This window comes from Prauserella rugosa, from assembly GCF_000719975.1.
GTDB classification, from domain to species: Bacteria; Actinomycetota; Actinomycetes; order Mycobacteriales; family Pseudonocardiaceae; genus Prauserella; species Prauserella rugosa.
In genome coordinates this window covers 57,672-170,629 of record NZ_JOIJ01000011.1, presented here as the reverse complement: position 1 = coordinate 170,629, position 112,958 = coordinate 57,672, and the positions used below count along the sequence as shown (strand labels likewise).

The window sequence follows — 112,958 nt, the reverse complement described above, 5'->3', positions numbered from 1 at the left end:
TCGTCGCCGACGTCGGCCCCGGGGTCGACCGGACGTGGCTGGGCTGCCGGGTCGTGAGCGCGTTGTCCGGTACGGGTGGCTACGCCGAACGGGCCGTCGCCGCGGTGGAGAACGTGCTGCCGGTGCCTGCCGAGCTGGAGCTGGCCGACGCCGTGGCACTGCTGGCCGACGGGCGCACGGCGATGCTGCTGCACCGCAGCGGCCGCCCGCGTGCCGGTGAGCGGGTGCTGGTCGAGGCTGCGGCGGGCGGGGTCGGGGGACTGCTGGTGCAGCTCGCCGCCGCGGCAGGGGCGACGGTCGTCGGGGCCGCGGGCGGTAGTCGCAAGGCGGCCGTCGCGAAGGAATTGGGCGCCGCGGCGGCGGTCGACTATCTCGATCCTCTGTGGACGGACGAGGTCGGGCCGGTGGACGTCGTCTACGACGGCGTGGGCGGGCGGATCGGCCGTGCGGCGTTCGAACTGCTCCGTCCCGGCGGGCGCATGGTGGTGCACGGCATGGCGAGCGGGGAGATGACGGAGGTCCCGGAAGAGGAGGCGCACGCGCGCGGGGTCACGGTCACCCACGGCTTGCAGGCCACGCCGGAGCTCCTGCGTGCCTGCACGCGGGACGCGCTGGCCGAGGCGGCGCGGGGCGTCGTGCGGCCGACGATCGGCCTGATCCTGCCCCTCGGCCGTGCGGCCGAGGCCCACGCGCAGATCGAACGGCGGGCCGTGGTGGGGAAGACGTTGCTGGCGGTCAGGACCAGCGCAGCGTGATCAGCTGTGCGGTCAGTGCCAGCCGCACGTCCGGGTCGTCGAGGTCCAATCCGGACAGTTCGAGCAGCTTGCGCATGCGGTAGCGCAGGGTGTTCGGGTGGACCCGCAGGTCGGCGGCGGCGCCGCGCGGATCCCCCGGCCTGCGCAGCCAGTGGTAGAGCGTGTCGACGTACTCCGTGCCGTGGCTGCGATCGTGCTCGCGCAACGTGTGCAGCGGCCCGAGGCCGGGAACGTCGGCGGTGCGGGCGGCCGTCGCGGTGCGGTGCAACGTCAGCGGCGTCCACACCTCGTCGAACGTGACGGTACGGCCGGGCACCACCCCGGAGCGGAGCAGGCCGAGCGCCTCGTCGGCCTCCGCGCGCGACTGCGGCAGTTCGCCGAGTGGATAGGCGCCGCCCGCCGCGGCGTGGAACTCCCCCGCGCGCGGGCCCGCCTGGATGTCGTCGAGCGCGCACCGCAGCTCGGGCCACCAGCCGGGACCGCCGCTGTCGGGCACGACGGCGTAGAGCAGGCCGGCGTGTTCGGCCGCGACGGGTTGGCGGCCGATGCCCTGGGACAGCCGCTCGAGCAGGGCCAGGCGCATGCCTTCGCCGTCGAGCGTGTCGCCGCCCGGCGTGTCGACGGCAACGACGCGGTGCGGTTCGTCGGTGAGCCCGAGCTCGGCGACAGCCTTGCGCGGACCGGCCTCGCCGTGCAGCAGGGCGCGCAACAGCTCGGCGGAGGCGCGTCTGCGCACGTCGGCGTGTGCCCTGCGGCGCAGCAGATGCAGCGCCACGACGGGGGCGGTGTCGGCGAACGCGGCTGCCCGCTCGTCCGGCACCGGACCGCCGACGACCGCCCACATCGACCCGAGTAGTTCGCCGCCCATGCGCACCGGGGCGATCAGCCGTGGCAACGTGCCGTCCTTCTGCCCGGGCACGAAGATCGTCTGCCTGCCGCGGGTGAGGTCGCGGAACACGCCGCGGGACCGGAAACGCGCGAGGACGTCGTCGGGGATCCGCCTGCCGACGATCGTGGCCACGCGGGCCGGGTCCGTCAGGTCCTGCCGCGCCGAATAGGCCAGGACCCGCGAGTTGGTGTCCTCGATGGTCACCGGCGCGTCGACCACGGAGGCGACGGCGTCGGCCAGCCGGAACAGATCGCCCGCGGCCGGGTCGGCGTCGAGGGCGTCGGACTCGTCGGCCTCGGCGTCGAGCACCGTCCGCAGCAGCCACACCAGCTGCGCCCACGCGGTGGCCTCGTGCACCTCGACGAGTCCGATGGCGGCGCGTCTGGCGGCTCTGCGCACCCCGTTCGCGGTCGCCAGCGGGGCCTTGACCAGAACCGCGGCGGCGTCCCGCTGCGCGGAGTCCTCGACGAGCCGGGCGGCGGTGTCGGCGTCGGGAGCGGCCACGGCCAGTACGAGGTCGCCTGCGCCCGCGCTCGTCGCGGTGCCGGGTTCGGCGATGACGACGTCGGTCACCGCGACCGCCTCGTCCGGCAGGTGCACGGCATGCAGCAACGTCGGCCCGACCCGGTCGACGACGCTCCGGACGGTGCTCATCGAAACCCGGATGCGCTGCTCGTCATGGGTGGGCAGCCTACCGTGGGACCCTGTCTCCGGCGGGCGAGGAGAGGAAGCGGACATGGGTGTGCGTGGGGTGGCGAAGGTGCTCATCGGCGTGAGTGACCAGCAGCGGGCGAAGGAGTTCTGGGTCGACACGCTCGGCTTCACCGTCACGACGGATGCGCCGTACGACGACGCGGGAACCCGTTGGCTGGAGGTCACCTCGCCTGACGGGGAGACGATCCTGATCCTCAGCCCGGACCCGCAGGGCCAGCACCGCAGGGAGTCCGGTGACGAGCGGCCCAACACGAACGTGTTCTTCTACGCCGATGACATCGAGCGCACCCATGCCGAGCTGCCGGCCAAGGGTGTCGAGTTCCCGACGCCACCGTCGCGCCAGCCGTGGGGCTGGTGGGCCACGTTCGTCGACTCGGAGGGCAACCGCTTCGCTCTGCAGGAGCGTTGACGGGCCGGGTTCCCGGGAACGCGCCGCAGGCGTGCGGGGCTCAGTCGGACAGGGCTCAGTCGGACAGGGCTCAGTCGGACAGGGCTCAGTCGGACAGGGCTCAGTCGGACAGGGCCTCGGCGATCCACGGTTCGACGGGCAGCCCGCGCTCCAGGCAGGCGGTCGAGAGTCGCATCGTCCAGCGCAGAGCCTGCACCACGAGGCTTTCCACCTCGTCGGGCGAGGCGTTGTCGAGGGCGATCTCCAGCTGCTGGCGCGCGTCCTCGGTGTTGCCGTGCACCTCGGCCAGCAGGGTGCGCACCGCCGTGCGCACGGGCGGGTCGGCGTCGTCGATGGGCACCTCCTCGCCCTCGGCGTCGAAGACCTGGACCTTGACCGGCGCCGCACCGCCGTCTCCGAGCGTCGTGACCATCTCGCTGCAGGTGCCGAACAACAACAGCATCAGCTCGCGCGTGTCGTCGGCCGCCAGCGCCTCGAGCGCGGCGGCCTCGAGCGCGCCTGCGTCATCGCCGAGCCGCATGGCGAGCAGTGCCCGCTGCGCCGTCTCGACGAGCCGTGGTGGTGTTCGGTCCTCGTGCACGGGTGTCATCAAACACCAGACGCGGGGTGATCGTCGCGCGCCCGCTGGGGTGATCATCCCCGCACGGGCGTCTCACTTCGCCGCGTACAGCGCTCCCAGCGCCAGTCCGGTGAGCAGTTCGGCGAGCCTGTCGTCGGGCAGATGGCGGTGGTGCGGAGTGGAGTTCATCAGGCCGAACACGGCGTGGGCGGCCGAGCGTGCGGTGGGTTCGTCCAGGTGTGGGACGGCGGCCCGCAGCGCCGAGACCCACACCTCGACGTAGCGGCGCTGAAGTCCGCGGACCGTCCTGCGGTCGTCGTCGGCGAGGCTGGCCAGGCTGCGTTCCTGCACCGTGATGAGCGCGGGTTGCTGGAGTGCGAAGTCGACGTGGAAACGCACGAGTCCGGCGAGGATCTCGTCGGGATCCCCGTCGCGTTCGATCCGTTCGGTGCCCCCTGCCAGCAGGTACTCGCTGATGTCGGTCAGCATTTCGCCCAACATGGCGTCTTTGCTACGGAAATGGCGGTACAGTGCGGGGCCCGTGATCCCGACGGCCGCGCCGATGTCGTCGATGCCCACGCCGCGGAAGCCGTGCTGGGCGAACAGCTCCGCGGCTGCGGCCAGGATCTGATCACGCCGGGACGGCTTCTGGCCCCTGGTTCGCGGAGTCGTCGAGATCATCCGCTCATCCTACGGGATCAAGTTAGCGAACGCTAACATCCGTCAGACTTCCGTGCTGATCCAAGAGGCGTAACTTCCGGACATTTCCCTCGGCTGAGACGTGAGCCACTGATATTCGTTTGTCGGCCAATGGCAAACGGAAAGGTGGCCCTCATGGTCAAGGGTTCCCGTCTCCTGGGTACCGCGATGATCGCCGCGCTGGCGCTGGTCGGTGGTGCGACCACGGCGGGCGCGGTGGAGACGACCGCATACGACAGCTACGTCGCCCTGGGCGACTCCTACTCCAGTGGCGTGGGTGCCGGTGACTACGGCGACTCGGGTGGCTGCAAGCGCAGCGCCAACGCCTACCCCCAGCTCTACGCCGACGCCGCCGGTGTCGGCGACTTCCAGTCCGTGGCGTGCTTGGGCGCCCGGACCGACGACGTGCTGACCCAGGCCGACTCCCTGTCGGCCGAGACGGACCTGGTCACCCTGTCGGTCGGCGGCAACGACGCCGGGTTCACCGACGTGATGATCGCCTGCACGACGAGCTCCGACCAGGGCTGCATCGACCGCGTCGAGGAGGCCAAGTCCTACGCGGACACCACGCTTCCCGCGGCGCTCGACGAGGTCTACGCGAAGGTGCGGGCCAACTCGCCCGACGCCGAGGTGTACGTCCTCGGGTACCCGCGCTTCTACGAGATCGGCGGCTCGTGCAACGCAGGCCTCAGCGACACCAAGCGGGAGGCGATCAACTCGGGTGCCGACACGCTCGCCGAGGTGACCGAGGCGCGGGCCGCGGCCGCGGGCTTCACGTTCGTCGACGTGCGTGACGAGTTCACCGGCCACGAGATCTGCTCGGACGACTGGTGGCTGAACAGTCTGACGTGGCCGGTCGACGAGTCGTACCACCCGAACGCCACCGGCCAGGCTTCCGGCTACCTGCCCGCACTGCAGGGTGCCATCGGCTGATTCCACCCGTTCTCGGGCTGGACCTCAGGGTTAGTAGCCTCTAACATCGACCTCGGTGTTAACGGCTGCTAACCCTGAGGTGTGTCATGGACGGTCCGGCGCTCACCACTCACGCCGATCCTCGCTCGGAGGCGTTCTCCCGCAACGTCGCAGGACACGGTGAGCTGGTCGAAGATCTGCGTAAACGACTCGACGCCGCCCGCTCGGGAGGCTCGGAGAAGGCGCGCTCCCGGCATGTGGAACGCGGCAAGCTCCTTCCACGGGACCGGGTCGACGCGCTGCTCGACCCCGGCTCACCTTTCCTCGAGCTGTCCCCGCTCGCGGCCACCGGTCTCTACGACGACGAGGCGCCCGCCGCCGGCATCATCACCGGCATCGGCCGCGTGTCCGGCCGCGAATGCGTCGTCGTCGCCAACGACGCGACCGTCAAGGGCGGCACCTACTACCCGATGACGGTCAAGAAGCACCTGCGCGCACAGGAAGTGGCGCTGCACAACAACCTGCCGTGCATCTACCTCGTCGACTCGGGCGGGGCATTCCTTCCGCGGCAGGACGAGGTGTTTCCCGACCGCGAGCACTTCGGCCGCATCTTCTACAACCAGGCCACGATGTCGGCGCGCGGCATCCCGCAGATCGCCGCCGTGCTCGGCTCCTGCACCGCGGGCGGTGCCTACGTCCCTGCGATGAGCGACGAGGCCGTGATCGTGCGCAACCAGGGCACGATCTTCCTCGGCGGGCCACCGCTGGTGAAGGCCGCCACCGGCGAGGTCGTCACGGCGGAGGAGCTCGGTGGCGGTGACGTCCACTCTCGACAGTCTGGGGTCACCGACCACCTGGCCGCCGACGACGCCGACGCACTGCGCAAGGTCCGTTCGATCGTCTCGACGCTCGGCCCGCGTGAGCCGCGACCGTGGGACGTGCTGCCCACCGAGGAGCCCGCCGTCGACCCACGTGAGCTCTACGGCGTCGTGCCGACCGACTCGCGCACGCCCTACGACGTCCGCGAGGTCATCGCACGGGTCGTCGACGGCAGCCGGTTCGCCGAGTTCAAGAAGGAGTACGGCACGACGCTCGTCACCGGATTCGCCCGCATCCACGGGCATCCGGTGGGGATCATCGCCAACAACGGCGTGCTGTTCGCCGAATCGGCGATGAAGGGTGCGCACTTCATCGAGCTGTGCGACAAACGGTCGATCCCACTCGTGTTCCTGCAGAACATCACCGGATTCATGGTGGGCAAGGACTACGAGGCAGGTGGAATCGCCAAGCACGGCGCCAAGATGGTCACCGCGGTCGCCTGCGCCAGGGTGCCGAAGTTCACGGTGATCATCGGCGGTTCGTTCGGTGCGGGCAACTATTCGATGTGCGGCCGTGCCTACTCCCCGCGTTTCCTGTGGATGTGGCCGAACGCGCGCATCTCCGTCATGGGCGGCGAGCAGGCGGCGTCGGTGCTGGCCACCGTCCGGCGGGACGCGATCGAGGCGCGCGGCGAGGAATGGCCCGCCGAGGACGAGGAATCCTTCAAGGATCCGATCCGTAGCCAGTACGAGGAGCAGGGAAACCCCTACTACTCGACGGCGCGGTTGTGGGACGACGGCGTTATCGATCCGGCCGACACCCGCACGGTGCTCGGTCTCGCCCTGTCGGCGGCGGCCAACGCGCCGCTCGAGCCCGTCGGCTATGGCGTCTTCCGGATGTGAGTTCCCTGAGCGCTCTTCGCCGGTCGGTGGGCCCAGCACTGTGAGAGAGGACGGTTCGTCAGACATGTTCGATACGGTTCTGGTCGCGAACCGCGGCGAGATCGCCGTCCGGGTCATCGCGACGCTGCGGCGGATGGGCATCCGTTCGGTCGCGGTCTACAGCGATGCCGATGCCGGCGCCCGCCACGTGCGCGAGGCCGACGTCGCGGTGCGCATCGGCCCGGCCGAGGCCGCGCGCAGCTACCTCTCGATACCCGACGTCGTCCGGGCAGCGGTCGAGACGGGTGCGCAGGCCGTGCACCCCGGGTACGGATTTCTCGCCGAGAACGCGGCTTTCGCCTCGGCCTGCGCGGAGGCCGGACTCGTGTTCATCGGCCCGCCACCGGCGGCGATCGACGCCATGGGCGACAAGATCCGGGCCAAGGAGACGGTGTCGGCCGCGGGGGTGCCCGTGGTCCCGGGGCGGTCCGATGTGGACGACTTCGAGGCCGCGGCCGCCGAGGTCGGGTATCCAGTGCTGCTCAAGCCGTCCGCGGGTGGTGGCGGCAAGGGCATGCGGCTGGTCACCGAGCCGGGAGAGCTGGCGGCCGCCGTCGAGGCCGCGCAGCGTGAGGCGCGGGGAGCCTTCGGTGACGACCGTCTGCTCATCGAGCGCTTCGTCGACACGCCACGGCACATCGAGGTGCAGGTGCTGGCCGACGCCCACGGCACCGTGGTGCACCTCGGTGAGCGGGAGTGCAGCCTGCAGCGGCGGCACCAGAAGATCGTCGAGGAGGCGCCGTCGCCGCTGCTCGACGAGGCCGCGCGCGCTCGGATGGGCGCTTCGGCGGCCGAGGCCGCGCGGTCGGTCGGCTACGTCGGAGCGGGCACGGTGGAGTTCATCGTGTCGGCGGCCGACCCCGGCGAGTTCTTCTTCATGGAGATGAACACGCGCCTTCAGGTCGAGCATCCGGTGACCGAACAGGTCACGGGTGTCGATCTCGTCGAGTGGCAGGTGCGGGTGGCGGCGGGAGAAGCGCTCGCCCTGAGTCAGGAGGACATCCGGCTCGACGGTCACGCCGTCGAGGCCCGCGTGTACGCCGAGGACCCCGCACGCGGCTTCGTGCCCACGGGCGGCACGGTACTCGGGCTGACCGAACCACGGGGACCGCACGTGCGGGTGGACTCCGGGCTGCTCGAGGGCTCTCGTATCGGATCCGACTACGACCCGATGCTCGCCAAGGTCGTCACGTGGGGGCCCGACCGCGCGGCCGCACTGCACCGGCTCGATCGCGCCCTGGCCGGCACCGCGGTACTCGGCCTTCAGACCAATGTGGACTTCCTGCGCCGGCTGGTGTCCGATGAGGACGTCCGCACCGGACGGCTCGACACCGGTCTGGTGGAGCGCAAGCTCGACGTGCTCACCGCGACCGAGATCTCCGACGACTTCTTCGTCGCCGCTGCGCTGGACCGGCTCATCGCGCTGGAACCACAGGGGCCGGTCGTCGATCCGTGGGACGTGCCGAGCGGGTGGCGGGCAGGCGGGCAGGCCGGTGTCGTGTTCCTCCTGAGCGCAGGCGGAGCCGAGCGGCTGGTGCGGGTGCAGGGCCGTTCGTCGGACGCGCGGGTCTCGCTCGGCGACGGCGAACCGGTCGCGGCCTCGGGGGAGCGCACCGCAGGCGGACTCGCCGTGCACTGGGGAGGCGAGTACCTGCGCTATGCCAGGGCGGAAGCACCCGACGGCGCGCTGTGGTTGAGCCGGGACGGCGTGGCCGTCGCGGTCGGCGAGCGGCCGAACCTGCTCGCCGGGCAGGCCGACGACGTCGAGGGCGGACCGGTGACGAGCCCGATGCCGGGAACAGTCCTCGTCGTGAAGGTCGCCGAGGGCGACGAGGTCGCCGCGGGAACACCGCTGGCCGTCGTCGAGGCGATGAAGATGGAACACACGATCACGGCGCCGGTCGACGGCGTCGTCGCCGAACTCTGCGTCCAGGCGGGCAGGCAGGTCGCGTTGGACGAGAAACTCGCACTGGTCACCCCACGGGAGCAGACATCATGATCGACTTCAGGCTCGACGACGAGTACGAAGCGCTGCGCAAGACGGTCCACGACTTCGCCCAGTCCGAGGTCAAACCCGTGATCGGCGACTTCTACATCCGCGAGGAGTTCCCCTACGAGATCGTCGCGAAGATGGGCGCGATGGGCCTGTTCGGCCTGCCATTTCCCGAGGAGTACGGCGGTATGGGCGGCGACTACTTCGCCCTGTGTCTCGCGCTCGAGGAACTCGCCAGGGTCGATTCGTCGGTGGCCGTGACGCTCGAGGCGGGGGTGTCGCTGGGTGCCATGCCCATCCACCGTTTCGGTACCGAGGAGCAGAAGCGCCGGTGGCTACCGTCGCTGTGCTCGGGCGAGGCGCTCGGCGCCTTCGGCCTGACGGAGCCGGGCGGCGGTTCGGACGCCGGTGCGACGAAGACCCGCGCGGTGCTCGACGGCGGCGACTGGGTCATCAACGGCAGCAAGTCGTTCATCACGAACTCGGGCACCGACATCACGTCGGTTGTCACGGTCACGGCCGTCACGGGAGCCAAACCCGACGGCGGCAAGGAGATCTCGGCGATTCTGGTGCCCTCGGGCACACCCGGGTTCACCGTGGCACCGAAGTACTCGAAGGTCGGCTGGAACTGTTCGGACACTCACGAGCTGGCGTTCGACGACTGCCGGGTGCCCGAGGAGAACCTGCTCGGTGAGCGTGGCCGCGGTTACGCGCAGTTCCTGCGGATCCTCGACGAGGGCCGGATCGCGATCGCCGCGCTCAGCGTCGGGCTCGCGCAGGGCTGTGTCGACGAGTGCCTGCGGTACGCGGGCGAACGCGAGGCCTTCGGCAACACGATCGGCGCGTACCAGGCGATCCAGTTCAAGATCGCCGACATGGAGGCGCGCGTGCACACCGCGCGGCTGGCCTACTACCAGGCGGCGGCGAAGATGCTGCGGGGTGAGCCGTTCAAGAAGGAGGCGGCCATCGCCAAGCTGGCCTCGTCGAACGCCGCCATGGACAACGCGCGGGAGGCGACGCAGATCTTCGGCGGCTACGGTTTCATGAACGAGTTCGCCGTGGGGCGGTTCTACCGGGACGCCAAGATCCTCGAGGTCGGTGAGGGGACGAGCGAGGTGCAGCGGATGCTGATCGCGCGCGAGCTCGGCCTGACGTGAGCGTTCTCGTCTCCACCGACTGTGATAGAAATACCGGTATAGGTATTCGAGGTCGGCGGCAAGCGTTTGCGTGGCGGAGGAACGGGCGATGGTGGAACTGAAGACCGCGGAGGAGATCGCCGCGATGGGCGTGACCGGTGCGTTCGTCGCCGAGGTGCTGGGCGACCTCGCCGGGCGCGCGGAACCCGGCGTGAACCTGCTCGACCTGGAGCACCGTGCCCGCGACATGATCAAGCACCGCGGTGCCGAGTCCTGCTACTGGGACTACGCGCCCTCGTTCGGCGAGGGACCGTTCCGCAACGTCGTGTGCCTCTCGGTGAACGACGCCGTGCTGCACGGTCTTCCGCACGACTACGAACTGCGGGACGGCGACGTGCTCACCATGGACATGGCCGTCTCGATCGACGGATGGGTGGCCGATGCGGCGCGCACGGTCGTCGTGGGCACGGCCCGCCCCGAGGACCTGCGGCTGATCGAGGCGACCGAGCGGGCGCTCGACGAGGGCATCGCGGCCGCGCGCCCCGGCAACCGGCTCGGCGACATCTCGGCGGCCATCGGAGCGGTCGCCGAGCGGTACGGCTACCCGGTCAACACCGAGTTCGGCGGGCACGGGCTGGGCCGCACCATGCACGAGGATCCCCACGTGCCGAACAAGGGCAGGCCGGGCCGGGGCATGGTGCTGCGGCCGGGGCTGACCATCGCGATCGAACCCTGGTTCGCGGCGAGCACCGACCGCATCGTCTACGACCCGGACGGCTGGACCATCCGCTCGGCCGACGGGTCCCGCACCGCGCACAGTGAGCACACGATCGCGATCACCGACGAGGGGGCGCGTATCCTCACCGTGGCTAGCTGAGTCCGAGCCTGCTGGAGGTGTCCCGTGGTCGCGATCCCGTCCCAGCTGGCTTCGGTGGCCACGAACGTCGTGGACAAGGTGGCCAAGGGTGGCGTCGCCGACCTGCGGCCCGTGCCGCGGGTGCTGATCGACCGCGGGCCCAACCGGTCGCTGTACCGGATGACGGCGCGGGAGGGCGCATCGGACGGGCCTCCGGTGCTGCTCGTGCCGCCGCTGGCCGCTCCCGCACTGTGCTTCGACCTGCGGCGCGGATGCAGTCTCGCCGAGCACCTCGTCGACGGCGGTCGCCGGACCTACCTCGTCGACTACGGCAGCGTGGCGTTCGCCGATCGGAACCTCGGGATCGAGCACTGGATCGACGAGGTGCTGCCGCGTGCCATCCGCAAGGCCAGCGACGACGCGGGTGGTCAGCCGGTGCACGTCGTCGCGTGGTGTCTGGGTGGGATCTTCTCGGTGCTGACCACGGCCGACCAGCCGGACCTGCCGGTGGCGTCGCTGAGCACCGTGGCCGCACCGTTCGACTACACGGCGATTCCCCTGGTGGCGCCGTTCCGCCCGCTGGTGGAGTTCACCGGAGGGCACATCCTCACGCCGTTCTACCGGCTGTTCGGCGGGGCACCGGCCGCGGTGGTGTCGCAGGTGTTCCGCGCGACCGGGATCGACAAGGAGATCACGAAACCCCTGGCGATCCTGCGGAACCTCGACGACCGTGACTACCTGGCGCAGATCGAGGCGGTCGACCATTTCATGTCGAACATGCTGGCCTACCCGGGGCGCACGTTCGGCCAGATCTACCACCGGTTCTTCCGTGCCAACGACCTGGCCGAGGGTACGTTCGCGCTCGACGGCCGGACGATCTCGCTGTCCAAGTTGGACATTCCGACGCTGGTGATCGCGGGAGACAACGACAGCATCGCGCCCCGTAGGGCCGTGGAACGTCTCGTCGGGCTGTTGGACAACGCGCCGGAGGTACGGTTCCGCGTCGCGCCCGGCGGGCACCTCGGCGTGCTCACCGGCCGGCGTGCCCGGGCGACGACGTGGCGCCATATCGACACGTTCCTCGACGAGCACGCCTAGCCAGGCGCACCGAGTCAGGTGTCGAGGTGGCCGAGGTCGGCGAGCTGCTGGTCGAAGGGCACGAAAGCGGCGAACGGGTCGGCTGCTCGACGGCGGGACGGGGCGCCCGTCATCAGTGCCGCGAGTTCGCCGGCCGCACGGTCGATGCGGTCGTGCAGTTCCGCCGCGTCCTGCCCGCCCCAGTCCTGCGACGCCGCGTACACGCCGGTCGGGACGACCGCGGCACGCAGGTAGCTCAGCAACGGCCGCAGGGCGTGCTCGAGCGCCAGTGAGTGCCGCGGCGTACCGCCCGTGGCTCCCATCAGTACCGGCACGCCGCTCAGCGCCCCGTTGTCGATCACGTCGAAGAACGACTTGAACAGCCCGCTGTAGGAGGCGCTGTAGATCGGGGTCACGGCGATGACACCGTCGGCGCCGGTCACCGCGTCGATCTCGGCCTGCAGAGCGGGGCTGGCGAATCCGGTGACCATGTTCTTGGCGATGTCCACGGCCACGTCGCGCAGTTCGACGACGTGAACCTCGAGCGTCTCGCCCGCCGCGCCCAGCTGCTTGGTGAGTGACTCGGTGAGCCGGTCGGCCAGCAGCCGGGTCGACGACGGCGAGGTGGTCCCCGCGGAGACGACGGTCAGCTTCATGACTGCTCACCCACGGATGCGGTTTCGCTGGACTCAGTGTTCTTGCCCGGCTCGGTGTTCTCAGTAGACCCTGCGTTCTTGGCGGCCAGCAGCGAGGCGTGGGTCGGAGCGTCCGGCACGTGCGCGGGACGGTTCTTGGCGAACTCCTCCCGCAGCACCGGCACGACCTCCTCCCCGAGCATGTCGAGCTGTTCGAGCACGGTCTTCAGCGGCAGGCCCGCGTGGTCGAGCAGGAACAGCTGGCGCTGGTAGTCGCCAACGTTCTCCCGGAAGGTGAGCGTGCGGTCGATGACCTGCTGCGGGCTGCCGACCGTCAGCGGGGTCTGCTCGGTGAACTCCTCCAGCGTCGGGCCACCGCCGTACACGGGCGCGTGGTCGAAGTACGGCCGGAACTCGCGCACCGCGTCCTGCGAGTTCTTCCGCATGAACACCTGGCCGCCGAGCCCGACGATCGCGCGGTCGGCGGGGCCGTGGCCGTAGTGCTCGAACCGCTGCCGGTAGAACTCGACCATGCGGCGCGTGTGCTCGAACGGCCAGAAGATGTGGTTGTGGAAGAAGCCGTCGCCGTAGTAGGCGGCCTGTTCGGCGATCTCGGGACTGCGGATCGAGCCGTGCCACACGAACGGCGGCACGTCGTCGAGCGGGCGGGGAGTGGCGGTGAAGCTCTGCAGCGGGGTGCGGAACTTGCCTTCCCAGTCCACGACATCCTCGCGCCACAGCTTGTGCAGCAGGGCGTAGTTCTCGATGGCGAGCGGGATGCCCTGGCGGATGTCCTTGCCGAACCACGGGTAGACCGGCCCGGTGTTGCCGCGGCCCATGATCAGGTCGACGCGCCCGTCGGCGAGGTGTTGCAGGTAGGCGTAGTCCTCGGCGAGGCGCACCGGGTCGTTGGTGGTGATCAGCGTGGTCGCCGTGGACAGGATGATCCGCTCGGTCTGCGCGGCGATGTTGGCCAGCAGCACGGGCGGGTTCGGGGGAGCGGCGAAGGGCGGGTTGTGGTGCTCGCCCGTGGCGAAGACGTCAAGTCCGACCTCCTCGGCCTTGAGTGCGATGCGCACCATCGCCTTGATCCGCTCGTTCTCGGTCGGAGTCGTGCCGTTGGTCGGGTCGGTGGTGACGTCCCCGACGGTGAAGATCCCGAACTGCATCGCTGTCACCCTGCCTGAGGTAGTTGTGCGTTCAACTACCCACTCTAACGGCATGCCCCCTGCCGCTATTCCCGGCCCCGCGGGCGGGCCGTTTCCCCAGTGCAGAAGTTCCCCCGGGACCCTTTGGTTGCGTTGAGCGCAACCAAAGGGCCCCCGGGGGCATCACGGGAGTGCCGCCACGGTCAGACGTGGGCGGGCTGAGTGGTGTCCTGCGGGGTGACGATGAAGTCGGCTTCACGGCGCTTACCCGGCATGGCCACCAGGGCGCCGATCGCCGCCACGGCCGCCAGCGCCGACGCGGCGAGCATCGCCCAGTTCAGGCCGGTCATCCAGGCGTCGGTCGCCAGGTCGACGAACCGGCCGGTCACCTCCGGTCCGGCCTGCTGCTCCAATGCGGGAGCCACGCCTTGCATCGCGGCGGGGAAACTGCTCTCGGCCGCGGCCGCCGCCTCGGGCGGGAGTCCGCGGGTCGCCTCGCCGATACCGCTGCTGTAGCCCCTGGCGATCAGTGAGCCGAGAACCGCGATACCGATCGACACGCCCAGCTCCCGCACGGTGTCGTTCATCGCCGAGCCCATGCCCGATCGGTTCTTCGGCACCGACGCGATGATGAGGTTCGTGGCCGGCGGCATCACGAACACCATGCCGAACACGACGACGAACAGCGGCAGCAGAATGCCCCAGTATCCGGTGTCGCCGTCCCAGGTCGAGCACAGCAGGAACCCGCAGGCGATGATCGCCAGTCCGAGGCCGACGGCGAACCGGGAGCCGATGGCCGCGGCGATCTTCGGCACCAGAGGCGAGAGCAGGAGCATCGGCACCATGATCGGCAGGGTCGCCAACGCCGATTCCAGTTCGCTGTACTCCAGCACCAGCTGGAACAGCTGGGCCAACAGGTAGAACGCACCGCCGAGGGCGAAGAAGGCGATCGTCACGGCCGCGGACGACGTCGAGAACAGCGGATTGCGGAACAGCTTCATGTCCAGCATCGGGTGCGGGGTCTTCTGCTCCCACCAGATGAACAGGCCGAGCCCGACCACGGCGGCCGCGATCGCGACGAGCACATCGGTCTGGGTCCAGCCGTCGTGCGGGCCCTCGATGATCGCGTAGACGAGGCCGAGGATGCCGACGGTCGACAGCACGCCGCCGAGCCAGTCGATCGGCGTCTGCTTCTCGTCCTTGGACTCGTGCGACAGGATCTGGTTGGCCACGAACGCGACGACCCCGAACCCGACGCTCATCAGGAACGCCGCACGCCAGCTCCAGAACTCCAGCAGTACCCCGGAGAACACGGTGCCCAGACCTGCGCCCGCGCCCGCGACACCGGTCCACACGGCGATCGCGCCCGCGCGCTGTCCACGGGGGAACGTCGTGTTGATGATCGACAGTGTGGAGGGCATGACCATCGCGGCGCCGACGCCCATCACGGCACGCGCGACGATGAGCTCGGTCCCGCTGTCGGCGATGAGACCCGCGTACAGCGACGGCACGGTGAACAGCACCATGCCGATCTGCAGGACGAGTTTGCGGCCGTAGCGGTCGCCGACCGCGCCCGCGGTGAACAACAGTGCCGCGAACACGAGCGAGAACAGGTCGACGATCCAGGTCTGCTCGGACTGGGTGATACGCAGATCGCTCGTCATGCCGGGCAGTGCGAGGTTCATGCTCGAGTTGGCGAGCATCACGGCCAGCAGACTGGTGCACATCGCGGCGACGATGATCCAGCGCCTGCGGAACACCTCGAGCGGAATGCCCTCGGCGACGGCTTCGTCGAGCTGGCGCCGCGCGCGGTCGGCCTTCGTCTCGGCCGGCTCGGTGGTGCCGGTCATGCGGTCTCCTCCGGAAAAATCGGTCGTGGTCAGTGGGACGGCCGGATGCCGTCGCGGAGCATGTCGACCACGGTGTCGACGTGGGTCCGGGGATCGCCGCCCGTCGCGCTCCACGCGCGGGCGGCGACGCGGAGGGCGAGTCCTGTGGCCTCGAGTGTCAGCTGCGCGTAGATGTTCCGGTCGGGGTCGCTGCCGGTCAGCCGGGCGATCGAGTCCTTGGCCATCCGGTGCAGTTCGAGGGCGCTGGGTTCGCCGTCGGTGTGGGCCTCGGTGGTGAGCACGATCGCCGGCGAGGTCGTCAGGAACGCCTCGATGTCCGCGATGAGGTCGGGGTCGGCCTCCGGAGTGGACAGTGCCGAGAGCAGGGCCGCGCGGATGGCCTCCCACACCGGTTCGTCGTCGGCCCGGGCCGCGAGCGCGGTGGCGAAGTGTGCCCCCACGTCGTAGAGCGGCCGGACGAACGCGGCTTCCTTGCTGGGGAAGTAGTTGAAGAACGTGCGGCGCGAGGTGCCCGCGCGTTCGGCGATGGCGTCGACGGTGACGGCCTCCGGCCCGCCCGCCTCGGTGGCGAGTTCGATCGCCGCGCGGCACAGCGCGAGGCGCGTCTGCACCCTCTTGGTCTCCCGCACGCCCGTCCCCATGTCGTCCACCGTACGCCGGAATTCTGCACTCGGGTGCAAAGTTTCGGTGTCGTGTAAGCGACGACACAGGGGTGTGGCGCCGAAGGGGGTGCGGAATGCGCGAGCCTGCACCGTGTGTTGCGCGAGACATGAAGGCGATCGTTCTGAATCAGTACGGCGGACCCGACGAGCTGACCGTCACCGACCACCCCGATCCGAAGGTGGCACCCGGTGAGGTGCTGATCCGGGTCAAGGCGGCAGGCATCAACCCGGTCGACTGGAAGCTCGCGAGCGGCGGTCTCGACGCGCTCATGGAGACCCACTTCCCGATCATTCCCGGCTGGGACGTCGCGGGTGTCGTGGAGGCCGTCGGCCTCGACGTCGAGGAGTACTCGGTCGGCGACGAGGTGATCGGCTACGCCCGTAAGGACACCGTGGAGCTGGGCACCTACGCCGAGCTGGTGGCGGCCAACGTGCGGCTGGTCGCGCCGAAGCCGGCTTCGCTGGACTGGGCGCAGGCGGCGGGACTGCCGCTGGCCGGGCTCACCGCCTACCAGGCGCTGCGCAGGCTGAACGTCACCTCCGGCGAGACCGTGCTGGTCCACGCCGCCGCGGGTGGCGTGGGTTCGCTTGGGGTGCAGATCGCGAAGGCGTTCGGCGCGCGCGTCATCGGCACGGCGAGCGAACGCAACCACGCGTTCCTGACCGAGCTGGGCGCCGAGCCCGTCAGCTACGGCGACGGGCTGGCCGAGCGCGTGCGGGAGCTCGCGCCGGAGGGTGTGGACGCCGCGGTGGACTTCGTCGGCGGTCAGGAGGCCGTGGAGGTGTCCAGGCAGGTGACGAAGGACTCCACGCGCGTCGGGTCGATCGCCGACGACGCGGTGACCGAGTTCGGCGGCCGGTACATGTGGGTGCGCCCGAGCTCCGAGGATCTGACCGAGTTGGGCAGGCTCGCCGACGCGGGCAAGCTCACGGTCCACGTCGACCGCACGTATCCGCTGGCCGACGCCGCGCTGGCCTGGCGGGTCAGCCAGGCGGGCAGCGTGCGCGGCAAGCTCGTGCTGACGGTCGACTGATCGACGTTCGGCTGACCGGTGTTGGATTGACCGGTGTTGGATTGAGCGGTGTTCGGCCGATTCCGGTTGGCCGATCTCGGCCGAACACCGAAAACCCTTGACATGGATTCTCCGTCCTGTTGAGACTCTCGGGTGGTCGCAGTGTTTCGGCCACCCGAAACAGAGTCATACAAGCCGAATCCGGCGAACGGGGCACGGTGTCTATCCGTGGAACCATCATCATGTTCTCCGGGTCTTGGTCGGAGGGCACATCAATGGGGATGCTGACGGCGAGCGACGGTGTCGAGCTGTACGTCACGGAGGCCGGTTCGGGCCCTCCGCTGGTGATCGTGCCGGGATGGGGCGTGTCGCACCGGTGGTTCCGGGAGCAGTTCACCGACGAGATGACGTCCCGCTTCCGGGTGATCTGTTACGACCCGCGTGGGCAGGGCGAGTCGGAGAAGACCGAGCGCGGGCAGCGCATGGGCAGGATGGCCGCCGATCTGGCGGACGTCATCGCGTCCGTCGGCGAACCGCAGGTGCACGTCCTGGCCTGGTCGGGTGGCGGATCGACCGTGATGCAGTACGTCGAGTTGTTCGGCACGCGTGCGCTGCGGTCGGCGACCCTCGTGGGGGCGGGGCCGCGGCTGATGAAGGCGCCGGACTGGGAGCACGGCTTCCTCGGACTGGAGGACGCCAAGAACTGGGTCGACCTGATCCGGGGCGACCTGGCCACCGCGGTGCGTGGCCTGGCGCCGCAGTTCTTCGCGGGAGATCCCGGCCGGGACGTGCTGGAGTGGGCGATCGCGGACATGGCCCGGTGTCATCCGGCGGGCGCCTCGCGTGCGTCGTGGGACTTCCTCAACGCCGACTACCGCGACGTGCTGGCCGACATCACCGTGCCGACCCTCGTCGTGTCCGGGGACCAGGACGTCTCCGTGCCCGCGGGCAACGCGCCGTACCTGCACGAACACATCCCCGGCTCGCGGCTCACGGTGATCGACGACGCGGCGCACTGTCCGTTCCTCGAACAACCACGTGCGTTCAACGCCGCGGTGACCGGCTTCCTGGACGAGGCTGCGTAGTCCTCTCGGAGAGCCACCGCGCGCCGGAGATCGGACGTCCGGCGGGCGCTCGAGGTCTCCCCTTCCCGCGCTTGCCGGAAGGGGAGACCTTTCAGAGTCGGGGCTTCCGCCCTTACTTCAGCTCTGCGGAGCTCTTGCCGAGCAGGCGGCGGGCCACGATGAGCTGCTGGATCTGCTGGGTGCCCTCGAAGATGTCGAGGATCTTCGAGTCGCGGCTCCACTTCTCCAGCAGCGAGTCCTCGGTGTAGCCGTAGGCGCCGGCCAGTTCGACACAGCGCAGCGTGATGTCCACAACGGACCGTCCCGCCTTCGCCTTCGCCATCGAGGCCTGCAGCGAGTTGGGTTTGCGGTTGTCGGCCATCCACGCCGATTCGAGCGTCAGCAGGTAGGAGGCCTCGTAGTCGGCCTCCAGCTCCAGGAACGTGGCGGCCGCCGCGCTCTGGGAGTTCGCCGGCTTGTCGTAGTCGATCTCGACCCCGGCCTGCTCGAGAATGCGGCGCGTCTCCTCGAGCGCCGCCCGCGCGAGCCCGACCGCCATGGCGGCCACCAAGGGGCGCGTGTTGTCGAAGGTCTGCATGACCCCCGCGAAGCCCTTCTTGGTGTCGATTTCCGGGCTGCCGAGCAGGTTCTCCTTCGGCACACGGCAGTTGTCGAACCGTAGCACCGCCGTGTCGGAGGCACGGATGCCGAGCTTGTGCTCGAGGCGCACCACCTCGAAGCCCGGCGTGCCCTTCTCCACCACGAACGACTTGATCGCCGCGCGGCCCTTCGACTTGTCGAGCGAAGCCCACACGACCACGCAGTCGGCGCGGTCGCCCGCCGTGACGAAGATCTTCTCCCCGTTGAGCACGTACTCGTCGCCGTCGAGCTCGGCCGTGGCGCTCACGGCCGCCGAGTCCGAACCGAAGCCGGGCTCGGTGATCGCCATCGCGGCCCACTTGCCCTTGAACCGCTCCAACTGCTCGTCGTTGGCGACCGAGGCGATGGCCGCGTTGCCGAGGCCCTGACGCGGCATCGACAGCAGCAGGGCGACGTCGCCCCAGCACATCTCGATGGCACCGAGCACAGTGGACAGGTTGCCGCCGTTGCGGTTGCCCTTGTCCTTGTCGTCCTCGGACTTGCGGACCCCGGCCGCACCCGCGCCGCCCTCACCCGACGAGTTCAGCCCGTCGAGGAGGGAGGCGAGCATGTCCAGTTCGGACGGGTAGGCGTGCTCGGCCTTGTCGTACTTGCGGGAGATCGGCCGGAACACCTCGGCCGCGGCCTGGTGCGCCTGGTTGACCAGGGTCTTGGCCTTCTTGGGGATCTCGAGATTGATCACAATGAGCCCTTTCCGCGGTGCTCTTGAAGACGAACGCGCTACAGGAGAACGGCTACAGCAGAACGATGCCGTCGAGGACGCCGACGGCGCGCAGGTCGCGGTACCAGCGCTCGACCGGGTGCTCCTTGATGAAGCCGTGCCCGCCGAGCAGCTGCACACCCGCGCTGCCGATCTGCATTCCCTTGTCCGTGGCCAACTTCCGCGCCAGCGCGACCTCACGGGCGTACGGGCGGCCCTGCTCGGCCCTGGAGGCGGCCTTCAGCATCGTGAGCCGCATGCTCTCGAGTTCGATGGCGATGTCCGAGACCTGGAACGCCACGCCCTGCCGGTGGCTGATCGGCTCGCCGAACGCCTCGCGCTCGTTGACGTACGGGATCACGTAGTCGAGCACGGCCTTGCCGGTGCCGCACGCGAGCGCGGCCCACCCGATGCGGGACAGGCGCACGACCTCGGCGAACGTCTCGCGGTCGCCGCCACCCAGCAGTGCGCCGGCGGGCAGCTTCACGCCGTCCAGCTTCAGCGTCGTGGTGGCCGCGCCGCGCAGGCCCATCGCGGGTTCGGCCTCCACGGACACGCCCGACGTGCCCGACTCGACGATGAACAGCGCGGGGCCGCGCCCTTCGAGGTCGGCCGAGACGATGAACAGCTCGGCGTCCGCACCACGGGGTACGAGCGACTTCACCCCGTCCAGGCGGTAGCCGTTCGGCGTGCGCTTCGCGCGGGTCCTCGGCGCGAACGGGTCGAACAGCGGGGTGCGCTCCTGCAGCACCAGTGCCGCCGCCGGGACGTGCTCGCCGGCGAAGGCGGGTACGTAGGTGGCCTGCTGGTCGGCGTCGCCCCACTGCACGAGGGCGGTGCTCACCGCAGACGGCGCGAGCACGGCGACGGCCAGGCCGAGGTCGCCGTGCGCCAGGGCCTCGGCGACCAGCGCGTTCGTGACGACCGACCGTTCGGAACCGACGCCGTCGAGCTGTTCGGGGATGCCGATCTGCGTGACGCCGAGTTCGGCGGCGCGGGTCAGCAGGCCGTCCGGGGGAGCGAGCTTGTCGTCGGCCTCCGCGGCGGCGGGCCGCAGCTGCTCGGCCGCGAACTCGCCGACGGTCTCGACGATCATCTGCTGTTCTTCGGTCGGCTCGAGGTCGAACAGCGATGCCTCCGGCGCCTTGTCCAGGCGCGCTGGCTTGCCGAGGCGCGTCGTCGCCTTGAACGTGCGATTCGCCGTGCCGACCGCCTGGAACCCGGCGCGCGTCGTCGACGCGACGATGTTCTCGACCGGTTTGCGCAGTCCGGTGCGGTCGAGGAGCTTGCTGCCTGCTAGCCGGTTCAGCGCGGCGAGGCCGAGCCCCATGGCGTCGCGCCCCTGCTGCGGATTCTGTCGAGCCACAGTTGTCCCCTTCGGTTACCTACTCGCCAGTAGGTTAACCCGAACACTGGTGACTCGCCAGTAGGGGTCCGTTCGGCGGGTGAGAAGGATCAGCCGGGCCGGGCCGAGGTCTCCTGCTGGCCGAGGACGGCTCCCATCAGGGTGACCAGCTCGGCCCGCAGGTTCGGCCTGCCGTTGACGCGGCGGGTTCGGGTGAGGTCGTTCGCCACGGTCAGGGCCGCATGCACGGTGATCCTGGCTTCCTTCGCGTCCAGCTCCGGCCTCGCCGTCTCGAGCAGCTGCACCCAGCGCGCGACGTAATCGCGCTGGATCCGCAGGAGTTCGGGCCGGTCGCGCTCGTCGATGTGCACGCGGTCGGCGGAGAACGACACGAGCAGCTCGGGCGGACCGGCCAACGTCGCCACGTACGACTCGGCGAGCCGGTGCAGAGCGGGCCACTCGCCGTCGGCGCGCAATGCCTCTTCGGCGCCGCGCACCAGCCGGTCGCCCGCCCTGCGGCCGATGGCCCCCAGCAGGCTCGCCTTGCTGGGAAAGTGTCGGTAGACGCTGGGGCCGGCGATCCCCGCCGCGCTCCCGATGTCGTCCATGCTCACCGCGGTGAAACCGTGTGCGCGGAACAACTCGGTGGCGGCGGTGAGGATCTGCTCCCGGCGTGAGGGTGCCCCGAGCGCAGGGGCCTGCTGGCTTTCCTTCAGGCGTTCGATCTCCGGATCGCCCGTGTCCGGCAGGTCGGTGTGCAGCACACGCAGGGCGATGTCCACCAGTAGCTGCTCGAACCGCCGCTTCGGCACGCTCGTGCGGTGCACGGCGACGCTGCCGAACACCGACAGGCATGCCCAGCACAGCAGCTCGGCGTCCTCGGGTGGCAGCTCGGGACGGACCCGCAACAGCACCTTCGTCCATGCCGAGAGGATGGCCGCCGACCGTTCCCGCAGGCCGCGCTGGGTGTCGGCGTCGAGGTGCCTGCCCTCCCAGCGCCACAGCGCCGCCACGTCCCTGCGCTCGACGGACTTGGTCGCCAGCTCGGCCAGCAACGTGCGCACCTGGTTCGGGGTCGGGTCCTCACCGGCGGCGAGTGCGGCGTCGGTCGCGGCCTCGAGCTCCTCGAGTCCGGCACTCAGCACGTGGGCGAGGATCGCCTGCTTGTCCTTGAAGTGCCGATACAGCGCGGGTCCGGTGATCCCGGCCGCCGCGGCGATGTCGTTGATGCCGACCCCGTGGTAGCCACGTCCGCGGAACAGCTCGGCCGCGACGGCGGCCAGCTGCGTCTTGCGGTCGCGGGGGCGTTTACCGCCGGGAGCTGTCGGTGCCATGGTGAGACAACTTTAGCGTCGCATGTTCTGCTGACAACCCATTGACACCATGGGAATAAGGCGGATTATGTTAGTAGCGATTAGCACCGAAGCACCCGAGTGAGTCACCGTCGACATTGTCGGCTGCGTGCGCGGGCGCCAGCCGTGAGGAAGGACCGTTGGTGTGAGTACAGAGGCGTTCATCTACGAGGCGATCCGCACGCCTCGTGGCAAGAACAAGGGCGGAGCCCTGCACGGAACGAAGCCGGTCGACCTGGTCACGGGTCTGATCGACGAGCTCAAACGCAGGCACCCGGGTCTCGACCCGGCCAGGATCGAGGACATCATCCTGGGCGTCGTATCGCCGGTGGGTGACCAGGGCGCGGACATCGCCCGAGGCGCCGCGATGGCTGGCGGCCTGCCCGACACGGTCGCGGGCGTGCAGCTGAACCGCTTCTGCTCGTCCGGTCTCGAGGCCGTCAACCAGGCCGCCGCCCGCATCCGCTCCGGCTGGGAGGGACTGCTGCTGGCGGGCGGTGTCGAGTCGATGTCGCGGGTGCCCATGGGCAGCGACGGCGGTGCGATGTTCACCGACCCCGCGACGAACTACGACACCTACTTCGTGCCGCAGGGCATCGGTGCCGACCTGATCGCCACGCTCGAGGGCTTCTCGCGGGAGGACGTCGACCGGTTCGCGGTCCGTTCGCAGGAGCGAGCCGAAGCCGCCTGGTCGGGCGGGTACTTCGCCAAGTCGGTCGTGCCCGTCAAGGACATCAACGGCGTCACGATCCTCGACCACGACGAGCACCGTCGCCCCGGCACCACCGTCGAGGATCTGGCCAAGCTCAAGCCGGCGTTCGAGGGCATCGGCGAGATGGGCGGCTTCGACGCGGTGGCGCTGCAGAAGTACCACCAGGTCGAGAAGATCGACCACGTGCACACCGGCGGCAACTCCTCCGGCATCGTCGACGGCGCCGCGCTCGTGCTGATCGGCAACGAGCAGGTCGGCAAGGACCTCGGCCTGACCCCGCGCGCCCGCATCGTCTCGGCCGCGATCACCGGTTCCGACCCGACGATCATGCTCACCGGCCCCACGCCCGCCACGGAGAAGGTGCTGGCGCAGGCCGGACTGACGACCGACGACATCGACCTGTTCGAGCTGAACGAGGCGTTCGCCTCGGTCGTCATGAAGTGGATGAAGGACCTGAAGCTCCCCGAGGAGAAGGTCAACGTCAACGGCGGTGCCATCGCCATGGGCCACCCGCTCGGCGCCACCGGCGCGATGATCCTCGGCACGATGGTCGACGAGTTGGAGCGGCGCCAGGAGCGGCGCGCGTTGCTGTCGCTGTGCATCGGCGGCGGCATGGGTATCGGCACGATCATCGAGCGTGTGTGAGGGCGAGCGAGAACAATGACTGAAGCCAAGACCATTCGCTGGGAGCAGGACTCCGACGGCATCGTCACGCTGACGATGGACGACCCGAAGCAGTCGGCGAACACCATGAACGCCGACTACCGCGAGTCCATGGGTGTCGTGCTGGACCGCCTGGAGTCCGAAAAGGACTCCATCACCGGTGTCGTGCTGACCTCGGCGAAGAAGACGTTCTTCGCCGGTGGTGACCTGAACGACCTGATCAAGGCGACGCCCGAGGACGCCGCCGAGATCACGGACATGACCAACGAGCTGAAGGCGCAGCTGCGCAGGCTCGAGACTCTGGGCAAGCCCGTCGTCGCCGCCATCAACGGCGCGGCACTGGGCGGCGGCCTCGAGATCGCGCTGGCCTGCCACCGTCGCATCGTCGCCGACGTCAAGGGCACCGTCATCGGCCTGCCCGAGGTGTCGCTGGGCCTGCTTCCCGGTGGCGGCGGCATCGTCCGCACGGTCCGCCTGCTGGGTATCCAGAGCGCCGTGCTGAACGTGCTGGTGCAGGGACAGCGGCACAAGCCGGCCAAGGCACTCGAACTCGGCCTCGTGCACGAGCTCGTGTCCTCTGTGGACGAGCTGCTGCCGAAGGCGAAGGCGTGGATCAAGGACAACCCCGAGGGCGGCGTGCAGCCGTGGGACCAGAAGGGGTACAAGATTCCGGGCGGCTCGCCGTCCAACCCGAAGTTCGCCGCGAACCTGCCTGCGTTCCCCGCGAACCTGCGCAAGCAGCTCAAGGGTGCGCCGATGCCGGCTCCGCGCGCGATCCTGGCCGCCGCCGTCGAGGGTGCGCAGGTCGACGTGGAGACCGCGGGCCTGATCGAGACCCGCTACTTCGTCAGCCTCGTCACCGGCCAGGTCGCGAAGAACATGACGAAGGCGTTCTTCTTCGACCTGCAGGCCATCAACGCAGGCGGCTCGCGGCCCGACGGCTACGAGAAGTACCAGGCCAAGAAGGTCGGTGTGCTCGGTGCGGGCATGATGGGCGCGGCGATCGCCTATGTGTCGGCCAAGGCAGGCATCGACGTGGTGCTCAAGGACGTCTCGCAGGAGAACGCCGAGAAGGGCAAGGGCTACGCGGTCAAGCTGGAGGAGAAGGCCCTTAAGCGCGGAAAGACCACGCAGGAGCGCTCGGACGCGCTGCTGGGCCGCATCACGCCGACCGCCGACCCCGCCGACCTCAAGGGCGTCGACTTCGTCATCGAGGCCGTCTTCGAGAGCACCGAGCTCAAGCACAAGGTGTTCCAGGAGATCGAGGACATCGTCAACCCCGACGCGGTGCTCGGCTCCAACACCTCCACCCTGCCCATCACCGGCCTCGCCGACGGTGTGCAGCGGCAGGAGGACTTCATCGGCATCCACTTCTTCTCGCCGGTGGACAAGATGCCGCTCGTGGAGATCATCCGCGGCGAGAAGACCTCCGACGCCACGCTGGCGAAGGTCTTCGACTACACGCTGCAGATCAAGAAGACGCCGATCGTCGTGAACGACAGCCGTGGCTTCTTCACCTCGCGCGTCATCGGCACGTTCATCAACGAGGCCGTCGCCGCGCTGGGTGAGGGTGTCGAGCCCGCGACCATCGAGCAGGCGGGCGCGCAGGCCGGCTACCCGGCTCCGCCGCTGCAGCTGATGGACGAGCTCACGCTCACCCTGCCCCGCAAGATCCGCCTCGAGACGAAGGAGGCCGTCGAGGCCGCGGGCGGCACGTGGGAGGCACACCCGTCCGAGGCCGTCATCGACAGGATGATCGACGAGTACGACCGTAAGGGCCGTTCGTCGGGCGCCGGTTTCTACGAGTACGACGACGAGGGCAAGCGGACGCGGCTGTGGCCGGGCCTGCGGGAGGCCTTCAACTCGGGCAGCGGCGACGTGCCGTTCGAGGACCTGAAGGAGCGCATGCTCTTCGCCGAGGCGCTCGAGACGGTGAAGTGCTTCGACGAGGGCGTGCTCAACACCGTCGAGGACGCCAACATCGGCTCGATCATGGGCATCGGTTTCCCGCCGTGGACCGGTGGCGTGATCCAGTACATCAACCAGTACGAGGGAGGCCTGAAGGGTTTCGTGGCGCGGTCGAGGGAACTCGCCGAGCGCTACGGCGACCACTTCCAGCCGCCCGCCTCGCTGGTGGAGAAGGCCGAGAAGGGCGAGATCTACGAGTGATCGCCCCAGCCTGAGCCGAACGCACCCGGCCCCGGTCGCCGCAGCGACCGGGGCCGTGTTGCGTCCTGAGGGCCCCGTGTTGCGCTTTGGGGGTCGCGTGTTGCGCCTACGGGCGCGCGTGTTGCGGTTCCCGGGAGCCGCTCGCGTCGACGCGTAGGTGGGCGAGCGGGTTACAGCAGGGGCGGGATCCGGGCGTCGATGAGGTGCGGACCGGGTTCGGCCACGGCCCTGCGGAAGCGGTCGGCGAGTTCCTCCGCGGTGGTCGCCGTGGAGGCCGGCACACCCATGCCCTCGGCAATGCGCGCGAAATCGAGGTCCGGTGCGGACAGGTCGAACAGGCTCGCCGACGCGGGGTCGGTGCTCGCCGTCGCGCCGACCCGCTGCAGCTCCATGCGCAGGATCGCGTAGGCGCGGTTGTTGAGAATGACCGTGGTGACGTTCAGGTTCTCGCGCGCCTGCGTCCACAGTGCCGAGATCGTGTACATCGCACTGCCGTCGGCCTGCAGGCTGATCACCGGGCGCTCGGGTGCCGCGACCGCGGCACCGGTGGCCGCCGGAAGTCCCTGGCCGATCGCACCGCCGGTGAGGGTCAGCACGTCGTGCGCGGGTGCGCCCGCCGTGGCGGCAGCCAGCAGGAGGCCGGACGTGTTCGTCTCGTCGACGACGACGGCGTGTTCGGGCAGCAGTGCGCCGACGACCTCCACCCAGTTCTGCACGGTCAGCTCGCCCGACGGCAGTGCGGGGCGGTGTGGCTCGGCGAGCACGGGCGCGACGCCGGGAGCGAGGTCGTCGGCCAGCGTGTCGAGCGCAGCCACCGCGTCCTCGGTCGGCGACGCGAGCGTGTGCAGCTGCGCCGCCTCGGGGACGAGGTCGCCGCGCTTGCCCGGGTAGGCGAAGAACGACACCGGAGGCTTGGCGCCGGCGACCACGACGTGCCGGACGCCGTCGAGCTGGTGCTCGACCTGTTCGGCGAGGTAGCCGAGCCGCTCGACGTTCGGCAGTCCCGCGCCGCGCTCGATGCGGGCGGGAAACGTCTCGGCCAACAACCGCGCGCCGGTGGCGGCGGCGATCCGGCTCGCGGCGCGCAGTCCGGCACCACGGCAGGCCGCCCCACCGATCAGCAATGCCGTCGGCTGCCCGCTGCGCAGCACCTTCGCGACGGGGTCCACTGTGGAGGACGGCTCGGGTGCGCGCGACGGCAGGGCGGACGCTGCGACACCACCCTCGCCCCACGACGCGTCGGCCGGCAGGATGAGCGTGGCGACCCCGCCGGGTGCGTCCTGCGCGGCGGCGAGTGCGGCCGCGGCGTCGGCGCCGACGTCCGTGGGACTGTGCGACCGGCGCACCCAGCCGAGCGTGCCCGCGACCGAGTCGATGTCGGATTCGAGGGGAGCGTCGAAGGCCTTGTGGTACGTCGCGTGATCGCCGACGACGTTCACCACGGGGGAGTGGGCGCGGCGCGCGTTGTGCAGGTTGGCCAGTCCGTTGCCCAACCCCGGGCCCAGGTGCAGCAACGTCACGCCGGGTGTACCGGTCATGCGGGCGTACCCGTCGGCCGCGCCGGTGACCACGCCTTCCGCCAGCCCGAGGACACCGCGCACCCGTGGGTTCTCCTCGAGGGCCGCCACGAAGTGCATCTCCGAGGTCCCCGGGTTGGCGAACACGACCTCGACGCCCGCATCCGCCAACGTCGTCAGCAGTGCCTGCGCGCCGGTCGTGGCCTCACCCATGCTCTTCCCTCCGCTTCCGAACCGTGTGGTCAGCCCGCACTCGCGAGTGCCTGCCCGGCGCGACGTCCGGTGAACAGGCACCCGCCGAGGAACGTCCCTTCCAACGATCGGTAGCCGTGCATGCCGCCGCCACCGAATCCGGAGGCCTCGCCCGCCGCGTACAACCCCGGCACGGGCTCACCGTCCGATCCGAGCACGCGCCCGTCGAGGTCGGTCTCCAGGCCGCCGAGGGTCTTTCGGCTCAGCAGGTGCAGCTTCACCGCGATCAGCGGACCGGCCTTCGGGTCGAGCATGCGGTGTGGTGACGCAACCCGGATCAGCTTGTCGCCGCGGAAGGTTCTGGCCCCGCGCAGTGCCGTGACCTGAAGGTCCTTGGTGAACTCGTTGCTCATCTCGCGGTCGCGGGCCACGACCTCGCGGCGGATCGCCTCGACCGACAGCATGTCCTCGTCGGTCTTGGAGTTCATGCCGCGGACGAGGTCGTCGAGGTTGTCGGCGACGACGAAATCGGCGCCCCGGTCGAGGAACGCCTGCACCGGGCCCGGCGGTCCCGGTTTGACGCGCTGGAGCGTCATGCGCAGGTCCTTGCCGGTCAGGTCGGGGTTCTGCTCCGAGCCGGACAACGCGAACTCGCGCTCGACGATCTTCTGCGTGAGCACGAACCAGGAGTGGTCGTGTCCGGTGCGGCGCAGGTGAGCCAGCGTGCCGAGGGTGTCGAAGCCGGGGAACAGCGGCACGGGCAGGCGCTGTCCGGTGGCGTCGAACCACAGCGAGGAGGGGCCGGGCAGGATGCGGATGCCGTGCTGCGGCCACACGGGCGAGTGGTTCGTGATTCCCTCGACGTAGTGCCACATGCGGTCGCGGTTGATCAGGTGTCCGCCCGCGTCCTCGCTGATGCCGAGCATGCGGCCGTCCACGTGGGCTGGCACGCCGGAGAGCATCGACTCGGGCGGCGTGCCGAGCCGGTCCGGCCAGTTCCTGCGGATCAGCTCCGGATTGCCGCCGATACCGCCGCTGGCGACGAGGACGGCAGGGGCGTGCAGTTCGAACTCGCCGGTGACCTCGCGCGAGCTGCTCTCGCCGCGGGCGACGTCGCTCGGCGCCAACACCGAGCCGGCGACGCCGTCGACCGTGCCGCCCTTCGTCGTCAGTGCGTCGACCCGGTGGCGGAACCGCAGCTCCACCTGTCCCCGTGCCGCGGCGTCCCGGACGCGGCGGACGAACGGCTCGAGCACTCCCGGCCCGGTGCCCCAGGTGATGTGGAAGCGCGGGACCGAGTTGCCGTGACCGATGGCGCCGTAGCCACCGCGTTCGGCCCAGCCGACGACGGGGAAGAACTTGATGCCAAGGGAGGAGAGCCAGGCGCGTTTCTCACCGGCTGCGAAGTCGACGTACGCCTCGGCCCAGCGGCGCGGCCAGTGGTCCTCGTCGCGGTCGAAGCCCGCGGTGCCGACCCAGTCCTGCCAGGCGAGTTCGTGGGAGTCGCGGACGCCGAGCCTGCGCTGCTGGGGGCTGTCCACGAGGAAGAGGCCGCCGAACGACCAGAAGGCCTGACCACCCAGGGACGACTCGGGTTCCTGGTCGACCACGACGACGCGGCGGCCGGCCTCGGCGAGGGTCGCCGTCGCGACCAGACCGGCCAGTCCCGCGCCGACGACGATGACGTCCGCGTCCATGACACCTCCGCTGTGAGCCGCCTGCAGGTTACCGCCGCCCGAGCCCGGGTGGCACCCCTTCGCTCCGGCGGTGGGGAGCCGGGTCGAGGGCGATGTCGATCATCCTGCCGAAGCGGCGGCCCCGGCATCGGTGCCGGCCCACGGAGGTGTGTGGGTGGGCCGGCACCGGGGAGAGCGAGTGGTGGGGTCGATCCGCGCCAACGTATCGACCCCGGTGGTCACTCTCGGTTGCTCACCTGGATCAGACCAGCCAGCCGAGCAGGTGGGACAGCGAGGCCAGGATGTTGGTGATGACGTCTCCACCCTGCATGGCGATGAACTGCATTCGAGGGGCTCCTTCTGGAGTTGAAGTGAACATTCCGATCGTGTGCGCACACGTTGCTTTCGAAAGCACGGCAACGTTTTCAGCGCTGACCGGTTTGTGTCAAAACGCGTAGGAAGGCCCCGATCGGGAATGTGAAATCCCTTCAGTCTAAACACGTAAGGCTTTCGTGTTCGAGGTCGGGTGGGGGCGCCGCGGGTGGTGATCACGCGCCGTGATGACAACGCTTGTGGTCACCCTCGGTGATATTGATCTTGGTGGTGCACTGCTGTCGCGGCTTCCCCGACGGGTGACGGCGGACTACGCGAAGTAGTTTCACGTCAACCACCCGTTCGAGTGAGGAGAAGCCGGGTCGGGCGGGCCTCGGACACGCGTCGGGGCGGGCACATCGCGTGTGCCCGCCCCGTGGTTCGCGCTCGTTCAGGCGCGCGCGTAGGTCAGCGTTTCGCCCTCGACGCCGCGCAGCCACATGTCCTGGGCGGCCGAGGCCATCTCGTCGAGGCCCTCCTCGATCGTGGCGAAGACGTTGCCCGGCACCCAGCCCGCGTCGCCGTTGATGAGCAGGTTGTTGCGGCCGTAGAAGATGGCCAGGTCGGTGGCGCCCTGGTCGCCGTGTGCCGCGCTGCCCTCGTCGTAGCCGTAGGCCGGGTTGCCGATCTCCCACGCCTCGAAGCCGAAGTAGCAGACGTCCCCCGGGATCGGGGTGATCGTCGGGTTCTCGCGACCCGGCTTCGGCTGCGCGAAGGGCGGCACGAGCGTGTAGATCTCGTTGCGCGCGTACTTCGCGTGGTAGGCCGCTCCGCTCTGCGGCAGCGCGTCCCACACGGCTTGGCACGTCCGCGGTGCCTCGTCGTCGAGCAGGCGTGCGCGGCACGAGACGCCACGCTTGTCGAGTGTGATGGTGATGTAGCGAGCCACTGTCGTTCCCTTCCGGTGTCCGCAACCCGCTCAGGCGGTGACGTCGGCGACGACGCCCGACCAGATCTCGAGTGCCTCGTCGATCTGCTCGGCGGTGACCACGAGCGGCGGGATCATGCGGACCACGTTCATGTAGGCGCCGCAGGTGAGCATCAGCAGACCGCGTTCGGCCGCCAGTTTCTGTGCCGCCTGTGCGGTGGCGTTGTCGGGCGTGCCGTCCGCGGCCGTGAACTCCGAGCCGACGAGCAGCCCCAGCCCTCGCACGTCGCCGATCGCCGAGGTCTTGTCGGCCACGGCGCGGGCGCCGTCCAGCAGCTGCTTGCCCCGTGCCGCCGCGTTCTCCACGAGGTTCTCGTCGTTGATGACGTCGAGTGTGGCCACAGCGGCGGCGCACGAAACCGCGTTGCCGCCGTAGGTTCCGCCCTGCGAACCGGGGAAGGCCTTGGCCATCAGCTCCTCGGAGGCGGCGATGCCCGACAGCGGGAACCCGCTCGCGAGGCCCTTGGCGATCGTCATGACGTCGGGGCGGACGTCGAAGTGGTCGTGTCCCCAGAACCGCCCCGTGCGGCCGAATCCGGTCTGGATCTCGTCGATGACCAGCAGGATGCCGTGCTCGTCGGCCCTCCGGCGCAGGCCGGCCATGAACTCCGAGTTGGCGGGCACGTAGCCGCCCTCGCCCAGCATCGGCTCGATGATGAACGCGGCCGTCTCGTTGGGCGCGGTGACGGTGGCGAAGAGGTAGTCGAGCTCGCGCAGTGCGAACTCGGTGGCGGTGCGCTCGTCCCAGCCGTAGTGGTAGGCGAACGGGAACGGCGCCACGTGCACGCCGCCCATGAGCGGCGAGATGCCGGCGCTGAAGCGCGTGCCCGACGTCGTCATCGTGGCGGTGGCGACCGTCCGCCCGTGGAACCCGCCCTGGAACACCACGACGTTGGGACGTCCCGTGGCCTGCCTGGCCAGGCGCAGGGCCGCCTCGACGGCCTCACTGCCGGAGTTGGCGAAGAACAGCGAGTCGAGACCCGAGGGCAGGACGTCACCCAGTCGTTCCGACAGTTCGAGCAGCGGTTTGTGCATGACCGTCGTGTACTGGCCGTGGACGAGCTTCCCGATCTGCTCCTGCGCCGCCGCGACGACCCGGGGGTGGCAGTGGCCGGTGCTCGTCACGCCGATGCCCGCCGTGAAGTCGAGATGCCTGCGGCCGTCGGTGTCGTACAGGTAGGCACCCTCGCCGTGGTCGACCACGACCGGCGTCGCCTGCTTGAGCAGAGGGGAGAGCTTGGCCATGACTGCGGACTCCTTCTGGGTTCCGTTGCGGGACTCGGCGCGCGTGCTCGGTGGCGAACGCGGGAGATCGGGTCCAGGCTCGGGGCGTCCGAGCTGTAGCTCCGGTTGTAGTCGGCAGGGTTGTAGATTGTCAACAATGTTCGTAGCATTGCCGCGGTGGTCGGCGGGGTGCGCGGATACCCGCGGTGGTGGCAGCGTGGTACCGGGTGACAAGAGCTCGGAGTGACTGGACGATTCGACGAACTTGGGAGCTGTGGCATGAGCACGGTCAGTGAAGCCGGCGTGGTCTCGGCGGTGAACAAGGAGCTGTTCATCGGCGGCAAGTGGACCCCGGCGTCCGGGAACGCGACGCTCGAGGTGACCGACCCGGCGACGGGCGAGACGCTGTGCGCGATCTCCGACGGCTCCCCGCAGGACGGGGTCGCCGCTCTGGACGCCGCCGTGGCCGCGCAGGACGAGTGGGCCGCGCACGCACCGAGGGAACGCGGCGAGATCCTGCGCCGTGCCTACGAGAAGCTGATGGAGCGGCAGGAGGAACTCGCCCTTCTGATGACCCTCGAGATGGGCAAGCCGCTCGCCGAGGCCAAGGGTGAGATCGCCTACGCGGCCGAGTTCTTCCGCTGGTTCGCCGAGGAGGCCGTGCGCATCGACGGTGGCTACGCGGTCGCGCCGAACGGCACCGGCCGGTTCCTCGTCACCAAGCAGCCGGTCGGCCCATGCCTGCTGATCACGCCGTGGAACTTCCCGATGGCGATGGGCACGCGCAAGATCGGACCGGCGATCGCCGCGGGCTGCACGATGGTGATCAAGCCTGCCGAGCAGACGCCGCTGTCGATGCTGGCGCTGGCCGAGATCCTGGCCGAGTGCGGACTGCCCGACGGCGTGCTGAACGTGGTGACCACCTCCGACGCGGGCGGGCTGATCGAACCGCTGATCCGCGACGGCAGGGCGCGGAAGCTGTCGTTCACCGGATCGACCGCGGTCGGCAGGAAGTTGCTGGAGCAGTGTGCGGGCACGGTGATGCGCACCTCGATGGAGCTGGGTGGCAACGCGCCGTTCCTGGTGTTCGAGGACGCCGATCTGGACGCCGCGGTGGACGGTGCGATGCAGGCCAAGATGCGCAACATCGGTGAGGCGTGCACGGCGGCCAACCGGTTCTACGTGCACAGTTCGGTCGCCGACGAGTTCTCGCGCAAGCTCACCGAGCGCATGGAGGGCCTGCCGATCGGCCGGGGCACCGAGGACGGCGTCGTGGTCGGTCCGCTGATCGACTCCGACGCCATCGCGAAGGTCTCCGAGCTCGTCGCCGACGCTGCCCAGCGCGGTGCGAAGGTGCTCACCGGTGGGGCCACTGTGGACGGTCCGGGCAACTTCTACCAGCCGACCGTGCTCACCGGCGTGCCGTGGGAGGCGCGGATGAGCTCGGAGGAGATCTTCGGCCCGGTGGCCCCGATCTCGACGTTCGAGACCGAGGACGAGGCGCTCGCCGCCGCCAACAACACCGAGTACGGGCTGGTCGGCTACGTCTACACGCAGGACCTCACGCGGGCGATCCGGGTCAGTGAGCGGATGGAGACCGGCATGGTCGGCCTGAACCAAGGTGTCGTGTCGAACGCGGCCGCTCCGTTCGGCGGCGTGAAGCAGTCCGGTCTGGGCCGCGAGGGCGGCAGCGTCGGCATCGACGAGTTCCTCGAGACCAAGTACATCGCCATCGGCGGCCTGTGACCGCGGTGCGGCTTCCTTCCGTCCTCGGCGGCGTCCGTGTCACGTTCGCCGCCGGGGACGGCTGACCTGTGTGGTTAACGGTCAGCGCGGGCCCGGCTCCGGCCGGCCGCCGAGCGCGCTCATGGCGAGACGAACCCGGTTGTCGGTTCCCGTTTTCGCCAGCAGATTGCTGATGTGGGTCTTGACCGTCGTGACGCTGACGTGCAGCCGCGACGCGATCTCGGCGTTCGACAGGCCCTCGGCCACCAAACTCAGTACCTCCCGCTCCCGGTCGGTGAGGTCCGCGGGCGGCGCGGGTGGTGGTGCGGCGCGCTGGTCCACGGCGCTGCGGACGAGCCTGCGCAGCACGTGCGGGCTGAATGGACTGTCGCCCGCCGCGGCACGGCGGATGGCGTCGAGCAACGCCTCCGGGGTGGCGTCCTTCGCGAGGAACCCACAGGCACCCGCGGACAGCGCGGGGTAGAGGTGACCGTCGTCGTCGAACGTGGTCAGGACCAGAACCCGCGCCGGTGATCCGCGTTCGATCAGCCGCCGGGTGGCGGTGATGCCGTCCATTCCCGGCATGCGCAGATCCATCACGACCAGATCGGGCCGCGTGCGTTCGGCCTCGGCCAGTGCCTGCTGGCCGTCCGCCGCCTCGCCGACGACCTCGATGTCCGTTGTGGACTCGCACAGCATCCGCAGGCCTGCCCGGACGAGCTGTTGGTCGTCCGCGAGGAGGACCCGGATCATGCGCTGCTCCTTTCCGCGTCGACGGGCACCTCGGCGTGCAACCGCCATCCTTGCCCGTGTCGTTCGGCCTCGAGTCGTCCGCCGACGAGGGCGACGCGTTCGGCCATGCCCACCAACCCGTGTCCTCCGCCCTCCGCGACGTGGGGGTCCGGTGCGCCCGATCCGCCACCGGAGTCGGCCACCTCGACGACGGCGACCGAACCGGCGGCCCCGTCGTCGTAGTGCACGGTCAGCCGTGCCTGGGCGCCGGCACCGGCGTGTTTGAGTACGTTGGTCAGGCCCTCCTGGGCGATGCGCAGCACGGTGGCTCCGCAGAGCGCGTCCATGGCGGGTGGTGTCGGTGCGATGTCGGCGGTGACGTCGATCCCGGCGCTGCGTGCCCGCTGCGCGGCACCGCGAAGCTCGGCCTCCAGCGCCGCGGGCTTGGTCAGCGCCAGCCTTCGGGCACCGCTCCCGGCGCTGTCGCCGGGAGCGTCGTCGGGACCGCCCCGTAGCACCGCCACGAGCCTGCGCAGGTCGGTTAGTGCGGTGGCGGCCGTGGCGTGCACGTCGTCGAGCACCGCCGTGACCTGAGGGTCCGATGTGGACACCACATGTCTGGCGACGCCGACCCGCAGCGAGATCGACGCGACGTGATGCGCCACGACGTCGTGGAGTTCGCGCGCGATGGCCGTTCGCTCCTCCGCGCGTGCAGCCTGCTCGCGGATCAGTTTCGTCCGCTCGGCCTCCTCGGCGCGCTCCTCGGCCTGACGCATGTAGCCCCGCTGGGCGCGCAGCCACGCCCCGGCGACCACGGGCGAGCCGACCGCCAACAGCACCCGCACCACGCCGAGTGGCGGATCGGCCCAGTCGATCAGCGGTGCGACCACGCCGGCGGCGCCCGCGACACACGCCCAGAGCACCGGTCCGCGGCGGCGGTAGACGAGTTCGGCCAGTGACGCCGCCGCGAACAGCGGGACGAGGTGGCTGGCCGACACGGTGGTCTGCACGGCGAGGAGGAACAGCGGCGCCTGGGCGAGCGCCACCACCGTGGGCAACCGTCCGCCTGCCAGCAGCAGTCCGGCCGACGCGAGACTCAGCGCCCACTCCCGCGGTCCGGCGGGCGTGCCCGCCAGCACCAGGAGGTAGGTGACCGCGTAGATCGGTGCCAGTGCGCGCACAGCCAGCGGCGGAACCCGCGCCCACCACCGCGCCGGGCGCGCGGCGGCCTGCTGTTCCCGGTTCGGCCGCGCCGGGTGCTGCTGCGCCGGATCGTCCGGTGTCGACTGCGAGGGCACGATGCGGACTCTAGGCATCGTCTCGGGGTTTCTCCTCCTCCCCAGGGAGGAGTACCCGCTCGTGCGAGTGGCCGGCGATCATGGCCGAGAGGCCGATCCGCCCGGGGCGTTCTCCCGTGATCGTGGTGGCATGACGAAATCAGCCACCCCGGCAAAGAAGACTCCGGCAACAGACACGACTGTCCCGCGGTCCCGTGATTGGGCTCGCTTCTTCGCCGCCGCACTGCGGCACCCCGGCCTGGTCGGCGCGATCGCCCCGAGCTCGCAGGCCCTGGCCAGGCGGATGAGTGCGCACGTGCCCACGAGCGGCAACCCGACCGTGGTGGAAATCGGTGCGGGTACGGGGGTGTTCACCCGCGAACTGCGCAGCCGCGTCCCGTCCTGGGGACGGGTGATCGCCGTGGAACGGGACGCCGGACTGGCCGCGCACGTCGAGGCGACCTGCCCTGGTGTGGACGTCGTCTACGGGGACGCGGCGCGGCTGCGCGAGCTGCTCGCCTGCCGAGACGTGTCCACCGTGGACGCGGTGGTGTGCGGCCTCCCGTGGTCGCTGCTGCCCGAGGCCGACCAGCGCGCCGTGCTCGGCGAGGTCGCAGGCGTGCTCGCGGAGGGAGCGTCGTTCACGACCTTCGCCTACGCGCACGCCACGGCTATCGCGGGCGCCCGGCGGTTCCGGGCGGTGCTCGGGGAGACGTTCGCCCAGGTGCGCGCGGAACCCGTCGTGTGGCGCAACGTGCCCCCGGCGTTGACGTACGTGGCCAGGGAACCCGTGGCGGGCGGACCGGTGGCCACGGCCGGATGATCGACCTGGGTGTCGCCTGCCTCGATGCGGTAGGCCGGACGGCTCCGCCGCTGTTCGTCGGTGTCGCGGCGGTGCTGATCCTCTGCGAGACGGCGCTCGTGGTCGGGCTCGTGCTGCCGGGCCTGAGTGCGCTGCTGGCCCTGGGCTTCGCGATCTCGACGGGGCTGGTTCATCCCGGCCTCGGCTATCCCGCGGCGGTGGGGGCCGCCATGGCGGGCGGGCAGATCGCGTACCGCCTCGGCAGGCGGGCGGGGTTCGCCCGCCTGCTCGCGCGGGTTCGGCGGCGCGCACCCGGGGAGGCCGCCGTCGACCTCGTCGACCGGGGGCCGAGGACGGCCGTCGTCGCCGGACAGTGGATCGTCGGCGTCCGGACCTTCGTTCCGCGCATTGCGGGTGCGCAGGGCATGCCGTACCGGGTGTTCACGGCCTGCCAGCTCACGTCGGCAGGGGTCTGGGCCACGACGGGCACGACGGTCGGGTTGCTGGCCGGAGAGCTGTACCAGCGGGTGGGGACGGCGGTGACCGTGGCGGGCGTCGCGGTGATCGTGCTGCTGGCCGTGTTCGTGGCGGGCTCCCGTCGCTCGCGAGTGTCCGAAGTCGACACGGCAGGCGCGGACGAATCCGACAGGCCGTGCGATGCGAGGACAGAAGCCGAAAGCGGCACCCGGGTCGGCGAATCGGACACTCCGTGCGCGACTCGGTACACCCGGTGAGTGTCCGATTTAGGCGGATATGGGCGAAGGCGTGACCGGGTTTCGAGACGCACACCGTCGGATTCTCGGGCGTTTGTCGTGGTCCGGACCGAATGTGATCTGCAACACGAAGCGCGGCGCGGATGGATCCCGGATCGTGGGGGGCATGATCGATGCCCTGAAGCGCTCGCTGCCCCCGTTCGTGTCGGCGGCGGTCCGCAATCCGAAGACGGTCGGAGCCGCGGCGCCGAGCTCGCGTGCTCTCGCGGCGCGCATGGCGTCCGCCGTCCCGGCCGTCGAGGCACCGACCATCGTGGAGATCGGCGCCGGCACCGGCGCGTTCACCAGACTCCTCCAGGAGCGTGTGCCCGCCGACGGGCGCTACCTGGCCGTCGAGCTGGACGAGCGGATGGCCGACCACCTGGAGCGCACCTTCCCGAACGTCGAGGTCGTGCACGGCGACGCCGCCGAGCTCGGCACCCTGCTCGCCGATCGGGGTGTGACGTCGGTGGATGCCATGCTCTGCGGGCTCCCGTGGTCCCTGTTCCCCTCCGAGCTGCAGTGGAAGCTGCTCGGCGAGATCACCTCACCGCTGGCTCCGCACGGTGTCTTCTCGACGTTCGCCTACGTCCACGCGGCGCGGATTCCCGGGTCGAAGCGGTTCCGTGCGGCCGTGGAGGCGACGTTCGAGGACGTGGAGGTCCAGTCGCCGGTGTGGCGCAACCTGCCTCCCGCGATGACGTACGTGTGCCGCGGAGCCCGTCGCGACGGCTGACGGTTCCGGGCCGCGGAGAGCAGCGCCGGGGTCGAGGCGCGCCGGGTCGAGTCGCCCGAGGCCGGCTCGGTCTGAACTCGAGTCGCCTCAGGCCGAGTCGCCGATCCGCTCGTCTCCGTCGGCGTGCAGGCCGGTGCCGGGTGCCAACCGGTGCACGGCGTCGGCCATGTGCTCCTCGATGAGGCGCAGGAGCCGGGGCTCGTCGCCTGTGCGGACGGCGTCGATGATCGCCCGGTGCTCGGCGATGCGCTCGTCGGCCCCGTAACCGCCGGTGTAGGTCCGCTGCAGGGCGGAAAGGCACATCCGCGTCTCGATCATCAGCGTCCTGGCCATGCGGCGAAGACGAGGGCTGCCCGACGCCTCGATGAGCGCCTCGTGGAACCGGAGGTCGGCCTCGGACAACGCGGTGGCGTTACCCTCCTCGTCGGCCTCGGCCATGGCCTTGACCGCGTCGTCGAGCGTCGCGGCCACCTCGTCGCGGTCGGTGGATCGGACCACCAGGGTCGCCGCCGCCCGTTCCACGGCCGTACGCGCGGCGTAGATGTCCTGGACGTCGCCGGGTTCGAGGTCGATGACGAACAGGCCGCGGTGCCGTTCGCTGCGCAGCAGGCCCTCGGACACGAGCCGCTGCATCGCCTCACGCAGCGGACCGCGGGAAACCTGGAACTGGGCGGCGAGGTCGGCCTCGCCCAGTTGCGTGCCCGGCTGCAGTGCGCCGTTCATGATGGCCTCGCGCAGCTGGCGGGCGATGATCGCGGCGGTGGACTCGCGGTTGACCGGTTCGATGTCGGCGATCATCGTCGGCCCTCGGTACGCAGCAGTGTGCCGAGTCCGTCGTAGGCGCGGGTGACGCCGGCGATCCGCAGGCCCTCCCACACGGTCACCTGGTTGGCCGTGAGCACCGGCTTGCCGATCCGGGTCTCGATGTCGTCGACCAGTCCGAGGGTGCGCATGGCGGTGTCGGGCACCAGGAGCGCGTCGGCGTCGGGGTGGTCGCGGTCGACGGTGAGCGTGACCACCTGCTCCGGAGGCAGCTCGCCGACCTCGGCGGCCGTGTCGATGTCGGCCGCCGACATCGAGACCACGTCGACACCGCCGCGCCCGAGGAACTCCACGAACAGCTTCGCGACGTCGTCGGGGTAGCTCGCGGCGACGGCGACCTTCCGCACCCCGAGCGTCTGTGCGGCGTGGACGAAGGCGAAGGACGTGCTCGACGCGGGTTTGCCACCCGCGGCCTCGGAGAGTCCGGCGACCTGTTCGGCCGCGCCGTCCCAGCCGTAGACGAAGCTGCCGCTCGTGCAGGCCCACACCACGGCGTCCGGTTCGTGCCGGGCGAGCAACGAGGCGCCTTCGGCGAGGCGGGCCGGCGATCCGAGGTCGAGCAGCTCGGGCACGGCGTGCAGGTCGGTGCCGTAGATGTGCTCGACGGGCAGCGCCGTGCCGTCTCCCAGGATCCGTTCGGCCAGCGGGTAGTCGTCCTCGGCGGCGTGATCCGGATAGATGAAACCGATCGTGGGCACGATGAACCTCCTCGCAGGATTGTCAACAATCCTCGGATCTCGGTCAAGTGAGCTCAGGCGACCTCACGCAGCCAAGCACCGGGGCCCACGATCGGCAGTCCCATGCGTTGCAGGCAGGCCCACATCGTCAGCTGGTTCGCCGTGAGGACGGGCTTGCCGAGGGTCTGTTCCAACGGCTCGATGAGGTCGTAGGTGGGCAGGTTGGTGCAGCTGACGAAGATCGCCTCGGCGTCGCCGTGATCGGCGGCCAGGATGCGTTCGGCGATCGTGGCGTAGCTGACCTTCCAGATGCCGCCGCCGAGGCCGAGGTGGTCGCTCGACACCGTGCGCACGCCGAGCTCGGCGAGGAACTCGTGCAGTTTGCCGGTGAGGTCGGCGTCGTAGGGCGTCAGCACCGAAACCCGGTCGAGGCCGAGCAGGTCGAGCACCTCGGCCAGCGCCCCGGACGTCGTCACCGCGTCGGGCGCGCCCGCGCCGCAGATGACCTTGCGCAGCGTGCGCTCGGCGTCGACCCCGGCGACGAAACTGCCCGACGTGCACAGGTAGGCGACGACCTCGGGCTCGACGTGGAGCACGTCCCGCGTGGCGGCGGCCAGGTGCTGCGAGTTGCTGACCAGGTGCGCCATCTCCATGCTGACGGGCACGGGTTCGTACGGCGTCCTGGCCAGATGCAACGAGACCTCGAGCGGAACCCAGCGCCACAGCTCCCGTTCGAGTGCGAGATCGAACGGTGCGATGATCCCGATCCCTCGTTGGGCGAGTGGCCCTTCGAAGGATTGGAAGTCCACGGCTGGTACGTCCAAGGTTCGACCTCCGGGCGGCGGCACAGATGCGGGAGCAGGCAGAAGTGGGCCTCCGGGGGTGTTCCTCGGATTGTTGACAATCATACGACCTGCTCATAGCGTGTCAACGGTGACTGCGACGGTGACCGATGCCCGCACGCCCGTGCTGACCGTGTTCCGCGGCGACGAACATCCTCCGGACATGGGTCCCATCGAGGACGTGGCCGAGGTCCGTTACACCGACGCGGCCGGCCTCTCCGACGCGTTGCGCGGCGCCGATGCCCTGTTCATGTACGAGTTCCTGTCCACGGCGCTGCCCTCGGCCTGGCACGCGGCCGACCGCCTGCAGTGGCTCCACATCGCGGCCGCGGGTGTCGACCCGGTGATGTTCCCCGAACTGCGCGCGAGCGACGTGGTGCTGACCAACTCGCGCGGCGTCTTCGACGACTCGATCGCCGAGTACGTCCTCGGCCAGATCCTCGCGTTCGCCAAGGACATGCCGCGTTCGCTGCGGCTGCAGGACGAGCGGACCTGGAAACACCGCGAGACCGAGCGCATCGCGGGCACGTCGGCACTGGTGGTGGGGACCGGGCCGATCGGGAGGGCGATCGCGCGGATGCTGCGCGCCGCGGGACTGCGCGTCTCGGGGGCGGGCAGGCGAGCCCGTGACGACGACCCCGACTTCGGCACCGTGCACGCGACCGACCGGCTCACCGACCACCTTCCCGATGCCGACTACGTCGTGGCCATCGCGCCGCTGACGGACCAGACCAAGGGCATGTTCGACGCGCGGGCCTTCGCCGCGATGAAGCCGTCGGCACGGTTCGTCAACGTCGGGCGAGGCGAACTGGTCGTCACCGCGGACCTGGTCGCGGCGTTGCGTGCCGGCGACATCGCGGGCGCGGCGCTCGACGTGTTCGACACCGAGCCCCTGCCCGCCGACCATCCCTTGTGGACCATGGATCAGGTGCTGATCTCGCCGCACATGTCGGGTGACGTCGTCGGGTGGCGCAACGAGCTGGTGGCGGTGTTCGCGGAGAACTTCCGCCGCTGGCGTGCGGGGGAACCCCTGCGGAACGTGGTGGACAAACAACTGGGTTACGTTCCCTCGGGGAGCTGACGCATCGGCGCGTGAGGAGAGGCATGGAGAGCACTCCGTCCCTGTTGACGGCCAGCGAACTCGTGGCCGCGTACTCGACGGGGGAGCTGTCCCCGGTCGAGGCGACCCGAGCCGCGTTGGCGGCGATCGAGAAGCGCGACACCGAGTTGCGCGCCTACACCCGGGTCGATCCGGAGGTGGCGCTGGACGCCGCGCACGCCTCCGAGGAGCGTTGGCGTGAGGGCAACCCCATCGGCTGGCTCGACGGCGTGCCGTCGAGTGTGAAGGACATGTTCCTCACCGAGGGCTGGCCGACCCTGCGCGGATCGCGGTGCATCGATCCCGACCAGCCGTGGGAGATCGACAGTCCGGTGACCGCGCGGATGCGCGAACACGGTCTCGTGCTCCTCGGCAAGACGACCACACCCGAGCTGGCCTGGAAGGCCGTGACCGACAGCCCGCTCGACGGCATCACCCGCAATCCGTGGAACACCGCGCTCACCCCGGGCGGGTCGAGTGGCGGCAGTGCCGCGGCCGTCGCCGCAGGCATGGGCGAGTTGTCGGTGGGCACCGACGGCGGGGGATCGGTGCGGATCCCGGCCTCGTTCTGCGGCATCGTCGGTTTCAAACCGACGGCGGGCCGCATCCCGCTGTACCCGGCGAGCCCGTTCGGCCCCCTGTCGCACGCCGGTCCGATGACGCGGTCCGTGGACGACACCGCGCTGTTGCTCGACGTGCTGGTCACCGCCGACCACCGCGACCCCAACGCGCTCCCGCCGCCCCTGAGCACCTATCGCGAGGCGGTGCGCAGGGACGTGCGGGGCCTGCGCGCGGCCTACTCGGCCGACCTCGGATACGTCGACGTCGATCCGGAGATCGCGCAGGCCGTCGTGTCGGTCGTGGCCAAGCTCGGCGAGGCCGGGCTGCACGTCGAGGACGCCGACCCCGGATTCAGCGATCCGGCCGACGCGTTCGGGGTGCTGTGGTCCACCGGTGCCGCCAAGTGGCTGGACACGTTCCCCGCGGGCTCGGAGGACCTCGTCGATCCCGGACTGCGCCGCGTCTGGGAGCAGGGCCGCACCTACTCGGCGAGCGACTACCTCGAGGCCAGCGCCACCCGTGCGGAACTCGGCATCCATATGGGCGAGTTCCACACCCGTTACGACGTGCTGATCACCCCGACGATGCCGATCCAGCCGTTCGAGGCAGGCCACGACGTGCCCCCGTCGGGGCCGTACGAGACGTGGCCGGAGTGGACGCGGTTCACCTACCCGTTCAACATGACCCAGCAGCCCGCGATCACGGTTCCCGCGGGGTTCACGTCGAAGGGACTGCCGGTGGGGCTGCAGATCGTCGGGCCACGGCACTCCGACGACCTGGTGCTCGCCGTGGCCAAGCTCGTCGAGGAGATCAACCCGTGGCCGACCGACCGGCCAGCCGAGCGCCCCTGAGCCGGCGCACCTGAGCGCCCCGGGGTCGCGCGGTGTCGGGCGGCGTTGCGGTCGGCTCGCGGGTGTATTCCCGAGGGTGAGAAGGCGGACGTCGCCATGCGCCATGCGCCCGTTCGGAGTAATCCTGGGGGTATGCAGACGATCACTTTGGGCAGGAGCGGACTGAACGTGTCCCGGATCTGCTTCGGGACCTGGCAGATCGGTGGCGACTGGGGCTCGTTCGACGAGGACGCGGCGATCGGCGCCATCCGGCAGGCACGCGAGCTCGGCGTGACCTTCTTCGACACGGCGCAGGCGTACGGATTCGGCGCCTCCGAGGAGCTGCTCGGCAAGGCGCTGCGACCGGACCTGGAGCGCGATCGCGACAGCGTCGTCATCGCCACGAAGGGCGGCATCGACCCGGGCAGCGACCGGCCCCGCAAGGCCACGCGCGAGTACCTGCGCAGCGGCGTCGAGCAGAGCCTGCGTCACCTCGGGGTCGACCACATCGACCTGTACCAGGTGCACTGGCCCGACGAGCAGACCCCGGCCGAGGAGACGGCCTCGGCGCTGCAGGAACTGGTCGACGAGGGCAAGATCCGCCACGCCGGTGTGTCCAATTACGACTCCGCGCAGCTCGCCGCGTTCGACCGCACCCGTCCCGTCGAGACCCTGCAGCCGCCGTACCACCTGCTGCGCAGGGACATCGAGACCGACCCGCTGCCGTACGCACGCGAGAACGACATCGGTGTGCTGGTCTACAGCTCCCTCGGCAGCGGACTGCTCACCGGCGCGCTGACGGCGGACTCGACGTTCGAGGAGTCGGACTGGCGTTCCCAGTCGTCGGCGTTCCAGGGCGAGAACTTCAGACGGAACCTGGCCGTGGTCGACGAGCTGAAGGAGTTCGCGGCCGGCAAGAACGCGAGCGTCAGCCAGATCGCGATCGCCTGGACGCTCGCGAAGCCCGGCATCCACGTGGCCATCGTCGGCGCGCGCCGGGCACGCAACATCGCCGACAGCGTCGCAGCGGCCGACGTGCAGCTGACCGCCGACGACATCGCGGAGATCGAGCGCATCACCGCGGCCGGCGTTCCGGTGACCGGCGCCAGCCCCGAAGGCATCGCCTGAGCCTGCCGCGGACGCGCACAGGACGGTCAGGCCACGGCCTTCTCCAGGTCCGTCAACGCGGTGTCGAGGTGGCTCAGCAGGCGTTGCAGGTGCGGCACGCTGCGCCGGCATCCGGTGATGCCGACGTCGAGGTCGTCACCCGTCGTCGTCAGCGTGATGTTCAGCGCCTGCCCGTCGAGCAGGACCGAGGCGGGATAGATGCCGTCGAGCCGTGCGCCGTTCCAGTACATCTGCCTGCGCGGTCCCGGCACGTTCGAGATCACCAGGTTGAACGGCGGACGCGTGGCCGTGGCGAACCCCGGCAGCGGACTCGCCGCGAGCGGTGCCACGTTCAGCGCCGACAGCAGCAGTGCCTGCAACGGCGTGAGTTCGCGGAACAGGCGTTTGCCCTCCGCCGTCGACCGCGCGATCGTGGCCAGCCGGTCGGCGGGATCGCCGAGGTCGGTGCCGAGGTTCGCCAGCAGCGCGCCGATCTGGTTGCCCGACGCCTGCGGCGCGGCGGTCGAACCGGCCGCCGAACCCGAACCGGACGCCGAGGACCCCGAGCCGGAGCGCATCGACACCGGCACCATCGCGGTCAGCGGCGCGGACGGCAGGGCGTGGGCGTCGATCAGGTACTCGCGCAACGCTCCGGCGCACATCGCGAGCACGACGTCGTTGCGGGTCACCGACGCCGCCGAGGCCACGGCGCGGACCCGCTCCAACGGCCACGACTGCGCCGCGAACCGCCGCGCGCCACCGATCGGCACGTTGAACATCGTCCTCGGCGCCTGGAGCGGCAACGTCAACGCCTGCGCGCGGAAGGCCTCCTTGGCGATCCGCGCCGCCGCGGCCGGGGTGCCTGCCAGCTGCCGGGCCGCTCCCGTCACCGCACGGATCGTGTCGGCCGGCGTGACCGTCGCCCGTGGCGAGGGCGCGGCCGCGCGGCGTTTGCCCCACGGCGGCGGACAGTCGCGGTCGGCCGGGTCCTCGGAGAGCACGTCGGTCAGCTGCCGCAGTGCGGACACCCCGTCCATCACCGCGTGGTGGATCTTGCTGTAGAGGGCGAACCGCCCGTCGGCCAGCCCCTCCACCAGGTGCACCTCCCACAGCGGGCGGTGCCGGTCGAGCAGCGTGCTGTGCCAGCGTGAGGTCAGTTCGAGCAGTTCACGGATCCGGCCGGGACTGGGCAGTGCCGAATGGCGGAAGTGGTAGTCGAGGTCGAGTTGCGGATCCCGTTGCCATGCCAGGTATCCGGCCGTGTTCACCGGTCTGCGCAGCCGCTGTTGGAAGGTGTCGCGCACGCTCGTGCGCTCGAGCAGCGTCTGCCGGAGTTCGCGTAGGTACTCGGGCCCGGCGTCGTCGGGAGGGGTGAACAGCTGGAGGCCGCCGACGTGCATGGGGTGTTCGCGGCTCTCCACGGCGAGGAACATCGAGTCGGTCACGGGCATCAGCGACATCGGCGCCACCTCTCACGTGCCGCGACCGCCCGCCCCGTTGCGGCCGGTCGCCTGCGGTGGGCCGAGTGTACGCACTAGCGTCGGGGTCATGACGATTCCGACGGATCCGGACACCGGCGAATTCCACCGCGCCCCCAACGCCTTCACCGCCCGCATCACGGCCGACGGGAGGGACGGCTGGCCCGTCGAACCGGGCCGGTACCGGCTGGTCGTCAGCCGTGCGTGCCCGTGGGCCAGCAGGGCGCTCGTCGTCCGCAGGCTGCTGGGACTGGAAGGCGTGCTCTCGCTGGCGGTGGCCGACCCGATCCAGGACGAACGCAGCTGGCGATTCACCCTCGATCCCGGTGGCGTCGACCCGGTCCTCGGCATCGGTTTCCTCCACGAGGCCTACGAGAAGGCCGATCCGCACTACGACGGCGGGATCAGCGTGCCCGCGATCGTCGACGTCCCGAGCGGCAAGCTCGTTACCAACGACTATCCGCAGATCACGCTCGACCTCGACACCGAGTGGACCGCCCACCAGCGGGACGGCGCTCCCGAGCTGTATCCCGAGGCACTGCGCGACGAGATCGACGCGGTCAACGCCGACGTTCACCGCGACGTGAACGCGGCGGTCTACGAGGCGGGTTTCGCCACCAAACAGGCCGCCTACGAGGACGCCTACGACCGGCTCTTCGCGCGTCTCGACGCGTTGTCGGAGCGGTTGTCCCGGCAGCGTTATCTCGTCGGGGACACGATCACCGAGGCCGACATCCGGTTGTTCACCACGCTCGTGCGGTTCGACGCCGTCTACCACGGGCACTTCAAGTGCAACCGTCACAAGCTGACCGAACTCCCGGTGCTGTGGGCCTACGCGCGCGATCTGTTCCAGACTCCGGGATTCGGCGACACCGTGGATTTCGACCACATCAAACGGCACTACTACCAGGTGCACGAGCAGGTCAATCCCACGCGGATCGTGCCGAAGGGACCGGATCTGGCCGGTTGGACGAGCCCGCACGGCAGGGAGGAACTGGGCGGACGGCCGTTCGGCAACGGTACGCCTCCGCCCCCGCCACCCGAGCAGGAGGCCGTCACCCCGCACGGGTGAGGCGTGCCCGTATCCTCTCGGCGTGGCAGCGAGCGGAGGACGTACGGGAGGCGGGCGGCTCGCCGACGCGCTGTGCGAGCTCGAGGTCGACCGCGTTTTCGGGTTGCCGGGCGTGCACAACCTGCCCGCATGGAACGCGTTGTCGGAGCGGGCGATCCGGCTGTTCGGGGTGCGGCACGAGCAGTCGGCGGCGTTCGCCGCGGACGGCTACGCGAGGGCCACGGGCAGGCTCGGCGTCGCACTGGTGACGACCGGGCCCGGTGCGGCCAACACGCTGGCCGCCGTCGGTGAGGCGCAGGCCTCGGCGTCCCCCGTGCTCGTCATCGCGACCGACGTACCGTCCACATTGCGCACTCCGGGTGTCGTCCGCGGGGTGCTGCACGAGACGTCCGACCAGCAGGCGATGTTCGCCCCGGTGACGAAGGCGGCGTTCACCGTCGAGGATCCGGACGACATCGCGCGGGTGGTCCGCAGGGCGGGCCGGGTGGCGCGGCGTCCGCAGAGCGGTCCGGTCTACGTCGGCATCCCGGCCGATTTCCTCACCGCGCCCGCAGCCGATCCGCTGCCCGCGGACGTGACCGAGGTGATCCACCGGGTCGACGTCGCGGATCTGTTGCAGGCCAGGGAATTGCTGAGCACGGCGCGCCGTCCGCTGATCTGGGCGGGCGGTGGCGCGTTGCGCGCGGGCGCGGGCGAGCCCCTCGGCGCCCTCGCCGAATGCCTGGCCGCGCCGATCGTCACCACCTATGCCGCGCGCGGAATCGTGCCGCCCGACCATCCCTGCCGCGCACCCAACCCGGTGCACACGCCTGAGGTCGGCGCGCTGTGGGACGAGGCCGACGTGGTGCTCGCGGTCGGCACCGATTTCGACGGCATGATGACCCAGAACTGGCGGATGCCGAAGCCGCCCACGCTGATCAGCATCAACATCGATCCCGTCGACGGTGCGAAGAACTACGTTCCCGACGTGCAGCTGACCGGTGATGCCAGGGAGGTCACCGAACAGTTGGCGCTCGGGATGCCGCGTCGGCAGGGACTGCGGGAGCTCTCGCGCAGGCTGGCCGACATCGAGACCCGGGTGCGCAGGCGGATCCGCAGGGAGGAGCCGCAGGCCGCCGAGTTCCTGTCGGCACTCGCGGAAACCCTGCCCGACGAGGCGGTGCTGGTGTCGGACATGTGCGTGGCCGGCTACTGGATCGGCGGCTTCTACCGCGTGACGGCGCCGCGGAAGCTGGCCTATCCGATGGGCTGGGGCACGCTCGGATTCGGGTTCCCCGCCTCGCTCGGGGTGGCCGCGGGTGCCGGCCGTGCCGTGTGCGTAACCGGTGACGGTGGCTTCCTGTACGGCGTGGGCGAATTGGCCACGGCCATGCAGGAGAAACTGCCCATCACGGTCGTGGTCGTCGACGACGGCGGGTACGGCATGCTGCGCTACGACCAGACCCGGGCGGGACTGCCGCACGAGGGCGTCGACCTCGTCACGCCGGACTTCGTCGGGCTGGCCAAGTCGTTCGGGGTCCACGCCGATCGGGTCGACGGCTTCGGCAGGGCGTTCCGTCGACGGCTGCGCGAGTTCACGCGCTCCGACGAGCCGAACCTGCTGGTGGTCGGCGCCGAGATGGCGCCACCGCTGAACACCTCACCCCGCTGGTATCGCGATTAGGCTGGTCGCCATGAGTGATACCGCGACCGCCGAGCGGGTGCTGTCGGAGGCGTCGACGATCGCCGTCGTCGGCCTGAGCAGGGACCCCGCCAAGTCGGCGCATTCGGTGCCCGCGGCGATGCAGTCGGCAGGGTTCCGGGTGATTCCCGTGCACCCCAGCGCGGACGTCCTGCTCGGTGAGCGGGTCTACCGCTCGCTGGCCGACATTCCCGAGCACGTCGACATCGTCGACGTGTTCCGTCCCTCGGGCGAGGCGGCCGCGGTCGCCAGGGACGCCGCGGCGATCGGCGCCACCGCGTTGTGGCTGCAGCAGGGCATCATCTCCGAGGAGGCACGCACGATCGCGGCCGAGGCGGGGATGGACTACGTCGAGGACCAGTGCATCGCGGTGGTCCGAGCACTGGCCGGCATCACGCGCTGAGCCGGGTAACGCTGCCTGGACTCGGGAGCGCCGACGGGCACCCACACCACAGGGGAGCGGGCGTCCTCAGTCTCGCGTGGCACCCGGTGGGTTGTCGAGTGTTTCGGTCACCGAGGCGCCGAGGCTGTTGTGGATGTGGGTGCGCACGAGCTCGGCCGCTCCTCGCCCCTCTCCGTTGATCACCAGGTCGAGGATCTGGTGGTGCTGTTCCAGATCGAGCCCGCGCGGTTCGTCGCCGACCGGGAGCTGCAGGCCGACGTGCCGGTACCGGTCGGCCTTGTCCCACAGGCCGTCGAGCATCCGGATCAGCACGTGGTTGTGCGAGGCGCGGTAGATCGCCCGGTGGAACTCCCGGTGTGCCCGGATGGCCTCCTCGCCCCAGGTCCTGGTGACCGGCAGGAGCGCCTCGGCGGCGGCCTTCATGGCCGAGACCTCCGCGTCGGTGCGCCGTTGCGCGGCGAGCTCGGTGGCTGTCGGCTCGAGCAGTAGCCGCACCTCCAGCAGTTCGCGGGCCTCCTCCGCATCCACCGGGGCGACCCGGACGTCGCGGTAGGTGTCCATGTGCAGCCACTCCTCGCTGGCCAGCTGCCGGATCCCCTCGCGCAGCGGCGTGATGCTCATCCTGAGCTCGTCGGCCAGCTCGTACTGCGACAGGCGGGACCCCGGCTCGAGTTCGCCGGAGATGATGCGCCTGCGCAGCTCGCGGTAGGCGAGCGCGCCTTTGCTCGAGGACCCGTCCACACGGTCATTCTGGCTGACGATGGCGGACCCCTTTCCCATTCCGTTGTGTCACGCGTCACAACGTCTGTACGGCCTACGTCTTCTTATAAGACTCTTATAAGAGTAGCTTCCTGCGGCATCGGCCGCATCAACGCACGGCCCCGGCACGACAGAAAGAGCACCATGCGAATCGTCTCCGCCCACGTCGGCACCATCCCGATCAGTTCGCCGATGCGCAACGCGTACATCGACTTCTCCAAAATGGACTGCACGATCGTCGCGCTCGTGAGCGACGTGGTCGTCGACGGCAAGCCGCTGGTCGGCTACGGCTTCAACTCCAACGGCCGCTACAACGCCACGGCCATCATGAACGAGCGGATGCTGCCGCGGCTGCAGGAGGCCTCCGCCGAGGAGTTGCTGGACGAGAACGGCGAGCTCTCCCCGGCGAAGGCCTGGGACGTCATGATGCGCAACGAGAAGCCCGGCGGCCACGGCGAACGGTCGGTCGCGGTCGGCGTGCTCGACATGGCTTTGCACGACCTGGCGGCCAAGGCCGCGGGCGTTCCGCTGTACCGCTGGATCTCCGACCACTACGGTGACGGCGAACCCGACGACGACGTCTTCGTCTACGCGGCGGGCGGGTACTACGCACCCGGCAAGACGCACCGGGACCTGCAGAACGAGATGCGTGGTTTCCTCGATGCCGGATACGACGTCGTGAAGATGAAGATCGGTGGTGCGGACCTGTCCGAGGATCTCCGGCGCATCGAAGCCGTCCTCGAGGTGCTCGACGGCGCCGGATCCCGGCTGATGGTCGACGTCAACGGCAAGTTCGACCTGGACACGGCTCTGGAGTACGCGCGGGCGATCGAACCGTACGGCCTGTTCTGGTACGAGGAGGTCGGCGACCCGCTCGACTACCGTCTCAATGCGACACTCTCGGAGCACTACCGCAATCCCATCGCGACGGGCGAGAATCTCTTCTCCCTGCAGGACGCACGCAACCTGATCCGTTACGGCGGAATGCGCCCCGACCGCGACTACATCCAGGTCGACCCGGCGCTGAGCTATGGGCTGACCGAGTACCGCAGGGTGCTGGACATGCTGGCGTTGCACGGTTGGTCGTCCCGGCGGTGCATTCCGCACGGTGGTCACCAGTTCTCCCTGCACATCGCGGCGGCGCTGAAGTTGGGCGGTAACGAGTCCTACCCGGGCGAGTTCCAGCCCACGGGTGGATTCACCGACGACGCCGTCGTCTCCGGCAGCCGGATCGCCCCCGGCGACCGTCCCGGTATCGGCCTCGAAGGCAAGGCCGAGTTCTACGAGATCCTCCGCGGCCTGCACACCTGATCCCGGCACCCCACCCTCGAAGAAGGCGAGACATGGCAATGGCGGCATACTCTCTCCCCGGAATCTGGGACCAACTATGGGAATCCCATCGGCAGATCAAACGTCTGTTGATGTTCTCGGCGCGGAAACAGCCGGAACGGGAACACGTCGCTGCCGGATCCGGTGACGTCTCCGGTTCGGCCGCGAGTGGGCCGGACGGCGATCGGGGCGGGTCCTCCGGCGGCGGCAGGCCGGGAAGCTTCGGGCCCGCTCGCATGGTCGGGCTCGTGCTCGGGCCGACACTGTTCCTGCTGACCCTGCTGTTCTTCGAGCCCGACGGGCTCTCCAGGGAGGGCGTGGCCGTTCTCGCCAGCACGCTCTGGATCGGCACGTGGTGGATCACCGAGGTCGTGCCGATCCCGGTGACCTCGCTGCTGCCGATCGTCCTGCTGCCGGTCACCGGCGCGATGGAGGGCGACGACGTCGTCTCGTCCTACGGCGACGACATCGTCTTCCTGTTCCTCGGCGGGTTCGCACTGGCCATCGCCATGGAGAAGTGGAACCTGCATCAGCGCATCGCGCTGTCCATCGTGTTGCTGGTCGGCACGAGTCCACGCCGGATCATTCTCGGATTCATGATCGCCACGGCGTTCCTGTCCATGTGGGTGTCCAACACGGCCGCCACGATGATGATGATCCCCGTGGGTCTCGCGGTCGCCTATCAGACGGCTCGAGTGCTGCGCGACGGTCAGTACGCCGACGAGGTGCCCAAGTTCGAGAAGTGCATCGTGTTCGCGATCGGGTACGCAGCGACCATCGGCGGTCTCGGCACCCTGATCGGCACACCACCGCTGGCGATCCTGGCTGCGACGACATCGCAGATGTTCGGTCAGACCATCTCCTTCGCCGGGTGGATGGCCTTCGGTGTTCCGGTGGTCGTCGTGCTGCTGGCGTTCGCGTGGTTCTACCTGACCTTCGTGCGGTTCCGGTTCGGCTTCACCACGCTGACCGGCGGCAGGCAGGTCATCCGCGACGAGAAGCGTTCGCTGGGCGGTATCTCGCGCGAGGAGAAGGCCGTGCTGGCCGTGTTCCTCGGGGCCGCGTTCTTCTGGGTGACCCGCACGTTCCTGTGGGAGGACCTGATCCCCGGCCTGAGCGACGGCATGATCGCGGTGACCGCCGCCGTGATCCTCTTCGCGCTCCCGACCCGGGACGCCGAGGAGCCGCGCATTCTGAAGTGGGAGGACTCCACCAAGATCCCATGGGGAATCCTGCTGCTGTTCGGTGGCGGTCTGGCCATCGCGGGCGGCTTCACCGACACCGGTCTCTCCGAGTGGATCGGCGAACAGCTGATGGTGCTGGACGGCGTGAACATCGTCGTCACCATCGTCGTCGCCGCCGGACTGGTGCTCTTCCTGACCGAGATCACGTCGAACGCGGCCACCGGCACGATGATCCTGCCGGTGATGGCGGCGCTCGCGCTGGCGCTCGGGGTCCATCCCTACGCGCTGATGGTGCCCACCGCGATGGCGGCCAACTGTGCCTTCATGCTGCCGGTGGGAACTCCGCCCAACGCCATCATGTTCGGTACGGGCAAGGTCACGATCAGAGAGATGATCGGCATCGGCTTCTGGCTGAACATCGCGGCCTTGATCGTGTTGGTCGCCGCCTCGTTGCTGCTGCTGCCCCATCTGTGGGGAATCGATCTGATGACGGTTCCCGCCGCGTTCCGCTGAGCCACGGACCCGGAGCTGCCCTGCGAGCGCAGCCGCATCGCGCGCTCGCAGGGCAGCTCGTGCAGACCCGTCCTGGGCAGGGACCCGGACTTCGGGTTGTGGCGTGGTCGACGCCATCGCGCCCAGGAAGTCCTCTGGTCGTCAGCGGGCCTCACCGGCGATGCGCGCCGCACGCGGTGACCGATGAGGCCTCGACCGAGGTGGAGCCGGCGGGTAGCTTGTAAGGCATGTCTCCACCTTGACGTTCTGTTCCTGAATCATCCGCGGACCCGGTCCGCCGCCTGGGCCGGCGCGCGAGCGCCTGGGCCCTGCTGGCCGACTCGGTTCCGTTCTATCCGCTCTACGCGCTGTTGTTCGCCGACAGCGGGCTTTCGGAATCCGAGATCGCCGCGCTGTTGGCGATCTGGTCGATCACCGGTGTCCTTGCCGAGGTGCCCACCGGCGTGCTGGCCGACCGGATCTCGCGTCGGGGGTCCATCGCCGCCGGTGGTGTGGCGCAAGCGCTCGCATACGTCCTGTGGAGCGCATTCCCCGAATTCGGTGCGTTCGCAGCGGGGTTCGTGCTGTGGGGCATCGGCGGCACACTTGTGTCCGGTGCGCTCGAGGCGTGGCTGTACGACGCCCTGGTCGACCTGGGCGAACCCGCGCGGTTCCAACGACTCTACGGCCGGATCAGCTCGTGTGAACTGATCGCCCAGATCCCCGCAGCCATCGCGGCGACCGTGCTGTTTCCGTGGGGCGGATTCGCCCTCGTCGGCTGGGCCAGTGTCGGGACCTGCCTCGGTGCTGCCGTCCTCGCGGCGCGGCTGCCCGAACCGTCCCGGCGACGTGCCGGCGGTGACGGTGCCGGTGACGATGCGGGCGATGACCCCGACTCCGGCGATGGTGGCGAGTGCAGGGGTGGTGATCACGCTGCGGCGGGCGGCGCCTGCAGCGGACTCGGTGCCACCGGCGGGTATCTCGCGACGCTGCGTGCCGGCATCGGCGAGGCGGTTCGTGCCCCGGCGGTGCGCCGGGTGCTCGTCGTCGTGGCGTTGCTGACCTCGGTCGACGACATCGAGGAGTTCTTCCCGCTGTTGGCGGAGAACTGGGGCGTGCCGCCGCAGTGGGTGCCGGTGGCGACGCTCGGCATTCCGCTCGCCGGTGCGTGCGGCGCTCTGCTGGCAGGCCGGGTCCGCCCTGCTCGCGCGGGGCCGCTGCTGCTTGCGGCTACGGGCGCGTTCGCGGCCGCGGGTGTGTGGGCGAGCCCGTCCTCCCTCGTGCTCGTCGCCGGGTTCTACGCGGTGTATCGGGGCGTGCTCGTGGTGGCGAACGCGCGGCTGCAGGAACACATCGACGGCACCGCCCGCGCCACCGTGACGTCCGTTGCGGGCGTGGGTACCGACCTCGCGGGTCTGCTGCTGCTCGGTGCATGGGCGCTCGCGGGTCTGCCCGCCGCGCTCGTCCTCACCGCGTTCGTCGCTGTTCTCCTGCCGTGGGGGCTGCGTGCGGCGGCGGGAACCACAGGTTGATCGCTGCGGGAGATCGGGCCTGGCGGCACTCCTGTGGGGGAGTGCTCCGTCACGCCCGGCGCGTGCCGGCCGCGGATTATGGTGGGGTCATGCTGCTGGACGACCTGCGCCGTGACCTGCCCGCCGACCGCCTCGTGACCGACCCCGACGTCGCGTCCGGATACGTCCACGACGAGGCCGAGTGGGCGCCGTACGGCAAGCCGGTGGTGGTCGTCCGGCCACGGACGGCCGAGGAGGTCCAGACCACGGTCCGCGCCTGCATCGCGCACGAGACTCCGTTGGTGACCCGCGGCGCAGGGACCGGCCTGTCCGGTGGTGCGAACGCCGTCGACGGATGCGTGGTGCTGTCAACCGAGCTGATGACGGCCGTGAAGGAGATCGACGAGTCGGAACGGCTCGCGGTCGTCGAACCGGGTGTGGTCAACGACGATCTACGTGCCGCGTGCGCCGAGCACGGCCTCTGGTATCCGCCCGACCCGGCGAGCGCGCCGTGGTCGACCATCGGCGGCAACGTGGCGACCAACGCGGGCGGACTCTGCTGTGTGAAGTACGGCGTCACCAGGGACTACGTGCTGGGCATGCAGGTCGTCACCGGCACCGGTGAGCTGGTGCGTCTTGGCCGCCGCACGGCGAAGGGCGTCGCGGGTTACGACCTCGCGGGTCTGATGGTCGGCTCCGAGGGCACGCTCGGCGTGGTCACCGAGGTCACCGTCAAGCTGCGTCCGCTGCGCGAGCCGGAACACACGGTGGCGGGCTACTTCTCGTCGATCGTCGACGCGGGAAGGGCCGTCGCCGCCGTGGCCGACGCCGGCATCACGCCGTCCGCCCTCGAACTCGTCGACCGGCACTGCCTGGCGGCCGTCGACGCGTGGAAGAACATGGGCCTGTCCGTCGAGGCCGACGTGGTGCTGCTCGGCCGCACCGACGCGCCGGGTGCCGCGGGCGAGCTGGAGGCCGAACGCATGCTGGCCTGTTTCGAAGAGGGCGGGGCGACGTGGGCCGCGCGGTCGACCGACCAGGAGGAGGCGGACGCGCTGTTCTCCGCGCGCAGGCTCGCCTACCCGGCCCTCGAACGGCTCGGCCCGTTGCTGACCGAGGACGTCTGCGTGCCCAAGGCGGCGGTGCCCGAGATGCTGGCCCGGATCGAGGCCGCGGCGCAGCGCCACGACATCACGATCGCCAACATCGCGCACGCGGGCGACGGCAACCTGCACCCACTGTTGAGCACGCCCGAGGGCGACGACGAGGCACGCACGCGCGCGCAGGAGGCGTTCCACGACATCATCCGGGACGCACTGGAACTGGGCGGCACCGTCACGGGCGAGCACGGCGTGGGGCTGCTCAAACGGCCGGGACTGGGTGAGGAACTCGACCCCGAGGTCGTCGCGATGCACCACGCCGTGAAGGCCGCGCTCGACCCGCACGGGATCCTCAACCCCGGCAAGGTCATCCCGGACTGACCGGTCCGGCTCGTGCGGTCGCTTCAGCGGCGGCGCAGGCGCATCGGCAGGCCGTCTGCGGGAACGGGCAGCGACGTGTTGTCCCATCGCGCCCGGTAGCCCTCCGGCACGGTCCAGCTGTAGGCGCGCAGCATCTCGTGCAGGATCGCCTTCACCTCGAGGGTGCCGAAATGCATGCCGATGCACTTGTGCACGCCGCCGCCGAACGGGATCCACGCGAACCGGTGCGCCGCGTCCTCCCGGCGAGACTCGGCGAAGCGTTCGGGGTCGAACCGGTCGGGCTCGGTCCAGATCTCCGGCACGAAGTGGTTCACGCCCGGTGCCGCGACGACGGCCGTGTCGGCGGGGATGTGATGGCCGGCGATCTCGGTCGGCTTCACGGTCATGCGCATCAGCGTCGGCACGGGAGCGACGAGCCGCAGCGCTTCCTTGATGACGAGGTCGAGCGAGGTGAGGCCCTCGAGGGCGTGGATGTCGGGCACGTCGTCGCCGAGTGCCAGCGACTCCCTGCGGGCGCGTTCCTGCCATTCGGGGTGTTTGCCGAGGTAGTAGGCGGCCGCGCTGGTCGTGATCGTCGAGGTGTCGTGCGCAGCCATCATCAGGAAGATCATGTGGTTGACGACGTCGTCGTCGCTGAACTGCTCTCCGTCACCGGTCGCCGCCTGGCACAGACCCGCGAACAGGTCCGTCCCCTCGGACTCGCGCGCCGCGGGAAGGTGTCTGCGGAAGTACTCCTCGAGCGTCTTCCTGCCCTGGATGCCCGCGCGGAAACGGGTGCCGGGCAGGGGATAGCGCACGATCGACGTCGCGGCCCGCACGGCGGCCACGAACGCGCGGTTGATCTCGTCGAGGTTCTCGTCTCCGCCGCGGCCGCCCATGAAGACCTGGGTGGCCACGTCCAGCGTCAGCTGTTTGATGGGCCAGTAGATGCGCACCGCCCGGTCGGAGCCGAAGTCCGGCAGATTCCGGCGGATGGACGGACCCATGTCGGCGACGTAGCCGGTGAGCCGGTCGCGCGTGAACGCCTCCTGCATGATGCGCCGGTGCATGCGGTGCTCGTCGAAGTCGAGCAGCATCAGCCCGCGGTGGAAGAAGTCGTCGATCATCTGGGTCCAGCCTTCCTGGGAGAAGGCCTTGTCCCGGTTGACCAGCACCTGTTGGGTGGCGTCTGGTCCACCGACGGTGACGACGTCGGCGGCGACCGAACCCATCCACGACACGGGGCCGAACCGTTCGTAGCGGTCGCGCAGGAACTCGTTGCCGAACCGGATGTAGCTCAGCGTGTGCCCGATGAGCGGGGGACCGTGGTCGCCGGGGACCGGTTTGAGGCCGCTGTCGGCGGGTGGCTGGGCGAGGGTGCCGGGTCTGGCGAGGTGGGTCGAGCGCAGCAGCGCGTCGTCGACGGCTCGCGGTGCGGGAACGGCCAGCACCGACGACAGCCGCTCCCGCGCCGCGCGCTGCGTGCGTTCCAACAGTGATGCCATGTGCGCTCCCGGTACGGCGGACTCGTTGGTCCGATGTGGTCAGTGCGCGGCGTCGCGGGCCGATCCGACGGCGCGCGCCTCGTACTCCTTGCGTGCGGTGTGGTCGGCGCCGCCGAGTACGCGGTGGGCACCCGTGGCGCGCAGGAGCGCGTCGGACAGTGCCCGGGGCAGTAGCGCGCCCAGTGTGTTGGCGACGACGAGGTCGCCCGGTACGTACACGTCGAACTTGGGCGCGCGGAGCGTGGCGACGATCGCCGCGGCGACGTCCTCCGGCGTCACCGGCCGGATGGCGCGCGACTCGCCGAGGCCCGTCGCGAGTTCGGTCTTCACCACCGACGGCATGACGACCGAGACGTTCACCCCGCTGCGGTGCAGCTCGGCACGGAGCGCGTCGGAGAAGCCGACGACACCGTGCTTGGTCGCGCAGTAGGTGGCGGCGCCCTCGAAGCCGATCTTGCCGGCCTCCGAGGCGACGTTGACGATGTGTCCGCGGCCGCGCGGGCGCATTCGGCGGACCGCCTCCCTGCTGCCGTGGATCACCGCGTGCAGGTTGATCGCCAGTTGTTTCGCGGTCACCTCGTCCGGCTCGTCGTCGATCCGCCCGAGCGGCATGATGCCCGCGTTGTTGATCACGACGTCGAGGGGACCGAACGTGTCCTCGGCCGCGTCGAGGAACCGGGTGTACGCGGCGGTGTCGGTGACGTCGAGTTCCCACGCCCGCACCCGCGGGTGATCGCGAAGGCGGTCGGGCAGTACCGAGACGTCGAGGTCGGCCACCGCGACCGCGGCGCCTGCCTCGACGAGCGCTTCCGCTGTCCTGGCACCGATTCCCCGCGCGCCACCGGTGATCGTGACGACCTTCCCCTCGACGCAACGCCGCTCGCCGTCGCCGGCCCTGCGACGTGTGCGTCCGAAGCGGCCGCGCAGCACGCTGCCCTGTCCCATCCGCGCCTCCTTGCGCTGATCGGCGAGAACCACACCGGTTTCTGTACGGTCAGCGTCAGCATCCAACTGACATACAGGGTTGTCAAGATCGACGATCGGGTGGACCCAAGCCCGTGTTGCGTTTCCAGGGCCCCGTGTCGCGGGTTCGGGGGCCGGTGCTGCGGATTCGGGGGCCCGTGTTGCGGATTCAGGGGCGTGTGTTGTGGTTTTTGGGGGTGTGTGTGGTGAATTCCGGGGCTTGTGTTGAGTTTCCGGGGATTGTGTTGCGGGTTTAGCAGGGGCGGCCGCGTTGGGGTATCCGCCTCGTCGGGTAGGTGTTTCGTTCCTTGCGCTGTTTTGTTGCGTGGGTCTGCGTGCAGGTATCCGTTTGCTGGTGATGTGGGTTGTGTGGTTGGTGCGGCGTTTGTTTCTTGGCATGGGTGCGGGTAGTGGGGCTGTTCTCGGGGATTTCGCCTCGCCGGCTGACCAGGTCGGCGGGATGACACTCCGCATTCAGGCCGTCCACTATCGTGTCATGGTGTTTCGCCTCCATGTTCGGTAGTGTTCTTTGCGTGACAGGGTCTGGGGATATCGTTGCTGCGGCGCAAGCGGTTCGTGTGCGGCGGGCTCAGGTGGATGCCGCGGAGGTGGAGTTTCTTGCTTCCGTGGACACCGGGCCTGCCGGGCGGCGCGGGTTGGCTGAGGCGCTCGCGCCGGAGTTGCGGCTGTCGGCCCGTGAGGTGGAGACGCGGATTCAGGTTGCTGTGGATCTGAGACGGCGGATGCCCGGTGTGCTTGCCGCAATGCGGGCCGGGCTGATGGACGGGTACGGGGCCCGACGGGTGCTGCAAGTAACCGCGCCGCTGTCCGACGAGCATGCGCGACAGGTGGATGCGCTGCTGGCCGACAAGCTCGCCGATGCTGCGGTGTCGACATGGCAACCGGTCAACATGGCCCGGTGTGTGGCTCGGCTGGTCGAGCAGGTCGACCCGGGTGGGCACGCTGCCCGGGCTCGGCAGGCCAACGCGGGGCGTCGGGTGGAGTTGCAGCACGGCGAACACGCCCAATCGCGACTCACCGTGGATCTGCGGTCCGAAGTCGCATCCGCCTGCTACGCCCGGGTCGATGCCATGGCTCGCAGACTGCGCCGCCACGGAGAGACCCGCACCCTGGATCAACTCCGCGCCGACGTCACCGCCGACCTACTCCTCGGCAACGACCCCGGCGTGACCGTGCCCGAGGCCGCGGCGCTGGTGTATGTACACCTGCCGGTCGATGCCGCCCTGACCATGTCCGATGCCGGATGCGAACTCGACGGCTACGGACCCATCCCCGCGCCCGTGGCCCGGGAGATCATGACCAACCCGCACAGCACCCTGCGCACCGTGCTCTGCGACCCCGCTACGGGTGATCCGGTCGATCTTGGCCGCACGCGTCGCCGACCCTCGGCGGCCATGCGCGAGCTCGTTCGGGTACGCGACCGTGAGTGCACTGTCCCCTGGTGCCACCGGCCGGCTCGTCACTGCGACATCGACCACCAAGCCGAATGGGCCGCCCACCACGGACCCACCTCAGTGGCCAACACCGCGCCACGCTGCCGACGCCACCACCGCCTCAAGAACGCACCCGGATGGACCGCCCGACACAACCCCGCCCGCGGCACCACGGCGATCACCACACCCACCGGGGCGACCTACACCGGCCGACGCACACCCATCCTCACACCCAACTCCACATCAACCGCCGCACGCAGCCGGCCAGACCCGAACGAACCACCACCGTTCTGACCCGGACAACCACCCGCGCACACGCACACCCGAAACCGGCACACCCCGAACCTGCGCCCCAAACCGGCGGAATCTCAGCTCAGCCGGGCCGGCAACCGCTCGTATCCGCGCAGGATCCGTGTCGGCCGATGCTGCGCGCCGGGCAGCAACGTCAGATCCGGGAAGCGATCGAACAGCGCGCGGAGGCCGACCTCGCCCTCCATGCGGGCCAACGCCGCACCGAGACAGTAGTGCCTGCCCGACGAGAACGAGATGTGCTCCCGCGAGTTCGGCCTGGTCACGTCGAACGTGTGTGGATCGTCGAACACCGCGGGATCCCGGTTGGCGCCCGCCAGCAACGTCGTCACCACCGAACCGGCGCGCACGGGCGTGCCGGCGAACTCGGTGTCCCGCACGACGGTGCGGCCCGTCAACAACACCGGCGGGTCGACCCGCAGCATCTCGTCGACGGCCCCCGGCCACAGCGACGCGTCCTGGCGCACCTTGTCCAACTGTTCCGGATGGTCCCGCAACAACGCCACGCCGTTGCCGAGCAGATTCACCGTCGTCTCGAAACCGGCCGCCAACACCAGGCCCGCGGTCGCGCGCAACTCCTTGTCGTCCAAGCCGACGCCGTCCTCGCGCGCCGCCACGAGCTGACTCAGCAGATTGTCACCCGGCTCGGCCCGCAACGCCGCCAGATGCCCACCGAGCCACTCGTCGAACTCCTGCAGCGCGGAATCCGTCTCCCGGAACTGCCGCCACGGCATCCCCATGTCCAAACTCGGCGCGGCAGCCGTGCCCAGCCGCAATACCGTGTCGCGCTCGTGCGACGGGACGCCGAGGATCTCCGCGATCACCGTCACCGGCAACAAACTGCAGTACGACTCGACCAGATCGACCGGCTCCCCGCGGTCGGCCCGCTCGGCCATCCGGTCGAGCAACTCGGCCGCGATCTCCTCGGTGCGCTCCCGCAAACGCTCCACCGCACGCGCCGTGAACACCCGCGTGACCAACTTGCGGTACCGCGTGTGATCCGGAGGTTCCGTCGCCAACAACGACGGCGGCTCGATCGGATGCAGATGATCCGACGCGGCCCACCGGCCCAACGTGCCGAACACGCCGTCGACCCGATCGACCCCGGCACGCACATCCTGCGAGGTCAGCACCTCCCGCACGATCGGATGCCGTGACACCAGATACGAGTACTGCCCACGGACCACCGGCTCCCTGCCGTGGATCTCGTCGAACAACCCGGTCAGGCCCAACGTCGGGATCTGCGCCGACTCGATGAACAACCGCGCCTGCAGGTCACCCTTGCGGGCGGCGGCGCGCAACGCCGTGCGCGGAATCGCGTGCGTGACTCCCCAGCGGACGGCCTGTTTCGCGAGCGTCACCGTTGGCCCTCCCGTTATCTACTGCTCAGTAGTTACGGGTCCAGTCTGCCCCTGCGGGCCCGACGGCAAAAGGGGGTCGGTCGTGAGCAGCACGGTCACGGCGTGCTCGAGTGCCCGCAACAGTCCCTCCACCTCCGGATCGTCGGGCGAGTGCTGCATCATCCGATGGGCGAACCCGTCGGTCAGAGCGATGATCGCGTGCGCGAGATCGTCGACGGACCTGCCCTCGGACGTCTCTGCGGATTCCCCAGCGGTCCCGCCGAGGGCCGCGACCAACATGTCGTGCAGTTCCCGGTAGCTCGCGGCGATGCGACGGGCCCACTCGGGCCGGTACGCCGCGCGCGCAGTGAACGACCAGAGGAGGGCATTCTCCTCGCGGGTGCGTTCGTCGAGCGGCAGCGCCTCGCGCAGATAGTCGGTGAGCGGCGCGTCGCCGGGCAACTCCCGCCAGCGCTGCACCAGGCGCTCGTCGGACAGGTCCAGCGCGCAGAGCAACAACTCGTCCTTCGTGGCGAAGTACTTCTGCACGGCTCCCGCGGACATGCCCGCCTCCGCGGCCACGGACCGGATGCTCACCGCCTCCAGTCCCTCTCGCGCGGCCAACCGCAGCGTCGCGTCCGCGATGTCGTACCGCCGCGCGTTCCGATCCACCACTTTCGGCACGGACTCGCCTCCCATGACAGTTTTCGGATACGATCGTATCCGAAAAACCTGGGGGTGGAGAGTGACACGTTCGACAGCACAACGACCGGTGAAACGCACCGGGCGCACCCGCGCCGACGAACTGGCCGCGGCACTGGCCCGCGGCCCGGTCGAGGTCCTCGACTTCGTACTTCCGCTGTGGGCGGGCGCCGTACTGGGCCTGTCGCCGACGGCGATCGGGCTGCTGACGGCGACCGAGACGCTGATCTCGCTCGTGGTCCGCCCGGTGGCGGGCGTACTGGCGGACCGGTTCGACCGCGGCCGTGTCGCCGCGGCGGGCGGTGTGCTGTATGCCGTGTCGTTCGCCGGCTACGCACTCGCGGGCGGACAGGCGGGTGCGACGGTCGCCGCGGTGATCGGCGGTGCCGGTGGTGCGCTGTTCTGGGTGGCGTTGCGGGCGCGCGTGGCCGAAGGGCTCGACGACGACTCGAGCGCGTTCGCGCGCCTGTTCGCCGCCGAGGGAACCGGCACCTGGATCGCGTTCGTCGTCGCGCTCACCGTGCTGGCACAGATCGACTACGCGGGCGTGTTCTGGCTCGGCGCGGCCGCATCGGTCGGCGCGGCCGTCGTGCTCGTCGGTTCAGGCGGCCCCGTTCGGCCCTCGCCCACCGCGCCCGCGTTCGGCGTCCTGGGCAGACGTCTGTGGCCGTTGCTCGGTGTCGTCGCGCTGACGGCCGTGGCCGAGACCGGCGTGTCCCTGCTGCTGATGCTGCACCTGCAACGCGGGCACGGCCTCGACATCGGCACGATCGCCGCGGTGTTCCTGCCGGGATTCATCGTCTACAGCACCGTGCCGGAGTACCTGCACGGCCTCGTGACCAGGCTGGGCCGCACGAGGGTCGTCACGGTCGCGCTCGTGTGCAGCGCGATGTTCGCGGGCACGCTCGCGTTCGCGCCCAATCCGTGGGTGATCGCGGGCGCGTGGATCCTCGCCGCCGCGGCGTTCGCGGCGGCGATCCCCGTGGAACAGGCCGCGGTCGCGGAGGCCGCGGGAGTCAGCCTCGGCCGCGGCATGGCCGTGTACGAGAGCGCCGTGCTGCTGGGCGCGACCGCCGGAGCCGTGGGCGCCGGCGTGCTCTACGACCGGGACGGTGGCTGGCAGCTCGCGTGTGCCGTCGCCGCCGGAGTGCTGCTCGCCGCCTCGGTGCTGATGCGTATCGCCCTGCGGGCAGTCGGGGTCACCGACCGGCCGGCCCCGCCGACGCAACCTCGTCCGGAGCCGGAGCCGGAGCCGGAGCCGGAGCCGGAGCCGGAGCCGGAGCCGGAGCCGGAGCCGGAGCCGGCCGGCGGTGCTGCTCGCGCTGCTCGCCCAGGGGCCGGGTCGTCGCCGTTGCGGGCGTGGGCGGTGCACGCGGCCGTGTACGTCGGGGCGCAGATCGTCCTCGGGGTCGCCGGGTACAGCTGGCCGGTGGAGACGGTGCTCGGCGGACCCCACGGGGCCGAGTGGTACTGGAACGCGAGCGGCCACTGGCTGGTCAACGCCGATCGCATCTGGACCCTGGTATTCCTGATCGACACTGTGTGGTCGTTCGGTCGCGCGGTGTGGACACGCAGGCGCCGGTGAGCGCATACCGAGCCCACGGAACCGGACGGCGGATAACGTAGCCGGCATGGCATCCGGAACCGGTGGACTCACAGCGGCCTCGTTACGCAGAGGGACGGCGTGGAGCGACTGGCGTCGACCTCGGCCGGAGCCGGGAATCCAGAGGTCCGACGTGGTGACCATGGTCGCCGTCCTCGGCGGCATGGTGCTGTTGATCGTGCTGGTGAACAGCATGGGCCTGCTGGCGTTCGGCACGGCGCCGTCGATCGCCGAGCAACTCGCGTGGGGCACGGCACTGTGCCTGCCGCTGGTCGCGCGCAGGCGGTTCCCGGTCGCGGTGCTGGTGGTCGTCGGTGCGCTGTTCATCGCGGCCCAGGCGCGGCAGATCGGGGACAACACCGTGCCGTCGTTGTGCGTGTTCCTCGCCTGCTACAGCGTCGGTGCGTGGGAACAGAACCGGCGCGCGGCGCGGTGGTCGCGGGTCGGCGTGATCATCGCGATGTTCGTGTGGTTACTGGTGTCGACGCTGGAGGCGGCGGGTCAACCGTCCGGATACCTCCGCCCGGCGGGTCCGCTGGACCCCGTGATGGCGGCGGTGCTGCACAGCTTCGTCATCAACATCGCCTTCTTCGGTTCGGCGTACTTCTTCGGGAACATGGCGTGGGAGACGGCGCGCAGACGGCACGAACTCGAGGAACGCAACGCGCAACTGCGCTGCTCGCAGCAGGAGAACCTGCGGGGAGCCGTCGTCGCCGAACGGGTCCGCATCGCGCGGGACCTGCACGACGTCGTGGCGCACAGCGTGTCCGTGATGGGCATTCAGGCCGGAGCGGCGCGCCGCGTGCTCGATCGCGACCCGGTGCTCGCGGGCGAGGCGCTGCAGACGGTGGAGGAGACCGCGCGCACCGCGATCGGCGAACTGCGCGGCCTGCTGGGCGTGCTGCGGTCCGACGCGGAGATCGACACACGCGCCTCCGACGAGATCGGCGATCACGCCGCATCACCCGGACTGGACGACCTTCCCGAACTCGTGTCCAGAATGGACTCGTCGGGGATCGTCGCGCACTACGGCGTCTACGGCGAACCGAGGCCGGTTCCGGACGCACTCGCGCTCACCGTGTACCGCGTGGTGCAGGAAGCGCTCACCAACGTCGTCAAGCATTCGGGAGCGCAGACCGTGGACGTGCGGGTACGGTTCCTGGCGACGGCGCTCGAGGTCGAGATCGTCGACGACGGATACGGCCGCGGCGGTTCGGGCGGCAGTGGTCTGGGACAGGTCGGGATCCGCGAGCGGGTCGCCGTGCATGGGGGGCACGTTGAGTTCGGCAGGCGGGACGAGGGGCGCGGCTACCGGGTGCGCGCGAGCCTGCCGCTGGGGTTGCGGGCCGTGACGCGTCCCCAGGAGCCCGTCGACGTCGCGGCCGGCGCGGAGAGCGAGGAGGTTCGATGAGCCTGCGGGTGGTGCTCGCCGACGATCAGGCGTTGGTGCGTGCGGGGTTCCGGGTCATCCTCGGGGCGGAGCCGGACGTCGAGGTGGTCGGCGAGGCGGGGGACGGCCTCGAAGCGGTGCGCATGGTGGGGGAGCTGCGTCCGGACGTCGTGCTGATGGACGTGCAGATGCCGGGCATCGACGGGCTCGAGGCCACGCGCCGGATCCTCGCCGAGAACGGCAGCCCCCCGAACAGCACCCCGGAGAACGGCACCCCGGAGAACGGCGCCGGCGGCGTTCCGAGGATCGTCATCCTCACCACGTTCGATCGTGAGGACTACCTGTTCGAGGCGCTCCAGGCCGGGGCGAGTGGATTCCTGCTGAAGAACGCCGCGCCGGAGGACCTCGTGGAGTCGGTGCGGGTCGTCGCGCGGGGCGATGCGTTGCTCTCGCCCGAGGTGACGCGCCGGGTCATCGCCCGGTTCGCCGAGCCCGCGGCCGCTCCTGTGCCGCAGCACCGGCCCGACGAGCTCACCGAACGCGAGTACGAGGTGCTGGTCATGCTCGGCCGGGGTGCGAGCAACGGGGAGATCGCGCGCAGGCTCGTGGTCAGCGAGGCGACGGTGAAGACGCACGTGTCGCGGGTCCTGGCGAAGCTGGGGTTGCGCGACCGCACGCACGCCGTGGTGTTCGCCTACGAGAACGGCATCGTCGCTCCCGGCATGGCCTGATCGTCCCGCAGGATGACCCGCCGGATACATCCCGGGCCGGACGCGCACGGGCCCGCAGGACTCTAGGGTCGTCGGCATGTTGAAGGTGAATGACATCAGCCGGAGCTTCGGCGATCACCGTGTGCTCGACGGCGTGTCGTTCGACGTCGAACCCGGGCGGATGACCGGGTTCCTGGGGGCCAACGGGGCCGGCAAGACCACCACGATGCGCATCATGCTGGGGGTTCTGAAGTCGGATTCGGGCACCGTGACGTGGAACGGTGAGCCGGTCACGCAGGCGGTGCGCCAGCGGTTCGGATACATGCCGGAGGAGCGCGGGCTCTATCCGAAGATGAAGGTCGCCGACCAGATCGCGTGGCTGGGAAGGTTGCACGGCCTGTCGTCGGCGAAGGCCGCGAGCAACACCGAGCGGCTGCTGGAGGAACTGGACCTCATCGAGCGGGCGAACGACAAGCTCGAGGCGCTCTCGCTCGGCAACCAGCAGCGTGCGCAGGTCGCGGCGGCGCTCGTGCACGATCCGGAACTGCTCATCCTGGACGAACCGTTCTCGGGGCTCGATCCCATCGCGGTCGACACGGTGCTGCGCGTGCTCCGCCAGCGTGCCGCCGACGGCGTGCCGGTGCTGTTCTCGAGTCACCAGCTGAGCGTCGTGGAGCAGCTGTGCGACGACCTGGTGATCATCTCCGGCGGGGCGATCAAGGCCAGCGGCGGCAAGGACGAACTGCGCAGGCGGTACGGAACGCCGCGCTACGAGGTCGTCGTCGGGTCCGACGCCGGTTGGCTGCGCGACATGCCCGGAGTCCGCGTGACCACAATGGAGGGTCCGCGCGCGATCATCGAGCCGACGGGTGCGGACGGATTCCGTGGGGGCGACGAGCCGTTGGACCAGCGCGTGCTCAAGGAGGCGATGAGCCGCGGTGAGGTCCGCGCGTTCACGCCGATCGTGCCGACGCTCAACGAGATCTTCAAGGAGGCCATCTGATGACCGAGGTGCAGGTGCGTTCCTCCGAGAAGGGCCAGGACACGGGCGGGGTGTCGTTCATGCAGGCGACCTGGCTGGTCGCCGAACGCGAGATCAAGTCCTTCCTGCAGACCAAGGGATTCTGGATCGGACTCGGTGCGATCGTGGTCGGCATCTTCGCCGCGTCGATCCTGCCGAGCGTCTTCGGCGGGGGCGAGACGAAGGTCGCGGCCGTGGGACCGCAGGTGTCGCAGACCCTGGAGGCCGCCGACTTCGACGTGCGCCAGGCCGGCGACGTCGCGCAGGCCAGGGATCTCGTGCGCAGCGAGGAGGTCGAGGCGGCCGTCGTGCCGGACACGACCGGGCAGTCGCAGACGGGGCTGCGGGTCGTGGCGCTCGAGTCGCCGCCGAGTGACCTCATGGCCATGCTCGGCTCGCCGCCACCGGTGGACGTGCTCGATCCCGGCGACGTCGGGGACGGCGAGAAACAGCTCGTCATCATGGTGTTCGCCCTGGTGTTCATGATGTTCGCGATGGGCGGCACCGCGATCGCGCAGAGCACCGTCACCGAGAAGCAGACGCGGGTCGTGGAGATCCTCGTGTCGACCCTGCCGGTGAAGGCACTGCTGGCAGGCAAGATCGTCGGGCACACGTTGCTCACGCTGGGGCAGGTCGTCGTACTCGCGATCGTGGCGCCGGTGGCACTGCAGGCGGGCGGCAACGACGAGCTGCTCACGGTGATCCTGCCCGCGCTCGGCTGGTTCGTGCCGTTCCTGGTCTTCGGCTTCGTGCTGCTGTCGTCGATGTGGGCGGTCGCCGGATCGCTGGTGAGCCGTCAGGAGGACCTGGGCTCGACCATGGGCCTGGTGATGATGCTCGTGTTCGGTCCGTACATGGCGATCATCTTCCTGCAGGACAACGAAACCGCGATGACGGTCATGTCGTACATCCCGTTCACGGCGGCCCTGGCCATGCCGGTGCGCATGTTCACGGGCGAGGCCCAGCTGTGGGAGCCGTTCGTGGCGTTGGGCATCGCCGCGGTGACGATCGTGGTGATCACGTCGATCGCGACCCGGATCTACACGGGTTCGTTGCTGCAGACCGGTGGCAAGGTCAAGCTGTCGAGGGCGTGGTCGTCGGCGTCGGACTGACGCACTGCTGACGCACGACTGACAGGCGGGCCCCGGTCGACCATGGTCGACGGGGGCCCGCCTGCGTACTGCTCACCGAGCTCCTCCGGTGCCGGTTGTTGCTCGGGTGTGGTCATGTCGTTCGAGATACCCGGTGCATCGGCGTGCGAACCGACGGCAGCTCGCGGCGGCGTTTGGCCGATGCGACCGCGGGAACACCTCGGACATGTCGGGCAAGCACACGGCGTGGCACAAGAGTCACGCACACAACGAACGGCGGGCGCGGGCGCTGCTCTGCGTCGTCGGCGTGTGTTACCTCGCGCTCGGTGTGGCGGGGCTGGCCAGCGGCCCCGGGCGGGTGCTGATCTTCAGCTCGGGCCTGCTGCTGGACGTGGTGCGTACGGCCGTCGGTCTGCTGTGCCTGACCGCACTGCACCCGCGGGCATCGGCCACGGCTCTCGGCTCGGTGCTCACCGTCGGCTTCACCGCGTTGCTGGCCTACGGAGTGCCCGCGGCGATCGTCACCGACCGCGTCGACATGGACCACGTCTTCCCGATCTCGTGGGCCGACAACGTGTTGCACCTCGCGACCGCACTGATCGGACTGATCGTGGCGATGTCGCGGTACCGCGTGCGGGACGTGGTCGCCCCTGGCCGGTGACCCGCCCCAGCCGTTCGACGTTCCTTACCGGGTGCGATCCAAGACCGTCCACAGTGTCCGTGACTGCGTTGGGTCGCTCCTTTGGAGCGTGCCGGATCGCCGGCGTCCGACCATGACCCGGTGCTGCCCGATTCCCGGCGGCGGGCGATCGAGTCGTTACTTCACGGCCTCGGCGGGAACCCGAGGAGGGAAAGCGACCACGAGCCGAAGGTGAGGCAGCGGCCATGACTCAGCTACAGGGGGACGTGGTGGACGTCCGGTTGGAGCAGCATCGGCAGATCAAGGAACTGCTGATGCAGGTGCGCAGCGCCTCTGGCGACGCCAAACGGCGCGGGTTCGACGATCTGGTCCGGCTTCTCGCGGTGCACGAGGTAGCAGAGGAGGAGGTCGTGCATCCGGTGGCGCGCAAGGCCATTGACAACGGAGCGAGGATCGTCGACGACCGGCTCGGCGAGGAGCACGACGCGAAACACGAACTCGTCGAGCTCCACGACATAGGTGTGGACCACCCGGAGTTCGACGTGCGCATCATCACGCTGGCCGAGGCGGTGACCAGGCACGCCGAACAGGAGGAGAGCCACGAGTTCCAGGTTCTCCGTCAGCGCCTGGACCCCGCCCAGCTACGCAGCATGCGCGGTGCGCTCACCGTGGCCGAGGACGTCGCGCCGACCAAGCCCCATCCGGGGGTCGGCGAGTCGGTACCGGCGAACATGCTCGCCGGCCCGCCGCTTGCCGTGTTCGACCGGATCCGGGACGCCGTTCGTGACTGGACGAACCGCTGAGCCGAGCGCGCGGCGGCACGCGAACGGGTCCGCAGAATCCGTAGCAGTAGGAAAGGAGCGCAGATGACGACGCCCGAGACCGGTCACGTGACCGGTACGAAGGACAAGAACTACAACATCATCTGGTTCGTCGAGGCGTGTCTGAGCAACGCGCTGCGGCTGGAGACCTATATCGGTGACGCCGAGCGGGACGGCGACAACGAACTCGCCGAGTTCTTCCGCAAGGCGCAGGAGGAAAGTCGCAAGGGTGCCGAACAGGGCAAGGATCTGCTCAGGAAGCGCTTGTCCTGACCTCTCCTCCTGCCATGCATGGGGGCCCGGCGCAGCGCGCCGGGCCCCGGTGCAGGCGACTGTGTCGGTTATGACGAAGCCGAACACCTCGGCGAGCGCGGTGCGGCGTTGCGAAACGCGGTGGCATTTACCTTGGCCACTACCTCGGCTTTTACCTCAGCTGTCACGTCCGCCATTACTACGTTGGCTGTTAGACCGTTGGCTACTAGGACGTTGGCTATAACTGCGTCGGCAATTACGGGGCCGTCGCACGTGCCCGGGGCAGCGTCCGTCGACGTCGCGGAGCATGCTCACACGGTGCGAACGCCCGGCAGGTGGTCGAGCGCGCGCCGGACACTGTCGACGACGCGCGGGTGGCCCAGCGGCAGTGGCGGCGGCACGCGGTCCTGGTCGTCGTCGGTGCTGTGGGCCACCACGTCGACGGTGATACCGGCCTCCCTGGCTTCGGCGATCTCGGTGCCGTGCCTGCGGAACCACACCTCGTCGGCCTGCGCGGCGTGATCCGAGTCGGTCGCGCTGTCGGCCGCCGGGTCGACGAGCAGCACCGAGCGCACGGCGGACGGATGCCGCCGGGCGAGGTCGATCGCGAACTCGCCGTAGGGGCCCGAGGTGACGACATCCGTGCGCGGGCATGCCGATTCGGGCGCGGACAGGAACCGGTCGCAGTCGACGTCGCCACTGGCCGGAAGCCGCACCCAGATGACCTCGGTCCGCTCGGTCAGCGGTCTCCAGGTGGCGGGCAGTTCGTCGTGCTTGCTCGCTCCAGCCGGGTCGAGCACGAGTACCCGCCGCTCACCTCCGCGTCCGTGCACGGTGACGGCGGGACCTTCGGAGCGCATGGGTTCGGTGTCCGACATGCCGGTCGGATGCCCCGGTGAGCAGGTGGGAAAACGCCGCAGGCGGGCGGTGTGTCGAGTGGTCCGCAGGCACCCGGAAGTGGGCCGTGACGTGGGCAACGCGTTTACCGGTGGGTCGGCCGGGCAACCGCTGGGGGACATTGTCGCACCGGCCAGGAAAGGAGCGCCTGATGCAGCAGGACGAGTTCGAGGCGGTGACCCCGCCCCAGGACACGGGCGCACCCGACAGTGCCGAGCAGGATCCGGCCGCGCTGGGCAGTGCGGAGGACCTGGACGAGGACCGACTGCAACAGGATCCGCTGGAGGGCGGGATCGATCCGCCCGAACGGTGGTCCGGTGTCGACCGCTGGGGGACCACGCCCGCCGAGCAGCGGGAGGGCGAGCCCCTCGACGAACGTCTCGCCGAGGAGCAGCCGGACACCCCGGTCCCGCCTCCTCCCGAGCAGGAGCCGGACCTGCCGCGCGGGCTCGACACCGAGCGCGGTGAGGAGGCCGACAAGGCAGGCGGATCGGTGGCCGACGCCATCCGGACGCCGCGTCCGCCGGAGTGATCGCCGTGACGACGCCGGGAGGCACGATGCGCAGGAACGAACTGCAGGACGTACTGGCCGCCGACGGCCCGTTCGCGTGCGCCTACTTCGACTCCTCGCACGACACCGCCGACGCCGCGGACCGCATCCGGTTGCAGTGGCGGTCGGTGCGGGAGCAGCTCGCCGAGCAGGGCGCCGACGAATCCACACTGGACGCGATGGCACGCGCCGTCGAGGAGCAGGAACCACCCGTCGGATCGGCGGGAAGGGCGCTGGTCGCGGCGGGTGGTGACCTGCTCGTCAACGAGTGGCTGCCGTCGCCGCCGTCGCAGACCGTGGCCCGTTGGTCGGACGTGCCGTATCTGCTTCCCTTGCTGGCGGCCGAGGACCGGCCGATTCCGTACGTGGCCGTGGTGGCCGACCGGACCGAGGCGCGGATCAAGGCCGTCGACCGCAGGGGTGTGGCCGTCGCGGCCGAGGACGTCAGCGGCGAGGACTATCACGTACACAAGCCGCGCGGCGGCGGATGGTCGCATCGGCGGATCCAGCAGTACGCCGAGGAATCGGTCAAGCGCAACGCGAGGGAGATGGCCGAGGAGGCCGATCTGCTGGTGCAGAAGGTCAGCGCACGACTGCTGGCCATCGGCGGTGAGGCCCAGACCCGGTCGGCACTGCGCGAGGAACTCTCGCCCCGGTGCGCCGAGATTGCGGTGGAGCTCGGCGCGGGCCCGAGCGAGGGGCAGCCGTCATGGGACGAGTACGACACGTGGCTCGACGACCTCGTCGCCCGAACCCAGGCCGAGGACCGCGACGACGTGGTCCGCCGGTTCCGCGCCGCCGAGGGCAGGGACGGTGACGTGGCCGAGGGCGAGGCCGCAGCGGGACTGCGGCAGGTGACCTCCGCCCTGCGGGACGGGCGGGTCGCCACGCTCCTGCTCGATCCCACCGAGCTCGGTGACACGACGGTGTTGCGGGGCGAGGACGTGCTGCGGGTCGCCGACGGCAGCGACGGGCTGTCGGAACAGAACACGGTCGAATGCCGCGCCGACGAGGCCCTGTCCGCTGCGGCCGTGGCTGCGGGGGCCGACGTGCTCGTGGTCGACGGTGCCGGACTGTCCGGCGGCGCCGGTGCGCTGCTGCGGTACTGACGCCGTCGCGAAGGACCCCGCCCGGGAGCCGCGCGAGCCGGCGTGAGGAGGACACAGATGAAACGCGAGAGCGATCAGCACGCACCGTGGGTCGACGACGAGCTCGAACACGAACTCGACGGTGCGATGCGGGGCAACCGTCCTTCGAGGACGGACGAACCACGCGATCCGGAACCACCGGCCGACGACGATCCGGACGTCGCGGGGTGGTCGCCGCGTTCGGAGGACGAGACCGAGTGAGTCAGCGGCGCTCGCCGGACCCGCGGGTCCGGCGAGCGCCGCTCTCGTCAATGCCGAGTCGCCGGAGGACGTCGGGCAGCTCGTCGAGGACCGGTGTCTGCATGTCGCGGCCCATGAGGGTCGCGCGGAGATAGAGGCCGTCGCTGATCAGGCCGACGAGTTCGGCCGACAGCGGATCGTCGACGTACTCGTGGGCCAGGTCCGTCCACATGCGAAACGACGTGGCGAGCGCCTCGTCGGCCTTCGGTTCGCTGCCCAGGAGTCGCAGCGTGGCCACCGACGTGCGGTGGGCCGGTTTGGTCATGTCGGCGTCGGTGACCGAGGAGGTCAGCAGATAGCGCAGCATGCCCTCCGGCGCGCGCCGGGCGTGCTCCATGTCCGCGCGGGTGCGCTCGAGGAGTCGCTCGAGGAGGCCGTCGAGCAGGGCCTCCTTCGATCTGAAGTGGTAGAGCAGGCCGCCCTTCGACACGTCGGCCCGTGCCGCGACTGCGTCGAGCGTGACGGCGGCCAGGCCCTTCTCGATCAGCAGGTCCTCGTAGGCGTCGAGGACCTGCTCGCGTGCGGATGGTCGTCCCATGCCCGGCGACTATACCGCTTTGACTAAACCGTCCGGACGGTTTAGTTTGAAACTGTACCGGCTGGACGGTTTAGAAAGCGGAGGAGTCGTGAACAGGGCGGGACGGCGCGAGTGGATCGCGCTCGGGGTACTGGTGCTGCCGGTGTTGCTGATCAGCGTGGACATGACGGTGCTCGGTTTCGCACTGCCCTATCTGAGCGAGGACCTCGCCCCGACGGGCGCGGAGCAGCTGTGGATCGTCGACATCTACTCGTTCGTCCTGGCCGGCCTGCTGGTGCTGATGGGGTCGGTCGGCGACCGCATCGGCAGGCGCAGGCTGCTGCTGGGTGGTGCGGCGTTGTTCGGTGCCGCCTCGGTGCTGGCCGCGTTCGCCACGAGCCCGGCGATGCTCATCGCGGCGAGGGTGCTGCTCGGGGTCGGCGGGGCGACGTTGATGCCCTCGACGCTGTCGCTCATCCGCACGATGTTCCTCGAACCGGGCCAGCGCAGACTCGCCATCGCCGTGTGGGGATCAGGCTTCTCCGGCGGTATGGCCCTCGGGCCGGTCGTCGGCGGCGTGCTGCTCGAGCACTTTTGGTGGGGCTCGGTGTTCCTCATCAACGTGCCGGTACTGGCCGTGCTGCTCGCCGCGGGGCCGTTCCTGTTGCCGGAGGCACGCGATCCGGCGCCCGGCCGGTTCGACGCGTGGTCGGCGGTGTTGTCACTGGCGGCGGTACTGCCGGTGGTCTACGCGGTGAAGGACGTCGCCAAGCACGGCGTCGGGATCGCGGCGGTGGGCGCGTTCGCGGGTGGGGCGGCGTTCGGGGTGCTGTTCGTGCGCAGACAGCGGAGCCTGGCCGATCCCATGATCGACCTGGAGTTGTTCCGCAGGCGAGCCTTCAGCGTGTCCATCGGGACGAACATGCTCGGGGTGTTCGCCATGACGGGACTGATGCTGCTGTTGCCGCAGTACCTGCAGCTAGTCGTGGGCATGTCGCCGTTGGTCGCGGCGCTGTGGATGCTGCCTGCGGCGGTGGCGAGCGTCGCGGGGTCGCTGATCGTGACGTGGCTGGCGCGCCGGATCGCCGTGTCCTGGTTGATCGGCGCGGGTCTGCTGCTGGCGGCGTTCGGTTTCGCGGCCGTCGCACTGTGGGGTGCCGGCACCGGGGCGGCCGTGGTGGTCGCCGCGCTGGTGCTCGTCGGTTTCGGTGTGCCGCTGTCGGAGGTGCTGACCAACGACCTGATCGTCTCAACGGCGCCGCCCGAGCGCGCGGGCTCGGCTGCCGCGGTCTCGGAGACGGGTTTCGAGCTCGGCGGAGCGCTGGGGACCGCGGTACTGGGCAGTGTCGCGATGTCGATCTATCACGCGGGGGTCCCCGCCGGTGCCGGCGCCGCGGCGCGCGAGACGCTGGGCGGGGCCGTGGCGACCGCGGCGTCGCTGCCGCGGGCCGAGGCGCAGGCGCTGCTGGACACCGCGCGGGAGGCGTTCGTCGAGGGCATGCGGGTCAGTGCCGTCGTCGGCGGAGTGTTGCTGGTGGTGGCGGCGCTCCAGGCGGCCGTGCTGTTGCGCGCGGTCCGAACAGGACGGTCGCAACCGCTTCAGCCCACGGGCGCTCCGTAGCCCACCGGCCTTCCGGGGACGTGGCCGACGTGGCCCGCGTCGCCCGGAAGGTCCGATCGTCAGCGCCGATCGCGGTCAGTCGGTGATCGCGTACGCCTCCACCTCGACGAGCACGTCGGGCTCGAACAGGTAGTCGACGCCGATCAGGGACACCGGCGGCCACGGCTGCGGGATGCCCAGTTCCGCCGCCACCTTCTCGATTCCGGCGAGCAGCGGCTCCATCTTCTCCGGTGACCAGTCCACGGCGAAGAACCGCAGGCGGACGACGTCGTCGAAGCTCGCACCCGCGCCCGCGAGCCCGCGCGCGGTGTTCCGCAGCGCGTGGGCGACCTGGCTGGTCAGATCTCCCGTGGCCACGGGGTTTCCGTCGCCGTCCCGGGCGATCTGGCCCGCGACGTGGATGTGCCTGTTGCCGGTCGCGACCGACACGTGGTGGTAGGGCACGGGCTGGAACATGCCCTCGGGGCTGAAGGTCTGCACGGTCATGGGAGACGCCTTTCGTCGAGCGGGAATCGCGCGAGCCGAGGGGGATCGCGGCCGAATCCCTTCCGATGGGAAGTCCGGTTCGATTCGTTGCCGAACCAGGTATCCAACGTCTACCTTGTATCCAAAAGGAACTTCAACGAGACCAGGTGTCATGAAGGAAACCGCGGACCAGGCCAGGCTCGGCCCCGAACATCGCGAACTGCTCGGGCAGGTGCTCGACAAGTGGTCGCTGGAGGTGCTGGACCGGCTGTGTGAGCGTCCGCGCCGGTTCAACGAGTTGCGCAAGGCGATTCCCGGCCTGACGCAGAAGTCGTTGACGACGACGCTGCGCAGGCTGGAACGCAACGGGATGGTCGAACGCGTCGTCGTGAGCACGCGTCCGGTCGGTGTCGAGTACCGGATCGCACGCCTCGGCAAGACCCTGCAGGACCTCATCGACGCGCTGCTCTCGTGGAGCGCCACGCATCTTCCCGAGGTGGAGCGGGCCCGCGAGCGGTTCGACGCCGCCGAGTCCTGAGCGCCGAACCGTTGCGGACCACGCCTGACCCCGCAGCCGGCTTCCCCGGGAGGTCAGCCGATGGCGTCGAGCACGGTCAGATCGTCGGCGTCGAGCGTGATCCGTTCCACGGCGAGGTTCTCCTCGAGGTGGTCGAGCGAGGACGTGCCGGGGATGAGCAGCATGCGGTCGTACCGGGCGAGCAGCCAGGCCAGCGCGATCTGCGCCACGGTCGCGCCGTGCTTGTCGGCGACGGCGGCGATGTCGGTACTCGCCGCCAGCCTCTCCCTGCCGCCCCACGCGGAGCCGAGCGGGAAGTACGGGACGAACGCGACGTCGTGGTCGCGGCACAGCTGCACGATCGCCTCGTCGGTGCGGTCGAGCACGCTGTAGGCGTTCTGCACGCAGGCAATGCCCCGGCCGCCCTGGTCGATGCCCGCCCGCACGCTGTCCTCACCGACGTTCGACAGCCCGATCAGGTCGAGCTTGCCCTCGTCGCGCAACTCCGCCAGCGCGCCGAGCTGGTCGGCCAGCGGCGGTTGCGGCATGTCGGGTGCGTCCCGTTCGAACCGGCGCAGGTTGACCAGGTCCATGCGTTCGACGCGCAGCGAGCGCAGGTTCTGCTCCACCTGCCGTTTGAGGTCGGCGGGCTCGCCGCTCGGCAGCCAGGCGCCGACCTCGTCGCGCACCGCGCCGACCTTCGTCACCAGGCGCAGCCCGTCCGGGTAAGGGTGCAGCGTCGAACTGATCAGCTCGTTGACGACGTCGGGGCCGTAGAACTGTGCGGTGTCGATGTGGTCGACCCCACGCTCGACCGCGCGCCGCAGCACGGCCGCCGCGGCCTCCGGGTCGGACGGTGGTCCGAACACGTCGGGTCCCGCCAGCTGCATGGCTCCGAATCCGATGCGGTGGACACGCTTGTCGCCGAGCAGGGCCGTGGCAGTGAGAACTGAACCGGTCACGGTTCCACTCTGCACCCGCGGCCCGCCGATCTCCAACCGCCCCCGATCGGCGCACCCCGGCGGCGGGGCGGAAGATGGGCCTGCCCGGATCGCCGCGAGCGAACCAAGTCGAGCGAACCAAGAGGTGACAGCCATGCCCGTACGTACCGCCGTCGTCGGCTTCGGACTCGCAGGCCGGGTGTTCCACGCACCGTTCATCGCCCACGACGACGCCTACTCCCTCGACGTCGTCGTGACCGGCAACGAGGACCGGGCGCGCCAGGCCGAGCAGGCCTACCCCGGCGTGACGGTGCTTCCCGACGTGGCCTCGCTGTGGCAGCGGGCGTCCGAGCTGGACCTCGTGGTCATCGGCACCCCGCCCGAGACCCACGCCGACATCGCCACCGCGGCGCTGGATGCCGGCCTGCACGTCGTCGTCGACAAGCCGTTCGCGACGAGCAGCGAGCAGGCCCGCGCCCTCGTCGAGCACGCCAGGGCAGCGGGCCGGGTGCTGACCGTCTATCAGAACCGGCGCTGGGACGGCGACTTCCTCACCCTGCGCGACCTCGTCGACGGCGGGGAGCTCGGCCAGGTCCACACCTTCGAATCCCGCTTCGAGTGGTGGCGGCCCGAAGGCGGCCGGGGATGGAAGGCCAGTGCCGACGTCGCCGCGGGCGGGGGCATCCTGTTCGACCTCGGCACCCACCTGATCGACCAGGCCCGCCAGCTGTTCGGCCCGGTCGAGGACATGTGGGCCGACCTCGTCACCCGTGGCACCGACACGGCCGACGACGACGCCATGGTCGTGCTGCGGCACGCGGGTGGTACGCGGTCGCGGCTGATCATGTCCTCGTTCGCGGCGCTGCCCGCACCGCGTTTCCACGTGCTCGGCTCCCGCGGTGCGTTCACCATCTGGGGCCTCGACCCGCAGGAGGATGCACTTCGCGGCGGGGCCACACCGGCGGACGCGGGGATCGGTGTGCGGGACGAGGCCCAGTGGGCGACCGTCGGCGTCCGCGGCAGCGAACGGCGGGTCGAACCCCGGCCCGGCGACTACCGCGAGTTCTACTCCCGTCTCGCAGCGGCCCTGGACGGCACCGGCGACGTGCCCGTCGACCCCGCCGACGCCGTCGAGGTACTGGAACTCATCGAGCGCGCACACCGCCGGTCGACCTGGAGCTGACCCACGCGGCCGATTTCGGCACTCCACGCCGACGTTCACCGGTGATTACGGCCACCGGTGAGATCGCAGCCGCGGGTATCGACACTGAACGGGTATCAATCGGCAGATCAAGAAGTATTGGCCTGAACCGTGTGCCGTGCATCACCGTGGTCCCTGGCGCATCGCCCAACGATGGGACGAACGGATGGACACTCGACGTCGGATGCCGGCCGCTGTGGTGGTCGCTTGCCTGCTCGCACTATCCGGCTGCGCAGGGGGTGAGGATCCGGCCCGCAGCAACACCCCGCTCGACGTGGTCGCCATGTCGACCTACGGCACCGGCACCGCGACCTTCGCGGACGTCGCCGCGGTCGCCGATGCGGTGACCCGCGAGGAGGGCACCCGGTTCCGGGTGATCACCTCCGACACGGCGATCGGCCGGATGCTTCCGCTCAAGGACGGGCAGACCCAGTTCGCCCGCACCGGCGACGAGTACATCTTCGGTTTCCGAGGGGAGTACGAGTTCGCCGACGAGGACTGGGGTCCGCAGCCGGTCCGGGTGGTGTGGGCACCCACCGCTCCGCACAGCTGGATGGCCAGCGAGAGCTCGGGCATCCGCAGGCCGGCCGACCTCGCGGGCAAACGGGTGCCGAGGGTGACCGCCAACCCGTCGGTCAACCTGAAGACCGAGGCGATGCTGGCCACGGCCGGTTTGACGTGGGACGACGTACGCCCGGTCGACATCGGTTACGGCGAACAGCCCGACGCATTGAAGGCGGGCAAACTGGACGTACTGTTCCAGCAGGTCTACGGCGCATCGTTGGCCGAGCTCGAATCGACCACCCCGGTGCGCTGGCTCGACTTCGATCCCCACGACGAACGTACGCGCCGCGCCGTGGCCGAGCGCGTCCCGTCGGTGACGTTGCGCGAGTTCGGCGGCGCACCGGGGCAGGACGTGAGGCAGCGGAACGTCGGCTTCTGGTACGCCGTGCCGATCGTGACCTATGCCGACACCACCGACGCGGTGGCCGGGCAGATGGCGCGCTCGATCGTCGAGGCATACGACTCCTACAAGAACGCCACGTCCACAACCGACTCCTGGTCGTTGAAGGACGCGATGATCGCGCCCGTGGAGGTGCCGTTCCACCCGGCGCTGGTCGAGGTCCTCAAGGCCGAAGGCGTATGGACGCAGCAGGCGGCGGACAGGCAGCGTCAGCTGCTGGAGCAGGAGAAACTCCTGCGCCGCGGCTGGAACCAGGTCCGTGACGCGGACAGCCTCCCGCGTGACTGGGCGGAATGGAAGGCGAAGAACCTGCGGGAGGGCGGCGATGAGTGACGTGATCGACGACCAGGGCAGGGCAACCGGCACCGCCGTACCCGGGGATCCGAATCGTCCAGACACTGTGGACGGAATCGACGATTCCGGCGGTTCGGGCACGGCGGGACGCCTCACGGCGTGGCAGTGGTTCTGGCTCGGCTTCGTGGTGACGCTGACCGTGGTCGGCGTGCTGGTCGTGATGAACCAGGTCTTCTTCTGGAACCCGGGCGGGTTCACCCTGCTGCTGAACGCGTTCCTGTACGTCGTGCTGGCCTGCTTCCTTTCCCAGGTCTTCGTGTTCATCCGCGCGCGCAAGGGTGATCAACGGCCGCGGTTCTCGGTGCCGTGGTACGACGCCGTGCTCGTGGCCGTGTGCGTTGTCACGAACCTGTACTTCGCCGTGCACGCCGAGAACATCTCGCTCGAGGGATGGGACTACGCGGCACCGCCCCAGGCGGTGGTCGGAGCGTTCGTGCTGTGGCTGTTGGTGTTGGAGGCACTGCGCCGAACGGCGGGCACGGTCGTCACGGTCATCGCCGGGGCGTTCTCGCTCTACCCACTCGTCGCCGCGGGCATGCCGATCGGCTTTCTGAAGGGCGTTCCGTTCCCGATCGAGCGCGCCGCGACGGTGCATGCGCTCGGTCCGGACTCGATCCTGGGGCTTCCGTTGCAGACGGCGGGTGGGATCCTGGTCGGGTTTCTCGTCTTCGGGGTCGTGCTGCAGCGCAGCGGCGGTGCGGACTTCTTCATCGGTCTGGCGAGGGTGGTCTTCGGGCGGTCGCGCGGCGGTTCGGCGAAGGTGGCGGTCGCGAGCTCGGCGTCGATGGGCATGATGTCGGGCTCGGCGGTGTCCAATGTGCTGACGACGGGTCCGATGACGATTCCCGCGATGAAACGGGCGGGCTACAGCGGCACCTATGCGGCGGGTATCGAGGCGACCGCGGCGACCGGTGGGTCGATCACGCCGCCGATCATGGGGACGGCTGCGTTCCTGATGGTCTCGTTCCTCGGCATCCCGTACTCCGAGGTCGCCCTCGCGGCGGCGGCACCCGCATTGCTGTACTACCTCGGCATCTTCACGCAGGTCGACGCCCACGCCGCGCGAACGGGCCTGCGCGGCGAGCCGCGCTCGAGTCTGCCGAAGGCCGGTGCGATCCTGCGCACCGGGTGGCCGCATCTGCTGGCACTGGCCGCGCTCATCGGGTTGTTGGTGTGGCGCGGTGACGAGGCGCAGGCGCCGTTCCTTGCCGCGGGGCTGCTGCTCGCGATCGCGCTGCTGCGCCCGGCCCATCGCATCGGCGGGCGTGGGTTGCTTGCGGTCGTGGTCGACTCCGGACGGTCGATCGCCGAAATCGTCGGCATCATCGCCGGGGTCGGCCTGATCGTCGGAGCGCTCTCGATGTCCGGGGCGTCCCTGTCGTTGGCGCGAGAGCTCGTCGCGGCGGTCGGCGACAACGTACTGCTGATCCTCATCGCAGGTGCGGTCACGTGTTTCGTTCTCGGCATGGGGATGACGGTGTCGGCGGTGTACGTGTTCCTCGCGATCGTGATGGCGCCCGCACTCGTCGAACTCGGCGTGAACCAGGTCGCCGCCCATCTGTTCGTCATCTACTGGGCAGCGGCGTCCTACATCACACCGCCGGTGGCGCTCGCCGCGTTCGCCGCGGCCGGGATCGCTCGCACTCCTCCGATGGGCACCGCTGTCACGGCGATGCGCCTCGGTGCGGTGAAGTACGTGATTCCGTTCTGCTTCGCGCTCAATCCGGCACTGGTCGGACAGGACGATCTGGGCACGGTGCTGCTGGCGGTCGGACTCGCGATCATCGGCGTGTTCGCGATGGGTGCTGCGTTCGAAGGCTACGTGCCGATCGTCGAGGTGGCCCTGCCGCTGTGGGCGCGCGTCGTCACGTTCGCCGCCGGGTTGGCGCTGTTGCTGCCGGAGACGGTCTCGTCGGTGCTCGGGCTGGTCGTCGCGGTCGTGCTCGTTGCAGCACTGCGACTGACGGGAGCGCGACGAGTAGGCGCACCGCCTCCGGAAGGACCGGAAGGAGGCTCCGGCGGAGACGCCGAGGAAGGCGATGTGGAGGTGCGGGTGTGAGCGGGTCGAAGGTCACGACGCTGCGTGACGCGGTCGCAGCGTACGTGCGGGACGGGATGACCGTGGCGCTGGAGGGGTTCGGGCATCTGATCCCGTTCGCCGCGGGCCACGAGATCATCCGCCAACGTCGCCGTGGGCTGACGATGTGCCGGATGACGCCGGACATCCTCACCGACCAGCTCCTCATCGCCGGTTGCGTCGACCGGCTGGTGGCCTCGTTCTTCGCCAGCGGGTCGGCGGGCTCGCTGCACGAGATCCGCCGCCGCGTCGAACACCACGATCCGGAGCCGTTGGAAACCGAGGAGTACTCGCACTACGGCATGTACTGCCGGTACGAGGCAGGCGCGAAACGTCTGCCGTTCCAGCCACTGTTGTCCTATGTGGGCAGTGACCTTCCTGCGCTGAACCCACGGATCAAGGCGGTGGAGAGTCCGTACGGGGAGGGCAAGGTGTACGTCGTGCCACCGTTGAATCCGGACGTGACGATCGTGCACGCGCAGCGGGCCGACGCCCGCGGCAACGTGCAGCTGTGGGGAATCACCGGCGCACAGGCGCCTGCCGCCTACGCGGCGACGACGGTGATCGTGACGGTCGAGGAGATCGTCGACACGAACGTGGTCCGCGCCGATCCGAACCGCACGCTCATCCCCGCACACGCGGTAGATGCCGTGGTTCCGGTGCCCGGCGGCGCACATCCGTCGTACGCGCAGGGTTGCTACGACCGCGACAGCGCCTTCTATCGGGAGTGGACGCCGATCAGCAGGGACCGCGAGGCAGCGGTGGCCTGGATCGACGAGTGGATCCACGGTACGGCGGGGCACGAGGAGTACCTCGCCAAGCTGGGACGGCAGCGCTGGGCCGGACTGCAGGTGACACCTGCTCCGTCCGGTTCGGTCTCCTACGGACGGAGGAAGGCATGACCGGCGACGAGACCCTGTCCGGCGTCGCCCCGCACAGCACCGAGTTCCTGGCTTCCGTCGCGGCGCGGGAGCTGGCGGGACGCCGCAGGGTCTTCGCGGGGGTCGGACTGCCGACCCTGGCGGTGGATCTGGCCAGGCGGACGACGAATCCCGACGTCGAGCTCGTGTACGAGTCCGGTGTCGTCGGTGCCCACCCGGAGGCGATGGCGGAGGGGATCGCGGACTCGGTGCTCGTGTCGGGCGCCGAGGCGATGCTCGGCATGGACGCACTGTTCGGCTACGTGCTGCAGGGCGGCAACGTCGACGTCGGATTCCTCGGCGCGGCACAGGTCGACCGGGTCGGCAACCTCAACACCGGACTCATCGGCGACTGGGACCGGCCCACCGTGCGGCTTCCCGGATCGGGCGGTGCGTGCGACATCATCGCCAGTGCCGAGGAGATCGTGGTCGTGCTGCGCCGCCACGATCCGCAGGCGCTTCCGTCCGAGGTGGACTTCTGCACGTCGCCGAGTCCGGTACGGGCGCGGCAGGAGGCCGGGTTCCACCAGCCGTCCGGCTTCGGGGTGGCCGCGGTCATCACGCCGCTGGGCATTCTGCGCAGGCCCGACCGCTACGGGGAACTGGAGTTGGCGGCGGTGCACCCGGGCGTCGGAGTCGACGAGGTGCGTGCGGCCACGGGCTGGCCGTTGCGGCTCGCGTCCGACGTCGCCGAGACCCCGCGGCCGAGTACGGAGGAGGTCCGGTTGCTGCGCGAGGAGATCGACACGGTCCGGCTCTACCTGCGGTGACCGCCCTCAGAGACCGGCGTAGCCCTCGGGCGTGGGCAGGGCGATCTCGGACAGCTCGAGCACGCGGTCGACCGCGGGGCTCGTCTCGGTCCGCCACACGAGGCGGGCGAGGGCCTCCTCCGTGCCGTCCTCCAGCGGGATCACCGACAGGCCCGTGGTGATGACGTTGCGGAACGCCGTGTCCACGGTGAACGTCAGGCCGACGCCCGCCGCGACGAGCGCCATGAGGGTCCAGGTGTCGGGGCCGTGCTGGGCGACCTTGGGCGCGAAACCGGCCTCCTCGGCCTTGCGGATCGCGATGTCGCGCAGCGACGAACCCGACGAGGCCTCGAGGAACACCCACGGTTCGTCGGCGAGTTCCTCCATCGACACCGACGTGCGTCCGGCCAGCGGATGCGATTCGGGGACGACGATGACGTAGTGGTCGACGCGCACCACCCGCGACCGCAACCCGGGAGGTGTCGAGTCCCAGCGGACGATCGCGAGGTCGAGCGTGCCGTCGGTGAGTTGGTTCATGGCGTCGCTGCCGAAGGTGGTGCTGCTGAGCGCCAGTTCGATACCGGGCTGGTCCTGGCGCACCTGCTGGGCGAGCGCGCTGATCAGTGGATGCGACGAGGGGCCCGCGAAGCCGATCGCGACCTTCCCGACGGCTCCGTCGCCGGCGTGAGCCACCACGCGTTCAGCGGTGTCGAAGGCGTGCACGATGTCGTAGGCAGCGGGCAGGAGTGCCTCGCCCTGGGGCGTGAGCCGCACCCGGCGGGTGGTGCGGTCGAACAGCGGACTGCCGAGGTGACGCTCCAGCTGCTGGATCGTGCGGCTCAACGGGGGCTGTGCGATGTGCAGGCGTGCGGCGGCGCGTCCGAAGTGCAGCTCCTCGGCGACGGCGAGGAAGGCCTTGACGTGGTGGAGATCCATCCGGCGTCCTCGTGGCTTCCGGCCGGCGGCGTCGCCGGCCCTGCGGTTCCGTGCGGTGGGCGCGCTGGTCGGCGGACCTCACCCGAACGATTTTTATGCTCGCACGCAATGGATACCATACTCATTACGCCATTGATGAGTATTGATCGAGTTGGCAGGATCGTCGGTATGCACGACGACGTGGCGGGCGATGCGTCCGCGCTGCCCCTCGACGGTGTGCGGGTCGTGGCGATGGAGCAGGCCGTCGCGGCGCCGCTCGGCACGCGCCACCTCGCGGATCTCGGCGCCGAGGTGATCAAGGTGGAACGCGTCGGGGAGGGCGATTTCGCGCGTTCCTACGACACCGCCGTGAACGGTGTCGGTTCGCACTTCGTGTGGCTCAATCGCGGGAAGAAGTCCCTCGCGCTGGACGTGAAGTCGAGCCGTGGTGCCCGCCTGCTCGCCGACCTCGTCGACACCGCCGACGTGTTCGTGCAGAACCTCGCACCCGGCGCGGCCGCGCGGCTGGGACTCGACGCCGACACGCTGCGCGGCCGCAACCCGCGGCTCGTCACCGTCGACGTCAGCGGGTACGGCGAGTCCGGTCCGCACGCCGGGCGAAAGGCCTACGACATGCTCGTGCAGGCCGAGACGGGGCTGGTGTCGATCACCGGAACGCCCGAGCAGGCGGTCAAGACCGGGATCCCGACCGCGGACATCGCCGCGGGCATGTACATCGTCACGTCGGTGCTCAGCGCCCTGCTGCGCAGGGAACGCACCGGGGCCGGCGCCGGCGTCGACGTCGCGATGTTCGACGCGACGGCCGAGTGGCTGGGGCATCCGATGTACGTCGCGATGTACGCGGGCAGGCAGCTGCCGCGGCTCGGCATGAGTCACGCCGCGATCGCGCCGTACGACGTGTATCCGACGCGGGACGGCCAGGTGCTGATCGGGGTGCAGAACGACCGCGGGTGGCAGGCGCTGTGCCGCGACGTCCTCGGTGACGAGGCACTGCTCGACGATCCCCGGTTCACCACCAACGTCCTGCGGGTCGAGCACCGCGGTGCGTGTGATGCCGAGGTGGGTGTCCGCACCGCCGTGTTCGACACCGCGGTCCTCGAACGACGCCTCGTCGACGCGGGGGTCGCGGCTGCTCAGGTCAACGACATGGCCGGGCTCGTGGCGCATCCGCAACTGTCCGAACGCGACCGTTGGCGTGAGGTGCGTACCGAGCGGGGGCCGATTCGCGCGTTGTTGCCGCCGATGACCTACCGGGACGTCGAGCTCGTGATGGGCGACGTCCCCGCACTCGGGCAGCACACCGACGAGACGCTCGTGCCGCTCGGTGTCACCGAGGACGAGCTCGACGACCTGCGCGCCGCCGGCGTGATCCAGTGACCGACAGAAAGGCCACCGCCATGACCACGAGCAGCGATCCGACGGCCGTGCCCGCGGCGAGCGAGGTCGGCGACGACGACTTCGCCGACATCCTCGCCGCCACCCGGGATTTCGTGCGCACCAAGGTGATCCCCCGGGAGAACGAGATCATGGAGGCCGATGCGATCCCCGGCGATCTGCGCGAGCAGGTCGCCGGCATGGGGTTGTTCGGGTACGCGATCCCGCAGGAGTGGGGCGGGCTCGGGCTGGACCTCACCCAGGACGTCGAGCTCGCGATGGAACTCGGCTACACGTGCCTGGCGCTGCGGTCGCTGTTCGGCACCAACAACGGCATCGCGGGCCAGGTGCTCGTGAACTACGGCACCGACACGCAGAAGGCCGCATGGTTGGGCAGGCTCGCCTCCGGTGAGGCCGTCGCGTCCTTCGCGCTCACCGAGCCGGGTGCCGGGTCCAATCCGGCCGGACTGCGCACGAAAGCCGTGCGCGACGGCGACGACTGGGTGATCACCGGGGGCAAGCGGTTCATCACCAACGCACCGATGGCCGACCTGTTCATCACCTTCGCCCGCACCAGGGAGGCGAGCCGCAAGGACCCGGGGATCGCGGTGTTCCTGGTTCCGGCCGACGCCCATGGCGTCGAGGTCGGCCCGAAGGACCGAAAGATGGGGCAGGAGGGTGCGTGGACCGCGGACGTCACGTTTGACGGGGTCCGGGTGCCCGCCGACGCGCTCGTGGGCGGTTCCGAGGAGGTCGGGTACCGGGCGGCGATGATGTCGTTGGCGCGGGGGCGCGTGCACATCGCCGGGCTCGCGGTGGGCTCCGCCCGCCGGGCGCTCGACGAGTCGATCGCCTACGCCGCCGACGCCACCCAGGGCGGGACACCGATCGGCGATTTCCAGTTGGTGCAGGCGATGCTCGCCGACATGCAGACCGGAGTGTCGTCGGGCGAAGCGCTGGTGCGCGACGCGGCGAGGAAGTATCACACCGGGCAGGACCGCCGGATCGCCCCGTCGGTGGCGAAACTGCACTGCACGGAGATGGCGGGACGCGTGGCCGACCTGGCGGTGCAGGTGCACGGCGGGACGGGGTACATGCGCGAGGTGCCGGTCGAGCGCATCTACCGCGAGGTTCGGTTGTTGCGGTTGTACGAGGGCACCAGTGAGATCCAGCGGCTGATCATCGGTGGGGGTCTGATCAGGCAGGCACGCGCCCGTTCCTGAGCTGCGCGGTCAGGCCGGCTCTGCGGAGGCGAAGCGGCGCCGGTAGGCGGTCGGGGTGGTGTTGTACCGCGCCGTGAAGTTCTGCCGGAACGTGACGGCGCTGGCGAATCCGCACGCCTCGGCGACGCGGGCGACGCTCCAGGTGGTCGTCTCGAGCAGACGGCGCGCTTCGTCGAGCCGGTGGACGAGCACCCAGCGGGCCGGGCTCATGCCGGTGGTGTCGCGGAACCGGCGGGAGAAGTTCCGCGGGCTCATCGACGCGTGTGCGGCGAGCGTGTCGACGTCGAGCGGGGCGTCGAGATGGGCCAGTGCCCACGTCATGGTCCGCCCCACGGGACCGTGGTCGTCGCTTGTGGACAGTGGGCGTTCGATGTACTGGGCCTGATCGCCGTCGCGGTGGGGCGCGATGACGAGGTGGCGTGCGACGGCCGTGGCGACGGTCGATCCGAGCCGGGTGCGGACCAGGTGCAGGCACGCGTCCAGCGCGGACGCCGTGCCCGCCGACGTCAGCACGTCGCCGTGGTCGAGGTACAGCGCCTCGGACTCGACGCGCACGGCCGGGTAGCGCCGGGCCAGGGCGTCGGCGGCGGTCCAGTGGGTGGTGGCGGTGCGGCCGTCGAGGATGCCCGCGGCCGCGAGCGGGAACGCGCCCAGGCAGAGCCCGACGAGGGGCGCCGCGCGGGCGTGCGCGGCGCGGATCCGCGCGAGGACGACGGTGCCGGGTTCCGGCAGATCCTCGGGCCAGGAGGGAAAGACGAGCAGGTCGGCCGCATCGGCGGCCTCCGGCCCGGCGAGGTCGCCGATCGCGAGCCCTTCGGCGGTGCGCACGGGCGAGCCGTCGGTGCTCCAGACCTGTGTCGTCCACGTCCGGCCCGGCTGGTGCCTGCTCGCCTCGCCCAGGACGAGCAGCGGGGTGGCGAGGTGGAACGTGGTGATGCCGTCGAAGGCGTGGATGGCGATCCGCATGCTTGGCCTGAATTCATCGAAGGTGGTCGTCTCTGCCACTCACCGTAGGCCGCGCGGCGGGTCAGGATGAAGGGCACGGCTCGCGGGGCCGATACGTCCCCGATGAGGCGCTCCCATTCCGATGACTCGACACCTCCAGGAGGACCGCTCCATGTCCACGCCCCGCCGTGCCCTGATCGTCATCGACGTCCAGCAGGAGTACTTCCGCGACCCGCTGGCGGTGCAGTACCCGCCGAGGGAGGACTCGCTGGCCCGGATCGCCGGGGCCATGGACGTCGCCGAGGGGGCGGGAGTCCCGGTACTGACCGTCCAGCACGAGTACCCCGAGGGCGCGCCCGTCTTCGCGTCCGGATCACCGGGGTGGCGGCTGCATCCGGACATCGAACGCAGGCCGTCGGCCAAACACGTGGTGAAGACGCTGTCCAGTGTCTTCAGTGCCGACGGGGTCGCCGAGTGGCTGCAGGCCGAGGGGGTCGACACGGTGACCCTGGTGGGCTACATGACCAACAACTGTGTGCTCGCCACCGCGGCGGCCGCCGAACCGCTCGGCTTCGCCGTGGAGGTCCTGTCCGATGCGACGGGTGCGATCCACCTGGCCAACGAGGCGGGCCGGGTGTCGGCGCAGCAGGTGCACGAGACGCTGATGGTGCTCCTGCAGTCGAACTGGGCCGCGGTTGCCGGCAGCGACGCGTGGGCCGCGGCCGTGGCCGAGGGGCGGTCGTTGCCCGCGAGTGACCTCGGGACCTCGGCCATGCAGGGACGCTGATCCCCGCGGTGGGTCCGGCTCAGGACCGCAGCAGCGTCTCCGCGGTGGCGCGGGCCTCGATGAGCAGGTCGGCGCCGTAGATGCGGTGGTGGGCGAAAGCCCCTTCGAGCAGCAGGAACAGGTGGTCGGCCAGCAGCTTCGGCTGGGCGACGTGCGGCAGGTCCTCGGTGATGAGGTCGGCCAGCCGACTGCACACCGCGTGCTTGTGGTGCCGGATCACCGGATACGCGGGGTGGTCCTCGCTCAGTTCGGCCGCGGCGTTGAGGTAGGCGCAGCCACGCGTGATGGTCTTGGCGTCCTCGGCGTAGACGTCGAAGAAGGCCAGTGCGCGTGGCGCGTCCGTGGCCGCGATGGCCGCTTCGAGCGCCGCCCACCACGTGTCGTGCCGGTGTCGCAGGTAGGCGGTGACGAGCCCGTCCTTGTTGCCGAAGTTCTTGTAGAGGATCGGCTTCGTGACCCGCGATTGCGCGGCGATGGTGTCGACTCCCACGGCGTGGATGCCCTGCTCGTAGAACAGGTGTGAGGCCACCTCGAGGATGCGGCGTGCACCGGGTGTCAGCCGGGTCGGGTCGAACTCGGTCCCGCCGGCGTGCTGGCCCGCCGAAGCTTCCTGACGTGACAAATCTGTATACCTACCCTGCCCGACGGTCGGTTACCGGTCTGTATACCACGCCTTCTGGGGTACGTGGTCCAGTACGGAGGTCTTCGTGCGCCGGAATCACGCAAGGGTTGAGTGATGCAGGGGAGTTGTTCGGGTGGCTTCGCACGTGGGAGCTGATCAGCAGGACCAGGACGGTCAGCCGAAGGCGAGGTTGTCGCGGCCGGTGTTCGTGCCGGCCGTCGTCGTGATCGGGACCGCGTTGGCCTTCGCCATCTGGTTCGGAGCCAGGTACGGCGAGGACGCCACGCAGGCCTTCACCGACCTCAGGGACTCCATCGGGGTCAACGTCGGCTGGTGGTACATCATCGTGGTCACCGCGATGCTGCTGTTCTGCGTGTGGGCCGCATTGTCCAAAGTGGGCAACGTGCGACTCGGCCGGGACGACGAACGGCCGGAGTTCTCACTGTTCTCGTGGTTCGCGATGCTGTTCTCCGCGGGCATGGGGATCGGTCTGGTGTTCTCCGGTGTCTCGGAGCCGTTGAGCCACCTGACGACCCCACCCGACGTGGTCGGCGTCGAGCCCGGATCCGAGGAGGCGGGCCGCGCGGCGATCGGCCAGTCGTTGTTCCACTGGGGACTGCACGCCTGGGGCATCTACGCCGTGGTCGGCCTCGGCCTGGCCTACATGACGTTCCGCCGCGGCAGGCCGCTGTCGGTGCGGTGGCTGCTCGAACCGCTCTTCGGCCGCAAGCTCATCGAGTCGTGGGTCGGGCACGTCATCGACGTGGTGGCCATCGTCGGGACGGTGTTCGGCGTCGCGACCTCGCTCGGACTCGGGGTGCTGCAGATCCAGGCCGGACTGTCCAACCTGGGCTGGTTCGAGCCGTCGAACACACTGATGCTGCTGCTGGTCGTGGGCATCACGGCGATCGGCACGCTCTCGGTGGTGTCGGGACTGCACAAGGGCCTGCAGTGGCTGTCGAACGCCAACATGAGCATGGCCACGGTGATGGCGATCGTCGTCCTGCTGGTCGGCCCGACGGTGTTCCTGCTGCGGTCGCTGGTGCAGAACTTCGGTGAGTACCTGCAGACGATCCCGCAGCTCGCCTTCGTCACGGGCGCCGGAGCGAGCGACACGTGGACCCTCGACTGGACCCTGTTCAACCAGGCGTGGTTCCTGGCGTGGGCACCGTTCGTGGGCATGTTCATCGCGCGTATCTCGCGCGGGCGCACCATCCGCGAGTTCCTCCTCGGCGCGCTGCTGGCGCCGACGCTCGTGTCCCTGGTGTGGTTCACCGTCTTCGGCAGCACCGGGATCCAGCACCAGCTCACCGAGGGCAACCTGGTCGGTCAGGACGGCAATGTGGACACCGAGACGGCGCTGTTCCACCTGTTCGGCGAGCTGCCCGTCCCCGACGGCGTGACGACCGTGCTGTCGGTGGTGGCCATCTCGGTGATCATGCTGTTCTTCATCACCAGCGCCGACTCCTGCTCGCTCGTGGTGGACGTGCTCTCGCACGACGGGCGCACCGAGACGCCGACGACCACGCGCGTGTTCTGGGCGCTGCTGGTCGGTGCCGCCGCCGCGCTGCTGCTCATGGCCGGCGGGGAGGCCGCGCTGACCGTGCTCCAGGTCAGTTCGCTGGCCGGCGCGGCGCCACTGTCCATCGTGTACGTGCTGGCGATGGTGTCGCTGTGGCGGATGTTCCGGCTCGAGGTGGCGACGATGCCGCGCTACGTGCGGATCAGGTCGCAGGCCACACCCTCGGCCCTGGTGTCCGCGGCGAGGGAGAACGCCGACTCCGAACGAGAGGTGCGGCGCAGCCTGCGCGAGCTCGTCAAGGCGCAGAACGTGGGTGCTCCCGGACGCGGTGACATCCGGCGGGCGTCGGCCACGCTGGCCGGGCTCGACGCGACCGTGTCCGGTCCCCGGTTCGGGGTCCGGCAGGACGAGGACAGCACGATCCTCGCCGTCGAGGACGTGCCCGCGCACGCCACGACGGTGGATCCGAAGACGGGCGAGATCGGCATCGACGACGAGGCGGTGCGTTCCGACCCGACGGCCGACGAGGTGTTCGACACGCCCGAGTTCGACGACTCGGCGCTGGGAGCCGAGCACCGGTCGCAGGAACTGCTCGACCGGTACGTCAACGGTGGCAAGCCCGCCGGCGGCGAACAGGGCGGCGGCTCGGACCCGAGCTCGGGCAAGCAGGCCGATTCGAGCGGGGGCGAGCACACCGGTCGTGACGCCGGTGCGGAGAAGGATCGGCAGTCCGGCGAGAAGTGATCTCGGTCGAACCTGTGGCCGAATGAGGATTCCCCGGCCGCGGGTTCGGCAGGGCGCGCGGCCGGGTTTCGTCGAGGAATGGGGAAACGGGGTCACCGGATCAGGTTCCGGTGACCCCGTTTTCGTTGTGTGCGAGATGCCGAAGTCGTGTCGCACGCGTCGATGTCTGCTATGTCGGATTCCTCCGACGATGACCGCCGGGAAACACGGGTATGCCCGTTCCGCACCCACTCGTCAAAAGAAATTAACCAACCCCGCCTTTGGTATGTGAAGCGGCTCTCACTCGATCGAGGAAAGGTAGCCGGGGGCCGGGTCGCCGCTCGTAGCCTCACCGCTCATTCCGGTGAACCGACTACGGGGGTGACCCAGCTCGTGCCCGTTCTCCCGACAGACACGATCGACCTGAGCCTGCCCCAGTCCACATTTCGCTCACTGACCCGGCAATCCGGGAAACGCAGGGGACCCACCGTCGCCGTCCTCAGGTTCGTCGAAGCCGCGCGCATCGAATCCCGGTTCGGGCGCAAAGGTCTCGACCAGGTACGCGAGCAGGTGGCCTGGCTGTTGCGCACGGAACTGTCCGACAAGGAGGGTCTTTCCACCGACGAGAACGGTGGCCTGGTGCTGACGTTGCGTGGCGCGGTGGAATGGCAGACCGCCGACCGGCTGTCCGCGATCGCCCAGCGGCTGGCCAGACTGCCCGTCCGGATCGGAGCCGACCAGCTCACCATCACACCGGTGATCGGGTGGGCGTCCTCGGACGATCGGCCCGCGCCACCGGATCTCGTCACGTTGATCCATAGGGCGACCGACGCCGCCGAGCAGGCGACCGAACACGTCGACCTGATCCCGCGCAAATGGGTGCCGCCGCGGACGGCGCCGTCGCGGAGGAAGCGGGGCGACGCCTCGCTGGGCAGGGCGATCGCGCAGAACGTGTTCACCCTCGTCGTCGGTCTCGCCGTGCCGTTCCTGCTGCTCGTGCTCGCCGACCGGGCGGGGTTCGACATCTCGACGCCGCTCTACCTCGCCGTCGTGGGAGCCCTCGTGCTGACGGCGGTCGCGGTGTGGACCGAGTGCTTCTACGCGCTGGAACCGGAACGTCCACCGCGCGAGGCGGCCGGACCCGAACCCGCCGCGTCGGCGATCATTCCGGCGTATCTGCCGAACGAGGCGGCCACGATCCTCGACACCCTGGCGGCGTTCCTGGCGACCGACTACGGCGGGCCGTTGCAGGTGATCCTGGCCTACAACACACCGCACGCGCTGCCGGTGGAGGAGGAGCTGCGGGCGCTGGCCGCGCGCGAGCCGAGGTTGGTCGTGCACCGGGTGCCGTACTCGACGTCGAAGGCGCAGAACGTCAACGCGGCGCTCGAACTGGTCACCGGCGAGTTCGTGGGCATCTTCGACGCCGACCACCAGCCCGCCCCCGACGCGTTCAGCCGTGCGTGGCGGTGGCTCTCGCACGGTGCCGACGTGGTGCAGGGCCACTGCGTGATCCGCAACGGCGGGTCGTCGTGGGTGTCGCGGATGGTGGCGGTCGAGTTCGAGGCGATCTACGCGGTGAACCACCCCGGCCGCGCGCGGCTGCACGGATTCGGGCTCTTCGGCGGTTCGAACGGTTTCTGGCGGACACAGGCACTGCACGAGACGCGGCTGCAGGGCCGGATGCTCACCGAGGACATCGACGCCACCGTCCGCGCACTGCTGGCGGGCAGGACCGTCGTGAGCGATCCCGCGCTGCTCTCGCGCGAACTCGCCCCCGCGAATCTGCGCGCGCTGTGGCGGCAGCGGATTCGGTGGGCACAGGGCTGGTTCCAGGTCTCGCGCAGGCACCTCGCGGCGACGTTGCAGTCGAAGGAACTGAGCGTGCGGAACAAGCTGGGCCTGTCGTTCCTGATCGGCTGGCGGGAGATCTATCCGTGGATCTCGCTGCAGATGATCACGGTGATCGGGTTCCTGGCCTGGCGGGACGGCGGTTTCTCCGATGTGGACTTCCTGGTGCCGACGTTCGTGCTCGCCACGCTGTACACGATGCTGTCCGGACCGGCGCAGGCGCTGTTCGCCTGGCGGCTTGCCGCGCCCGAGATCCGCAGGCACCGCGCCTGGTTCCTGATCTATCTGGTGCTGAACGCCGTGTTCTACACGGAGTTCAAGAACCACATCGGGCGTGTGGCGCAGCTGAAGGAGCTGACCGGTGAGCGGCGGTGGGCCATCACTCCGCGCCAGGTCGAGGCGCCGGTGGGGAGGACGGCGTGACGGCGGCGGGGACGACGTCCACAGGGCAGCCGAGGTATCAGCTCGACGTCTTCCGCGCGGTCGCCGCGCTGTCGGTGGCCATGTTCCACGCGTACCAGTTCAACCGCCGCGAGCAGTGGCCGTTGGAAGGCACGTTCTGGCACGACGTCATCCTGGCGACCGACCTGTTCGTGGCGATGTTCTTCCTGCTGTCGGGATTCCTGCTCGGACTGCCGATCATGCGGGCATCGCTGGGTGCGGGACCACTACGGCCGTCGAAGGCGTTCCTGATCAAACGGTTCGCCCGGTTGGTGCCGACGTACTACCTCGTGGTGCTGCTCGTGTGGTCGCTGACGAACGTCGAACTGCCGGGCCACTGGCAGGATCTGGTGCTGCACCTGACGTTCACACAGGTCTACAGCGACGAGTACATCTTCTGGACCAACGGCCCGGCGTGGTCGCTGGCCAACGAGATGCACTACTACCTCTTGCTCGCGGTTCTCGCGGGACCCGCACACGCGTTGTGCGCGCGGCTGGCCACGAGGCGAGCGCGGATCGGCGTGCTCGTGGGCGGAGTGGCCGCACTGGTGGCGGTGAGCGTGGGCTACAAGCTCGTAGCCTGGCTCGTCTGGCAGCGCCCGCAGGAATCGTGGTCCACCTGGTTCGGCCCACTGGCCAAACTGGACGTGTTCGCGCTCGGCATGCTGGTGGCGATCGGCGCGGCGGCCGGGGTACGCGTCAACGGGCGGTGGGTGCGCCTCGGCGTCGCGGTGGCCGGTGCGGGGGTCGTGGTGCTGGGCGAGTCCTCGCCGCGGCCGTTCCAGCACACCGTGCTCGCGATCGGCGCCGGGATGATCATCGCCGCGGCCGTGATCACCGACGGGCCGGTGCCGCGGTTGCTGTCGTGGCGGCCACTCGTGGCGGTCGGACTCTCCAGCTACAGCATCTACCTGTGGCACGAACCGCTGCTGCGGTTCCTGAGCCACGTCGGGCTCGACCCGTTCGCCGGCACGGCAGCCGGTTTCGTGTGCACGACGGTGCTGCTCATGATCGTCGTCATCCCGGTGGGCCAGTTCAGTTACCGCTTCATCGAACGCACCGGGATGAAACTGGCTGCGGCGTTCGACGCCCGCGGCAGGCCGCGCGAGTACTACCCGGAGGTGACCGTGCGCGGGTGATCCGCCGGCTCCCGGCTCACGCCGCCGTGTCGCCGAGTGCCTTGTCGAGGATCTCGACGCCCCGGTCGATCTCGGCCTCGGTGGCCGTCAGCGGGGGCGCGATGCGGAAGGTGCCGCCCATACCCGGCAGCTGCACGATGTTCATGTGCAGGCCGAGCTCGTTGCAGCGCCGGGTGACGGCCGCGCCGAGCCGATCGCTGTCGGCCGCGGTTCCGCCGGTGACGAGTTCGAGGCCCACGAGCAGGCCGCGTCCGCGCACGTCGCCGATCACGGGGTGGCGGGTGGCGAGCTCGTCGAGTCCGGAGCGCAGCCGCGCACCCAGCAGGCGTGCGCGTTCGGCGAGCCGGTCCCGGTTGAGCACGTCGAGCACCGTGGTGCCGACCGCGGCGGGCAGCGGGTCGTTGACGTGGGTGGTGAGGAACAGGAAACCGCGTTCGTGGGCGCGGCGTTCGATGTCGGCGCTCGTCACCACGGCCGACAGCGGCAGGCCCGCGCCGAGGGTTTTCGACAGCGTGATGATGTCCGGCACGACGCCGTCGCGTTCGAACGCGTACCAGTCGCCCGTACGGCACAGCCCGGTCTGTGCCTCGTCGAGGATCAGGAGCATGCCGCGCTCGTGGCATTTGTCGCGCAGCGCCGCGAGATACCCCGGCGGCAGGTCGACCACGCCGCCGGAGCTGAGGATCGGTTCGACGAGACAGGCCGCCGGGCTGCCGACGGACTGGGCGTCGATGAGATCGAATCCGAGGTCGAGTTGGCGGCGCCAGTCGAGTTCGCCGTCGGCACCGGTGACGTCGGGGCGGAAACGGTCGGGCACCGGAAGCGCGAAGTTGCCGGGCGCCGCCGGGCCGTAGCCGCCCCTGCCTGCGCTGTAGGTCGCGCCCGCGGCGGCCTGTGTCATGCCGTGCCAGGACCGGGCGAACGAGACGACCTCGTGGCCGCCGGTGACGAGCTTGGCCATGCGCAGCGCCGCCTCGTTGGCCTCACCGCCGGTGCTGAGCAGCATCGCCTTCTCGAGCGGAGCGGGCAGGGACTCGGCGAGCCTGCGGCACAGCTCGAGAACCGGAGGGCTGAGCATGCCGCTGTAGAGGTGGTCGAGCCGGCCCGTCTGCTCCCGGATCGTCGCGACGATCTCGGGATGCGAATGGCCGAGGATGGCGCTCATCTGGCCGGAGGTGAAATCCAGCAGTTCGCGGCCGTCCTCGGTGAACACCGAGCTGCCTTCCGCGCGGTCGATGACGCCGGGGCTGAACTGTCCGTGGCCGAGGAAGCGAATGAGGTGCTCGGTGTCGTCGGTCATGTCCCGACGCTACGAAGCGGGGCACACGCTGTCCATGCTGCGTTCGGCGCAGCGTGGGGCGTCACGGCGCGGTCGGGGTGAGGGTGTACTCCTCGGGGGCGAGTTCCGCGGCGAGTTCGCGGAGCAGGGCTCCGATCTCGTTCAGCCGCTCGGCGGTCATCCGTTCCGCAGGTCCCGTGACACTGATCGCGACGTCCTGCGCGGTGGCCGACGTCAGCGCGATGCCGACACAGGCGATACCGGTCTCGTTCTCCTGGTTCTCGATGGCCCAACCGTGTGTGCGGGCGGCCTCGACCGCCGAGCGGAACCGTTCGCCGAGCGTGGGCTGCTCGTGGTCGGGGTCGGCCTCCTCGAGGTAGCTGCCGAGCAGCGCATCGCTCGGCGGTGCCGCGGCGACGAGCGCGCGCCCGAGCGCCGTGGTGGCGATGTGGGTACGCCGCCCGACTCGGGACCACACGCGCACGGAGCGTTCGGGCTCGATCTTGTCGAGGTAGACCACGCGCCGTCCGTCGAGCACGCCGAGGTGGACGAGTTCCTCGCAACGGCGGGACAACTCCAGCAGCAGCGGCCGGAACAGCAACGGCAGGTTGTCGCCGGACCCGAAGGTACGGACCATGCGGCGCAGTGCGTCGCCGAGGACGTAGTTGCGGTCGCCGCCGTCCTGGGTCACGTAAGCGCGATGCGCCAGTCCGCGCAGCAACCGGTGGACCGATCCCTTGTTGATCCCCGTCCGCGTCGCGATCTCCCCGAGTGCCAGACCTTCCGGGCCGGCCGAGGCGACCGTTTCCAGCACGACCAGCGCGCGGTCGAGGCTCGTGACGGGCGGTGTCTCCGGCGTCTCCGGTGTGGGTTCGGTCTCCATGGATCCATTCTCGCCGGGGTCGATGTTGCGTCACGTCCGACGCGAGTTTAGCTTATGGTCCGAAATACAAAACGAGCGGTTCGCGATGTGAAACGCCCGTGGCGTCGCACGGTGCACGACGCCGCACTGTGCACGCCGACGCACTGTGCACGACGCCGCACGGTGGAGGGCGCCGCGCCTGGCCGGCCCGCCGCATCGCGGAAGGACAAGGACGTCATGACAGAGGTACTCGGCCGCGGGAACGTGCCCGCGGGCTCGCTCATCGGAGCGTCCGCTCCGGATCGGACGGGCATCGTCCATCTCGGCCTCGGCAACTTCCATCGCGCGCACGGCGCCGTCTACACCGCCCGCGCGATGGCGGCCGAGGGTGGCGACTGGGGCATCCGCGGGTTCGCCCACTCCTCGGACCGCGTCGTGGCGCCGATGCGCGCGCAGGACAACGTCTACTCGATCCTGCAGCTGACCGAGCACGGCGCCGAAGCGGGTGTGGTGGACGTGCACCGCGACACCGGGGTCGCCGCGCACGATCCGGCGGCCGTGGTCGAGGCGATCGCCGATCCGGCACACCGCATCGTCACCCTCACCGTCTCCGAGGTCGGCTACACCCGCGACTCGGCCAGTGGCAGGCTGGCACTCGACCACCCCGACGTCGCCGCGGATCTCGTCGCCGGAGCGACGCCGCGCACGGCGGTCGGCATGATCGCGCGCGGGCTCGAGAAGCGTGCCGCGTCCGGCGAACCGTTCACGGTGCTCTCGTGCGACAACCTGCAGTCCAACGGCGACGTCACGCGCGGCGTGGTCGAGGAGTTCCTGCACGCCGCCGGTGCGAGCGACGACGTGCTGTCGTTCGTCGCGGGCTCGGTGTCGTTCCCCAACGGGATGGTCGACCGGATCGTCCCGAAGACCACCGACGAGCACTCCCGCCTCGTCCGCGACCTGCTCGGGGTGTCCGACCACTGCCCGGTGCCCGCCGAGGACTTCACCATGTGGGTTCTGGAGGACGCGTTCGCTGGCGGCCGCCCCGCCTGGGAGCGGGCCGGTGCGACGTTCTCCAACGAGATCGAGGCCTACGAGCTGGTGAAACTGCGCCTGCTCAACGGTTCCCACTCGCTCATCGCCTACCTCGGCGTGCTGTCCGGCGCGCCGACCATCGACGTCGCGTGGGGCAGGGACTTCGTGCGCGAGGCGGTGCTCGCCGAGATCCGCGACGACTACCTGCCCACGTTCACCCCGCCCACCGGGTTCGACGTCGACGCCTACGTGTCGCAATTGGACGCCCGCTGGCGCAATCCGCTCATCGGGCACGCCACCACGCAGGTCGGCTCCGACGGCTCGGCCAAGCTGCTGCAGCGCATCCCTGAGGCCGCGCTGTCCCACCTGCGCCGCGGCGGCATGCCGCACCACCTGGCGTTGTGCACGGCCGCGTGGATCGCCTGCGTCGCCCCGCCGCGTGGGTTCAGCCCGGACCCGCTCGCCGACCGGATCGCCGAACCCGCCCGCGACCGGCTCGCCGCCGCCGTCGACGGTGCCACCGGGATCGCCGACCACGTCCGCCGCATCATGCACGGCGGTTTCTTCCCCGAGGCACTCGCCGAGCAGGAGGGCTTCACGGCCCGCGTCGCCGAGCTGCTCACCGCCATCACCCGCGACGGGGCCGCGGCGGCCGCAGCCGACGCGGCCGCCGCCCGCTGAGTCCGTACCCACTGGAGCTGATCACGATGAAGGGTCTGTTCATCCACGGCGCCGAGGACATGCGCCTGGACGACGTCGCCGTCCCCGAACCGGCCGACGGCGAGGTGCTGCTGCGCGTGCGGTACGTCGGCATCTGCGGGTCGGATCTGCACTACTACTTCCACGGCAGGAACGGCGAGAACGTCGTCCGGGAACCGTTCGCGCCCGGCCACGAGTTCTCCGCCGTCGTCGAGCGCGATCCCAGCGGGGAGTGGAAGCCGGGTACCCCGGTGACCGTGCACCCGGCGCGCTACGGGGCTCGGGTCGAGGGACTCGCGGACCGCCCGCACCTGTGGCCGGGCGGTGACTATCTCGGCAGCGCGGCGGCCTTCCCGCACCGCCAGGGTGCCGCGGCCGAGTACGTGGTCGTGGAGAAGCCGATGCTGCGCGCGCTGCCGGAGGCGTTGTCGTTGCGCGACGCGGCGCTGGCCGAACCGCTCGGTGTCGCCCTGCACGCGCTGACGGTCGCGGGCGAGGACCTCGGCGGGCGTGCCCTCGTGCTCGGTGCGGGACCCGTGGGCCTGCTGATCGTGGCCGCCCTGGCGGCACGCGGCGTCGACCACATCGCCGTCGCCGATGTGCAGGAGTCCGCTGTGGACCGTGCGCGCGCACAGGGCGCCCACGAGACGTTCCTCGTCGGCCGCGACGAACTCCCCACCACGGCCTACCCGGTGGTCTTCGAGTGCTCCGGCGTCCCCGTCTCGCTCACCCAGGCGGTGGCCTCGGCCGAGCGTGCCGGCGTCGTCGTGGCCGTCGGCATGCTCGCCGACGCCGAGATCGGCGTGAACCTCGCGCCGCTCGTGTCGAAGGAACTGCGCCTGCGCGGCAGTTTCCGCTTCTCCACCGAGATCGACGACGCCGTGGCCATGCTGGCCGCGAACCCGTCGATCGCCCAGGTCGTCACGCACGTCTATCCCGCCTCGGACGCCGTCGCGGCCTTCGCCACCGCCAAGGACTCGGCGGCATCGGGCAAGGTGCTCCTCGAGTTCTGATCCGGGAAGGGCGGATCGTCCGCGGTGCTGCGTTCTTCCCGTACGACCCAGCCCTTCCCGGGTGACCCGCGTTTCCCCGTACCTCGCCTCTGTCCCCATCCGACACCGAAGAAGGAACAACGATGTCCACTTCCGCACCTCCGCCGGAATCCGGCACCGCGCCGGAGCGTCCCGCCGAACGCAGCACGGGAGACCTCGCCCGCGCCGCGATGTCCGGCTGGCTCGGCACCGCGCTCGAGTTCATGGACTTCCAGCTGTACTCGCTGGCGGCAGGCCTCGTGTTCGGCCAGCTGTTCTTCGCCGGGGAGAGCCCGGCACTCGCCGTCGTGTCGGCGATGGCGACGTACGCCGTCGGCTACGTGGCCAGGCCGGTCGGTGCGTGGTACTTCGGGCGGCTCGGTGACCGGATCGGCCGCACCAAGGTCCTGTTCATCACGATCGCGCTCATGGGCGGTGCCACCACCCTCATCGGTGCACTGCCGACCGTGCAGCAGATCGGCATCCTCGCGCCGATCCTGCTGGCCGTGCTGCGACTCGTGCAGGGATTCGGAGCCGGTGCGGAGATCTCCGGTGCCGGCGTGATGCTCGCCGAGTACGCACCGACGAAGCGCCGCGGCATCATCGCCTCACTGGTCGCACTCGGCACCAACTGCGGCACGCTCGGTGCCTCGGCGATCTGGGGCATCCTGGTTGCGGTGCTGTCGGAGGAGCAGCTGCTGTCGTGGGGCTGGCGCATCCCGTTCCTGGGCAGCGCGGTCATCCTGCTGTTCGCCGTGTGGATCCGGTTCCGGCTGAAGGAAAGCCCGGTGTTCGAGGAGAGCTCGCACGTCAACGACGGTGTCGCGCTCACGACCGAGCAGATCCGCGAGAAGGCCGAGCGCGAGAACGACATCCCGATGCTCGAGGCGCTCGAGCAGAAGAAGTGGCGCGCGATGGTCCCCGCGTTCCTGCTGCGCTTCGGGCAGGCGGGCAACTCCGGCATCCTGCAGACCTACATGGTCTCGTTCATCACCGTCACGCTCGCGATGTCGGCCTCGGTCGGCACGAGCGTGGTCATCGTGTCGTCGCTGTGTGCGTTCCTCACGGTGCCGATCGTCGGTGCGCTCGGCGACCGCTTCGGCCGTCGCCGGATGTATCAGGTGATGAGTGTGATCTCGCTGATCCTCATCGTGCCGACGATGATGGCGATCGCGGGTGCCGAGGTGCCGCAGGTGTTCATCGGCTACATCGTCATGCACAACGTGTCGGTGATGGCGCTGGCCTCGCTGGAGAACCTGACGCTGCCGGAGATCTTCGGCTCCCGTCACCGGTACGCCGCGACCGGCGTGATCCGCGAGATCGCCGCGATGATCGCCACCGGCATCGGACCCGTCGTGGCCGCCGCCTGGGTCGCCGCGACGACCGGGTCATGGATCCCCGTGGCGATCCTGCTCGGCTTCTTCACCGTGTGCCCGCTCATCGCCACGTTCTTCATGCCCGAGGTGGCCGGCCGCGACCTGCGCGACCCGCGCAATGCGATCTGACCCAGGCCGCGCGCACCGTCCACACGCACCAGACCGGAAGTACCGAACCGGAAGGAAACACCGACCGTGAGCATCTCGACCGCCGACGTCATCGTCACGAGTCCGGGGCGCAACTTCGTCACCCTCAAGATCGTCACGTCCGACGGGATCGTCGGCTGGGGCGATGCGACGCTCAACGGGCGCGAGCTCGCCGTCGCCTCGTACCTGCGTGACCACCTGGCCAGCACGCTCGTCGGCCGGGACGAGGACCGGATCGAGGACACCTGGCAGTACCTGTACCGCGGTGCGTACTGGCGGCGTGGTCCGGTGACGATGGCCGCGATCGCCGCGGTCGACATGGCGCTGTGGGACATCAAGGCCAAGAAGGCGGGCGTTCCGCTGTACCAGTTGCTGGGTGGTGCGAGCAGGGACAAGCTCCGCGTGTACGCCCACGCCTCGGGAGGCGACTATCCGGCCCTCGCGCGGGCGATCCGTGGCTACGTCGACGAGGGCTACACGGCGGTGCGCATCCAGACCGGCGTGCCGGGCCTGCAGCGGGTCTACGGCGTCTCGGACACCGCCGACCCGGGGGAGCGCTACGACTACGAGCCCGCCCATCGCGCCGCCGACGGGAGCGCGGCCAGTCGCCCCGAGGAGGAGGACTGGGACACCCCCGCGTACCTGCGGCACGTCCCGGCGATCTTCGAGAAGGTGCGCGAGGAGTTCGGGCCGGAGCTGCGGTTGCTGCACGACTCCCACCACCGGATGTCGCCGATCGAGGCGGCCAAGTTGGCCAAGTCGCTCGAACCGTACGACCTGTTCTGGCTCGAGGACGCCACCCCCGGCGAGGACCAGGACGCCTTCCGGCTGGTGCGCCAGCACAGTACGACGCCGCTGGCCACGGGCGAGGTGTTCAACTCGGTGTACGACTACCAGACACTGATCACCGAGCGGCTGATCGACTACGTGCGCTCGGCGCCGACTCACACCGGCGGGGTCACGGGGATGAAGAAGCTGCTCGACTTCGCCGCCGTGTACGGGATCAGGTCGGGTCTGCACGGCCCGACGGACGTCTCACCGATCGGCATGGCCGCCGCGCTCCACCTCGACCTGGCGATCCACAACTTCGGTATCCAGGAGTACATGCCGCACAGCGAGCTGACCCTCGAGACGTTCCGCACCTCGTACACGTTCGACCGCGGATTCCTGCACCCCGGCGACAATCCCGGTCTGGGCGTGGAGCTCGACGAACAGCTCGCGCAGCGGCATCCCTACACGAGGGCGTACCTGCCGGTGAACCGTCTTCTCGACGGCACGGTGCACGACTGGTGAGTCGGGAAAGGACGGACGGCATGGGGCAGCGGCAGAGGCTGCCGGAACGGACCGCGGCGAACCGGCTCGTCGTGGTCGTCCGCGCCGCGCGCGCCGAGGACTACCCGCCGGTGCTGGACACGATGGTCGAGGCGGGGGTGCGCAGCGTCGAGCTCACCCTCACCACGCCGGGCACCTTCGAGGCGCTGCCCGGCCTGCTCGAGCGGTACGGCGACACCGCCGACATCGGCGTGGGGACCGTGACGCGGCCCGACGAGGTGGACGCGGCCGCCGACCGCCGAGCGCACTACCTGGTGACGCCGGTGTCCGATCCGGCGGTCGTCGACCGTGCGCTGGAACGCGGGATCCCGATCGTCCCCGGCGGCCTGACCCCCACCGAACTGGGCTCGACGTGGGTCCGCGGCGTGCCCGCGGTGAAGGTCTTCCCTGCCGGACAGGTCGGGCCCGGCTATCTCAAGGATCTGCGCGGACCGTTCCCCGACCTTCAGGCCATTCCGTCCGGCGGGGTCGACCTCGAGTCGGCGCGGGCGTGGCTGGCCGCGGGCGCGGCGGCGATCAGTGTGGGCGGCCCGTTGCTCGGCGACGCTTTGCGGGGCGGCGACCGGGCGGCACTGGCCGAGCGGACCCGGCGCTTCGTCGAGGTCTGCGTGGAAGGCGGCGCCGCATGACGGCGGGCAGGGTGCTGACGTTCGGCGAGACGATGGGCCTGATCACCGGTGGGCGGATCGGCTCACTGGCCCACGTGTCCGAGGCGCACGTGGGGATCGGCGGTGCGGAGACGAACGTCGCCGTCAGCCTCAGCAGACTCGGGGTTCCGGTGACCTGGGTCGGCCGCGTCGGCGACGACGCACTGGGCAAACGGGTCGTACGGGAGGTGCGCGGCGAAGGGGTCGACGTGCGCCCGACCGTGGATCCGGATGCGCCCACCGGGCTCATGCTCAAGGAGCTGACCGGGCCGGGAACCTCGCGCGTCTACTACTACCGCGCCGGATCGGCGGGGTCGCGGTTCACCGCGGCCGACGTGCCGGCCGGTCTGGTGGAGGATTCGGCCCTGATCCACCTCACGGGCATCACGCCGTTGCTGTCGGACACGGCACGGGAGGCGTGCCGCCTGCTCGTGCGCAGGGCGAAGGACGCCGGTGTGCGGGTGAGTGTGGACGTGAACTACCGGTCCGCGCTGGCTCCCGTGGACGTCGCGGCGAAGGTACTGGGCGAACTCGTCGCCGAGGCCGACGTGGTGTTCGGCTCACCGGAGGAACTCGCCTACGTCGTGCCGGGAGGAGCGGAGCTCTCCGCGTCGCCCGACGAGCTGGCGGCGGCCCTCGATCCGTCGGGCGAGCGGGAGATCGTCGTCAAGCGGGGCGGTGACGGTGCGTCGGCCTACGCGGGCGGTGCGGTCGTGCACGCGCCGGGACACCGGGTCGAGGTCGTCGACACCGTGGGAGCCGGCGACGCGTTCGTCGCCGGCTACCTCAGCGGGCAGGTGCGAGGCTGGAGCGTGGCGGACAAGCTCGCGCGCGCGAACGCGTGCGGGGCCGTGCTGTGCACCGTGCCCGGTGACTGGGAGGCCGCTCCGACACCGGAGGACCTGGAGGTCTTCCTCGGCGAGGGCGGAGACCCGGTCCGGAGGTGAGCGCCTGCGGCGCCTGCTTCCGGGCCGGGTCCGTCCTCCTCGGACCTCAGGAGACGTGGGCCTCGAGGAGCGCGTCGAGCTTCTCGTAACCCTCGCGCACGCCTTGGTCCATGCCGCTGGCCAGCATGCCGTCGCGGGACTCGAAGCTGTCGGTGACGCTGAACACACGCAACCGGGTGCGCCCGCCGTCGAGCGGCTCGAACGTCAGCGTCTCCAGGAACACCTCGTCGGGCATGCCCTCGTAGGTGAACGTCCACACGATGCGCTCGTTCGGCCGCACCTCGTGGAAGCTGCCGAAGAACGAGGCGATCTCCTCGCCGTCCCGGTCGTTGGCGAAGGCCCACTCGCCGCCGGTGCGCGCGTCCCACTTCGTGATCCTGGTGGTCAGTGAGTGCGGGCCGACCCACCTGGCGTACAGGTCGGGGTCGACGTGGGCGCGGAAAACCTGCTGTGGTGCGGCGTCGAACTCCCGCACGATCTCGATCGTCGGTACGCGTTCGTCTGCCGTGATCTCGACGTCATGGGTGGTCGTGGTCATGATGCATCCCTCGTGTCGGTGCGTGCTCGTGTCTCGTCGGCTGCCTGCTCGGCCAGAAGTGCGTCGAGCCTGCGATAACGCTCCTCGGCTTCCCTGCGGTAGCGCTCGATCCATGCGGTCATGAGGTCGAACACCTCCGCGTCCAGGTGGACGGGGCGCCGCTGGGCGTCCTTGGTACGGGTGACCAATCCGGCCTCGCCCAGCACCTTCACGTGCTTGGAGACCGCCTGAAGGCTCATGTCGTAGTGCTCGGCGAGTTCGCCCACCGTCGCGTCGCCGCCCGCGAGCCGTGCGACGAGATCCCGTCGCGTCGGATCCGACAGCGCCGCGAACGCCCGATTGAGCCGTTCCGTTGCTGTTTCCTTGTCGACCATCTTCCTCAACCTCTCGGTTGAATAAAACGTACGACGGTGGTCCGTGATTGTCAACCGGGAAGTTGAATAACCTGCTCGGTGTCTACGGGAGCACGGACAGCGACGCCAGTTGCTTGTCGAGCCACGGGGTCAGCGTCTCGACGTAGGTCGCCGTCAGATGGGTCGTCACGCCGTAGACGACGACGTCGCCGATGACGGCGGGGCACGTACCGTCGCGGCAGAACATCGAGGTCGGATCCACGAGCCGCACACCGCGCACCCGCTCCGCGGCGTGGTCGGCCACGTGCGGGTAGTCGTAGGCGACGTCCTGCGGCACGGCGCAGTCACCGAGGTTCATCGGCGCGTTCGAGACGCAGCTGGGGATGTCCTTGTCGGGGTGCGGGTTGTCCTTGATCGTGACGACCCGCGCGCCCGTGCCGCGCAGCTGCCGCAGTGTGGAGGTGTAGCCGTCGCGCAGCGCCTTCGTGCTCTCCTCCTGGCTGAGGTGCTGGTCTCCGCGCATCGCGGTGTAGGTGTCGCGGCCGCCGGTGATGACGAGGTCGGGCTTCTCCTGTTCCTTGATCCGGTCGAGCGTGGCCTGGCGCCACGTGTCGCACTCGGCGTAGTACCGGCGCAGCGCGTCGTTGTAGAGGCTCACGTCCGGCGGCGCGCAGCCGGACTTCGTCAGGGGAACCAGTCGCCAGTCGCGTTTCTTCGCGATGTTCTCCAGTGCAGGGAAGTACTGCATCGCGTGCGAGTCTCCGAAAAGGACAACCGTGCGGTCGGCGTCGGGATTGCCGTACACGCATTCCCCGGATGCGGTCTCCGGACGGTCGGCGTGGCAGCCGTCGGTGTAGTTGCGCGGCCAGTCCTGTGCGGCTGCCCGCGGTTCCGGGCGGATGGCCTCGACGGACTGCTGCACGGCGTCGTCGCCACGGGACAGCGCCGGTGCACCGGTGATCTGGTCCTGCGACTTCGTGGGCAGGGACGGGATCGTCATGGGCAGCACGAGTCCGGGAATCACGGCGATCACGGTGCACGCGACGCCGAGTCCGATGGCGCGTCGGGGTTTCTGGAACACCGGTGACCTCCGGAACGGCTGTTCGACCAGGTGGTAGGTCGCGACGGCCAGCACCCAGGCGACCGCGACGACGACGAGTCCCTGCGAGGCGGACAGCTCACCGACGACCGCGGCGGCGAACACCAGCGCGGGCCAGTGCCACAGGTACCACGAGTACGAGACCCGTCCACAGTGGCGCATCAGTGGTGTGGCCAGCAACCGTTGCGGCAACAGGGAAGGAGCCGCGGTGCCCGCCGCGATCACCGCTGCCGTGCCCAGCGCGGGAAGCAGCGCCCACGGGGCCGGGAACAGGGTCTGCTCGTCGAACAGCAGGATCGCCGCGCCGAGGGCGCCCAGTCCGCCCCAGGCGAGCGCGGCCGCGACGGGCCGGGACAGGCGGGTGAGCGGGACGAGCGCGAGCACGCCGCCGACGGCGAACTCCCACCCGCGCGAGAAGGTGTTGAAGTAGGCGGTGTCCGCTGCCTGCAGCGTGGCGACGACCGAGTACGCCAGGGACAGTGCGCCGACGCCGAGGACGACGACGAACAGCGCGCGACGGGTGGTCAGCAGGCGCCGCAGCAGCCACACCGCGCCGAGCAACAGCAACGGCCACACCAGGTAGAACTGCTCCTCGACCGCCAGCGTCCAGAAGTGCTGCACCGGACTGGCCTGGAATCCAGTCTCGAAGTAGTCGACGGCCTGGCCCGCCAGCCACCAGTTGAGGACGTAGAGCGCGGAGGCCAGCAGGTCGGGGGCGACCGAATCCCGTTCCACGGGTGAGAGCACCAGCCACGAGCCGAGCGCGACGCCGCCGAGTACGACGGCCACCGCGGGCAGCAGCCGCCGGGCTCTGCGGGCGTAGAACCGGCCGAGGGACAGCGATCCGGTGGTCTCGATCTCACCCAGGATGAGCCTGGTCATCAGGAACCCGGACAGCACGAAGAAGATGTCGACGCCGATGTAGCCGCCGGGCACGAACGGCACACCCGCGTGGTAGAGCAGCACCGCGGCGATCGCCACCGCGCGCAGGCCCTCGACGTCGGGACGGAAGCCCGTGCGCCCAGTGTCCTGTGGCGAGCTGTCCCGTCGCGAGGTGTCCCGTGTCGCGGTCCCGTCGTGTTCCGGCGGCGCGGCCTGATCGGTGCGGGACAACGACAGCACTGCGGTCCAACCTCTCCATCGGCATCGCGGCTCGGCCCCGCGGACGTGACGGCGAGCGGATACGCGAGGGGATGCATGAGTCAGCTCGCCCGGGGCCACCGCAAAGCTGCCGTCGCCGGAGGATGCTGTCCATGGGTGCTGACACCCATTTTTCGTTGCCCCACACGGGTTTCACGTCGCGGCTCACCTGTGGGTTCACACCGCGCGCGCCGGTCAGGGTTCGATGAGCCCCGCGCGGATGGCGTACCTCGTGAGTTCGAGCCGGTCCTTCAGGCCGAGTTTCTGCAGGAGATTGGCCCTGTGCCGCTCCACGGTCTTCGCGCTGATGTAGAGCAGGTCGGCGATCTCCTTGCCCGAGTGGCCTTCGGCGACGAGCTTGAGGATCTCCTCCTCGCGGTCGGTGATCGTCTTGTCGGGAACGTCACCACCGCCCCGCGCGCGGTCGAGGTAGTCGCGGACGAGTGCGCTCACGGTCTCGGGGTAGACGAACGGTTCGCCCCGCATCGCGGCGCGGCAGGCCTCGATGAGGTCGCGGTCGGCCACCGACTTCAGCACGTAGCCGGACGCACCGGCTTTGAGTGCCTCGAAGAAGTACTGCTCGTTGTCGTACATGGTGAGCAGCAGGATGCGCATGTTCGGCAGGTCGTGGGCGAGCTCGCGGGCCGCCTGCAGGCCGGTCAGGCGCGGCATCGCGATGTCGAGGATCGCCAGGTCCGGTTCGAGCTCGCGGGCCCGTGCGATGGCCTCGGGGCCGTCGCCGACCTCCGCCACCACGGTCAGGTCGGGCTCACCGTCGAGGATGAGGCGCACGCCGCGGCGGACCAGGACGTGGTCGTCGGCGAGGAGAATGCGCACCGGGCGGCTCATCGGTGCTCCCCGGTGTCCTCGAGCGGGAACCACAGGCGCACCTCGGTGCCGGACCCCGGCGCCGAGTCGACGGTGAGGGTCGCGCCCACCAGCAGTGCCCGCTCGCGCATACCGGTCATGCCTGCGCCCTCCTCGGCGGTACCCATACCGCGGCCGTCGTCGCGGACCCGCAGTTCGATCCCGTCGTCGGCGGTGCGGAGCGTCAGCGTGACCCGCTCGGCACCCGCGTGCCGCACGGCGTTGGTGAGCGCCTCCTGCGCCACCCGGTACACGACGAGCTCGACGTCGTCGGGCAGCTGATCGGGGCCCGGTTCGAACCGTCCGCGCACGGCGACCCCGCTGTGCGCGGCCAACTCGGCGAACTCGGCGACGAGGTCCTTGAGCGCGCTGGTCAGTCCCAGTTCCTCCAGCACGCCGGGGCGAAGGTGCCTGGCGATGCGGCGGATCTCGTCGAGCGTGGTGCGGGTCGTCTCCTGCACCGCGGCGAGTTCGGTGCGCGCGGGCTCGGGCACCTGATCGGACACGCGTTTGAGGCCGAGGAGCACGGCGGTGAGCGATTGGCCGACCTCGTCGTGCAGCTCCTGGGCGACGCGCCGCCGCTCGGCCTCCTGCACCGACAGGGCTCTCGCGGCGCTGAAGTCGCGGGCGGCTTCGAGGCGGTCGAGCATGTCGTTGAACGTGGTGATGAGCTCGGCGACGTCGCCGGGCCCCTCGGCCACCGGACGTGGGCCGCGCCGGAGCAGGTCGACCGACGTCATGGTGCGCATGAGCCGTTTCACCGGCGCCAGTCCCACCCGCAGCAGTGCCGCGTCGGCGATGAGCACCGCGATGAGGCCGAGCACGAGGACCAGCAGCTCGTTCGACAACACCGGCGTCGACACGGTGATCGGCGCGAACAGCAGCAGTGCCGTGGCCGCGCACAGGACCGCCGTGTTCAGCAGGAAGATCCGCCCGAACAGGGACACGCTGCGCCTCCTCGCCGCACGATGAACAGCTCGACCGGCCCATGGTTGCGCACGTGCCCGCACACCGCGGTGCGTGGGCGAGCGAGGACGCCGCCGGCCGCGGGGCGGTCGGGCGATCGGCGCAGGCCCGGAGCCTGCGTCAGCCGGCGATCCCGGTGGCCTTGGCGAGCAGTTCGGCCGAGTGGAGGCGCTTGTCGAGCGTCGGCGACTGGTGGGCGACGATGAGCTCGTCGGCGTCCGCGTGCTTGCCGAACCACTCGAGGTACTCGGCGGCCTGGTCGGCCGTGCCGACCGCGGAGTAGCGGACCATGTCCATGATCGGCTTGCCCTGCGGGGAGTCGAGGATCGCGTCGGCTTCGGCGTCGGTGAAGGTGCGGCCCCTGCCCGCGAGCAGGCGCAGGCGCGAGCGCTTCACGATCTGGGAGTCCTGCTCGGCCTCCTCCACCGTGTCGGCGGCGATCACGTTGGCCCCGGCGATGACGTACGGCTCGGCGAGCTGTTCGGAGGGCTGGAACTCGTTGCGGTACGCGGCGACGGCTGCCTGCAGCGCGTCGGGGGCGAAGTGCGAGGCGAAGGAGTACGGCAGTCCGAGCGCGGCCGCCAGCTTGGCGCCGAACAGCGACGAGCCGAGGATGTACAGCGGCACGCCGGTGCCCTTGCCCGGGGTCGCGTTGACGCCGGGCACGAGCGAACGGTCACCGAGGTAGCCCTGCAGCTCCTGCACGTCCTGCGGGAAGTGCTCGGCGGTACTCGGGTCGCGGCGCAGCGCGCGCAGGGTGTTCTGGTCGGTGCCGGGGGCGCGGCCGAGGCCGAGGTCGATGCGGCCGGGGTGCAGCTCGGCGAGGGTGCCGAACTGCTCGGCGATCGTCAGCGGCGAGTGGTTGGGCAGCATGACGCCGCCGGAGCCGAGCCGGATGCTCTCGGTGTGCGCAGCGACGTGGGCGATGAGCACGCTGGTCGCCGACGAGGCGATGGTCGGCATGTTGTGGTGTTCGGCGTACCAGACGCGCTGGTAGCCGAGCTGCTCCGCACGCTGGGCGAGCGCGACGGTGGCGTGCAGCCCGTCGCTCACGGACTCTCCGCTGCCGATCGTGGCCAGATCGAGGATGGACAGCGGAAGAGTCATGACGGTGGTCCTTTCGTGGCGGCGCTTTCGCGGCAGGCAGGGGACACGGAGTGCTCCACCAGACGTCAACGACACCGCTGGACCCGATATTTCGGAACGGGTCGTGGCTCACAGTCCGTGCGATCACGCGGTCCCCACGGCGGTCACACCGGGGCGACCACGTCTGCCGCCGTCGGCTCAGCCGCCCGCGAGGCCCTTGATGCCCGTCGCGAAGACACCCTTGGCGAACGTCTTGTCGAGGTCCGCCTCGTCGGAGGCGTCGGCGTCGTACTCGGTCCACCACTCGACGAACGTCTCGCCGGTGGCGGTCACGGGCGCGAGCCGGATCGTGCTCAGGTAGCGGCGGATCGGGAACGGCCCTTCGAGGATGTTGTAGGTGTAGCTGTGGCCCGGCTCGTCGAACACGAGCAGCTGTTCGCGCACGACAGCGCCGTCGGCGAGGGTCAGCTTGCGCACGGCTCCGACCTCCGTGGCGCTGTGACCGGGTTCGATCTCGCTGGAGGCGATGCCGGGGTGCCAGTCGGGCAGGCTGTTGAAGTCGCGGACACGCCGCCACACCTCGTCGACGTCGCCGGGGACGATTCCGCTCGCGTAGGGCCGTGGCATGTGCTTACTCCTTCGACGTGTTCTCGGTGGACAGTTCCTTGAACTCGCGGGTGCGTGCGGTGAGGGCCTCTTCGACGGGCAGTCGTTCCATGCTGCTGGCGCCGTAGAAGCCGTGGCAGCGTTCGGTGCGCGAGAGCACGTACTCCGCGTCGGCCGGAGTGGCGATGGGGCCGCCGTGGCACAGCACGAGAACGTCGTCGCGGATCTCGCGTGCGGCGGCGGACCATTCGTCGATGGCGGCGACACAGTCGTCGAGGCTCTTGGCCGTGACCGCGCCGATCGATCCGCTGGTGGTCAGTCCCATGTGGCAGACGAGGATGTCGGCGCCCGCCTCGGTCATGGCGCGGGCGTCGTCGGCGGAGAACACGTACGGCGTGGTGAGCAGGTCGGCGCGGCGTGCGGCAGTCACCATGTCGACCTCGTGCCGGTAGCCCATGTCGGTCTCCTCGAGGTTGGCGCGGAACGTGCCGTCGATGAGGCCGACGGTGGGGAAGTTCTGCACGCCCGAGAAGCCGAGGTCGGCGAGCCTGCGCAGGAACCGGTCGGTGTCGAGGAACGGGTCGGTGGCGTTGACGCCGGCCAGCACGGGCGTGTGCTTGACCACGGGCAGGACCTCGTCGGCCATCTCGACGACGATGTCGTTGGCGTTGCCGTAGGCGAGCAGTCCCGCGAGCGAGCCCCGTCCGGCCATGCGGAAGCGGCCGGAGTTGTAGATGACGATGAGGTCGATCCCGCCCGCTTCCTCGCACTTGGCGGACAGGCCCGTGCCCGCACCGCCGCCGACGATCGGCTCGCCGCGCGCGGCCATGTCGGTGAACCTGGTGAGCAGCTCCTGTCGGTCGATGCGGGGCACGTCAACTCCTTGCTGTGCTTGTGCTGTCGTTCGGGGCGGCCGCGCTCGTACTGCCGGTGCCGGTGACGGTGCCGGTGACGTCGGCGACGTGGGCGATGTCGGTGAAGGCCGCGACGAGTTCCTCGGCGAACTCCGGGTCGTTGATGTGGTGGGGCGAGCGTACGATCCGGCGCCGTTCGGTCTGCTGCACCTCGCGCTCGAGGGTGTCGAACAGGACGGCGTCGACCTCGGGGTCGTGGAACGGCTGCCCCGGTGCGTCCAATGCGGACACTCCGCCCTCGGGCAGGAGGAAGCGCACGGGGCCGTCGCAGGCGTTGAGTTTGCGGGCGAGGAACGCGCCGATGGCCCGGACCTCGTCCGCGGTGGTGCGCATGAGCGTGATCTGTGGATTGTGCGGGTAGAACAGCCGGTCGGCGTAGCGCTCGGGCACGGTGTCCGGCGCGGCGAAGTTGACCATGTCGAGTGCGCCGCACGAGCCGACGTACGGGATCTTCGTGCGCGCGATCGCGTCGAGCCGGTCCTGGCCCGCGGCCAGGATGCCGCCGGCGACGAGGTCGCAGATCTCGGTGGTCGAGATGTCGAGGACGCCGGCGAGGTGACCGTCGTCGGCGAGTTTCTCCATCGCGGCGCCGCCGGTGCCGGTGGCGTGGAAGACGAGGCAGTCGTAGGTGTCGGCCAGCCGGTGGCAGACGGCGTCGACGCAGGGCGTGGTGACCCCGAACATCGTGAGCCCGGCGGCGGGCCTGGCATCGCCCGACGGGATCGGGTGGGCACACGCGCCGGCGAGGGCGTGGGCGGCGTTGCCGAGTACCTGACGCGAGATGCGGTTGAGGCCCGCGACGTCGGTGACCGAGTGCAGCATCGCGATGTCGCTGGCACCGACGTAGGAGGAGACGTCGCCCGCGGCCATCGTCGACACCATGATCTTCGGTACGCCGACGGGCAGTGCCTGCAGCGCGGGGGTGATCAGCGCGGTGCCGCCGGAGCCGCCCAGGCCGACGACGCCGTCGAGGTCGCGTTGTGCGGGCAGGAACCGGGCGAACGCGGTGGTCATGGCGGCGACGGCGCTGCCGCGGTCGCCGGTGAACACGGCGCCGGCGCCGTCGGGGTGCCAGGCGGCGACCTCGGGTGCCGTGACGTCGGCGGTTCCGGCCGGGGGCGGCTGTTGCACCGTCGACAGGTCCACGGTGCGGACCGACACGCCGGTCTCGCGGATCAACTCGGCGACGTACCTCAGCTCGTCGCCCTTGGTGTCGAACGTGCCCACGACGTACGCACTGCCCACGAACGCCTCCCTTGGCGCAGGTCCCTTCGCATGCCGGAACCGTTGATCACCGTCCATCTGAACACGGACGCCCGACCCACGCCAGTGTTCCGGTCTCGAAGGGGGCTCTGACCTGCGATGACTGTCGGTGCTGGCCTACCGGCGGACCACGTGTTACCTTGAGTAACAGTAAACCTCGGTAACAGGCAATCTCGTTGTCAGGAGCTTCCCATGACCAGCGTTGACAACCGCATCGATGCGGGCACGCAGGACGGACACGACTCGGTCGCGCAGCGGCTGCTGGACTCCTCGGAGACGCTGTCGTACGACCCTGCGACCGAGGTCGACTGGGAGACCCCGCTCGACACGTCGTACTGGGGCACCTCGCCCGAGTGGAGCACGCTGTACGGCACGCCCTACTGGGACGAGATGAGCGAGGACCAGCGGCGTGAGCTGACGCGGCAGGAGGCCGCGTCGGTGGCGAGCACCGGCATCTGGTTCGAGATGATCCTGCAGCAGATGGTGCTGCGGGACTTCTACGCCAAGGACCCGACGACGCCCGAGTTCCAGTGGGCCCTGACCGAGATCGCCGACGAGTGCCGGCACTCGATCATGTTCGCCCGTGGTGCGGAGAAGCTGAACGCGCCCGCCTACCGTCCGCGCTGGTACGCCGTGCACGGCGGCCGCATCTACGCGGCGACGGCGCGCGGCGAGGCCGCCTACGCCGCGATCCTCGTGGCCGAGGAGGTCCTCGACGTGATGCAGCGCGACTGGATGCGCGACGAGCGCGTCGTGCCCTTCGTGCGCACGATCAACAACATCCACGTGGTCGAGGAATCGCGGCACATGAAGTTCGCGCGCGAGGAGACCAAGGAGCGTCTGCAGGGTGCGGGCTGGCTGCGCAGGCAGATCAACGCGATCAACATCGCCGTGGTCGCCTACTTCATCGTCGACGCCATGTGGAACCCGAAGGTCTACGAGAAGGCGGGCCTGGACACCAAGCGTGCGCTGCGGGAGGCCCGCAGCAACGAGAACCACAAGGCGATGCTGCGCTCGAGCTGCGCGGGCCTGATGGAGTTCCTGAACTCCTGCGGTCTGCTCACCAAGGCGGCGAAGCGCATCTACAAGCGCGCCAACCTGATCTGAGAGCCCGGCCGACGACGATGGTCTACGCGATCACGCAGACGTGCTGCAACGACGCCTCGTGCGTCGCGGTGTGCCCGGTCAACTGCATTCACCCCACGCCGGACGAGCCCGAGTTCGGCACCACCGACATGCTCTACATCGACCCGCGCAGCTGCATCGACTGCGGTGCG

At 70.0% G+C, this 112,958-nt stretch carries 102 protein-coding genes (2 of these 102 cut by a window edge); 59 read left to right on the top strand and 43 right to left on the bottom strand.

Going from position 1 to position 112,958, the window contains the following annotated elements; all coding sequences use genetic code 11:
• Positions 1 to 755, top strand: the 3' portion of a protein-coding gene (locus IF64_RS0116865; protein WP_030533093.1) for a zinc-binding dehydrogenase. Its footprint begins 202 nt before the window's first position; 755 of the gene's 957 nt are visible here — the last part of the coding sequence; its start codon lies off the left edge, out of view; it ends in the stop codon at positions 753 to 755.
• Here the strand turns inward: IF64_RS0116865 and IF64_RS0116860 are convergent.
• Positions 736 to 2,298, bottom strand: coding sequence for a PucR family transcriptional regulator (locus IF64_RS0116860; protein ID WP_030533092.1), 1,563 nt, complete (start codon positions 2,296 to 2,298; stop codon positions 736 to 738). The genes IF64_RS0116865 and IF64_RS0116860 overlap by 20 nt on opposite strands.
• An 82-nt stretch (positions 2,299 to 2,380) precedes the next feature.
• On the opposite strand from IF64_RS0116860, the gene IF64_RS0116855 reads away from it, so the two are divergent.
• On the top strand, positions 2,381 to 2,767 hold the full coding sequence (locus tag IF64_RS0116855) for a glyoxalase superfamily protein (protein WP_030533091.1): 387 nt from the start codon (positions 2,381 to 2,383) through the stop codon (positions 2,765 to 2,767).
• A gap of 100 nt (positions 2,768 to 2,867) precedes the next feature.
• Here IF64_RS0116855 and IF64_RS0116850 read toward each other — a convergent pair whose 3' ends face one another.
• Both IF64_RS0116850 and IF64_RS0116845 read right to left on the bottom strand, forming a co-directional pair.
• Positions 2,868 to 3,356, bottom strand: coding sequence for a hypothetical protein (locus IF64_RS0116850; RefSeq protein WP_030533090.1), 489 nt, complete (start codon positions 3,354 to 3,356; stop codon positions 2,868 to 2,870).
• Between the two features lie 63 nt (positions 3,357 to 3,419).
• Complete coding sequence (locus IF64_RS0116845) at positions 3,420 to 4,007, bottom strand: SACE_7040 family transcriptional regulator (RefSeq protein ID WP_030533089.1); 588 nt, start codon at positions 4,005 to 4,007, stop codon at positions 3,420 to 3,422.
• A 153-nt stretch (positions 4,008 to 4,160) separates the two neighbouring features.
• Between IF64_RS0116845 and IF64_RS0116840 the strand changes: the two genes are divergently transcribed.
• The 6 genes from IF64_RS0116840 (at position 4,161) to IF64_RS0116815 (ending at position 11,780) form a co-directional block, all read left to right on the top strand.
• A complete protein-coding gene (locus IF64_RS0116840) occupies positions 4,161 to 4,958 on the top strand; it encodes an SGNH/GDSL hydrolase family protein (RefSeq protein WP_030533088.1) in 798 nt (265 codons plus the stop codon).
• 86 nt (positions 4,959 to 5,044) lie between these two features.
• Complete coding sequence (locus IF64_RS0116835; protein WP_030533087.1) at positions 5,045 to 6,658, top strand: carboxyl transferase domain-containing protein; 1,614 nt, start codon at positions 5,045 to 5,047, stop codon at positions 6,656 to 6,658.
• 64 nt (positions 6,659 to 6,722) lie between these two features.
• Positions 6,723 to 8,696 (top strand): acetyl/propionyl/methylcrotonyl-CoA carboxylase subunit alpha, encoded by a 1,974-nt coding sequence (locus tag IF64_RS0116830; protein WP_030533086.1) that lies wholly within the window; start codon positions 6,723 to 6,725, stop codon positions 8,694 to 8,696.
• Positions 8,693 to 9,847, top strand: coding sequence for an acyl-CoA dehydrogenase family protein (locus IF64_RS0116825; protein WP_030533085.1), 1,155 nt, complete (start codon positions 8,693 to 8,695; stop codon positions 9,845 to 9,847). The genes IF64_RS0116830 and IF64_RS0116825 overlap by 4 nt, the downstream gene beginning before the upstream one ends.
• 88 nt (positions 9,848 to 9,935) lie before the next feature.
• Positions 9,936 to 10,703, top strand: a complete 768-nt coding sequence (gene map, locus IF64_RS0116820; RefSeq protein WP_030533084.1) for a type I methionyl aminopeptidase — start codon at positions 9,936 to 9,938, stop codon at positions 10,701 to 10,703.
• Positions 10,704 to 10,727: 24 nt separating this feature from the next.
• Positions 10,728 to 11,780, top strand: a complete 1,053-nt coding sequence (locus IF64_RS0116815) for an alpha/beta hydrolase (RefSeq protein ID WP_030533083.1) — start codon at positions 10,728 to 10,730, stop codon at positions 11,778 to 11,780.
• A 14-nt stretch (positions 11,781 to 11,794) separates the two neighbouring features.
• On the opposite strand, the gene IF64_RS0116810 is transcribed toward IF64_RS0116815, so the two are convergent.
• The 4 genes from IF64_RS0116810 to IF64_RS26150 all read right to left on the bottom strand — a co-directional run bounded on the left by IF64_RS0116810 (position 11,795) and on the right by IF64_RS26150 (position 16,033).
• On the bottom strand, positions 11,795 to 12,415 hold the full coding sequence (locus IF64_RS0116810; RefSeq protein ID WP_030533082.1) for an FMN reductase: 621 nt from the start codon (positions 12,413 to 12,415) through the stop codon (positions 11,795 to 11,797).
• Entirely contained in the window at positions 12,412 to 13,563 is a 1,152-nt protein-coding gene (locus tag IF64_RS0116805; protein ID WP_030533081.1) for an LLM class flavin-dependent oxidoreductase, read from the bottom strand. Before IF64_RS0116805 ends, IF64_RS0116810 begins: the two co-directional genes overlap by 4 nt.
• Before the next feature lie 182 nt (positions 13,564 to 13,745).
• Positions 13,746 to 15,392, bottom strand: a complete 1,647-nt coding sequence (locus IF64_RS0116800) for an MFS transporter (RefSeq protein ID WP_030533080.1) — start codon at positions 15,390 to 15,392, stop codon at positions 13,746 to 13,748.
• Between the two features lie 29 nt (positions 15,393 to 15,421).
• The gene (locus IF64_RS26150; RefSeq protein WP_145600418.1) at positions 15,422 to 16,033 is read right to left on the bottom strand and encodes a TetR family transcriptional regulator; all 612 of its coding nucleotides are present in this window, start codon (positions 16,031 to 16,033) and stop codon (positions 15,422 to 15,424) included.
• A gap of 128 nt (positions 16,034 to 16,161) precedes the next feature.
• Here IF64_RS26150 and IF64_RS0116790 point away from each other — a divergent pair, with 128 nt between their 5' ends.
• Positions 16,162 to 17,088: an NADP-dependent oxidoreductase gene (locus IF64_RS0116790; RefSeq protein ID WP_030533078.1), complete on the top strand. Its 927-nt coding sequence runs from the start codon at positions 16,162 to 16,164 to the stop codon at positions 17,086 to 17,088.
• A gap of 254 nt (positions 17,089 to 17,342) precedes the next feature.
• On the top strand, positions 17,343 to 18,152 hold the full coding sequence (locus IF64_RS0116785) for an alpha/beta fold hydrolase (protein WP_030533077.1): 810 nt from the start codon (positions 17,343 to 17,345) through the stop codon (positions 18,150 to 18,152).
• Positions 18,153 to 18,264: 112 nt separating this feature from the next.
• Here IF64_RS0116785 and IF64_RS0116780 read toward each other — a convergent pair whose 3' ends face one another.
• The 3 genes from IF64_RS0116780 to IF64_RS0116770 form a co-directional block, all read right to left on the bottom strand.
• The gene (locus IF64_RS0116780) at positions 18,265 to 19,473 is read right to left on the bottom strand and encodes an acyl-CoA dehydrogenase family protein (protein ID WP_030533076.1); all 1,209 of its coding nucleotides are present in this window, start codon (positions 19,471 to 19,473) and stop codon (positions 18,265 to 18,267) included.
• A gap of 52 nt (positions 19,474 to 19,525) precedes the next feature.
• Positions 19,526 to 20,821: an acyl-CoA dehydrogenase family protein gene (locus IF64_RS0116775; RefSeq protein WP_211252601.1), complete on the bottom strand. Its 1,296-nt coding sequence runs from the start codon at positions 20,819 to 20,821 to the stop codon at positions 19,526 to 19,528.
• A 125-nt stretch (positions 20,822 to 20,946) separates the two neighbouring features.
• The gene (locus IF64_RS0116770; protein WP_030533074.1) at positions 20,947 to 22,170 is read right to left on the bottom strand and encodes a TetR/AcrR family transcriptional regulator; all 1,224 of its coding nucleotides are present in this window, start codon (positions 22,168 to 22,170) and stop codon (positions 20,947 to 20,949) included.
• A gap of 163 nt (positions 22,171 to 22,333) precedes the next feature.
• Between IF64_RS0116770 and IF64_RS0116765 the strand changes: the two genes are divergently transcribed.
• Together IF64_RS0116765 and IF64_RS0116760 are read left to right on the top strand one after the other, a co-directional pair.
• Entirely contained in the window at positions 22,334 to 23,545 is a 1,212-nt protein-coding gene (locus IF64_RS0116765) for an acetyl-CoA C-acetyltransferase (RefSeq protein WP_030533073.1), read from the top strand.
• Between the two features lie 15 nt (positions 23,546 to 23,560).
• On the top strand, positions 23,561 to 25,732 hold the full coding sequence (locus IF64_RS0116760) for a 3-hydroxyacyl-CoA dehydrogenase NAD-binding domain-containing protein (RefSeq protein WP_030533072.1): 2,172 nt from the start codon (positions 23,561 to 23,563) through the stop codon (positions 25,730 to 25,732).
• Between the two features lie 170 nt (positions 25,733 to 25,902).
• Here the strand turns inward: IF64_RS0116760 and IF64_RS0116755 are convergent, their stop codons facing one another.
• From IF64_RS0116755 to IF64_RS0116735, 4 genes are all read right to left on the bottom strand, one after another.
• Positions 25,903 to 27,462 carry an acetolactate synthase large subunit gene (locus tag IF64_RS0116755; RefSeq protein ID WP_030533071.1) on the bottom strand — a complete coding sequence of 520 codons (1,560 nt, stop codon included), beginning with the start codon at positions 27,460 to 27,462 and terminating at the stop codon, positions 25,903 to 25,905.
• A 29-nt stretch (positions 27,463 to 27,491) separates the two neighbouring features.
• The gene (locus tag IF64_RS0116750; RefSeq protein ID WP_030533070.1) at positions 27,492 to 29,138 is read right to left on the bottom strand and encodes an FAD-binding dehydrogenase; all 1,647 of its coding nucleotides are present in this window, start codon (positions 29,136 to 29,138) and stop codon (positions 27,492 to 27,494) included.
• Positions 29,139 to 29,880: 742 nt separating this feature from the next.
• Positions 29,881 to 30,378, bottom strand: coding sequence for a DUF3830 family protein (locus tag IF64_RS0116740; RefSeq protein ID WP_030533069.1), 498 nt, complete (start codon positions 30,376 to 30,378; stop codon positions 29,881 to 29,883).
• Positions 30,379 to 30,408: 30 nt separating this feature from the next.
• Entirely contained in the window at positions 30,409 to 31,662 is a 1,254-nt protein-coding gene (locus tag IF64_RS0116735) for an aspartate aminotransferase family protein (protein WP_030533068.1), read from the bottom strand.
• 258 nt (positions 31,663 to 31,920) lie between these two features.
• Here IF64_RS0116735 and IF64_RS0116730 point away from each other — a divergent pair, with 258 nt between their 5' ends.
• A complete protein-coding gene (locus IF64_RS0116730) occupies positions 31,921 to 33,387 on the top strand; it encodes an NAD-dependent succinate-semialdehyde dehydrogenase (RefSeq protein ID WP_030533067.1) in 1,467 nt (488 codons plus the stop codon).
• A gap of 81 nt (positions 33,388 to 33,468) precedes the next feature.
• On the opposite strand, the gene IF64_RS0116725 is transcribed toward IF64_RS0116730, so the two are convergent.
• Both IF64_RS0116725 and IF64_RS0116720 read right to left on the bottom strand, forming a co-directional pair.
• Entirely contained in the window at positions 33,469 to 34,119 is a 651-nt protein-coding gene (locus IF64_RS0116725) for a response regulator (RefSeq protein ID WP_030533066.1), read from the bottom strand.
• Positions 34,116 to 35,396, bottom strand: coding sequence for a sensor histidine kinase (locus tag IF64_RS0116720; protein ID WP_084705914.1), 1,281 nt, complete (start codon positions 35,394 to 35,396; stop codon positions 34,116 to 34,118). Before IF64_RS0116720 ends, IF64_RS0116725 begins: the two co-directional genes overlap by 4 nt.
• Positions 35,397 to 35,526: 130 nt before the next feature.
• Between IF64_RS0116720 and IF64_RS0116715 the strand changes: the two genes are divergently transcribed.
• The 3 genes from IF64_RS0116715 to IF64_RS0116705 all read left to right on the top strand — a co-directional run bounded on the left by IF64_RS0116715 (position 35,527) and on the right by IF64_RS0116705 (position 37,665).
• Positions 35,527 to 36,198, top strand: coding sequence for a class I SAM-dependent methyltransferase (locus tag IF64_RS0116715; protein ID WP_051757926.1), 672 nt, complete (start codon positions 35,527 to 35,529; stop codon positions 36,196 to 36,198).
• On the top strand, positions 36,195 to 36,911 hold the full coding sequence (locus IF64_RS26145) for a DedA family protein (RefSeq protein ID WP_051757925.1): 717 nt from the start codon (positions 36,195 to 36,197) through the stop codon (positions 36,909 to 36,911). The genes IF64_RS0116715 and IF64_RS26145 overlap by 4 nt, the downstream gene beginning before the upstream one ends.
• Before the next feature lie 145 nt (positions 36,912 to 37,056).
• Positions 37,057 to 37,665 (top strand): class I SAM-dependent methyltransferase, encoded by a 609-nt coding sequence (locus IF64_RS0116705; RefSeq protein WP_030533062.1) that lies wholly within the window; start codon positions 37,057 to 37,059, stop codon positions 37,663 to 37,665.
• 87 nt (positions 37,666 to 37,752) lie between these two features.
• On the opposite strand, the gene IF64_RS0116695 is transcribed toward IF64_RS0116705, so the two are convergent.
• Genes IF64_RS0116695 through IF64_RS0116685 form a run of 3 tightly spaced genes read right to left on the bottom strand, consistent with a single transcriptional unit; the run spans position 37,753 to position 39,988 of the window.
• On the bottom strand, positions 37,753 to 38,463 hold the full coding sequence (locus IF64_RS0116695; RefSeq protein ID WP_030533061.1) for a GntR family transcriptional regulator: 711 nt from the start codon (positions 38,461 to 38,463) through the stop codon (positions 37,753 to 37,755).
• A complete protein-coding gene (locus IF64_RS0116690; protein WP_030533060.1) occupies positions 38,460 to 39,185 on the bottom strand; it encodes a maleate cis-trans isomerase family protein in 726 nt (241 codons plus the stop codon). The genes IF64_RS0116695 and IF64_RS0116690 overlap by 4 nt, the downstream gene beginning before the upstream one ends.
• Positions 39,186 to 39,238: 53 nt before the next feature.
• Positions 39,239 to 39,988 (bottom strand): maleate cis-trans isomerase family protein, encoded by a 750-nt coding sequence (locus tag IF64_RS0116685; RefSeq protein WP_030533059.1) that lies wholly within the window; start codon positions 39,986 to 39,988, stop codon positions 39,239 to 39,241.
• A gap of 181 nt (positions 39,989 to 40,169) precedes the next feature.
• Between IF64_RS0116685 and IF64_RS0116680 the strand changes: the two genes are divergently transcribed.
• The 3 genes from IF64_RS0116680 (at position 40,170) to IF64_RS0116670 (ending at position 43,624) form a co-directional block, all read left to right on the top strand.
• Positions 40,170 to 41,087, top strand: a complete 918-nt coding sequence (locus tag IF64_RS0116680) for a D-2-hydroxyacid dehydrogenase (protein WP_145600777.1) — start codon at positions 40,170 to 40,172, stop codon at positions 41,085 to 41,087.
• A 23-nt stretch (positions 41,088 to 41,110) separates the two neighbouring features.
• Positions 41,111 to 42,517, top strand: a complete 1,407-nt coding sequence (locus tag IF64_RS0116675) for an amidase (RefSeq protein ID WP_030533057.1) — start codon at positions 41,111 to 41,113, stop codon at positions 42,515 to 42,517.
• A 132-nt stretch (positions 42,518 to 42,649) separates the two neighbouring features.
• Positions 42,650 to 43,624: an aldo/keto reductase gene (locus IF64_RS0116670; protein ID WP_030533056.1), complete on the top strand. Its 975-nt coding sequence runs from the start codon at positions 42,650 to 42,652 to the stop codon at positions 43,622 to 43,624.
• A gap of 26 nt (positions 43,625 to 43,650) precedes the next feature.
• Here the strand turns inward: IF64_RS0116670 and IF64_RS0116665 are convergent, their stop codons facing one another.
• Positions 43,651 to 45,063: a WS/DGAT/MGAT family O-acyltransferase gene (locus tag IF64_RS0116665; protein ID WP_030533055.1), complete on the bottom strand. Its 1,413-nt coding sequence runs from the start codon at positions 45,061 to 45,063 to the stop codon at positions 43,651 to 43,653.
• 88 nt (positions 45,064 to 45,151) lie between these two features.
• Between IF64_RS0116665 and IF64_RS0116660 the strand changes: the two genes are divergently transcribed.
• The 3 genes from IF64_RS0116660 to IF64_RS0116650 are packed head-to-tail and all read left to right on the top strand — an operon-like array spanning position 45,152 to position 48,237.
• Positions 45,152 to 46,153, top strand: coding sequence for a glutathione S-transferase family protein (locus IF64_RS0116660; protein ID WP_030533054.1), 1,002 nt, complete (start codon positions 45,152 to 45,154; stop codon positions 46,151 to 46,153).
• A gap of 22 nt (positions 46,154 to 46,175) precedes the next feature.
• Positions 46,176 to 47,816 carry a thiamine pyrophosphate-binding protein gene (locus IF64_RS0116655; protein WP_030533053.1) on the top strand — a complete coding sequence of 547 codons (1,641 nt, stop codon included), beginning with the start codon at positions 46,176 to 46,178 and terminating at the stop codon, positions 47,814 to 47,816.
• A gap of 10 nt (positions 47,817 to 47,826) precedes the next feature.
• Positions 47,827 to 48,237 carry a CoA-binding protein gene (locus tag IF64_RS0116650; protein ID WP_030533052.1) on the top strand — a complete coding sequence of 137 codons (411 nt, stop codon included), beginning with the start codon at positions 47,827 to 47,829 and terminating at the stop codon, positions 48,235 to 48,237.
• Between the two features lie 66 nt (positions 48,238 to 48,303).
• On the opposite strand, the gene IF64_RS0116645 is transcribed toward IF64_RS0116650, so the two are convergent.
• Entirely contained in the window at positions 48,304 to 48,978 is a 675-nt protein-coding gene (locus tag IF64_RS0116645; RefSeq protein ID WP_030533051.1) for a GntR family transcriptional regulator, read from the bottom strand.
• A gap of 162 nt (positions 48,979 to 49,140) precedes the next feature.
• Here IF64_RS0116645 and IF64_RS0116640 point away from each other — a divergent pair, with 162 nt between their 5' ends.
• From IF64_RS0116640 to IF64_RS0116625, 4 genes are all read left to right on the top strand, one after another.
• Positions 49,141 to 50,307, top strand: coding sequence for a mandelate racemase/muconate lactonizing enzyme family protein (locus IF64_RS0116640; RefSeq protein WP_030533050.1), 1,167 nt, complete (start codon positions 49,141 to 49,143; stop codon positions 50,305 to 50,307).
• A gap of 32 nt (positions 50,308 to 50,339) precedes the next feature.
• A complete protein-coding gene (locus IF64_RS0116635; protein WP_246134761.1) occupies positions 50,340 to 52,022 on the top strand; it encodes an SLC13 family permease in 1,683 nt (560 codons plus the stop codon).
• A gap of 281 nt (positions 52,023 to 52,303) precedes the next feature.
• Positions 52,304 to 53,533 carry an MFS transporter gene (locus IF64_RS0116630; RefSeq protein WP_281292285.1) on the top strand — a complete coding sequence of 410 codons (1,230 nt, stop codon included), beginning with the start codon at positions 52,304 to 52,306 and terminating at the stop codon, positions 53,531 to 53,533.
• 89 nt (positions 53,534 to 53,622) lie between these two features.
• Entirely contained in the window at positions 53,623 to 54,993 is a 1,371-nt protein-coding gene (locus IF64_RS0116625; protein WP_030533047.1) for an FAD-binding oxidoreductase, read from the top strand.
• Between the two features lie 23 nt (positions 54,994 to 55,016).
• On the opposite strand, the gene IF64_RS0116620 is transcribed toward IF64_RS0116625, so the two are convergent.
• Both IF64_RS0116620 and IF64_RS0116615 read right to left on the bottom strand, forming a co-directional pair.
• A complete protein-coding gene (locus IF64_RS0116620) occupies positions 55,017 to 56,477 on the bottom strand; it encodes a cytochrome P450 (protein ID WP_030533046.1) in 1,461 nt (486 codons plus the stop codon).
• 39 nt (positions 56,478 to 56,516) lie between these two features.
• A complete protein-coding gene (locus IF64_RS0116615) occupies positions 56,517 to 57,455 on the bottom strand; it encodes an SDR family oxidoreductase (protein WP_246134759.1) in 939 nt (312 codons plus the stop codon).
• Between the two features lie 497 nt (positions 57,456 to 57,952).
• Between IF64_RS0116615 and IF64_RS26670 the strand changes: the two genes are divergently transcribed.
• Positions 57,953 to 59,188, top strand: coding sequence for an HNH endonuclease signature motif containing protein (locus IF64_RS26670; protein ID WP_084705912.1), 1,236 nt, complete (start codon positions 57,953 to 57,955; stop codon positions 59,186 to 59,188).
• 74 nt (positions 59,189 to 59,262) lie between these two features.
• Here IF64_RS26670 and IF64_RS0116605 read toward each other — a convergent pair whose 3' ends face one another.
• Complete coding sequence (locus tag IF64_RS0116605) at positions 59,263 to 60,564, bottom strand: cytochrome P450 (RefSeq protein ID WP_030533043.1); 1,302 nt, start codon at positions 60,562 to 60,564, stop codon at positions 59,263 to 59,265.
• 18 nt (positions 60,565 to 60,582) lie between these two features.
• Positions 60,583 to 61,227 carry a TetR/AcrR family transcriptional regulator gene (locus tag IF64_RS0116600; protein WP_048807361.1) on the bottom strand — a complete coding sequence of 215 codons (645 nt, stop codon included), beginning with the start codon at positions 61,225 to 61,227 and terminating at the stop codon, positions 60,583 to 60,585.
• Positions 61,228 to 61,288: 61 nt separating this feature from the next.
• Between IF64_RS0116600 and IF64_RS0116595 the strand changes: the two genes are divergently transcribed.
• The 8 genes from IF64_RS0116595 to IF64_RS0116560 all read left to right on the top strand — a co-directional run bounded on the left by IF64_RS0116595 (position 61,289) and on the right by IF64_RS0116560 (position 68,794).
• Complete coding sequence (locus tag IF64_RS0116595) at positions 61,289 to 62,830, top strand: MFS transporter (RefSeq protein WP_246134758.1); 1,542 nt, start codon at positions 61,289 to 61,291, stop codon at positions 62,828 to 62,830.
• A gap of 160 nt (positions 62,831 to 62,990) precedes the next feature.
• Entirely contained in the window at positions 62,991 to 64,259 is a 1,269-nt protein-coding gene (locus IF64_RS0116590) for a sensor histidine kinase (RefSeq protein WP_246134901.1), read from the top strand.
• Positions 64,256 to 64,969 carry a response regulator gene (locus IF64_RS0116585; protein WP_030533039.1) on the top strand — a complete coding sequence of 238 codons (714 nt, stop codon included), beginning with the start codon at positions 64,256 to 64,258 and terminating at the stop codon, positions 64,967 to 64,969. The genes IF64_RS0116590 and IF64_RS0116585 overlap by 4 nt, the downstream gene beginning before the upstream one ends.
• A gap of 76 nt (positions 64,970 to 65,045) precedes the next feature.
• A complete protein-coding gene (locus tag IF64_RS0116580; RefSeq protein ID WP_030533038.1) occupies positions 65,046 to 65,951 on the top strand; it encodes an ABC transporter ATP-binding protein in 906 nt (301 codons plus the stop codon).
• Entirely contained in the window at positions 65,951 to 67,081 is a 1,131-nt protein-coding gene (locus tag IF64_RS0116575) for an ABC transporter permease (RefSeq protein WP_030533037.1), read from the top strand. Before IF64_RS0116580 ends, IF64_RS0116575 begins: the two co-directional genes overlap by 1 nt.
• A gap of 205 nt (positions 67,082 to 67,286) precedes the next feature.
• The gene (locus IF64_RS0116570; RefSeq protein WP_051757921.1) at positions 67,287 to 67,721 is read left to right on the top strand and encodes a DUF4383 domain-containing protein; all 435 of its coding nucleotides are present in this window, start codon (positions 67,287 to 67,289) and stop codon (positions 67,719 to 67,721) included.
• A 224-nt stretch (positions 67,722 to 67,945) separates the two neighbouring features.
• A complete protein-coding gene (locus IF64_RS0116565) occupies positions 67,946 to 68,503 on the top strand; it encodes a hemerythrin domain-containing protein (RefSeq protein ID WP_030533035.1) in 558 nt (185 codons plus the stop codon).
• A gap of 63 nt (positions 68,504 to 68,566) precedes the next feature.
• A complete protein-coding gene (locus tag IF64_RS0116560) occupies positions 68,567 to 68,794 on the top strand; it encodes a hypothetical protein (RefSeq protein WP_030533034.1) in 228 nt (75 codons plus the stop codon).
• A gap of 290 nt (positions 68,795 to 69,084) precedes the next feature.
• On the opposite strand, the gene IF64_RS0116555 is transcribed toward IF64_RS0116560, so the two are convergent.
• Positions 69,085 to 69,651: a hypothetical protein gene (locus tag IF64_RS0116555; RefSeq protein WP_030533033.1), complete on the bottom strand. Its 567-nt coding sequence runs from the start codon at positions 69,649 to 69,651 to the stop codon at positions 69,085 to 69,087.
• A 170-nt stretch (positions 69,652 to 69,821) separates the two neighbouring features.
• On the opposite strand from IF64_RS0116555, the gene IF64_RS0116550 reads away from it, so the two are divergent.
• From IF64_RS0116550 to IF64_RS0116540, 3 genes are read left to right on the top strand one after another with little or no spacing between them, the layout of a single operon-like run.
• Positions 69,822 to 70,202, top strand: coding sequence for a hypothetical protein (locus IF64_RS0116550; RefSeq protein ID WP_030533032.1), 381 nt, complete (start codon positions 69,822 to 69,824; stop codon positions 70,200 to 70,202).
• A gap of 5 nt (positions 70,203 to 70,207) precedes the next feature.
• Positions 70,208 to 71,329: an Rv2629 family ribosome hibernation factor gene (locus IF64_RS0116545; protein WP_145600416.1), complete on the top strand. Its 1,122-nt coding sequence runs from the start codon at positions 70,208 to 70,210 to the stop codon at positions 71,327 to 71,329.
• 57 nt (positions 71,330 to 71,386) lie between these two features.
• Positions 71,387 to 71,569, top strand: coding sequence for a hypothetical protein (locus tag IF64_RS0116540; RefSeq protein ID WP_030533030.1), 183 nt, complete (start codon positions 71,387 to 71,389; stop codon positions 71,567 to 71,569).
• Between the two features lies 1 nt (position 71,570).
• Here the strand turns inward: IF64_RS0116540 and IF64_RS0116535 are convergent, their stop codons facing one another.
• Entirely contained in the window at positions 71,571 to 72,146 is a 576-nt protein-coding gene (locus IF64_RS0116535) for a TetR/AcrR family transcriptional regulator (protein WP_030533029.1), read from the bottom strand.
• A 61-nt stretch (positions 72,147 to 72,207) separates the two neighbouring features.
• Here IF64_RS0116535 and IF64_RS0116530 point away from each other — a divergent pair, with 61 nt between their 5' ends.
• Complete coding sequence (locus tag IF64_RS0116530) at positions 72,208 to 73,746, top strand: MFS transporter (protein WP_428829428.1); 1,539 nt, start codon at positions 72,208 to 72,210, stop codon at positions 73,744 to 73,746.
• 75 nt (positions 73,747 to 73,821) lie between these two features.
• On the opposite strand, the gene IF64_RS0116525 is transcribed toward IF64_RS0116530, so the two are convergent.
• Positions 73,822 to 74,232 carry a RidA family protein gene (locus IF64_RS0116525; RefSeq protein ID WP_030533027.1) on the bottom strand — a complete coding sequence of 137 codons (411 nt, stop codon included), beginning with the start codon at positions 74,230 to 74,232 and terminating at the stop codon, positions 73,822 to 73,824.
• A gap of 151 nt (positions 74,233 to 74,383) precedes the next feature.
• Between IF64_RS0116525 and IF64_RS0116520 the strand changes: the two genes are divergently transcribed.
• Positions 74,384 to 74,749 carry a winged helix-turn-helix transcriptional regulator gene (locus IF64_RS0116520; RefSeq protein WP_030533026.1) on the top strand — a complete coding sequence of 122 codons (366 nt, stop codon included), beginning with the start codon at positions 74,384 to 74,386 and terminating at the stop codon, positions 74,747 to 74,749.
• Positions 74,750 to 74,802: 53 nt separating this feature from the next.
• Here the strand turns inward: IF64_RS0116520 and IF64_RS0116515 are convergent, their stop codons facing one another.
• On the bottom strand, positions 74,803 to 75,690 hold the full coding sequence (locus IF64_RS0116515) for an aldo/keto reductase (protein WP_246134757.1): 888 nt from the start codon (positions 75,688 to 75,690) through the stop codon (positions 74,803 to 74,805).
• A 133-nt stretch (positions 75,691 to 75,823) separates the two neighbouring features.
• Here IF64_RS0116515 and IF64_RS0116510 point away from each other — a divergent pair, with 133 nt between their 5' ends.
• From IF64_RS0116510 to IF64_RS0116490, 5 genes are all read left to right on the top strand, one after another.
• Positions 75,824 to 76,852, top strand: coding sequence for a Gfo/Idh/MocA family protein (locus IF64_RS0116510; RefSeq protein ID WP_030533024.1), 1,029 nt, complete (start codon positions 75,824 to 75,826; stop codon positions 76,850 to 76,852).
• 202 nt (positions 76,853 to 77,054) lie between these two features.
• Entirely contained in the window at positions 77,055 to 78,167 is a 1,113-nt protein-coding gene (locus IF64_RS0116505; RefSeq protein WP_051757919.1) for a TAXI family TRAP transporter solute-binding subunit, read from the top strand.
• On the top strand, positions 78,160 to 80,247 hold the full coding sequence (locus IF64_RS0116500) for a TRAP transporter permease (RefSeq protein WP_051757918.1): 2,088 nt from the start codon (positions 78,160 to 78,162) through the stop codon (positions 80,245 to 80,247). The genes IF64_RS0116505 and IF64_RS0116500 overlap by 8 nt, the downstream gene beginning before the upstream one ends.
• A complete protein-coding gene (locus IF64_RS0116495) occupies positions 80,244 to 81,167 on the top strand; it encodes a CoA transferase subunit A (RefSeq protein WP_030533021.1) in 924 nt (307 codons plus the stop codon). The genes IF64_RS0116500 and IF64_RS0116495 overlap by 4 nt, the downstream gene beginning before the upstream one ends.
• Entirely contained in the window at positions 81,164 to 81,955 is a 792-nt protein-coding gene (locus IF64_RS0116490) for a CoA-transferase subunit beta (RefSeq protein ID WP_030533020.1), read from the top strand. The genes IF64_RS0116495 and IF64_RS0116490 overlap by 4 nt, the downstream gene beginning before the upstream one ends.
• A gap of 6 nt (positions 81,956 to 81,961) precedes the next feature.
• On the opposite strand, the gene IF64_RS0116485 is transcribed toward IF64_RS0116490, so the two are convergent.
• Positions 81,962 to 82,870, bottom strand: coding sequence for a LysR family transcriptional regulator (locus IF64_RS0116485; protein WP_030533019.1), 909 nt, complete (start codon positions 82,868 to 82,870; stop codon positions 81,962 to 81,964).
• Positions 82,871 to 83,038: 168 nt separating this feature from the next.
• Here IF64_RS0116485 and IF64_RS0116480 point away from each other — a divergent pair, with 168 nt between their 5' ends.
• Both IF64_RS0116480 and IF64_RS0116475 read left to right on the top strand, forming a co-directional pair.
• Entirely contained in the window at positions 83,039 to 84,247 is a 1,209-nt protein-coding gene (locus IF64_RS0116480; protein ID WP_030533018.1) for a CaiB/BaiF CoA transferase family protein, read from the top strand.
• Between the two features lie 20 nt (positions 84,248 to 84,267).
• Positions 84,268 to 85,467, top strand: a complete 1,200-nt coding sequence (locus IF64_RS0116475; RefSeq protein ID WP_030533017.1) for an acyl-CoA dehydrogenase family protein — start codon at positions 84,268 to 84,270, stop codon at positions 85,465 to 85,467.
• A 9-nt stretch (positions 85,468 to 85,476) separates the two neighbouring features.
• On the opposite strand, the gene IF64_RS0116470 is transcribed toward IF64_RS0116475, so the two are convergent.
• The gene (locus tag IF64_RS0116470; RefSeq protein ID WP_030533016.1) at positions 85,477 to 86,433 is read right to left on the bottom strand and encodes a GlxA family transcriptional regulator; all 957 of its coding nucleotides are present in this window, start codon (positions 86,431 to 86,433) and stop codon (positions 85,477 to 85,479) included.
• A 151-nt stretch (positions 86,434 to 86,584) separates the two neighbouring features.
• Here IF64_RS0116470 and IF64_RS0116465 point away from each other — a divergent pair, with 151 nt between their 5' ends.
• Positions 86,585 to 87,199 (top strand): cysteine hydrolase family protein, encoded by a 615-nt coding sequence (locus IF64_RS0116465; protein ID WP_030533015.1) that lies wholly within the window; start codon positions 86,585 to 86,587, stop codon positions 87,197 to 87,199.
• 19 nt (positions 87,200 to 87,218) lie between these two features.
• Here the strand turns inward: IF64_RS0116465 and IF64_RS0116460 are convergent, their stop codons facing one another.
• Entirely contained in the window at positions 87,219 to 87,821 is a 603-nt protein-coding gene (locus IF64_RS0116460) for a TetR/AcrR family transcriptional regulator (protein ID WP_246134756.1), read from the bottom strand.
• 133 nt (positions 87,822 to 87,954) lie between these two features.
• Here IF64_RS0116460 and IF64_RS0116455 point away from each other — a divergent pair, with 133 nt between their 5' ends.
• The 3 genes from IF64_RS0116455 to IF64_RS0116445 all read left to right on the top strand — a co-directional run bounded on the left by IF64_RS0116455 (position 87,955) and on the right by IF64_RS0116445 (position 93,497).
• Positions 87,955 to 90,087, top strand: a complete 2,133-nt coding sequence (locus IF64_RS0116455) for a BCCT family transporter (protein WP_246134755.1) — start codon at positions 87,955 to 87,957, stop codon at positions 90,085 to 90,087.
• Positions 90,088 to 90,459: 372 nt separating this feature from the next.
• Positions 90,460 to 92,340 carry a glycosyltransferase family 2 protein gene (locus IF64_RS0116450; protein WP_169741955.1) on the top strand — a complete coding sequence of 627 codons (1,881 nt, stop codon included), beginning with the start codon at positions 90,460 to 90,462 and terminating at the stop codon, positions 92,338 to 92,340.
• Entirely contained in the window at positions 92,337 to 93,497 is a 1,161-nt protein-coding gene (locus IF64_RS0116445) for an acyltransferase family protein (RefSeq protein WP_036876917.1), read from the top strand. Before IF64_RS0116450 ends, IF64_RS0116445 begins: the two co-directional genes overlap by 4 nt.
• 16 nt (positions 93,498 to 93,513) lie before the next feature.
• Here the strand turns inward: IF64_RS0116445 and IF64_RS0116440 are convergent, their stop codons facing one another.
• Both IF64_RS0116440 and IF64_RS0116435 read right to left on the bottom strand, forming a co-directional pair.
• Positions 93,514 to 94,797 (bottom strand): aspartate aminotransferase family protein, encoded by a 1,284-nt coding sequence (locus IF64_RS0116440; protein ID WP_030533010.1) that lies wholly within the window; start codon positions 94,795 to 94,797, stop codon positions 93,514 to 93,516.
• Positions 94,798 to 94,858: 61 nt separating this feature from the next.
• Positions 94,859 to 95,659, bottom strand: a complete 801-nt coding sequence (locus IF64_RS0116435) for an IclR family transcriptional regulator (RefSeq protein ID WP_030533009.1) — start codon at positions 95,657 to 95,659, stop codon at positions 94,859 to 94,861.
• A gap of 216 nt (positions 95,660 to 95,875) precedes the next feature.
• Between IF64_RS0116435 and IF64_RS0116430 the strand changes: the two genes are divergently transcribed.
• From IF64_RS0116430 to IF64_RS0116405, 6 genes are all read left to right on the top strand, one after another.
• Complete coding sequence (locus IF64_RS0116430; protein WP_030533008.1) at positions 95,876 to 97,351, top strand: mannitol dehydrogenase family protein; 1,476 nt, start codon at positions 95,876 to 95,878, stop codon at positions 97,349 to 97,351.
• A 26-nt stretch (positions 97,352 to 97,377) separates the two neighbouring features.
• Positions 97,378 to 98,382, top strand: coding sequence for an L-idonate 5-dehydrogenase (locus IF64_RS0116425; RefSeq protein ID WP_030533007.1), 1,005 nt, complete (start codon positions 97,378 to 97,380; stop codon positions 98,380 to 98,382).
• A 122-nt stretch (positions 98,383 to 98,504) separates the two neighbouring features.
• Positions 98,505 to 99,905, top strand: a complete 1,401-nt coding sequence (locus tag IF64_RS0116420; protein ID WP_030533006.1) for an MFS transporter — start codon at positions 98,505 to 98,507, stop codon at positions 99,903 to 99,905.
• A 66-nt stretch (positions 99,906 to 99,971) separates the two neighbouring features.
• Positions 99,972 to 101,216, top strand: coding sequence for a D-mannonate dehydratase ManD (manD, locus tag IF64_RS0116415; RefSeq protein ID WP_030533005.1), 1,245 nt, complete (start codon positions 99,972 to 99,974; stop codon positions 101,214 to 101,216).
• 20 nt (positions 101,217 to 101,236) lie between these two features.
• A complete protein-coding gene (locus IF64_RS0116410) occupies positions 101,237 to 101,884 on the top strand; it encodes a bifunctional 4-hydroxy-2-oxoglutarate aldolase/2-dehydro-3-deoxy-phosphogluconate aldolase (RefSeq protein WP_030533004.1) in 648 nt (215 codons plus the stop codon).
• Positions 101,881 to 102,849 (top strand): sugar kinase, encoded by a 969-nt coding sequence (locus IF64_RS0116405; protein ID WP_030533003.1) that lies wholly within the window; start codon positions 101,881 to 101,883, stop codon positions 102,847 to 102,849. Before IF64_RS0116410 ends, IF64_RS0116405 begins: the two co-directional genes overlap by 4 nt.
• A gap of 46 nt (positions 102,850 to 102,895) precedes the next feature.
• On the opposite strand, the gene IF64_RS0116400 is transcribed toward IF64_RS0116405, so the two are convergent.
• The 9 genes from IF64_RS0116400 to IF64_RS0116360 all read right to left on the bottom strand — a co-directional run bounded on the left by IF64_RS0116400 (position 102,896) and on the right by IF64_RS0116360 (position 111,663).
• Positions 102,896 to 103,387, bottom strand: coding sequence for an SRPBCC family protein (locus IF64_RS0116400; RefSeq protein ID WP_030533002.1), 492 nt, complete (start codon positions 103,385 to 103,387; stop codon positions 102,896 to 102,898).
• Positions 103,384 to 103,761 carry an ArsR/SmtB family transcription factor gene (locus IF64_RS0116395; RefSeq protein WP_030533001.1) on the bottom strand — a complete coding sequence of 126 codons (378 nt, stop codon included), beginning with the start codon at positions 103,759 to 103,761 and terminating at the stop codon, positions 103,384 to 103,386. Before IF64_RS0116395 ends, IF64_RS0116400 begins: the two co-directional genes overlap by 4 nt.
• 82 nt (positions 103,762 to 103,843) lie before the next feature.
• Complete coding sequence (locus tag IF64_RS0116390) at positions 103,844 to 105,961, bottom strand: acyltransferase family protein (protein ID WP_169741954.1); 2,118 nt, start codon at positions 105,959 to 105,961, stop codon at positions 103,844 to 103,846.
• A 213-nt stretch (positions 105,962 to 106,174) separates the two neighbouring features.
• The gene (locus IF64_RS0116385) at positions 106,175 to 106,828 is read right to left on the bottom strand and encodes a response regulator (protein WP_030532999.1); all 654 of its coding nucleotides are present in this window, start codon (positions 106,826 to 106,828) and stop codon (positions 106,175 to 106,177) included.
• On the bottom strand, positions 106,825 to 107,793 hold the full coding sequence (locus IF64_RS0116380) for a HAMP domain-containing sensor histidine kinase (RefSeq protein WP_030532998.1): 969 nt from the start codon (positions 107,791 to 107,793) through the stop codon (positions 106,825 to 106,827). The genes IF64_RS0116385 and IF64_RS0116380 overlap by 4 nt, the downstream gene beginning before the upstream one ends.
• Positions 107,794 to 107,932: 139 nt before the next feature.
• Positions 107,933 to 108,919 carry an LLM class flavin-dependent oxidoreductase gene (locus IF64_RS0116375; RefSeq protein ID WP_030532997.1) on the bottom strand — a complete coding sequence of 329 codons (987 nt, stop codon included), beginning with the start codon at positions 108,917 to 108,919 and terminating at the stop codon, positions 107,933 to 107,935.
• 177 nt (positions 108,920 to 109,096) lie between these two features.
• The gene (locus IF64_RS0116370; protein WP_030532996.1) at positions 109,097 to 109,525 is read right to left on the bottom strand and encodes an SRPBCC family protein; all 429 of its coding nucleotides are present in this window, start codon (positions 109,523 to 109,525) and stop codon (positions 109,097 to 109,099) included.
• Between the two features lie 4 nt (positions 109,526 to 109,529).
• Positions 109,530 to 110,378, bottom strand: coding sequence for a phosphoenolpyruvate hydrolase family protein (locus IF64_RS0116365; protein ID WP_030532995.1), 849 nt, complete (start codon positions 110,376 to 110,378; stop codon positions 109,530 to 109,532).
• A 1-nt stretch (position 110,379) separates the two neighbouring features.
• On the bottom strand, positions 110,380 to 111,663 hold the full coding sequence (locus IF64_RS0116360) for a Tm-1-like ATP-binding domain-containing protein (protein ID WP_084705907.1): 1,284 nt from the start codon (positions 111,661 to 111,663) through the stop codon (positions 110,380 to 110,382).
• Positions 111,664 to 111,873: 210 nt separating this feature from the next.
• Between IF64_RS0116360 and IF64_RS0116355 the strand changes: the two genes are divergently transcribed.
• Both IF64_RS0116355 and IF64_RS0116350 read left to right on the top strand, forming a co-directional pair.
• Positions 111,874 to 112,788, top strand: coding sequence for an AurF N-oxygenase family protein (locus tag IF64_RS0116355; RefSeq protein ID WP_030532993.1), 915 nt, complete (start codon positions 111,874 to 111,876; stop codon positions 112,786 to 112,788).
• A 17-nt stretch (positions 112,789 to 112,805) separates the two neighbouring features.
• Positions 112,806 to 112,958: the beginning of an FAD-dependent oxidoreductase gene (locus IF64_RS0116350; protein ID WP_030532992.1), read on the top strand. 1,350 nt of this gene lie beyond the right edge of the window; the window shows 153 of its 1,503 coding nt (coding positions 1-153); the start codon lies at positions 112,806 to 112,808; its stop codon lies off the right edge, out of view.

Excerpts from the sequence above, each read along its gene's own strand:
- IF64_RS0116860 (WP_030533092.1), bottom strand. The coding sequence starts at position 2,298 with ATGAGCACCGTCCGGAGCGTCGTCGACCGGGTCGGGCCGACGTTGCTG.
- IF64_RS0116855 (WP_030533091.1), top strand. The coding sequence starts at position 2,381 with ATGGGTGTGCGTGGGGTGGCGAAGGTGCTCATCGGCGTGAGTGACCAG.
- IF64_RS0116850 (WP_030533090.1), bottom strand. The coding sequence starts at position 3,356 with ATGACACCCGTGCACGAGGACCGAACACCACCACGGCTCGTCGAGACG.
- IF64_RS0116845 (WP_030533089.1), bottom strand. The coding sequence starts at position 4,007 with ATGATCTCGACGACTCCGCGAACCAGGGGCCAGAAGCCGTCCCGGCGT.
- IF64_RS0116840 (WP_030533088.1), top strand. The coding sequence starts at position 4,161 with ATGGTCAAGGGTTCCCGTCTCCTGGGTACCGCGATGATCGCCGCGCTG.
- IF64_RS0116835 (WP_030533087.1), top strand. The coding sequence starts at position 5,045 with ATGGACGGTCCGGCGCTCACCACTCACGCCGATCCTCGCTCGGAGGCG.
- IF64_RS0116830 (WP_030533086.1), top strand. The coding sequence starts at position 6,723 with ATGTTCGATACGGTTCTGGTCGCGAACCGCGGCGAGATCGCCGTCCGG.
- IF64_RS0116825 (WP_030533085.1), top strand. The coding sequence starts at position 8,693 with ATGATCGACTTCAGGCTCGACGACGAGTACGAAGCGCTGCGCAAGACG.
- map (WP_030533084.1), top strand. The coding sequence starts at position 9,936 with ATGGTGGAACTGAAGACCGCGGAGGAGATCGCCGCGATGGGCGTGACC.
- IF64_RS0116810 (WP_030533082.1), bottom strand. The coding sequence starts at position 12,415 with ATGAAGCTGACCGTCGTCTCCGCGGGGACCACCTCGCCGTCGTCGACC.
- IF64_RS0116805 (WP_030533081.1), bottom strand. The coding sequence starts at position 13,563 with ATGCAGTTCGGGATCTTCACCGTCGGGGACGTCACCACCGACCCGACC.
- IF64_RS0116800 (WP_030533080.1), bottom strand. The coding sequence starts at position 15,392 with ATGACCGGCACCACCGAGCCGGCCGAGACGAAGGCCGACCGCGCGCGG.
- IF64_RS26150 (WP_145600418.1), bottom strand. The coding sequence starts at position 16,033 with ATGGGGACGGGCGTGCGGGAGACCAAGAGGGTGCAGACGCGCCTCGCG.
- IF64_RS0116790 (WP_030533078.1), top strand. The coding sequence starts at position 16,162 with ATGAAGGCGATCGTTCTGAATCAGTACGGCGGACCCGACGAGCTGACC.
- IF64_RS0116785 (WP_030533077.1), top strand. The coding sequence starts at position 17,343 with ATGGGGATGCTGACGGCGAGCGACGGTGTCGAGCTGTACGTCACGGAG.
- IF64_RS0116775 (WP_211252601.1), bottom strand. The coding sequence starts at position 20,821 with ATGGGGCTCGGCCTCGCCGCGCTGAACCGGCTAGCAGGCAGCAAGCTC.
- IF64_RS0116770 (WP_030533074.1), bottom strand. The coding sequence starts at position 22,170 with ATGGCACCGACAGCTCCCGGCGGTAAACGCCCCCGCGACCGCAAGACG.
- IF64_RS0116760 (WP_030533072.1), top strand. The coding sequence starts at position 23,561 with ATGACTGAAGCCAAGACCATTCGCTGGGAGCAGGACTCCGACGGCATC.
- IF64_RS0116755 (WP_030533071.1), bottom strand. The coding sequence starts at position 27,462 with ATGGGTGAGGCCACGACCGGCGCGCAGGCACTGCTGACGACGTTGGCG.
- IF64_RS0116750 (WP_030533070.1), bottom strand. The coding sequence starts at position 29,138 with ATGGACGCGGACGTCATCGTCGTCGGCGCGGGACTGGCCGGTCTGGTC.
- IF64_RS0116735 (WP_030533068.1), bottom strand. The coding sequence starts at position 31,662 with ATGGCCAAGCTCTCCCCTCTGCTCAAGCAGGCGACGCCGGTCGTGGTC.
- IF64_RS0116730 (WP_030533067.1), top strand. The coding sequence starts at position 31,921 with ATGAGCACGGTCAGTGAAGCCGGCGTGGTCTCGGCGGTGAACAAGGAG.
- IF64_RS0116725 (WP_030533066.1), bottom strand. The coding sequence starts at position 34,119 with ATGATCCGGGTCCTCCTCGCGGACGACCAACAGCTCGTCCGGGCAGGC.
- IF64_RS0116715 (WP_051757926.1), top strand. The coding sequence starts at position 35,527 with ATGACGAAATCAGCCACCCCGGCAAAGAAGACTCCGGCAACAGACACG.
- IF64_RS26145 (WP_051757925.1), top strand. The coding sequence starts at position 36,195 with ATGATCGACCTGGGTGTCGCCTGCCTCGATGCGGTAGGCCGGACGGCT.
- IF64_RS0116705 (WP_030533062.1), top strand. The coding sequence starts at position 37,057 with ATGATCGATGCCCTGAAGCGCTCGCTGCCCCCGTTCGTGTCGGCGGCG.
- IF64_RS0116695 (WP_030533061.1), bottom strand. The coding sequence starts at position 38,463 with ATGATCGCCGACATCGAACCGGTCAACCGCGAGTCCACCGCCGCGATC.
- IF64_RS0116680 (WP_145600777.1), top strand. The coding sequence starts at position 40,170 with ATGGGTCCCATCGAGGACGTGGCCGAGGTCCGTTACACCGACGCGGCC.
- IF64_RS0116675 (WP_030533057.1), top strand. The coding sequence starts at position 41,111 with ATGGAGAGCACTCCGTCCCTGTTGACGGCCAGCGAACTCGTGGCCGCG.
- IF64_RS0116670 (WP_030533056.1), top strand. The coding sequence starts at position 42,650 with ATGCAGACGATCACTTTGGGCAGGAGCGGACTGAACGTGTCCCGGATC.
- IF64_RS0116665 (WP_030533055.1), bottom strand. The coding sequence starts at position 45,063 with ATGTCGCTGATGCCCGTGACCGACTCGATGTTCCTCGCCGTGGAGAGC.
- IF64_RS0116660 (WP_030533054.1), top strand. The coding sequence starts at position 45,152 with ATGACGATTCCGACGGATCCGGACACCGGCGAATTCCACCGCGCCCCC.
- IF64_RS0116650 (WP_030533052.1), top strand. The coding sequence starts at position 47,827 with ATGAGTGATACCGCGACCGCCGAGCGGGTGCTGTCGGAGGCGTCGACG.
- IF64_RS0116640 (WP_030533050.1), top strand. The coding sequence starts at position 49,141 with ATGCGAATCGTCTCCGCCCACGTCGGCACCATCCCGATCAGTTCGCCG.
- IF64_RS0116635 (WP_246134761.1), top strand. The coding sequence starts at position 50,340 with ATGGCAATGGCGGCATACTCTCTCCCCGGAATCTGGGACCAACTATGG.
- IF64_RS0116625 (WP_030533047.1), top strand. The coding sequence starts at position 53,623 with ATGCTGCTGGACGACCTGCGCCGTGACCTGCCCGCCGACCGCCTCGTG.
- IF64_RS0116620 (WP_030533046.1), bottom strand. The coding sequence starts at position 56,477 with ATGGCATCACTGTTGGAACGCACGCAGCGCGCGGCGCGGGAGCGGCTG.
- IF64_RS26670 (WP_084705912.1), top strand. The coding sequence starts at position 57,953 with ATGTTCGGTAGTGTTCTTTGCGTGACAGGGTCTGGGGATATCGTTGCT.
- IF64_RS0116590 (WP_246134901.1), top strand. The coding sequence starts at position 62,991 with ATGGTCGCCGTCCTCGGCGGCATGGTGCTGTTGATCGTGCTGGTGAAC.
- IF64_RS0116585 (WP_030533039.1), top strand. The coding sequence starts at position 64,256 with ATGAGCCTGCGGGTGGTGCTCGCCGACGATCAGGCGTTGGTGCGTGCG.
- IF64_RS0116580 (WP_030533038.1), top strand. The coding sequence starts at position 65,046 with ATGTTGAAGGTGAATGACATCAGCCGGAGCTTCGGCGATCACCGTGTG.
- IF64_RS0116575 (WP_030533037.1), top strand. The coding sequence starts at position 65,951 with ATGACCGAGGTGCAGGTGCGTTCCTCCGAGAAGGGCCAGGACACGGGC.
- IF64_RS0116570 (WP_051757921.1), top strand. The coding sequence starts at position 67,287 with ATGTCGGGCAAGCACACGGCGTGGCACAAGAGTCACGCACACAACGAA.
- IF64_RS0116565 (WP_030533035.1), top strand. The coding sequence starts at position 67,946 with ATGACTCAGCTACAGGGGGACGTGGTGGACGTCCGGTTGGAGCAGCAT.
- IF64_RS0116560 (WP_030533034.1), top strand. The coding sequence starts at position 68,567 with ATGACGACGCCCGAGACCGGTCACGTGACCGGTACGAAGGACAAGAAC.
- IF64_RS0116555 (WP_030533033.1), bottom strand. The coding sequence starts at position 69,651 with ATGTCGGACACCGAACCCATGCGCTCCGAAGGTCCCGCCGTCACCGTG.
- IF64_RS0116550 (WP_030533032.1), top strand. The coding sequence starts at position 69,822 with ATGCAGCAGGACGAGTTCGAGGCGGTGACCCCGCCCCAGGACACGGGC.
- IF64_RS0116540 (WP_030533030.1), top strand. The coding sequence starts at position 71,387 with ATGAAACGCGAGAGCGATCAGCACGCACCGTGGGTCGACGACGAGCTC.
- IF64_RS0116535 (WP_030533029.1), bottom strand. The coding sequence starts at position 72,146 with ATGGGACGACCATCCGCACGCGAGCAGGTCCTCGACGCCTACGAGGAC.
- IF64_RS0116525 (WP_030533027.1), bottom strand. The coding sequence starts at position 74,232 with ATGACCGTGCAGACCTTCAGCCCCGAGGGCATGTTCCAGCCCGTGCCC.
- IF64_RS0116520 (WP_030533026.1), top strand. The coding sequence starts at position 74,384 with ATGAAGGAAACCGCGGACCAGGCCAGGCTCGGCCCCGAACATCGCGAA.
- IF64_RS0116510 (WP_030533024.1), top strand. The coding sequence starts at position 75,824 with ATGCCCGTACGTACCGCCGTCGTCGGCTTCGGACTCGCAGGCCGGGTG.
- IF64_RS0116505 (WP_051757919.1), top strand. The coding sequence starts at position 77,055 with ATGCCGGCCGCTGTGGTGGTCGCTTGCCTGCTCGCACTATCCGGCTGC.
- IF64_RS0116500 (WP_051757918.1), top strand. The coding sequence starts at position 78,160 with ATGAGTGACGTGATCGACGACCAGGGCAGGGCAACCGGCACCGCCGTA.
- IF64_RS0116490 (WP_030533020.1), top strand. The coding sequence starts at position 81,164 with ATGACCGGCGACGAGACCCTGTCCGGCGTCGCCCCGCACAGCACCGAG.
- IF64_RS0116485 (WP_030533019.1), bottom strand. The coding sequence starts at position 82,870 with ATGGATCTCCACCACGTCAAGGCCTTCCTCGCCGTCGCCGAGGAGCTG.
- IF64_RS0116480 (WP_030533018.1), top strand. The coding sequence starts at position 83,039 with ATGCACGACGACGTGGCGGGCGATGCGTCCGCGCTGCCCCTCGACGGT.
- IF64_RS0116475 (WP_030533017.1), top strand. The coding sequence starts at position 84,268 with ATGACCACGAGCAGCGATCCGACGGCCGTGCCCGCGGCGAGCGAGGTC.
- IF64_RS0116470 (WP_030533016.1), bottom strand. The coding sequence starts at position 86,433 with ATGCGGATCGCCATCCACGCCTTCGACGGCATCACCACGTTCCACCTC.
- IF64_RS0116465 (WP_030533015.1), top strand. The coding sequence starts at position 86,585 with ATGTCCACGCCCCGCCGTGCCCTGATCGTCATCGACGTCCAGCAGGAG.
- IF64_RS0116440 (WP_030533010.1), bottom strand. The coding sequence starts at position 94,797 with ATGACCGACGACACCGAGCACCTCATTCGCTTCCTCGGCCACGGACAG.
- IF64_RS0116435 (WP_030533009.1), bottom strand. The coding sequence starts at position 95,659 with ATGGAGACCGAACCCACACCGGAGACGCCGGAGACACCGCCCGTCACG.
- IF64_RS0116430 (WP_030533008.1), top strand. The coding sequence starts at position 95,876 with ATGACAGAGGTACTCGGCCGCGGGAACGTGCCCGCGGGCTCGCTCATC.
- IF64_RS0116425 (WP_030533007.1), top strand. The coding sequence starts at position 97,378 with ATGAAGGGTCTGTTCATCCACGGCGCCGAGGACATGCGCCTGGACGAC.
- IF64_RS0116420 (WP_030533006.1), top strand. The coding sequence starts at position 98,505 with ATGTCCACTTCCGCACCTCCGCCGGAATCCGGCACCGCGCCGGAGCGT.
- IF64_RS0116410 (WP_030533004.1), top strand. The coding sequence starts at position 101,237 with ATGGGGCAGCGGCAGAGGCTGCCGGAACGGACCGCGGCGAACCGGCTC.
- IF64_RS0116405 (WP_030533003.1), top strand. The coding sequence starts at position 101,881 with ATGACGGCGGGCAGGGTGCTGACGTTCGGCGAGACGATGGGCCTGATC.
- IF64_RS0116400 (WP_030533002.1), bottom strand. The coding sequence starts at position 103,387 with ATGACCACGACCACCCATGACGTCGAGATCACGGCAGACGAACGCGTA.
- IF64_RS0116395 (WP_030533001.1), bottom strand. The coding sequence starts at position 103,761 with ATGGTCGACAAGGAAACAGCAACGGAACGGCTCAATCGGGCGTTCGCG.
- IF64_RS0116385 (WP_030532999.1), bottom strand. The coding sequence starts at position 106,828 with ATGAGCCGCCCGGTGCGCATTCTCCTCGCCGACGACCACGTCCTGGTC.
- IF64_RS0116375 (WP_030532997.1), bottom strand. The coding sequence starts at position 108,919 with ATGACTCTTCCGCTGTCCATCCTCGATCTGGCCACGATCGGCAGCGGA.
- IF64_RS0116370 (WP_030532996.1), bottom strand. The coding sequence starts at position 109,525 with ATGCCACGGCCCTACGCGAGCGGAATCGTCCCCGGCGACGTCGACGAG.
- IF64_RS0116355 (WP_030532993.1), top strand. The coding sequence starts at position 111,874 with ATGACCAGCGTTGACAACCGCATCGATGCGGGCACGCAGGACGGACAC.